The sequence below is a fragment of the Saccharothrix sp. NPDC042600 genome (genome assembly GCF_040647305.1).
Classification (GTDB): domain Bacteria; phylum Actinomycetota; class Actinomycetes; order Mycobacteriales; family Pseudonocardiaceae; genus Actinosynnema; species Actinosynnema mutabilis.
The window spans coordinates 56960-143678 of the sequence record NZ_JBEZBW010000009.1 but is presented as its reverse complement, the minus strand read 5'-3'; the positions used below and the strand labels follow the sequence as shown (position 1 = coordinate 143678).

General features: G+C 65.8%; 73 protein-coding genes (1 of these 73 only partly in view). 35 read left to right on the top strand and 38 right to left on the bottom strand.

The genetic code is table 11. From position 1 onward, the window contains the following. The first annotated feature begins 124 nt into the window (after positions 1-124). From AB0A74_RS09795 to AB0A74_RS09775, 5 genes are read left to right on the top strand one after another with little or no spacing between them, the layout of a single operon-like run. On the top strand, positions 125-670 hold the full coding sequence (locus AB0A74_RS09795; RefSeq protein ID WP_358248426.1) for a PadR family transcriptional regulator: 546 nt from the start codon (positions 125-127) through the stop codon (positions 668-670). After that, on the top strand, positions 667-2682 hold the full coding sequence (locus AB0A74_RS09790; protein ID WP_358248425.1) for an NADPH-dependent 2,4-dienoyl-CoA reductase: 2016 nt from the start codon (positions 667-669) through the stop codon (positions 2680-2682). Before AB0A74_RS09795 ends, AB0A74_RS09790 begins: the two co-directional genes overlap by 4 nt. 14 nt (positions 2683-2696) lie before the next feature. After that, positions 2697-3086 carry a nuclear transport factor 2 family protein gene (locus tag AB0A74_RS09785; protein ID WP_343934669.1) on the top strand — a complete coding sequence of 130 codons (390 nt, stop codon included), beginning with the start codon at positions 2697-2699 and terminating at the stop codon, positions 3084-3086. 15 nt (positions 3087-3101) lie between these two features. Next, complete coding sequence (locus tag AB0A74_RS09780; RefSeq protein WP_358248424.1) at positions 3102-4667, top strand: PH domain-containing protein; 1566 nt, start codon at positions 3102-3104, stop codon at positions 4665-4667. 47 nt (positions 4668-4714) lie between these two features. Further along, positions 4715-5308 (top strand): HD domain-containing protein, encoded by a 594-nt coding sequence (locus tag AB0A74_RS09775; RefSeq protein WP_358248423.1) that lies wholly within the window; start codon positions 4715-4717, stop codon positions 5306-5308. A gap of 34 nt (positions 5309-5342) precedes the next feature. Here AB0A74_RS09775 and AB0A74_RS09770 read toward each other — a convergent pair whose 3' ends face one another. Continuing rightward, positions 5343-7583, bottom strand: coding sequence for a S8 family serine peptidase (locus AB0A74_RS09770; protein ID WP_358248422.1), 2241 nt, complete (start codon positions 7581-7583; stop codon positions 5343-5345). 392 nt (positions 7584-7975) lie between these two features. On the opposite strand from AB0A74_RS09770, the gene AB0A74_RS09765 reads away from it, so the two are divergent. After that, complete coding sequence (locus tag AB0A74_RS09765) at positions 7976-8935, top strand: restriction endonuclease (RefSeq protein ID WP_358248421.1); 960 nt, start codon at positions 7976-7978, stop codon at positions 8933-8935. A 77-nt stretch (positions 8936-9012) separates the two neighbouring features. Here the strand turns inward: AB0A74_RS09765 and AB0A74_RS09760 are convergent, their stop codons facing one another. After that, positions 9013-9573 (bottom strand): hypothetical protein, encoded by a 561-nt coding sequence (locus AB0A74_RS09760; protein WP_358248420.1) that lies wholly within the window; start codon positions 9571-9573, stop codon positions 9013-9015. 350 nt (positions 9574-9923) lie between these two features. Between AB0A74_RS09760 and AB0A74_RS09755 the strand changes: the two genes are divergently transcribed. Then, positions 9924-12737, top strand: coding sequence for a BTAD domain-containing putative transcriptional regulator (locus tag AB0A74_RS09755; RefSeq protein WP_358248419.1), 2814 nt, complete (start codon positions 9924-9926; stop codon positions 12735-12737). A gap of 29 nt (positions 12738-12766) precedes the next feature. Here the strand turns inward: AB0A74_RS09755 and AB0A74_RS09750 are convergent, their stop codons facing one another. Next, the gene (locus AB0A74_RS09750; protein WP_358248418.1) at positions 12767-13732 is read right to left on the bottom strand and encodes a DUF4238 domain-containing protein; all 966 of its coding nucleotides are present in this window, start codon (positions 13730-13732) and stop codon (positions 12767-12769) included. A 379-nt stretch (positions 13733-14111) separates the two neighbouring features. Here AB0A74_RS09750 and AB0A74_RS09745 point away from each other — a divergent pair, with 379 nt between their 5' ends. After that, entirely contained in the window at positions 14112-14402 is a 291-nt protein-coding gene (locus AB0A74_RS09745; RefSeq protein ID WP_358248417.1) for a hypothetical protein, read from the top strand. Positions 14403-14717: 315 nt separating this feature from the next. Here the strand turns inward: AB0A74_RS09745 and AB0A74_RS09740 are convergent, their stop codons facing one another. The 7 genes from AB0A74_RS09740 to AB0A74_RS09710 form a co-directional block, all read right to left on the bottom strand. Beyond that, positions 14718-15527 (bottom strand): hypothetical protein, encoded by an 810-nt coding sequence (locus tag AB0A74_RS09740; protein ID WP_358248416.1) that lies wholly within the window; start codon positions 15525-15527, stop codon positions 14718-14720. Between the two features lie 790 nt (positions 15528-16317). After that, entirely contained in the window at positions 16318-17097 is a 780-nt protein-coding gene (locus AB0A74_RS09735; RefSeq protein ID WP_358248415.1) for a replication-relaxation family protein, read from the bottom strand. Beyond that, positions 17094-19214, bottom strand: a complete 2121-nt coding sequence (locus AB0A74_RS09730) for a hypothetical protein (RefSeq protein WP_358248414.1) — start codon at positions 19212-19214, stop codon at positions 17094-17096. The genes AB0A74_RS09735 and AB0A74_RS09730 overlap by 4 nt, the downstream gene beginning before the upstream one ends. 42 nt (positions 19215-19256) lie before the next feature. Further along, positions 19257-19604 carry a hypothetical protein gene (locus AB0A74_RS09725; RefSeq protein ID WP_358248413.1) on the bottom strand — a complete coding sequence of 116 codons (348 nt, stop codon included), beginning with the start codon at positions 19602-19604 and terminating at the stop codon, positions 19257-19259. Positions 19605-19616: 12 nt separating this feature from the next. Beyond that, entirely contained in the window at positions 19617-20021 is a 405-nt protein-coding gene (locus AB0A74_RS09720) for a hypothetical protein (RefSeq protein ID WP_358248412.1), read from the bottom strand. Positions 20022-20507: 486 nt separating this feature from the next. After that, positions 20508-21251 (bottom strand): hypothetical protein, encoded by a 744-nt coding sequence (locus AB0A74_RS09715; RefSeq protein WP_358248411.1) that lies wholly within the window; start codon positions 21249-21251, stop codon positions 20508-20510. A 119-nt stretch (positions 21252-21370) separates the two neighbouring features. Beyond that, positions 21371-21727, bottom strand: coding sequence for a hypothetical protein (locus AB0A74_RS09710; RefSeq protein ID WP_358248410.1), 357 nt, complete (start codon positions 21725-21727; stop codon positions 21371-21373). A gap of 308 nt (positions 21728-22035) precedes the next feature. Here AB0A74_RS09710 and AB0A74_RS09705 point away from each other — a divergent pair, with 308 nt between their 5' ends. Together AB0A74_RS09705 and AB0A74_RS09700 are read left to right on the top strand one after the other, a co-directional pair. Beyond that, on the top strand, positions 22036-23964 hold the full coding sequence (locus AB0A74_RS09705; RefSeq protein WP_358248409.1) for a hypothetical protein: 1929 nt from the start codon (positions 22036-22038) through the stop codon (positions 23962-23964). Between the two features lie 74 nt (positions 23965-24038). Further along, positions 24039-24392 (top strand): hypothetical protein, encoded by a 354-nt coding sequence (locus tag AB0A74_RS09700; RefSeq protein ID WP_358248408.1) that lies wholly within the window; start codon positions 24039-24041, stop codon positions 24390-24392. A gap of 49 nt (positions 24393-24441) precedes the next feature. On the opposite strand, the gene AB0A74_RS09695 is transcribed toward AB0A74_RS09700, so the two are convergent. Continuing rightward, positions 24442-24615: a hypothetical protein gene (locus AB0A74_RS09695; protein ID WP_358248407.1), complete on the bottom strand. Its 174-nt coding sequence runs from the start codon at positions 24613-24615 to the stop codon at positions 24442-24444. A 2230-nt stretch (positions 24616-26845) separates the two neighbouring features. Between AB0A74_RS09695 and AB0A74_RS09690 the strand changes: the two genes are divergently transcribed. Further along, positions 26846-27343 (top strand): hypothetical protein, encoded by a 498-nt coding sequence (locus AB0A74_RS09690; RefSeq protein WP_358248406.1) that lies wholly within the window; start codon positions 26846-26848, stop codon positions 27341-27343. A 265-nt stretch (positions 27344-27608) separates the two neighbouring features. On the opposite strand, the gene AB0A74_RS09685 is transcribed toward AB0A74_RS09690, so the two are convergent. Continuing rightward, a complete protein-coding gene (locus AB0A74_RS09685; protein WP_358248405.1) occupies positions 27609-28154 on the bottom strand; it encodes a hypothetical protein in 546 nt (181 codons plus the stop codon). Positions 28155-28417: 263 nt separating this feature from the next. On the opposite strand from AB0A74_RS09685, the gene AB0A74_RS09680 reads away from it, so the two are divergent. Then, complete coding sequence (locus tag AB0A74_RS09680) at positions 28418-29224, top strand: helix-turn-helix transcriptional regulator (RefSeq protein WP_358248404.1); 807 nt, start codon at positions 28418-28420, stop codon at positions 29222-29224. 454 nt (positions 29225-29678) lie between these two features. Here AB0A74_RS09680 and AB0A74_RS09675 read toward each other — a convergent pair whose 3' ends face one another. The 4 genes from AB0A74_RS09675 to AB0A74_RS09660 form a co-directional block, all read right to left on the bottom strand. Then, positions 29679-29876, bottom strand: coding sequence for a hypothetical protein (locus AB0A74_RS09675; RefSeq protein ID WP_358248403.1), 198 nt, complete (start codon positions 29874-29876; stop codon positions 29679-29681). Between the two features lie 1358 nt (positions 29877-31234). Beyond that, positions 31235-31453 carry a hypothetical protein gene (locus AB0A74_RS09670; RefSeq protein WP_358248402.1) on the bottom strand — a complete coding sequence of 73 codons (219 nt, stop codon included), beginning with the start codon at positions 31451-31453 and terminating at the stop codon, positions 31235-31237. Between the two features lie 113 nt (positions 31454-31566). Continuing rightward, a complete protein-coding gene (locus tag AB0A74_RS09665; protein ID WP_358248401.1) occupies positions 31567-32517 on the bottom strand; it encodes a pentapeptide repeat-containing protein in 951 nt (316 codons plus the stop codon). Positions 32518-34244: 1727 nt separating this feature from the next. After that, the gene (locus tag AB0A74_RS09660) at positions 34245-34916 is read right to left on the bottom strand and encodes a TetR/AcrR family transcriptional regulator (protein ID WP_358248400.1); all 672 of its coding nucleotides are present in this window, start codon (positions 34914-34916) and stop codon (positions 34245-34247) included. Between the two features lie 1253 nt (positions 34917-36169). Here AB0A74_RS09660 and AB0A74_RS09655 point away from each other — a divergent pair. From AB0A74_RS09655 to AB0A74_RS09640, 4 genes are all read left to right on the top strand, one after another. Beyond that, positions 36170-37027 carry a hypothetical protein gene (locus AB0A74_RS09655; RefSeq protein WP_358248399.1) on the top strand — a complete coding sequence of 286 codons (858 nt, stop codon included), beginning with the start codon at positions 36170-36172 and terminating at the stop codon, positions 37025-37027. Between the two features lie 324 nt (positions 37028-37351). Next, positions 37352-38473 (top strand): serine protease, encoded by a 1122-nt coding sequence (locus tag AB0A74_RS09650; protein ID WP_358248398.1) that lies wholly within the window; start codon positions 37352-37354, stop codon positions 38471-38473. Next, entirely contained in the window at positions 38470-39618 is a 1149-nt protein-coding gene (locus tag AB0A74_RS09645; protein ID WP_358248397.1) for a hypothetical protein, read from the top strand. The genes AB0A74_RS09650 and AB0A74_RS09645 overlap by 4 nt, the downstream gene beginning before the upstream one ends. 528 nt (positions 39619-40146) lie before the next feature. Next, positions 40147-40950, top strand: coding sequence for a hypothetical protein (locus AB0A74_RS09640; RefSeq protein ID WP_358248396.1), 804 nt, complete (start codon positions 40147-40149; stop codon positions 40948-40950). Positions 40951-41054: 104 nt separating this feature from the next. Here AB0A74_RS09640 and AB0A74_RS09635 read toward each other — a convergent pair whose 3' ends face one another. Together AB0A74_RS09635 and AB0A74_RS09630 are read right to left on the bottom strand one after the other, a co-directional pair. Further along, a complete protein-coding gene (locus AB0A74_RS09635) occupies positions 41055-41990 on the bottom strand; it encodes a hypothetical protein (protein WP_358248395.1) in 936 nt (311 codons plus the stop codon). Between the two features lie 132 nt (positions 41991-42122). After that, on the bottom strand, positions 42123-43199 hold the full coding sequence (locus AB0A74_RS09630; RefSeq protein WP_358248394.1) for a restriction endonuclease: 1077 nt from the start codon (positions 43197-43199) through the stop codon (positions 42123-42125). Between the two features lie 2291 nt (positions 43200-45490). On the opposite strand from AB0A74_RS09630, the gene AB0A74_RS09625 reads away from it, so the two are divergent. Next, positions 45491-46315: an alpha/beta fold hydrolase gene (locus tag AB0A74_RS09625; protein WP_358248393.1), complete on the top strand. Its 825-nt coding sequence runs from the start codon at positions 45491-45493 to the stop codon at positions 46313-46315. 241 nt (positions 46316-46556) lie between these two features. Here the strand turns inward: AB0A74_RS09625 and AB0A74_RS09620 are convergent, their stop codons facing one another. Next, positions 46557-48041, bottom strand: coding sequence for a helix-turn-helix transcriptional regulator (locus AB0A74_RS09620; RefSeq protein ID WP_358248392.1), 1485 nt, complete (start codon positions 48039-48041; stop codon positions 46557-46559). Positions 48042-48516: 475 nt separating this feature from the next. On the opposite strand from AB0A74_RS09620, the gene AB0A74_RS09615 reads away from it, so the two are divergent. From AB0A74_RS09615 to AB0A74_RS09585, 7 genes are all read left to right on the top strand, one after another. After that, positions 48517-49254 (top strand): hypothetical protein, encoded by a 738-nt coding sequence (locus AB0A74_RS09615; RefSeq protein ID WP_358248391.1) that lies wholly within the window; start codon positions 48517-48519, stop codon positions 49252-49254. 177 nt (positions 49255-49431) lie between these two features. After that, on the top strand, positions 49432-49728 hold the full coding sequence (locus tag AB0A74_RS09610) for a hypothetical protein (RefSeq protein WP_358248390.1): 297 nt from the start codon (positions 49432-49434) through the stop codon (positions 49726-49728). 263 nt (positions 49729-49991) lie between these two features. Further along, positions 49992-50564 (top strand): ATP-binding protein, encoded by a 573-nt coding sequence (locus AB0A74_RS09605; protein ID WP_358248389.1) that lies wholly within the window; start codon positions 49992-49994, stop codon positions 50562-50564. Further along, positions 50561-51157, top strand: a complete 597-nt coding sequence (locus tag AB0A74_RS09600; RefSeq protein WP_358248388.1) for a hypothetical protein — start codon at positions 50561-50563, stop codon at positions 51155-51157. The genes AB0A74_RS09605 and AB0A74_RS09600 overlap by 4 nt, the downstream gene beginning before the upstream one ends. Next, positions 51150-51635: a hypothetical protein gene (locus AB0A74_RS09595; protein WP_358248387.1), complete on the top strand. Its 486-nt coding sequence runs from the start codon at positions 51150-51152 to the stop codon at positions 51633-51635. Before AB0A74_RS09600 ends, AB0A74_RS09595 begins: the two co-directional genes overlap by 8 nt. A 19-nt stretch (positions 51636-51654) precedes the next feature. Beyond that, positions 51655-52449 (top strand): radical SAM protein, encoded by a 795-nt coding sequence (locus AB0A74_RS09590; protein ID WP_358248386.1) that lies wholly within the window; start codon positions 51655-51657, stop codon positions 52447-52449. A 10-nt stretch (positions 52450-52459) separates the two neighbouring features. Continuing rightward, positions 52460-52813: an Lsr2 family protein gene (locus AB0A74_RS09585; protein WP_358248385.1), complete on the top strand. Its 354-nt coding sequence runs from the start codon at positions 52460-52462 to the stop codon at positions 52811-52813. An 821-nt stretch (positions 52814-53634) separates the two neighbouring features. Here AB0A74_RS09585 and AB0A74_RS09580 read toward each other — a convergent pair. Next, complete coding sequence (locus tag AB0A74_RS09580) at positions 53635-54165, bottom strand: sigma-70 family RNA polymerase sigma factor (RefSeq protein ID WP_358248429.1); 531 nt, start codon at positions 54163-54165, stop codon at positions 53635-53637. Positions 54166-55945: 1780 nt separating this feature from the next. Between AB0A74_RS09580 and AB0A74_RS09575 the strand changes: the two genes are divergently transcribed. Continuing rightward, on the top strand, positions 55946-57667 hold the full coding sequence (locus AB0A74_RS09575; protein WP_358248384.1) for an AAA family ATPase: 1722 nt from the start codon (positions 55946-55948) through the stop codon (positions 57665-57667). Beyond that, on the top strand, positions 57664-59427 hold the full coding sequence (locus AB0A74_RS09570; RefSeq protein WP_358248383.1) for an ATP-dependent helicase: 1764 nt from the start codon (positions 57664-57666) through the stop codon (positions 59425-59427). Before AB0A74_RS09575 ends, AB0A74_RS09570 begins: the two co-directional genes overlap by 4 nt. Before the next feature lie 259 nt (positions 59428-59686). Here AB0A74_RS09570 and AB0A74_RS09565 read toward each other — a convergent pair whose 3' ends face one another. From AB0A74_RS09565 to AB0A74_RS09540, 6 genes are all read right to left on the bottom strand, one after another. Beyond that, the gene (locus tag AB0A74_RS09565; protein ID WP_358248382.1) at positions 59687-61372 is read right to left on the bottom strand and encodes a recombinase family protein; all 1686 of its coding nucleotides are present in this window, start codon (positions 61370-61372) and stop codon (positions 59687-59689) included. 61 nt (positions 61373-61433) lie between these two features. After that, the gene (locus tag AB0A74_RS09560; protein ID WP_358248381.1) at positions 61434-61652 is read right to left on the bottom strand and encodes a hypothetical protein; all 219 of its coding nucleotides are present in this window, start codon (positions 61650-61652) and stop codon (positions 61434-61436) included. A 160-nt stretch (positions 61653-61812) separates the two neighbouring features. Continuing rightward, complete coding sequence (locus AB0A74_RS09555) at positions 61813-62868, bottom strand: DUF4192 domain-containing protein (protein WP_358248380.1); 1056 nt, start codon at positions 62866-62868, stop codon at positions 61813-61815. Positions 62869-62932: 64 nt separating this feature from the next. After that, the gene (locus tag AB0A74_RS09550) at positions 62933-63916 is read right to left on the bottom strand and encodes a DUF932 domain-containing protein (RefSeq protein WP_358248379.1); all 984 of its coding nucleotides are present in this window, start codon (positions 63914-63916) and stop codon (positions 62933-62935) included. A 122-nt stretch (positions 63917-64038) separates the two neighbouring features. Beyond that, positions 64039-64842 carry a hypothetical protein gene (locus tag AB0A74_RS09545; RefSeq protein WP_358248378.1) on the bottom strand — a complete coding sequence of 268 codons (804 nt, stop codon included), beginning with the start codon at positions 64840-64842 and terminating at the stop codon, positions 64039-64041. A 172-nt stretch (positions 64843-65014) separates the two neighbouring features. Next, entirely contained in the window at positions 65015-65803 is a 789-nt protein-coding gene (locus tag AB0A74_RS09540; protein WP_358248377.1) for a hypothetical protein, read from the bottom strand. 303 nt (positions 65804-66106) lie between these two features. Between AB0A74_RS09540 and AB0A74_RS09535 the strand changes: the two genes are divergently transcribed. Further along, the gene (locus tag AB0A74_RS09535) at positions 66107-66790 is read left to right on the top strand and encodes a hypothetical protein (protein WP_358248376.1); all 684 of its coding nucleotides are present in this window, start codon (positions 66107-66109) and stop codon (positions 66788-66790) included. A 42-nt stretch (positions 66791-66832) separates the two neighbouring features. Here the strand turns inward: AB0A74_RS09535 and AB0A74_RS09530 are convergent, their stop codons facing one another. The 4 genes from AB0A74_RS09530 to AB0A74_RS09515 form a co-directional block, all read right to left on the bottom strand. Continuing rightward, the gene (locus AB0A74_RS09530; RefSeq protein WP_358248375.1) at positions 66833-67114 is read right to left on the bottom strand and encodes a hypothetical protein; all 282 of its coding nucleotides are present in this window, start codon (positions 67112-67114) and stop codon (positions 66833-66835) included. Next, a complete protein-coding gene (locus AB0A74_RS09525) occupies positions 67111-67440 on the bottom strand; it encodes a hypothetical protein (protein WP_358248374.1) in 330 nt (109 codons plus the stop codon). The genes AB0A74_RS09530 and AB0A74_RS09525 overlap by 4 nt, the downstream gene beginning before the upstream one ends. Before the next feature lie 104 nt (positions 67441-67544). After that, entirely contained in the window at positions 67545-68363 is an 819-nt protein-coding gene (locus AB0A74_RS09520) for a replication-relaxation family protein (protein ID WP_358248428.1), read from the bottom strand. A 179-nt stretch (positions 68364-68542) separates the two neighbouring features. After that, positions 68543-70828 carry a type IV secretion system DNA-binding domain-containing protein gene (locus tag AB0A74_RS09515; RefSeq protein ID WP_358248373.1) on the bottom strand — a complete coding sequence of 762 codons (2286 nt, stop codon included), beginning with the start codon at positions 70826-70828 and terminating at the stop codon, positions 68543-68545. A gap of 358 nt (positions 70829-71186) precedes the next feature. Between AB0A74_RS09515 and AB0A74_RS09510 the strand changes: the two genes are divergently transcribed. Next, positions 71187-71564, top strand: coding sequence for a helix-turn-helix transcriptional regulator (locus AB0A74_RS09510; RefSeq protein ID WP_358248372.1), 378 nt, complete (start codon positions 71187-71189; stop codon positions 71562-71564). Positions 71565-71701: 137 nt separating this feature from the next. Here the strand turns inward: AB0A74_RS09510 and AB0A74_RS09505 are convergent, their stop codons facing one another. Beyond that, complete coding sequence (locus AB0A74_RS09505) at positions 71702-71941, bottom strand: hypothetical protein (RefSeq protein WP_358248371.1); 240 nt, start codon at positions 71939-71941, stop codon at positions 71702-71704. 621 nt (positions 71942-72562) lie between these two features. Here AB0A74_RS09505 and AB0A74_RS09500 point away from each other — a divergent pair. Further along, entirely contained in the window at positions 72563-74098 is a 1536-nt protein-coding gene (locus AB0A74_RS09500; protein ID WP_358248370.1) for a hypothetical protein, read from the top strand. A 371-nt stretch (positions 74099-74469) separates the two neighbouring features. Here AB0A74_RS09500 and AB0A74_RS09495 read toward each other — a convergent pair whose 3' ends face one another. Continuing rightward, a complete protein-coding gene (locus AB0A74_RS09495; RefSeq protein WP_358248369.1) occupies positions 74470-75963 on the bottom strand; it encodes a recombinase family protein in 1494 nt (497 codons plus the stop codon). 29 nt (positions 75964-75992) lie between these two features. Beyond that, positions 75993-76982, bottom strand: a complete 990-nt coding sequence (locus AB0A74_RS09490; protein ID WP_358248368.1) for a S8 family serine peptidase — start codon at positions 76980-76982, stop codon at positions 75993-75995. A 135-nt stretch (positions 76983-77117) separates the two neighbouring features. Between AB0A74_RS09490 and AB0A74_RS09485 the strand changes: the two genes are divergently transcribed. After that, positions 77118-78137, top strand: a complete 1020-nt coding sequence (locus AB0A74_RS09485) for a hypothetical protein (protein WP_358248367.1) — start codon at positions 77118-77120, stop codon at positions 78135-78137. Here the strand turns inward: AB0A74_RS09485 and sigC are convergent. Beyond that, complete coding sequence (gene sigC / locus AB0A74_RS09480) at positions 78134-78685, bottom strand: RNA polymerase sigma factor SigC (RefSeq protein WP_358248366.1); 552 nt, start codon at positions 78683-78685, stop codon at positions 78134-78136. The genes AB0A74_RS09485 and sigC overlap by 4 nt on opposite strands. Before the next feature lie 66 nt (positions 78686-78751). Between sigC and AB0A74_RS09475 the strand changes: the two genes are divergently transcribed. Beyond that, positions 78752-79456, top strand: coding sequence for a zf-HC2 domain-containing protein (locus AB0A74_RS09475; protein WP_358248365.1), 705 nt, complete (start codon positions 78752-78754; stop codon positions 79454-79456). Between the two features lie 219 nt (positions 79457-79675). On the opposite strand, the gene AB0A74_RS09470 is transcribed toward AB0A74_RS09475, so the two are convergent. Beyond that, entirely contained in the window at positions 79676-80443 is a 768-nt protein-coding gene (locus AB0A74_RS09470) for a sugar phosphate isomerase/epimerase family protein (protein ID WP_358248364.1), read from the bottom strand. Positions 80444-80491: 48 nt separating this feature from the next. Here AB0A74_RS09470 and AB0A74_RS09465 point away from each other — a divergent pair, with 48 nt between their 5' ends. Continuing rightward, positions 80492-82336 (top strand): glycoside hydrolase family 35 protein, encoded by a 1845-nt coding sequence (locus AB0A74_RS09465; protein ID WP_358248363.1) that lies wholly within the window; start codon positions 80492-80494, stop codon positions 82334-82336. Further along, the gene (locus AB0A74_RS09460) at positions 82333-83454 is read left to right on the top strand and encodes a Gfo/Idh/MocA family oxidoreductase (protein ID WP_358248362.1); all 1122 of its coding nucleotides are present in this window, start codon (positions 82333-82335) and stop codon (positions 83452-83454) included. The genes AB0A74_RS09465 and AB0A74_RS09460 overlap by 4 nt, the downstream gene beginning before the upstream one ends. A 135-nt stretch (positions 83455-83589) precedes the next feature. Here the strand turns inward: AB0A74_RS09460 and AB0A74_RS09455 are convergent, their stop codons facing one another. Continuing rightward, positions 83590-84099, bottom strand: a complete 510-nt coding sequence (locus AB0A74_RS09455) for a MarR family transcriptional regulator (RefSeq protein WP_358248361.1) — start codon at positions 84097-84099, stop codon at positions 83590-83592. Between the two features lie 30 nt (positions 84100-84129). Here AB0A74_RS09455 and AB0A74_RS09450 point away from each other — a divergent pair, with 30 nt between their 5' ends. After that, the gene (locus tag AB0A74_RS09450) at positions 84130-84663 is read left to right on the top strand and encodes a carboxymuconolactone decarboxylase family protein (protein WP_358248360.1); all 534 of its coding nucleotides are present in this window, start codon (positions 84130-84132) and stop codon (positions 84661-84663) included. Between the two features lie 4 nt (positions 84664-84667). On the opposite strand, the gene AB0A74_RS09445 is transcribed toward AB0A74_RS09450, so the two are convergent. Together AB0A74_RS09445 and AB0A74_RS09440 are read right to left on the bottom strand one after the other, a co-directional pair. Then, positions 84668-85759: a P1 family peptidase gene (locus AB0A74_RS09445; protein WP_358248359.1), complete on the bottom strand. Its 1092-nt coding sequence runs from the start codon at positions 85757-85759 to the stop codon at positions 84668-84670. Beyond that, positions 85759-86364: a TetR/AcrR family transcriptional regulator gene (locus AB0A74_RS09440; protein WP_358248358.1), complete on the bottom strand. Its 606-nt coding sequence runs from the start codon at positions 86362-86364 to the stop codon at positions 85759-85761. The genes AB0A74_RS09445 and AB0A74_RS09440 overlap by 1 nt, the downstream gene beginning before the upstream one ends. A gap of 117 nt (positions 86365-86481) precedes the next feature. Between AB0A74_RS09440 and AB0A74_RS09435 the strand changes: the two genes are divergently transcribed. After that, positions 86482-86719, top strand: the start of a protein-coding gene (locus tag AB0A74_RS09435; RefSeq protein ID WP_358248357.1) for an APC family permease. 1184 nt of this gene lie beyond the right edge of the window; the window shows 238 of its 1422 coding nt (coding positions 1-238); it begins with the start codon at positions 86482-86484; its stop codon lies beyond the right edge, outside the window.

The window sequence follows — 86719 nt, the reverse complement described above, 5'->3', positions numbered from 1 at the left end:
CGCGGCGGGGCGGGCGCGGCGGGGCGGGCGCGGCGGGGCGGGCGCGGGGCTCGGCGAGGCGGTCGAGCAGGTCGGCTATGCAACTAGTTGCACAGCGACTCGTTGCACATTACCGTTCGGTAGCATGGCGTTGGAGCACGCGATCCTCGTGTCCCTGGACGAACGGCCCGGCACCGGCTACGAGCTGGCCCGTCGGTTCGACAAGTCCATCGGCTTCTTCTGGGCCGCCACCCACCAGCAGATCTACCGCACCCTCAAGCGCATGGACGACCTGCGCTGGGTCACCGCCGAAGAAGTCGCCCAGGACGGCCGCCCCGACAAGAAGGTCTACCGGGTCAGCCCCGAGGGCCGCCAAGAACTCCAGCGGTGGCTGCAAGAGGCGGGCGAGCCGGCCACCGTCCGGCACGACCTCGCCGTCAAGATCCGGGGCGCGTCACTGGGAGACCCCCGCGCCGTCGCCGAGGAAGTGGCCCGGCACCGGCGGCACCACGCCGAGCGGCTCGACGTGTACCGCGCCATCGAGAAGAAGGACTTCCCCGACCCGTCCGCCCTGCACGGACGGCGCCTGCACCAGCACCTCGTCCTGCGCGGCGGCATCAAGGCCGAGGAGGCGCTGCTCGAATGGTGTGACGAGGTGCTCGCGGCCATGCGAGAGGACGACCCCCGATGACCGACTACCCCCACCTGCTCCGGCCCCTGGACCTGGGCTTCACCACCCTGCCCAACCGCGTCCTGATGGGCTCCATGCACACCGGCATGGAGGACCGCGCCAAGGACTTCCCCGCCCTGGCCGAGTACTTCGCCGAACGCGCCCGCGGCGGCGTCGGGCTGATGGTCACCGGCGGCTTCTCCCCCAACCGCGCCGGCTGGTTCTACCCGTTCTCCTCCAAGCTCTCCACCACCAGGGAAGCGCGCAACCACCGGATCATCACCGACAAGGTGCACGAGGCCGGCGGCCGGATCGCCGTCCAGCTCCTGCACGCGGGCCGCTACTCCTACCACCCGCTGTCGGTCTCGGCGTCGGCGATCAAGGCGCCGATCTCCAAGTTCCGCCCCCGCGCGCTGTCCGAACGGGGCATCCGGCGCCAGGTCGACGCCTTCGCCCGCAGCACCGCGCTGGCCCGCGAAGCCGGCTACGACGGCATCGAGATCATGGGCTCCGAGGGCTACTTCATCAACCAGTTCCTCGCCCCGCGCACCAACAAGCGCACCGACCGGTGGGGCGGCACCCCGGAGAACCGCCGCCGCATCGCCGTCGAGATCGTGCGCCGCTGCCGCGAGGCCGCCGGCGACGACTTCATCATCATCTACCGGCTCTCCATGCTCGACCTGGTCGAGGACGGCCAGACCTGGGACGAGGTCGTCGCCCTCGGCCAGGAGGTCGAGGCGGCCGGCGCGACGATCATCAACACCGGCATCGGCTGGCACGAGGCCCGCGTCCCCACCATCGTCACCTCGGTGCCGCGCGCGGCGTTCGCGGGCGTCACCGCGCGGCTCAAGCCGCACGTGTCGATCCCCGTCGTGACCTCCAACCGGATCAACATGCCGCAGGTCGCCGAGGAGATCCTCGAACGCGGCGACGCGGACATGGTGTCCATGGCACGTCCCTTCCTCGCCGACGCGCAGTGGGTGCGCAAGGCCGAGTCCGGCCGCGTGGACGAGATCAACACGTGCATCGCGTGCAACCAGGCGTGCCTGGACCACACGTTCTCCCTGAAGAAGGCCTCCTGCATGGTCAACCCGCGCGCGGGCCGCGAGACCACGCTCAAGCTCCTGCCCACCCGCCGCGCGAAGCGGGTCGCCGTGGTCGGCGCGGGGCCGGCCGGGCTGGCGACCTCCGTCGCGCTGGCCGAGCGCGGGCACGACGTGGAGCTGTTCGAGGCCGAGGACGACATCGGCGGCCAGTTCGCCATCGCGCGGCGCATCCCCGGCAAGGAGGAGTTCGCCGAGACGATCCGCTACTACCGCCGCCGCGTCGAGCTGACCGGCGTCGAGCTGCACCTGGGCCGCCGGGCCGCCGTCGAGGACCTGACCGGGTTCGACGAGGTCGTGGTGGCCACCGGCGTCGCGCCGCGGGTGCCCGACATCCCCGGCGTCGAGCACGCGCTGTCCTACGTGGACGTGGTGCGCGACGGCGCGCCGGTCGGCGCGAGGGTGGCCGTGATCGGCGCGGGCGGCATCGGGGTGGACGTCAGCGAGTTCCTCACCCACGCCACCTCCCCCGCCCTGGACCTGGCCGAGTGGCGGGCCGAATGGGGTGTCGGCGACCCGGCGCGGACCCGCGGCGGTGTCGTGGAGCCCAGGCCCGCCGAGCCCGCCCGACAGGTGTACCTGTTGCAGCGCAAGGAGTCCGGCATCGGCAAGGGGCTGGGCAAGACGACCGGGTGGGTGCACCGGGCGGCGTTGAAGGCCAAGCGGGTGGAGCAGCTGACCGGCGTGAACTACGAGCGCATCGAGCCGGGCGCGCTGCACGTCTCGTTCGGGCCGAAGCGGGAACGGCCGCGCGTGCTGGAGGTCGACACGGTCGTGGTGTGCGCGGGGCAGGAGTCCGTGCGCGACCTGGTGGACGGCCTGACCGAGCGCGGCGTGGTGACGCACGTGATCGGCGGCGCGGACGTCGCCGCCGAGCTGGACGCCAAGCGCGCCATCGACCAGGGCACGCGCCTCGCGGCGACGATCTGAGACGGGAGAACCGGATGAACGCGGCAGAGCGGTTCCGCAGGGCGATCGAGGCCGGCGACTTCGCGGGGGCCACCGCGTTGTTCGCCGACGACATCACGTTCCACAGCCCGGTCAAGTTCCGGCCGTTCGAGGGCGTCGAGGTGGTCCGCGCCCTGTTCGGGGTGCTCCAGCGCACGTTCCAGGACTTCGAGTACGTCGGCCAGTACGACGGCGGGCCGGACGGGCACGTGCTGCGGTTCCGGACCGTCGTCAACGGCAAGCAGGTCGACGGGATCGACCTGATCCAGCTCGACGCCGACGGCCGGATCGGCACGTTCACCGTGATGATCCGGCCGCTGTCGGCGCTGACGACGGTCGGCGAGGCCATCTACGCGGGGCTGGTGGCGGACGGGGTCGTGTCGTAACGCAGGATTTGGGGCATGAGCCGACCCTTCACCGCCGAGCACCTGCGACGGTGGGAGGCGCCCACCGTGCCGGTCTGGGTGTACCGGGGCGTGCTGGTCGTCGGGTGGTGCGTGGCGTTCGGGTACGCCGTGTCCATCCCGGTGACCTGCACGCCCGCCTCCCCGTGCCTGCCCGACCCGGGGTTCTCGGTGGCCGTGGCGCTGGTGCTGGCGACGCCCGTGCTGCTGTGGCGCGAACCCGTGCTCGGGTGTTGCGCCGGGACGCTGTTCGGGCTGCTGGAAGTGGTGTTCGAGGAGCACGACGGCATCCGGCTGGCGTTCCTGCTGCACGGCCTGGCGTGCGCGGTGGTGGCGTTGTGGCTGGTGGAGGCGCGGCGGGCGCAGCACCGGGTGTTCGGCGAGGTCAGCTCGGTGGTGACGGTGTCCCGGCCATTGCCGCAGCGGTTCACCGGCCGGTCGCTGGTGGCCGGGGTGATGCTGGTCGTCGGGGTGCTCGCGTTCGTGCGGTACGGGGTGGTGGCCACGGCGCTGGCCGACCACGAGACGGCCGCGGTCGAGGTGCACGCGCGGGTGCTGTCGGTCGAGGACTACGCGGTGAAGGTGGCGCTGCCGTCGGGTGAGCGGACGTTCTCGGTGCTCACGCCCGAGGCGTACGGGGTGGGCCGGTCGGTGCCGGTGCGCACGGACGGGGCATGGGCGGAGCTGGTGTCCGAGCCGGAGGACGTGACCTTCCCGCTGACCGTGATGGCCGTGGCGCTGGGAATGGCGGTCTTCCTGCGGATGCGGGACGTGACGGCGCGCCGGGCGGCGCAGCGGGTGCTCCACGGCCCGGCGCGGGCCGTGGAGGTGCTGGTGCGGGCCGACCTGCGCGGACGTGCCGTCCTGCACACCGTGGACGGGAAGCCGTTCGGGTCGATGCCGGTGTCGGGGCGGTTCGAGGACGACCGGATGCTCGCGGTGGGCGACCTCAGCCACGGCGGGTGGGTGGTGCTCGTGACGCCGGACGGGGCGCTGCCGCCGACCCGTCCGCTGCGGCCGTACCACCGGGTGCTGCCCAGCTTCGACGACCCGGGCGAGGAGCTGCTGGGCGTGGCCCTGGAGGTGCCGCCGCTGCCGATGCCGGTGCCGCCCTCCGACCACGACGTCCGGACCGCGCGGTGGCTGTTCCTCGCGGCGGTCGTGTTCACGGTGGGCGCGGCGTTCCTGCAGGGTCCGGCGGTGCTCACGGTGCTGTGGACGGCGGGGACGTGCGCGGTGGTGGGCTGGCTGCGCGGCCGGCCGTCGGCGGTCTTCCACCACGACCACGCGCAGGTCCGGTCCTGGCTGCGGACCTACCGCGTGCCGTGGTCGGAGATCACGTCGATCCGCCGCACGGACGACCGGCTGGTGCTGGAACTGGAGTCGGGCACCCGCTTCACCCTGGCCCCGAGCAGCCGCGACGTGACCGAACTGGGCGCCATCGCCCGCCGCCTGCACGACCTGTCCCCGCACGGCGGCGAGGTGACCTCCCGCCTGGGCGGCGCGCTGCCGGTGGGCCTGGGCTTCCTGCTCGTGGCCGGCGCGATCTTGTGGCTGACGTGACCTGATCTGGCTGGGGCGGCCGGTCGGAACGGCTTAGGCTGCGGCTCGTGGACTTCTTCACCGGGCCCGACACCAGGGCGGCTCAGGCGGCGGTCGAGGTGTGTACCGAGTTCGCCGAGCCGTGGTTGCGCAACCACTCGCTGCGGGCGTACTCGTGGGCGGTCGCGTACGGGGCTTCCGCCGGGATCGCCGGGTACGACGACGAGCTGCTCTACGTCGCCGCGCTCCTGCACGACCTCGCCCTCACGCCGTTCTTCGACAGCCACCGGATGCCGTTCGAGGAGGCCGGCGGGCGGCTGGCCAAGGTGTTCGCCGCCGGGGCCGGGTGGGACGCGGCGCGGCGGGAGCGGCTCGACGAGGTCATCGTCCTGCACATGCGCGACGACGTGCCGGCCGAGCAGGACCCCGAGAGCCACCTGTTGCAGGTCGCCGTCAGCGCGGACGTGTCCGGGCGGCGGTTGGAGCTGTTCACGCCCGAGTTCACCGCGGAGCTGCTGGGGCGCTACCCGCGGCTCGGGTTCGCCGAGAAGTTCCTCGAACGGGCCGAGGACCAGGCCGTGCGCAAGCCCGAGTGCGCCGCCGCCGGGCTGGTGCGCGGCGGGTGGCCCGACCGGGTCCGGAGCAACGGCCTGGACCGGTGACCCGCTGGACCGAGGGCCCAGCGGGTCACCTCGATCAGCTCAGGCCGTAGGCGCGGATGATGGTCTGCTCGACCCCGTTGCCCGCCTTGTCGCGGGCCGACGCCTTCAAGGACACGTACTTCGCGTCCGCCGGGTGCGACACCGCCGCCAGCCACCGCTCACCGAACTTCGCCAACGGCGCCGGCCGCCACGACGCGCCGTCGTCGTAGGAGACCTGGACGGTCGTCCGCACGTCCGCCACCGACCCGCCGCCGTTGCGCTGCACGTACACCGGGAACGCGAACGGACGTCCCGCCCGCGCCCGGTTGCGGTCGTCCAGCGTCGGGGCGAACCGGACCGCCAGCAACGGCAACGCCGCCGGGTCGCCGGTCACCGTGTCCGACGTGAAGGTCCAGTCCGCTGTCACGCTCGTGGACAGGTCCGACACCCCGGACCGGGTGGCCTGCGCGTGCAGCACGTACGACGCCCGACCCGCGGGCACGGCGGCGCGCACCGACCCGGCGTAGGACGACTCGCCCACCAGGACGCCGTCGCGGTGCAGGGTGGTCTGCGCCTTGTCGACCGAGGAGAACCCGTAGTGCGTCGGGTCCTGGTCGGTGAACATCGGCATGGACACCGCGATCTGGTCCCCGGACCGCCCGGCCCACTCGTAGCTGCGCCGCATCACCGGGAACGCCGGCCCGTACACGGCGGCGTTCCACCGCTCGGTCACCGGTCGACCGACGGCGAAGGTGCGGGACGTGCCGCTCTGCGAGGTCTCCGGCGGGAACGCGTTGGGCGCGGACAACTGCATGAAGCCGCCCCACCACTCGACACCCGGCGAGTAGAACTCTTGGACCCGCAACGGCATCGGCCCGCTCGCCAACTGCTCCAGGTACGCCGTCCTGCCCTCCGCCGACGCGACGACCACCGTCTGCACGCGGGCCAGGTCGCGGTCGGGGAACCGGCGGGCCAGGTCGCCGGGCACCGCGCCGTCGTGCGTCCACGACACGTGGTACTGGTAGGGGCTGCCGACGAACGTGCCCGCCCCGTCCGGCTCGGCCAGCGTGGCGGTCGCGGTGAACGCGCTCCGCCCCGGCGCGGAGGTCTTGGACGGCGTGAGCAGCAGCCGGTCCGGAGACCCGCCGATCAGGCCGAAACCGGTGTCGCCCCAGGCGGTCTTGCGGTCGAAGAACACCGTGCCGTACCCGGCCCTGGCGGTCGGCCGGTCCACCGCGAAGCTCGGCGTCACCGCGTCGCGGGCGTCGAACGACAGGGTCGTGTCGCCGGACACCACGATCGCGGGTTCGGTCAGGTAGGTGTTCTTGCGCAGGTGGACGGTGCCGACCCAGCCGTCGAAGTAGTACGTGCCCTTGGGCAGCCGGGCCACGATGGTGCCCGACGGGTCGTGGTCCACGTAGGCCTGCGGTCGGTCCACGTCCACGAACCGGTACCAGTAGTCGGCGGTCGGCTTGCCTTCGTGGTCCACAAAGGACAGTGTGACGTCGTAGCTCTCGACTTCCTTCACCACGGTGACGGGCGTCCGCAACACGACGTCCCCGCCCGTGGCCACGATCGCGCCGCTGTGGCGGCCGTCGGGGCTGTCCAGGGAGGTCGTCGCGGTCACGGTCACCTCGGCCTGCCCGCCCGCCGGGACGGTGACCGGCGCCGGCGACACGGTGATCAGGCCGGAGGCGGCTCCGGCGGGGTCCTTGACCTCGGCCGTGACGGCGAAGGTCACCGGGGTCGCGCCGTCGTTGCGGTAGGTCAGCTTCCGCTCGATCGGCTGGTCGTCGTGGTGCGGCCACCGGGCGGTGCCCAGGCTCAGCGACGGCGGCGTGGCGTGCGCGGTCTGCCGCACCGCCCGTGCCACGTCCACCCGGCCCGCGCCCTGCTCGAACACCGTCAGCGCGGGGTTCGGGCGCGCGCTGGCCATCAGCGCGGACTTGAGCCGCGTGGCGGTCCAGTCCGGGTGCCGCGCGGCCAGGATCGCCGCCGCGCCCGCGACGTGCGGAGCGGCCATCGACGTGCCGGACAGGGCGAGGTGCGCGTCGCCGACCGGGTCGCCGATCTTGGCGTTGCGGGCCTTCGCGGCCACGATGCCCACGCCGGGCGCGGTGATGTCCGGCTTGATCGCGCCGTCCTCCCAGCGCGGCCCGCGCGAGGAGAACTCGGCGAGCTGGTCGGCGCGGTCCACGGCACCCACGGTGAGCGCCGCGTCGGCCGCCGCCGGGCTGCCGATCGACTCGTCGCCCGGCCCGCTGTTGCCCGCCGAGACGAGAGAGGGCTTATCCACCCTCGGTCAGTAGGCAGTCTACCAGGGCAAACGTATGGTTTCATGATCATCAGGTCGGTCATGGCGCCGCCGACCGCTACGCACAGCTGGCCTCTGATCCATTGGCCGGGTGGCAGAAGGAGGCGTGGTTGGGCGGCAAGCTCGAGCCTGGGGGTGCAGGAGGGCGGATGCGTGACCCGAGCCGGCGAGAGCGGCCTGCGCGCCTTGAACCGGCTCACTGGCTTGCTGAGGGCTCGTCTGGGGCGCGGCGTGGGCCGGGCTGCCTTGAGGGCTCTCGAACGACACACGGACGACCTAGGCATCAAAGCGGGTCACGCGAGAGTGGTGACCTCCGGCTGGTGTCGGATGCCCGTGCGAAGATGATGAGCTGACGGCGCGTACCGAGGTGATCCATGGCGAGCGACCCCTACCACTACCCACCCGACCTGATCACCTTGCTGGTGGACACCATCCCGCTGCTTCAGCGGTCGAAGCCGGACACCGTGCGCTTCTTCCGGGCCTGCGGCGTCGACGAGCGTCACCTAGTCGACGTGCAGCGCCGGGTGGCCACGGACCGTACGTCGATCACCAAGTACGACATCGCCCGGACGGCCCTCGCGCGGGTCAACGAGGAAGGCGACTCCGGGCTGCGGGCCCGCCGCGAGATCGTGCGTCGGGTGGTCGAGTGGGAGGACTTCTCGACCTGCTGGCCGGAGGAGGCGCTCAAGGCGCAGGGACTGGTGGCCAGGGTCCGCCAGCTCGTCAACGCCAAGGACGCGTTCGTCCGCATGCAGCAGGAGCGCGACCGGGAACGGGAAGAGCGCCTACAGGTGCAGCGCGAGGCCGCCGCGGCGGTCCAGCGTAAGCGCGAGTTGCGGCAGGAGCTGCGCGGTGACCTCGCCAAGCTGTTCGGCATGCCGGACCCTCGTCAGCGCGGGCTCAAGCTCGAGGCCTTGCTTAACGAGATTTTCAAGTTGGACGGCCTCGGGGTGCGAGAGAGCTTTACCTTGACCACGGAGAGCGGACAAATCGGCGAGCAAATCGATGGCCTCATCGAATTGGACAATCAGCCGTACCTCGTTGAGGTCAAGTGGTGGAACAAACCTCTCGGCGTCGATGGGGTGTCGCAGCACCTCGTCCGCGTGTATAACCGGGCCGACGTCCGTGGACTCATCATTTCCGCATCCGGTTTCGCTGACACGACCGTCAAGCTGTGCACGGATGCCCTCTCGCAGAAGACGATCGTGCTGGCCGAGCTGCGCGAGATCGTGTACCTGCTGGAGCGCGAAGGCGACTTCGCAGAGTGGCTAAAGAGTGAAGACACGAGCCGCGAGCGTGGACCGGAAGCCGTTGTACTTGCCAAGCGTCGATGACGTCGCCTGACGATAGGGCCTGGACATGCCGCTGCCGCCCCTCCTGGGAGAGGGGCGGCAGCGGGTTCGTGAGCTGGTTACCAGCGACCGACCTTGATCTGCGGCGGCATCCAGTAGATCTCCGCCCAGATGCCGTGGTTGCTCGCGTTGCCCCAGCCCGCTGCCCACTGCTTGATCAGGTTGCCGGCGGCGGAGCACAGCCAGCCCGGGAGCCGGGTCGCGCAGGCCGCCACACCGGCCGCGACGGCGCCGTTGACGACGTCGGCGTACGACACGATGATCCAGAAGTGGTCACCGGTGATGCCGGTGGACAGGTTGGCGGTCAGGTCGCCCCCCTTGTTCGGGGTACCCGGGCTCGTCCCGACGGTGAGCGCGCCACCGAAGGCGTCCTGGAGCTGGGTCAGCACGTGGAGGCGGCCCTCCTCGGTCGACACGAGGGCCGTCCACTCCTGCCGCTCGGAGGCGGTCAGCCGGAGGGGGATGTGGGCGTTGCCCGTCTCGCGAGTGGACACGGCGGCGCCTTGCGCTGCCTGCGAGACGTTGGCGGTGGCCGGAGTGGCGACCGCCAACTGCGCGGCCGGTGCGAGGAGTGCCACTCCCAGCACCGCGCCGATCAGCGCGCGGAAGGTGATGTTCACGGTCTCTCCCTGGTCTTCTCGCTCCCGCCACCTCGAGGTGGCGGGGGCCGCGCTTGCGGTGAAGGCGGCCTGGTTGCCAGGTTGGATGGACCGGCTGTGCTCGGACTGATTTGATCATGATCCAGCGACCTCAGCGGTGCCGGGTATTTCATGTTCCGGCGATCACTTGCCGTCGGACGAGGCTCTGTTCACTCGAACGGCCGAGCGCTCCTCGCGTCAGGGAGTGACGCATATCGCGATGGTGGCGCACGCAGCGTGCTCCGTGTACACCCGATCTCGGGAGAGATCACGCTCAGTCGGGTTTTCGGTTCGGCTTTCCGCGCTGTGTCGGGTCGCGATGAGGGACGACGGTGGACTTCCAGCTTTTGGGTACGACGCTGGTCCGGGCGGCTGACGGCCGACTCGTCGAACCGCGTCAACAGCAGGTTCGGACGCTTGTCGCCCTGCTGCTGCTCGACCGCGACACTGTGGTCTCCAAGAGCCAGATCGCCGCCAGCTTGTGGCCGGACGAGGCTGATAAGGACCAGGCCGCACTCGACAACCGCATCCACCAGGTGGTGCGCACGCTGCGTAACCTGCTGGGCGATTCCGACAAGACGATAATCGCCACCAAAGACAACGGCTACCTGATCAGCGTGGACCGTGAGCAGGTCGACCTCTACCGCTTCCGCGACCTGGTTAAACGTGCGCTTGCCAGCACCGACCATGCAGCCCGTCGCGCGGACCTGTTGCGCGAGGCCTTGGCGCTGTGGCGCGGAAGCCCGCTGACGGACAGCCTGCCCGGTGCTCAGGGCGACGGGATCAGAGCCAACTACGAGGAGGAACGCCTCGCCGCTCTACGCGAGCGCGTGGAAGCGGATCTACTGCTGGGGCGTCATGGCGAGCTGGTGAGCGAGCTGCGCGACCTGACAGGGGCGCACCCCCGTGACGAGCGTCTGCACGGGCAGCTCATGCTGGCCTTGTACCGCTGCGGCCGACAAGCTGACGCGCTGGACGTGTACGCGCAGTGCAACCAAGCCTTGGCCGAGCTCGGCCTGGTTCCCGGATCTGATCTCGATCGGCTACGCGACCAAATTCTCGCCCGTGACAGCACTCTCGACCTGCCTGAACCCCCTGCGGATGAAGATTCCGCGGCGATCGTGCGCGCGCTGCCTCGGCCGCAGCAGGTTCCCGTGCTGCCGCCGCTGTTCACCGGACGGGCGGACCAACTGGCGGTTCTGGACGCCGGGGCGAAGGTCGACAGCGCGGCCGGCCCGCAGATCTGGGTGATCAGCGGGCCGGGCGGCATGGGTAAGAGTTGGTTGGCGCAGCACTGGGCGGTGCAGCACCGCCACCTCTTCCCTGACGGACAGCTCTACATCGACCTGCACGGCTTCGGCAAACAACGGGAGGCCCTACCTCCGAGCGCCGCCCTGCGGGAGTTCTTCGACGCTTTCGGCGTCCAACCCGACCAGATGCCACGTACCGATCAGGCCAGGGCGAACCGGTGGCGGTCGCTCACCGCCGAGAAGACGCTACTGGTTCTGCTGGACAACGCCGCCTCCAGCGAGCAGGTGCTGCCTCTCCTGCCGGCCGGGCCGAACTGCACGGTGCTGATCACCAGCCGCACGCACCTGACCGACGTGATCGCCCGCGGCGCGCGCCACCTACACCTGCCGCCGATGAACGACGACGAAGCACGTCGACTCTTGGTCACCAGGCTGGGCGCCGACCGAGTATCTGCTCAACCAGAAGCCGTCCAGGCGCTGCTGAGCGCCTGTAGCGGTTACCCGCTGGCCCTTGGAGTGCTGGCCGGACGCGCTCAGTACAACGCTGAGGTGCCCCTCGCTGCCCTCGTCGACGAAATGGAGCTGACCGAACTCGACATCTTCGATACCGACAACCCGGACGGCAGCCTGTCGGCAGTGCTGGCATCCTCTCTCTCCGCCCTCGACGAGGATCTTGTCCGCGCGTTCACGCTGCTGACACTGAGTCCGAGCCCCGACTTCGACGGCACCGCAGCCGCCGCTCTGCTCGCACAGTCCCCTCCCCGAACCCGAGCGCTGTTGAAGGGTCTCGTCCAGGTATCGCTGTTGGAACAGACCTACGACGACCGGTACCAGACCCACGAGCTGATCCGCAGCTACGCCGCCCAACGGGCGAAGCAGGCATTGCGCCCGGAGGAACTGGAGGCCGCCCGCCACCGGATCCTTGCCTTCTTCCTGCACAGCGCCGTCGCCGCCGACCATCTCCTGTCCCGAACACGCCAGTCCATCGACCTGGAACCGCCGCCACCCGGCTGCATTCCGCTGGAGTTCGCCACCGAAGAAGCCGCGATGCGCTGGCTCAACCGCAATCACCGCAACCTGCTCGCTGCTCAGCAGCTAGCGGCGGATCTCGAGTATCACCGAGAGGCGTGGCAGTTCGCCTGGGCGATGCATACCTTCCACGCCCGGCGCGGGCACCGCCGCGATCACCTCGTCACCTGGGAACTCGGCCAAGCTGCCGCCGACGCGCTCGGTGAACCCGCCGTCGTGGCCCTGGTGAGCCGCCTCCACAGCGGCGCCCGGACGAGGATGGGCGATGTCGATGGGGCTCTCGCCCTGCTGCACCGTGCGCTCGACAGCACGACGGCCACCGCTGACCGCAACGGGCAGATCCTGACCCACCAGTTCCTCGCCTGGCACTGGCAAGAACGCCGTACCTACGACCAGGCGCTGGAACACGCGTCCCGCATGCTCGAACTTCTGGAGATGCCCGGCCAGGGTGATCGCGCTCGCACGGCGGAGGCCCACAACATCGTCGGCTGGTGCGCGGCCCAACTTGGAAACTACGGTGAGGGCGTGCGGCACTGCACACAGGCGCTCGAAGCCGCCCGCATGCAGCACAATGGGCCGCTGGAAGCGGCATCGCTGGACAGTCTCGGGTACATCGCCCTGCACACTGGACAGACCGAACAGGCGGTCACGCACCTGACCGCGGCCCTGGAACTGCTGCGGGCGCAGGAGAACGCGACCGCTGTTGCCGACACCCTGGACCGGCTCGGCACTGGGTACGCAAAGCTCGGCGACCACCAGAGCGCCCGCCGTGCCTGGACCGAAGCCCACGATCTCTACCGGCAACAGCAACGCACTGACGATGCCGTTCGGGTACGGAGCGTGCTGGAGCATCCACCACAGACCTGAGGCGTCGACCTCCCCTCGGCCAAGAGCGGTCACTCCCTCGCAGCTTCAGCCCGTACGAAGTCCTCAAGGCCGCTTTCGGGGTGGAAGTAGACCTCATCCTTGGCCGCTGCGATCTGGATCCGGTTCAGGTACGCGACCCTGCCCGGCGGTATCGCGCCGATCGCAGCGTGGTGCGGATCGGTGACGACGTACAAGTGGCGGCCGAGGGGCATCACCACGCTGTCGGCCCGGTCGACACCGACGCCACTGGACAACCCAAGCCGCGGCTCATCGTGCAGGATCGGCACGGCGGGTACGTCGCCGATGAGGAACTCTTGCGTGGTCCTGAGGAACTGGAGGTGACGGCGATCGAGGAAGGCGCGCACCAACGCGTACGCACGCTCCTGCTGAGCCCTGAAGAGGAAGCCGTCGTCGTACTTCGCCTTGGTCGCCGCGTGCAGCCGGTCGATACTGGCATCGACCCAGTCGGTACCGGTCAGGAGGAGTCCGGTCTCTCGCGCCATATGCTGGCGGAGCGCATCAGGGTGCTGCCGGAGTTGGTCTCGGATCGCCCCGCTTACCGCCTCCCAAGCAGTCTGATGGATGATTGGCGCCTCCTTGCTGCGCACCGTGTGGAGCGCCAGCATGTCCTTGATGACTTCCATCAGGTGAGGCTTGTTCAGGATGGAGCCGTCGTCAGCGGCGGCCAGGGCAGCCGGGAAGGCGTTCTCGATGCGGCTCCACATCTGCTCGGCGTCCTTCGAGGCGTAGCGGATGAAGTCATCCACCTTGCCGCACGCCTTGGTGCCGAGGAGCCGCACGCGCCGGTCAAGACGGTTGACATCGAGCCGAGCCATCTCCACGCCACCAGGTGGCTTGTCCCACGTGAACCGTCGCAGGATGACCTGAGAGATCACGTGCTGCTTCTTCACGTGGTTGGTGGCCTGGGCCGCCAACTCGGCCCGCCGCTGGTTCAGTTGCTCGGCGTATGCCTTGGCCTCCGGGTCGAGCCACATGGCGACAGCATGGCAGGTTCCTCGCTCAGTGTCTTGACCAGGCGAAACGTGACCAGGCCTCGTTGGCAGGTCTCCGACATCAACCCTTCGGAGGACACGGCTGGTCCATGCCATGCCCGCTGGAATATGTGTCCCACGGATCAACAGGGGCCGACCGCGGACCAGGGGCGCGGAACGTGGTTGACGGCCTCTCATGCCGCTAGCCGATGCGACACTGAGAACTCCTGGGTTCTGGCAGCCTTCGGCCAGTGTCCGTTCTGGCGGCGTCGGGCGGCGGGATGGACGGATCCAGGGGCCATGTACGGGTGGATGGGCAACTCACCCTCGGGCTGACCGTGATGACGCGTCGAGTCGGTCGCCACACGCCTACCATCTCGTCATGGCACCGGAAGACGACGCGCAGTTTGATGCTGGGCAGCTCATCGACCAGATCTTCGAGCTCTGGGTTCTGCCGTACATCCAGGCTGCGGGTCTTGACCTCACTCGGGCCGACGTTTGGCGAGCCGTCGTCGTCATGCCATCGAGCGGTCAGGTTGGGGTACTCCTCAACGACGAGGCTGAACTAGTGGCGAAGGCCAGGGTCAACGCCGCTGTAGCGGTCGGGGAGCCGGTCACCGTCGACAGCGCCGACGACATCGAGTCGTTTCGCTGCTTCTCCTGCTTACTCTGAGGCGATCAAGAGGCAGGACCAGCCGCCGTCAAGGTGGAGCGCCCCACCCGCTGGCAGCTCGAGTGCGGGTGAGGACGAACGACCTTGGACGGCAGAGGCGCAGGCCTGACTACGATCGGCGCAGAGTAAGCAGGAGAAGCAGGTACAGCAGAGGCTGTCAGTCTCGCTGTGGTGACGTTTGGCCTGGCCGGCGCTGGTCTGGCGACGGAGCGATGCGTAGGGCGAGGCGTAGGCCGATGCGTAGGGCGAGAGGCAAGAGCGGCCAGCGGGGACCCGGGAGGTGCCCGGCCGCCGTGGTTGAACCTCTGGCGTCCGTTACTTGCTCAGCCGTGCATCCCCAAACGCCACGCTGTAGTAGCTGTTGAAGTCGCTCCGCTGGTCGGTAATCGTGCAGGTAATCGTAATCTGCGTTGCGCCTTCTAGTTTCACCGACAGATCGGCGGACTTGTCGATGGAAACTGTCATGTCGTCGCCGAGTTGACGGTTTCCGTCCTTTATGATGCGAATTGTCGACTTATACCCTCGAACGGCGGCCGTTGTGCCTTGCTTATCGTCCAAGCCCAACTTTCCTGTTAGCGTGTCGTATCCTGCAACCGAGAAGGTCGAACTGCGACCATTCGGCGTGCACGCCTGGTTGAAGCTGTAGGGGTAGGAAACGCCGCCAATGCTAACGGATGTGGGGCCGCTGATATGGCTTGAGTCGACGGCCTTGATCTTGATAAGAAATTGCGTCTCTGGTTGCGACTTTGTTTCCAATCCCGTCCCGTTCGAGGCTGAATGCGCGACATTGCCTGTGTTGGTAGTCGGCACAGTGCTGGTGGACGAAGTCGATGGTCCTGGATTACCGCTAGCCTGTGGGCTAAGCCATTGACTGATAACGGCGCCGCAAAGTCCACCGCCGACCAGGGTCGACAACAAAGCCACGAGTGCGAAACCTAGAGACAACGAGCCTCTGTGTGCTATGACGATGAGGAAGACGACGGCCCCTAAAATCAGGACCGCGCCGGAAATCGCTGCCGCATACCAACTGCTCTTGATGGCGATCAGAAAGCCAGCGAGTGGGAAAACTATTCCCAAGAACTGGGGCAAAACCGAGGGCTGAGAGGGTGGCTGAGGAGACTGCATTTCCACACTCCTCGATTGACGGGAAGATGGAACCTAACGGGCCGTGACGTCTCCGGCGCGCTCCATCTCGGCCGCTCGGGACTTCCGGCCAGCACTGACGGCAGGATGCCGCTCACTTGTACGCTCTGACCTTGCAAGTGAAGGGTGAACGTTCAGGCTGGACACGGTGGGTGTGAGTGCTTGCCTCTCGTTTGCTGTGCCCGAAAGAGGACGGGTAGTTAGATTTGTAAGGAAGTTCGATGACCTCGTGCCCGTTACTATCCACGAAGACATAAGTCCAAGCAGGGAAGATGTCCTCGCGTGTAGTGGTCACATCGACAATGCAATGCGCCGCAGCGGTCACAGGCCGTCCGTCTTCGTAGAGGAATGGTACGCCGCCAGTCTCGAAATCACGCCATTCAACGTGATTTACGGATACGGTGAAACTGTCTCCATTGAGTATCTGTTCGCTAGGTTCACTCGGACCGCCTGCACCCGCGGACGTAGTACTGGCACAGCCCGGCGAGATCATGAGCAGTGCGCTGATGGCTGTCAGTGCTGCCGCCTTGATTGAAAGGCTCATGCGAGACTAACCCCCGTCGCCATGAGTAAAGACGAGTTGGAACATCCGTTCGTCGAGTCGTGTCCCATCTCCACGTGTGGATCAGGGCGTGTTGCAACGGCTGTATGTAGTAACCATCCACCTGGAGGGGCAGTGCGTTACACCGTTTGCCTACGTGGTGTGGCCGATAGGGCACGGCAACGCCGCGTTTGGACGATCATCTGCACCGAGCGCTCGGAGATCGACGCGTCACTCGTACAGCAGTAGCGGCAGGACGTGCTCGCCGACGCCGGTTACGAAGGCTCGTAGGTCACCTGCGCGTCTTTCGATAAGGCGCCCGAGGTACGCCGCCCGCCGTTCGTTCGGTGCCAGTAGCAGCACCTTGGGGAAGACCGGCCCGTCTGGCCGCTCGGCGTTGTAGTAGGCCAGGTACTGCGGCACCTTGACGGCGATCTTGGCGCCCCACTGCGTGCCGCGGTCGATCTCGATGAAGAAGCTGCCCTTACGGCGGCGGCCGTCATGGACGACCCCCAACTGGACGTAGGCGTCAGGCTTCAGGACTTGGCGGTTACCGAAGTAACGCCAGGAGTACGGCTCGGTTTCGAATTTCAGCAGGGTGAGGTGGCCCGCGCGGTCGGCCTCGACCAGCTGGACGTACAGCTCGGTCACGGCCAAGTAGTGCGCGATCGTCGGGTCGAAGGGCACGTACGGCCGGCGCGGGCGAGCGCTCGTGAGTTGGGCGAGGTCGTGCCCGACCGTGTCCAGGGTGTAGAGGTAGCCCTGAGACCCGCCGCCTGGGCCGCCGCGGCCCCGGCTGCCTACCCGGGCGAGGATGTGGTGGTCCGTCAGGCGCTTGAGAACCGCTTGTCGGTTGCGGGGCCGGCTCTTTGGCGGCAGATAGGCGAAGTGCAGCCGCTCCAGCTGGCCCGCGGTCGCCAGCTTGAATCGGCCGACGTCGTGGATGATGGCCCGGTCGCGGTCCGTGAGCTGGGGCTGGAGGGCGTCGAGGACGGCCCGGGAGATCGTCATTCCGGCCAGTCCTCCCACCCCACCGCTGGTGCCGTGGCCTCGGCCGGTGGCTCTGGTGGCGAGGCCGCCGCCGGGACGGGTCGGGCCGCCGGGCGGTGGGCGTGACCCGCCCGGTGCAGCTGCTCGTAGGCGGCGAGGGCTTCGGCCATGGGGCGGGCGTAAGCGGCCAGTGCCCGCCGCCGGGCCTCGGCCCCGATGCTGGCCACCACCGCGTGGCCAGCCTGCCGGTAGCTAAACAGCACCGGCGGGTCGGCTTGCAGCGTTTGGCCGGAGACCGCCCGGGAGATGCCGCCGGGGATGGCGAGGCGGGCCAGTACTTCCCAAGCACCGAGGTGCTTGACGTCTTCGGCCGTCACCGGCTCGCCCAGCTCGGCGGCCAGCATCCGGGCGTGGGTGTCGCTCGTGGTCTGGAACACCACCTTGCTGCTCATGTTCGAGAACACGTCCGCCCGCAGGGCCGGGGTGAAGCGGCCGGGCTGTTGGTGGGCCAGCGTCAGGCCGATGTCGTGGCCGCGGGCCCGGGCCACCATGGCTTGGTACGAGCCGGCCGCCATGTCGTCGAACTCGTCGACGTACCAGAAGAAGGGCTGGTGCTGCCCGCCGCGGCGAGCCTGGGCGGCTTGCCAGAACTTGGCCGTCAAGAGCGACCCGATGAGCGGCCGGACCTCTTCACCCAGTTCGTGCTCGTTGAGGGGGACGAGCAAGATCTGGTTGCGAGCCAGGATGTCGGCGAAGTCGAGGCCCGCCCGGCGTTGGCTCAAGGACGCTTGCAGCCGCGGTTCCATCAGGAGCGCGCCCAGCCGGTGGTTGATGGGCGCGGCCTGGTCCTGCTTGTCACGGGCGGCCTCGAAATCCAGCCAGGCGCGGTGCAGTACGGGATTGGGGCGCAGCAGTGGTTCGAGCTGGCGGCGGAAGACCCGGCCCTGCGGCCCGGCGTCGAGGATGAGCGACAGTTCCGTCAGGGCAAAGCCACCGAGCGCTAGCGCAGCGATGGCGGCTCGCAGCAGGTTGACGGCCCGCGGGGCACTGGCCATGGGCGACAGGGCGTCGACGATGCGCACGATCTGGCCGGCTACGGCGTAGGGCTCGCCTTGGAGCAGGTTGAAGCCGACGGACCAGGCCTTGTCGGCCGGGTCGTACAGCACGACATCGTCCAGCCGGCGCTCCGGAATGCGGTCGAGGATGCGCGGCACCGAGTCACCCTTGGGGTCGAGGTAGGCGACGCCGAAGCCTTCGGTGATGTCGTCGACGATGAGGCGTTCCAGCAAGGTGGTCTTGCCCATGCCGGACGGACCGACGACATACAGGTGCCGCTTGCGTTCCTCCATCCCGAGGGCCAGCACCCGTCGCTCGCCGGCCGTGGTGTTGTCGATGAGGTGACGGCCGACGCTGGTGATGGCGGCTTCCGGCCCCAGCTGCTGGGCGGCGCCGAGGCGCAGGCCGCGGACCCGCGGCGTACCGACAGGCACCAGGCAGACGACGGCCAGCGTGCCTGCGGTGAGCACGTCCGGCCACCCCACCCGCGGCAGCTGCTGGCCGTTGATCTCCGCGCTGAGCGTGCGGCGGCTGCCGATCCGGGGCAGCTCGAACACATGCAGGCTGCGGTAGGCGGTGCGCACAAGATGGATCAGGCGTTCGGCGGCCTCGTCCGCGGGGGCGCTGGCGGCGAGCCGCAGGCTGACGGCAAAAGCTGGGTCGCCTGGCGTTACCGCGGGCCGACCGACCGGTGTCATGATGGCCTGCACCAGCACCGCCTGGTCCGGCTCCGACACGACCAGGCTTTCGAGCAGCACGCGCACCAGGCGCGGATCGGCGGCCAGCTCGACCTCCTGCGGCCGGTGCAGCGCCAACACGCGGTTCCACCTCTGGCCAGGTGGCGGCGTCGCCAGGTCGGTGAGGGCCAGACCCGGTAGGACGCCGCGCAGGCGGCTCCGAACCACTTCGGCCTCGGCGGCTGGGACCGTCAGCTGGTGGGTGAGGCCCGCCGAGGTGGAGCGCACCTCAAACACCAGCGTGGGTAGGACGCCCAGGCCCACCCGGCCGACCGGCCGGAACAAGGCGCTCAAGGTCGTGAACAGCCGCGCGGCCGTCCCAGTCTCTAGGGCCTCGGGGAACACGAGATCCACGGTGTGCGGGGGATGGCTCACGCGGCGGGGCATCTACGGCTCCCCGCGCTGATCCAAGACGGCCCGCACCGTGCGGAAGATGTAGTCCTCGACTGCCCGCAGGGTGCTGAGGTCTTCCTGGTACTGGGCGTGCAACCGCTGGCGTTCTGCTGCCAGCGTCTCGAACTCGGCGTCGATGTCGGCCTCGGCGGCGGCCAGGCGGTCCTGCCAGTCCCGCCAGTCGTAATAGCGATCCCGCATCACGGTGTAGAGCCAGCGGCTCACGATGAGGCCGACGACGACGTAGAGCGTGATGTCGAGATGAACCAGCAACCACTCGGTGCCGCCGCCCACGAGCGAGGCGACGAGCAACAGGACGACGAGGCCGACGATGACGACCATGGCGCGGCTCCTTTAGAAGCCATAGCGGCTGAGGATGCGCTGGGTCGACTTCTTCCACAGGTCGAACAGGTGCAGCGCCATGTCTTCAGCGAAGGCGTTGTCCTCCGTCAGCGCCAGGTCTTGCAGGATCTTGCCGAGGTTCCCGGACTGCCGGGCGATCATGGTCACCAGGGCCTCGCCGTAGGCCAGTTCGTCCGAGGCCAGCACTGCCCGGCGGGCCGCCTCAAGCCGCTGGAGATATGCCTGTAGGTCGGTCTCAAAGGCCGCCAGTTTGGCGCGTCGGGCCAGCTCCCGCCGTTCGAAGAACCCGGAGTAGCCCAGGTAGGGCTTCACCAGCTCGATGGCATGGTCGAGTGCGTTGATGGTGTTACGGCGGATGACTTCGGCGGCCTGGCGCGGGACGGGCTCATGGCTCATCCGACTCACGCTCCTTGGGGCCCGGCAACGGGGGTTCGTCGACCAGTTCTGCGTCGGCGGGTGGCACCAGTTCCTCAAGGGGCCACAGACCGGGTTCATCGGGTACGGGGAGGCGCTCCGTCGTCGTTGGCGTGGTCCGGTCACGGCGGACTTGGCGCAGCCGGTCTTGGACCGAACCGGTAGCTGGGGACGGACTTGCGGGAGCGTCCGGCTGGTGGTTCCCCTGCCGCCACCGCCCGGTTCGGGCGGCTTGGGCTTGCCGGGCTCGCGCCAACGAGTCCCGAATGGACTGTCGTTGCTCCTCCTGGGCCTGGCGGGCCTCATCCAGGCGTTCCGTGATCCGGTCCAGTGACTCAGCTTCTCGCTCAGCGCGGTAGGCGTCGAGGGGAGACAGGTAGGGGCCGTACGTACCGTAGGAGCTGGCAACCCATGAGGTCCAGCCAGGCGTGTTGTGGTCGTTCATCGGGGTCTCCCGGCCCGGGTCGGTCATCGGTTCGGGGGCGGCCAGCCGGCGTAGACGGCTAGGTTGTTGAACAGTTGGTGGGCTTCCGCCCGCTGGACGTCCAGTCCCTTGCCGTCAGCGCCGCCGCGCACCCAGAAGGTGCAGTCGCTTACGAGCTGGCGGGGCGGCGTCCATCCGGCGCGCTGCGGGTCGGCGGCGGCGCTCATGATCATCTGGCAGGTCGTCTTGAGGTTGCCAGCAAAACCGTCCATCGTGTTCTGGACCAGCAGCATGACGCCCGAACAGGACTCGGCCACTCCGGCCGCACAGGTACCAGGTTCTGCGGTGGGGACCGTACTTCCGACTGGCGACCTGGTGGGTGGGGCACTCGTCGCCGGGGTCGCGCCCGCGGTCAGAGAGGCTTCTGGCGTGTGGACCGAGGCCGTCAGATGGGCGCTCCAGACGGCGAAGGCTCCGGCCGCGAAGGCAGCCAGGACGTAGGTGGGCCAGTACCCCAACGCCGTGCGTCCTCGTTCCGCTACGCGCTTGCGGTAGCCGGCGTACCAACCGGCCGCGAGACAGAGGAGACCGCCCGCTACGAGGTAGGCCGGAACTGGGCCGACCATGGGAGCTTCGGCCGGTTGAAAGATCGTCCAGGCTCCGAGCGCCAGGCCGAGCGGCACTGCCGCGAAGACTGCCCCGACGGTTGCGGTCACGGTCTTCTCGAGGCGGGCGCCGTTCCAACCCGGTCGTCGGGGACGGTGCAGCCCGCCTTCTTCGGCTGTCATGAGTTGGTCCTTTCCCGGAGTCCGCCGCCGCGCTGGCACCCACCTCCGCCCGGCCGCCACCGGGCGGAGGTGGCCCGCTCAAAGCGGGCGCTGGGGCGGGGCGTCCGCGCGTGCCCGCATCACTTTTCGGCCGTGGGCGCTTCGCCGACGCTGAAGTCCAGGTAGCCGCTGACGACGCCCGCGAGGATCAAGGACACGAGGCCCCAGGCAATCAGGCGGTCGGCAGGCTTGAGCTTGGAGATCGCTTCGATGGGGAGCGCGTCGGTGAGGCTCTTCACCACGTTGGCCTGAACTGCCTCACTGACAAGTGAGGCTTCGGCCGGGTCTACGCCGGCAGCGGCGGTCTTGGCCGCGGCGACTGCCGCCGCCCGCTTGATCTGAAATGTAGAGACTCGGTTGAAGATCATCATGCCGGCCCCGAAAGCGATCAGCACCAACCCGGCGATGCCGAAGCTGAGCGTCAAAAACGATCGCATGGCCTACCTCCTTGCGAGGTCCTGCTATGCGGGGAGTGTCGGTTCCTCCGACCCCTGCGTTAGCCGCTTCACCCGATCGAGTTAAGTCTGCGGAGGCTGCTGTCGCCATACGCTACGAGCGAGACCTGTCGGGCCGACACTTGCCGAGGCGGTTGCCACAGGGCGCGGCGCGAACGGTAGCGGGCCCTGGCAATGTCAGACGACGCAAACTTCATGGCGGATGCGATAGTCCAGATAAGAGGTGGAGTGGCAGGTCGCCCGCGCCCGTGAAGCCTGAGTATGACGCCGTCGGGAACCGAGGAGACGCTGTGAACCGACCCAATGAGCGCATGATTCGAGACCCGCTCTACGGTTACATCCGCATACCGGCTCGCCTGGAGCGGGTCCTCGATCACGAGCTGGTTCAACGTCTCCGACGTATTTCCCAGACCTCATGCGCAAGTAGTGTCTACCCGTCAATGACGGGAAGCCGGTTTATTCACTCGTTGGGTTCGATGCACCTCGGCCAACTTGCGTGGGACGCGATCTGGCGCAACTCGCCAGTGGATCTTCGCCACGACTTTATGAGGGCCGTGCTCAACGATGTACCTTTGCCGCCTGTGACGCACCCGGCTTCGGAGGAGACTCGGCCAGCCGACGAGGTCTTCGCATCGCTGATGTCTGATGCAGTTGCTTGCCTCGCATTGCTGCATGACATCGGACATCCACCGTACTCACATGCGCTTGAACCGTTCTACAAGCAGTACGTGACTGAAGAAGTGTTCGAGCCGCCTTTGATCGACAAGTTCGGCGACATAAAAAAGCATGGTGGCAAGCAGTTCCATGAGGTCGTCGGGCACGCACTGGTCGAGCAGGTAATTGAAGAAAGCGAGGTTGACAAGCCGCTTCGGTCACTCATTCTGCGTCTCAATCGTAAGGATCGGCCTGGCGAGGAGGCGCCCCCGTGGGTGATCGTGCTATACAAACTTGTGTCCGGCGAGATTGATGTTGACCGCCTCGATTACCTGATGAGAGACGCGCAGCATGCTGGCACCGAGTTCGGTTCGATTGACTACCTACGTCTGCTAGATTCCCTCACGCTCTATAGGGCAAGTGCGGCCGGAACATTGGAGGTTCACCTGGGATGGAAGGCGCGTGGAGCGGCGGAGACACTTCTTGTGCAACGTCTTCAAGGGTACAGATGGATCCTGTTCCACCCTTGGGTCGTTGCGTCTGATCTCTTTCTGCTTCGGGCGCTTCAGACGATGATGCACTTGGAATCGGACCGTAACGTCGACGACTGGATTAGAAGGCTGTATCGAAAGCTGCGGCCGAACCTAGACTATGTCACGGTGCGGCAGTGCTCCCGTCAATTTGGCGATGCACTGGCGGCTGTAGAGGCTGAATTCTCGCGCACCCATAAGCGGCTGAATGCGTATGTCAAGCTTCGCGGCGTTCTCAGTGTTCCGCAAGCCGGGAATGGTATTCGTGCGGCAGTCGACGATTCAACCGTTCTGCAGTGGCTGAAGGACGGCACTCAACTCGCCCGACAGCTTCTCGGTGCGCAACTTCTCAATGACACAAATGGCATGACTGCTGCTAGGCGGCTCGTGGCCTACCATGATGTGGTCGTTAATAGGCGTAAGCTGTTCGCATTCGCGTGGCCAGCCTACGAGGACTACGTTCGTTTCGCCAAGCTGGTAGTCAGCGACGAGGTTCGGCGTGCCGTCCGGGATGAATGGGCGTACCTCGGGCGGCGGATCGCGAATGCTGACACTCGCGAGAAATTCAGCGCGTTCAAGGCTGGTCTCCCGTCATCTCCGCTCCGTGTTAAAAGAGTTGTGTTGCTTAATCATCTGGCGGAATACGCAATCAAGGACAATGCCGAGGGATTCAGTGCCGACCTGAATGACCGCGTCGGCGCACTCGAGGGGTATTCAGATGGGTTCTGGGAGGTCGTCTTTAGGAAGTTCAACGCGCTCAACAAGGAAGACAAGAGTACCCAGCTATCCCGTCATGGGCGACTGAAAGGCTTGGCGGCCTCAAGTCCGTTGGCAAGGTCTCTTGTCGGTGCCGAGCAGGAGCGCATTAAGGTATTTACATTCTTTGTAACTGTGCCACAATGTAATAGTGGGAATGCACCTGACGGTGGAAGCCTGTCCTCGCTGAGCGCAGCCATGTGCGATAAGCTTAAGGACGTCTTCGGCGACCTCCTGTTGGAGCACTACCGCAAGGCCCTTCAGGACGAATTTCGATAACCGCAGCGAGTTGCACTCGCCCCTGACACGTTGAGGGGCGGGTTGTCCGACCCCTCTCGACAGAGGAGGTCGGTATGGCCGACATGCAAGACCCTGGAAGAATGACTTCCGTTGCCACCGGGGCCTATCACATCGCCGTGCGCGACTACTTCGTGAGTGTCGGTCCAGACAAATGGTTTAGGCGCGGCGATGTCGAGGACGGTGCGATGAAGCTGTTCCACGCCGAGCGTCTGCACCGAGGGTGGCCTGAGCCGGATCACATCTTGGGCTTCTACTTCGGCAGGATTGGCCGCAAGGCGTACATCCAGGCCCACCCGACGGAGCCGAATATCTACCGCCTCGGGGCGGCTGGCCGTAGACTGATCGAGCGGTGGGCTACGGAGTCAGCGGAGGCCAAAGCTGCGTTCCGCCGAGACCATCCGAGGTAGCGTCAGCTATTTGCCCTTCTCTCTCGCGAGAGGAGGGCTTTTCATGTGCCTATTGCCGCTCGGTTGAATCGTTGGGTAGCTCACTGAGTCGGTCGAGGAGGTTGTCTGGGTCCTTCAGGAGCCGGGGGTTCTCCTTGAGGAGTTCCAGTTGGCGGAACGTCAGCTCGTGCACGATGACCGTTCCCATGGCCTTGATGATGAGCAGCTGCTCGATGCGCAGCACTAGGGCAGCAAGATCGTAGCCAGGCCGCACAAAGCGTATGAGTGCGTGGCGGCGGCGGACGGTTCGTCCCATCCGCGGAGCGACGTTGAGGCGTCTGCATCTGTGTGCATCTCACTGTGGAGGCTGGTAGTTAGCGCGGATGTGTCTTGTCAGGAGAGCGGACAGAGCCAGCCAGGGCTGTGGTCAGTCGATCATGACCGGCGAGCCGCCAGCCATCGTGAAGCTTTGAGTGACGCGGTACATTGCGGCTGCGTGCCGACCTGTCTACTGGTAGACACCTGGTGCGTAGCACGCCAACGGCCGAGAAGCTGGTTGACAGGGTGGCAGCCCTGCCGGCTTCCCGGCCGCGGCGCGGTCCTCACCTCCTGCGCAGCCTCTTAGCGGCGGAGTGGAGACCAAGCGCGAGAAGCCCGGTGGTCGTCACTGCGATCGCCGGGCTTCCGTCTGCCAGGACCGGCACCACGATGGTGGTGACGTCCATAGCCACGCCCAGGCCATCCAGCAACCGAGCCACCCGCGCTCGGCATCTCCAAGAGGACCCTTCGACGTTCTTCTGTTCGTCCAACGGGAAGCCGGTACCTCCTGACCCTCGCCGGAGGGGAACCTTGGTGGTTCATCGCGGCCTCCGGCAAGCTCGTGCCGGCGCTTAGAGCGGGTCCGGAGGGTCGGCCGGAACGATCAGCTGAACCTCGTGCGGGAGACCCTACAACGCCGACTATGCAGGCCACAGAATTACGCCGTACGGAGTAAGGCTCCCTTCCGGAGGGTATTAACTACGAACAGGTGACCATTTCGGGCGCAAGGTGGGCCACGCTTGCAAGGGTCTTCGGGCCCCTCGCGTGCTTCGCGAACGTCCACAAGCGTGGTTAAGGCGGCGCTCCTGGAGCACGAGTCGGTTGCCCAGTTTCTGCAGGTCAATAGGGTCAGGGGTGCAGTTGCACCCTGTGGGCTCCACCGGTCTTTACGTGAGCACTGGGTCGGCAGATTAGCGGGTGCGTCTGGCACTTTCTGCCCTCAGGTGTATTTGATGGCCCGACCATGTCCACCACGAAGCTCACCTCAGCGTCGTGTGGTCACTAGGTCGCACCGACGGCGGGTTCCGGGATCCGCGGTGGGTGGCGGGGCTGGAGGACGTGGCCTAGTCGCCCGACGGCACCCTGCTGGCCGCGTTGTCGGAGGACCGCGTGCTGTGGGTCCTCGACAGCCGGGACGGGCGCATGAGGCCGAGTTCCTGCTCGACGAGAGTTGAAAGCCGTCCGGTGGGTGGCCGCCGACCGGCAGAGCCTTGAGCCCACTAGCAACCCACCAGGCACCACTACCCTGCGGCGATCGCGAGATCGACGTGCTCGTGGCTCAGATCTGGGACGTTCAGGCAAGGACGCGCGAGCAGCGTGACGTCGAACGTCCGTCCCTGACTGTCGTAGGTCACGCGCCCCTCTCGAGTTGGTTGGGCGGGTGTCGAGTGACGGCCAAGGAGTTGGAGGTCGTTGGCCCGCCAGGGACTCGTGGATCGACGTCTGCCGGGTAGTAGAGACCCGTGGGGTGACTGGAGTCGTCACCGAACCGTCGCCGGAAGCGACTCGGCCTCGGTGGCGGGGCGGGCCGTACGTCATCGGTGGGACTCGTCGTGTCGCTGGTCGGGGTGGCGGGTGCCTGACTCTCTACTGGTTGTGCTCGCCGGAGTCCGGCGATGGAAAGGCCAAGCCCAACCAGGCCCACGAAGAAACCCAAGACGCTCGCTAGCTTGTCGGCCTGGTCGAGGCCGAGCACCACGAAGAAGACTCCGAGCCCTATCAGGCTAAGACTGCCGATGATGATGGCGAGTAGTTTCCAACGCCTGCCCACCGGAACATCGTGAGGCAAGCCGTTGCTCCAACCAAGACATCGAGCGGTATTCCGGGTCAGCTGGACGATGCCGCCGATCGCGTCAGCGTCCGGGTGATCCCGTGCCGGGCCCGCACGACTGCGGGGTGGCCACCGGCCCGCCTCGGTTGGGTGGGGCCTAGTGCGACCTGCCCTGCCTTGACCGCATCGAGAGAGGCGGCCCATGGCTAAGCGGTACTACAAGGCTGACTCCCGGGCGGCACTCGCCGCCTTCAGCGCTGGCACCTGCTACTGGCCAGGGTGCGGTGAACAGCTTCTTCGATGGCAAAAGGGGAGATACTGGATCAGGCTCGACATCGCACACATCCGCGCGCTTCACCCAGGCGGTCCGCGCTACGACTCGACCATGACTGACCAGGAGCGCAACGACTACCCCAACCTGATCTACCTCTGCCGGGTGCATCACCGCATCGTCGACGAAGGGGACGGCTCGGCCTACCCCGTCGAGTTACTGCGCCAGTGGAAGGCTGAGCGGGAGACCGAGGGGCAGCGACGTCTGCATGCTGAGTCACCCGTGACCATCGAGGTCTTCGAGCAGGCCACCGTGGAGGCGATGCAACTGCGCGATGAGCAGGTGGAGGCGATCGGCCAACGCCTTGAGCGCACGGACCAGGAGGCGGCCCGGCTCATGCGGGAGGTGCGGGACGAGTTGGAGGAAGCCCGCCGCAGCGGCTCCATCATCAACGTGGACGCCGCGGGGATGCTGAGCAACGCCGCACATCAACTTCGAGGCCTGCGGGATAGTTCTGCCCTCTTGATACAGGCGGCTGAGAAGTTGGGCCAGCTGAGGGATCTTCCCCCTCAGCTTCATGCTGCTGCCGACCGCCTGGGCAACTACCGCTAGGACCGTCGTGGGGTCCCCTGGCCGCCGCCAGGCTGATCGACACGTGGCCTGCGTGTCCAAGACTCAAAGCGTTCCTGCGCGACGAAACCCCCTTGCACCCTTGCCAGCCGGAGTTGGTGATGACTGAGGCGGCTGCCGGCCGTCCGGAGACGGCGCCCTGGGCGCTTGACCGGATTCGCGCTGAGCTGGCCTTGGTCACCTTGACCTTCATGTGCGACCGCGAGATGAACTTCGATCAGATGCTTTGCGGTGTCGCGACTACTCGTCAACAGCTGCCTGCTGTTGGCTCGTTGGTGCCGGTATACACCACGACATCCGGAACGTACCCGCCGGTGACGCCGTTCCACAGATTGCTCGTCAGCCCGGCGGGGGCATATGTCACAGATTCTCCGTACGCTGTGCACAAGATCTCGATGATTGCGCCCGGCTCGAGGTGCCCGACGATGGGCGCGTCGAGATAGGGCTCCTCGTAGATGTAAACCGCCTCCACTACCTCCCCGAGTGGTATCGGGCTGTCCGGGAGGGGGACGGCCGTGGCGGTCGTCTCGCTGGTCGTGGTGCTCGTAGGCGGTGAGTCCGCAGCCGGAGCGGTATTGCTGGTCAGCTCCGTGACGGCCAGGGCGAACGCTATGATGACCAGTACCGATCCGACGACGAAGCAAGGGATTCGGGTCATCCGGCCAATCCGCGGCACGACCGAACCGGAAAAAGTGAATCCGCCACCTACGAGCGCTGCGACAATCAGCAGGGCTCCCGCGAGGCCGAGAATTGCTGCGAGCACAGAACTACCCCCTTTGGTGAGGAGAGTCACGAGAAGTTCGGTGACGCTTCAACGAAGACGCTTCACTTGTGGTCCCGTCATCAATCGCCGACAGGTGCCAGCGACACTCCAAGATCACGTTGGCGCTTGGTGACCACTCTGCTGTGACTCAAGCCGGGGAGCCGGCTTCTCTCTCTTGGATACATGATTGTTTCGACGGTGAGGGCTGGGCTGCCCGATCAACTCTCACGAAGCAAGTGTCTTCGGCCGTTTGGGCCGCAACAATACGTACCTGTACGTACCCTGGGCGACGCTTGCTCGACGGCGTGGAGGGGGCCGATATGATCAGCGATCGGCACGTGCGATGGATGGACCTGGTTCGTGACCTGCTAAAAGCGCCGCTGGTGAAACTTCCTCATAGTCTGCTGTTGACCGAACTGGCGGACACGTTGGGGGCCAAAGCCGGTTCGTGGATCGTTCGGAAGTCAGATGGACATGTGGACTACCGCTTGTGGGCCGGGGTGCCGGATGTACTTCCGGAGGATGAGGTGATCTTGTGGATGCAGGCTCACATCGACGAGCACCCGCTCGTGAACTGGTTCGCTGTAACGGGTGACCCGGCGGCTCAGACGCTCGGCCGGGTGCCGGCAAGCCTGGTGGATGTGCGCTACGAGGCGTGGCGGGATGTGCTGGGGCCACTAGAGGTAGAACACCAGCTATCCCTCCCGCTGTTGTTACAAGGCCCAGCCTTCCGGACCTTCGTGCTGGTGAGCCAGGGCGGAGACTTCACCGACGAGGACGTGCGTCTGGCCCGGACGGTCCAGGGCCTGCTCGCCGGGTTGGAACGCCAAGCCCACCTCCTGGCGCGCTGGCTGCCTGCGGAACAGCGGGGGGAGTGCGACGTGGCGTTGACGGGGCGCGAGCTGGCGGTGCTCGGCCTGGTGGCGGGCGGGCTGACGGCTGGCGCCATCGGGCGGCACCTGATGATCTCCCCCCGCACTGTGCAGAAGCACCTCGAGCATGCCTACTCGAAGCTCAGAACGAGGGACAAAGTGTCGGCCGTGCTGCGGGCCCAGGCCCTTGGCCTCCTGCCTCGCCAGTCCGATGGTTCCCACACCTAGGCGAGCGGGACAACAACCAGCTCTGTGCGAGTGTCCGACTCCCGCCTTGGCAGCCCATGGAACTCATGGCCGAGGCACCGCGGACCGGCCAGTGATCCTGCTTTCGGGTCTTGGGCTGACATGGATCTCCCGACACCCTACGCAGGACCGAGGTGAGCGTTTGGTGCTGAGCCGCGCGGTTGGGGCATTTGCGACCTCGCCACCGCCGGGACACCCGACCGAGTGTTAGACCCCAATCCAATTTGGTATAGATGCAAAGTTGTTTATACGCTCAGGTCGCTGGCCGATCACGGCCGCGAGCCCAGCCGGAGGGGGCGTCATGGGCAGCTGAGCGCACCAGTGGTGACCAGAAGCGGCAGCCCCGGGGACGCTTGGTCCTGGGCCTGCAGCGCTCCCTTCATGGTCTCCAGCTCACGGTCACCACGCCGACCGGCTACAGCCGGTTGGACGGCTGTCAGCGTCGGTCGGGGTGGCGCTGTTTCCGGTGCACGGCAGCTCCGTTGATGAGCTGCTGCTTGCAGCCGACGCCGCCCAGCAGGCGGCGAAGCCGGCCAGCCACGGCCAGGTGGGTCGTCGCGCCGGTGGCGCCAGCCCTCGACATGCCGGCCCAGCGCACCTGACCTGCGCCGACATATTCCACCCGGCGTTGCATGATCGTTAATGCTTAATTCGGTGTGACATCGAATGAGCCGGAGGGCATCTGCGCTGGTAGGAACGCTGAGGGCTGATCATCGACCGATCCGAAAATTGTTGGACGTCTAGGACAACGGTGTATGGTCGCAACGATCGCACCTTGGGCTGCCGACAGCCCGGGGCGCGACACGCCAACGGCCGAGAAGCAGGTCAACGGGGCTGGCACCCCGCTGGCTTCCCGGCCGCGGCGGATGGTCACCTCGTCTTGCGCATCCCAGCGGCAGCGACTTGGAGACCGATGGCGAGAAGCCCGGCGGTCACGAAGATCGTCGGGCTTCCATCGTTCTGGCCTGACGCCACGACCGCGGCGACCTCCATCACGACACCCGAGCTACTCAGGACCTGGGCAACTCGTCTGCGTGACCACCGTGGTTCCGGTGACTCCTCGGGGTCCTGCGATTCGTTCAACGGCCAGCCTCCTGACCCACGCCGGAGGTGGACCCCGGGAGGGGACCGCTGTTGCCTCCGGCGAAGCGTGTGCGAGAGCCAGAACCACCAGCGGGTCAGGAGAAGCGGTCAAGACGATCAACCGAACCTCGTGGGCAAGACCCTACAGCGCTGGCCGCGTTGATTGGTGGTGGTGGCGACCGGCGGATAGATCAATCACCGACCCTGCACCTGCGGATTGCGTCTAAGTTGGCGTGGCCATCAGCGACCACGGCGTCCTTACCGATGTCCCGCAGGAGTGAAGGAAGTCATCCACCCCCGCTCTACCAGCACTAATGCGCCTAGTCCCGGTCGGGTGCTGGCGCGAGGCCAAAGCTGTCGCCCATCTCGTACTCGACGCTCGACCTGCCCGGTCGTGCAGCGAAAATCTTCTGGTCAACTCTGACCAACGGCTGAGGTTGCCTCCGGCACCGGAAGATCCGGGGGTTACACCACAGCACGGCTGTCACCAGCGAGAACAACACGAGGTCGACACCCCAGGCGACGAAGCAGTGATCTTGGGCGGCCCGAGCCAGACGGCGTCGACGCGGTAGACCTCGTTGTCAGTGCGTAAGTGGCCATACGGGTAGACCCCGACGTGCACCACCAACGAGGGCCTCAAGTGAAGAGGGACCTTGCCGCCGCAGGTTCGCTTGAGGTGGTTGTCGATCAGGGTTGCTGGTCGACAACCAAGGTGGCGCAGGCCCTTGAGAGCGTTCGCAGATCGCTACGTGCGCATCACAAACAAGCTAGTCGAGCACGCTCCCGCTGCTGTTCTCTCAGGTGGAGTGGCGCACCCTCGATGACCGCCCAGTTGGAGGCGGCCCGCCTAGCGGCCAGGTCGCACAGGGCGCGGCCGTTCTCCAGCACGCTGAGCGGCATGGGTTCCGGTCAGCCGGCGCGAAGCAGCTGGAGCGCCGTCGACACGGTGTCGAGGAGGGTCTCGCGGACGGGGTCGCCGCGCCGCCAGCCGACATAGATCAGGTACCGGTTCCGGTCAGCCGCCGGACAGTCCGGTGGCGCGCCCAGCACGACCTTGCCGCTGCCGATGTCCAAGCCGAACTCGACGTTGGTCGTCAAGGCGGGCATCCAGACCATGTCGCGGGGCACGCAGAACAGGATCGCGGTGGCGCTCGCCCGTGCGGCTGTCTCCCAGTCGCTCCACCGAGAGCATCCCTTCCTCGCTGGCGGATACCTGCGCACAATGCAGTGCCCGCTAGCCATTACCGGCGGGTGTACCTAAGGTCTGCATCGGTGAAATCTGCATTAGTGAGATCTGCGCCGGTCAGGTATGCGCCGAAGAGGTCTGCTTTGGTAAAGACTGCGTTGGCGAGATTCGCTCCACTGAGATTCGCTCCAGTGAGGGTTGCTTGGGTCAGGGTCGCGCCGCGGAGATTCGCGTTGGTGAGGTCAGCCTCGAGGAGGTTCACCTGGGTAAGGGTCGCGCTGACGAGGGTTGCTCGGGTGAGGGTCGCGCCGTGGAGGGTCGCGTCCGTGAGGTCCGCGGTGGAGAGGTCCGCGTTGGTGAGGTCAGCCTTGAGGAGGCTCGCGCCACGAAGGTTCGTGATGGCGAGGTCCGCGCGGGTGAGGGTCGCGCCGTGGAGGTTTACGTCTGTGAGTTTTGTGCCGCGGAGGTTTGCTTCGGTGAGGTCCGCGCGGGTGAGGTCCGCGCCGGTCAGGTCCGCGTTGGAGAGGTCCGCGCGGGCGAGTTTTACGTCGGGGAGTTGTGCGAGAGTCAGGCATGTCCGGGTCAGGTTGACGCGGGTGTCCCGGTCGTGGCTAGTGTCGCGTCGGCCGAGGACGGTTAGGGCGGCTTGGGCATCGGCGGTGGGACTCTCTGGACAGGGCGCGTAGCCGAAGCCGCCGGGACCGTACGGTCGGGGCGCGGCGCTTCGGACGAACGCAGACAGAGCCTCGATGACGGTGGGCTGGTCGCGGGGCGAGTCTCGGGCCAGGCGTTCCAGTGCGTAGATCCCGCCCAACCGGGCCTGGAGGTGATCGGCACCCGCCCTGTCGAGCTGGTCGACCGCCTTGGTGAACCGGTCGGTCAGCTGTCCCTGCTCGGTCACCGCGTTCTGCTCCCGGGTGGCCTCCAACGACAGGCCGGTGAACACCACACCGGCCCCGGCCGCCACCGCCGCCAGCAACGACGCGACCGCAGTCCAGTTCCACACCCGCCGCGGACCTAATCGTCGTCTCCGTCCGGCCGGTGCGCGTAGGCGCATCGGCCGCACAACCCGAGACGACGCCGACGACAGTGCCCGCCGGGGGCGGGGGGTGCGGTGGATGCTCATCCTTCAAGGCTCGCATCACGCCCCGGCGACGTCCCACGTTTTCGGACCTAGTTCGCGGATCGCAGGCGGTTGCGCGGGAAGAAGTGCTTCGGCCGATCGTTCGGGAACGACGGGCGCGCGCCGACCGGTGGTCGCGGTTCGGTCCGGAGCGACCAGCCGACCGGCTCGACAGCGGTGTCCAGGTAGGGCGATGGCGCCGGTTCGGGTCGCAGGTAGTCGGTGCTGTGCTCGGCCAGAGGGTCGGCGGCGACCTTGCGTCAGATCTCGAACGAGGTCACTGAGCTGACCACCAGCGCGGCGGGGAACAGTTCCATCTTGTGTGACCAGTCGCGGATGAGGACACGGTTGAGGCCGCGGTGGTGCAGCAGGGCGTCGCCGCCAGCGGCGGTGTTTCTGGGCCAACCAGTAGGCGGCGAGTCGGCGCTTGTTGTCGCTGTCCTTGGCGGGCTTGACGAAAGTGGTGCCGAAGGTGCGCAGGCTGCGGTAGTCGGTGTTGGGCAGGCTGGGCGGCTGGTGGCAGTCCTGCTCGATCCAGTGCGCGATGGGATTCTTGCTCAGCGCCGGGCGGGATGCAGGTCAGGCCATTTGCGTGGGCGTCCGGCGAATGATCATTGGCTGGAATATTTGTGCATCGAGGGCTAGGTTGACCGCACCAGGCGTACATCACGTGCAGCTGGTGTAGACGCCAACGGCCGAGAAGCCGTTTAGCGGGGCGGCAACCCTGCTGGCTTCCCGGCCGCGGCGCGGGTCGTCACCTCCTGCGGCGCCACCTAGCGGCGGAGTGAAGACCGAGAGCGAGAAGCCCGGTGGTCGCTGCGATCACCGGGCTTCCGCCGGTCAGGAGCGGCACCACGATCGTGGTGACGTCCATCCCGAGGCCCAGGCCATCCAGCAGCCGAGCAACCTGCTTTCCCGATCTCCATGACGATCCCTCGGGGTCCTGCTGGTCGGTCAACGTGCCTCCTGACCCTCACCAGAGGGAGACCTCATCGGGTCCGCTTTGAAGCCTCCGGCAAGCTGGTGCCGGCGACGGGGCAGCGGGTCAGGAGAGCCAGTTAAGTCGATCAGCCGAACCTCGTGCGGAGACCTTAACGGCGGCTGGGCGCCTTGCGGCACGTACCGCACAGGGTTTAGTGCCATAAGTGGGTAGTTTTCGCGCACCGAATCGCGTGATGGCCGTCATAACTTGTGCGAGTGGACTCGTTGTTGCAGGTCGGTGGGTTGCAGGTGTAGCTCGAGGGACTGCTGAGAGCCAGCCCGCGCGGTAGGCGTCACCCGTGTGCCGGGTGTCAGGTCTGGTACTCCTTCGTCGCCATGCTCACTCGGAGCCCGAGGGCGCTTACCTGCGCGAACCGCTATCCTGGTACTTGTGCGGCGGGTTCTCGACGGCGGTGGTCGCGGACCACCGCGATTTCGGCTCTCCTGCGAAGAACGCACAGTCCTGGAGTAATCCAAGTGCAGGTGGCAGAGCAGTAGCCATCGGGATGATGCTGTGGACCGCCGCCGTGCTGTAGCCGAGACCGGCGGTATGTGAGGTCGCGGTCGGAGTCGTCCACGTAGAGCTGGTGGTTGAAGTCGGGGGTCGAGTCTCGGGCCGGATCAAGGGCTCAGGGCGACGCGGTCGGCAGTTGCTTGGCGGTTTCGCGTTGAGCGATGAGCAGCGGCGGCAGCAGCTGGCTCAGCGCGATGGCCACGGTCTCTTCGACGGTCTCCTCCCGCCGGGAGATGATGCGCTGGAGCAGACTCAGGATGTGGTAGCTGGAGACGTCTTGGGCGGCCGGGAACTCGCGGAAGACGCCCTGGTCCTGGCCGTAGGCCACGAGCAACGTCAGCGAGGTGGTCCAGCGGGCCAGCATCCGCACGTCGTTCGGATCAGGCACCGGCGGCCGGCCGACTTTGACCACCTGCTCGGTGACCGCGGCCGTCAGGGCGATGGTCAGTGGCAGTTCGCGGCGCATCACCATGACCGCGGCGCGGATGTGGTCCTCGACCGCTTCGATGGGGTCGCGGCCCGCATCGACGTCGGCTTCGGCCGCCTCGGCCAGCGGGTCGATGAAGGGTGCGTAGACCCGGCCGATGAGTTCCTGCTTGCCGCCCGGGAAGTGGTTGTAGGCCGTGGCAGGGCTGACGCCCGCAGTCTTGGCGATGTCCTCGATGCGAGCTTCGTGCCAGCCGCGGCGGAAGACATCGGCGGCCGCTGCGAGCAGCGCTGCCCGACTGCGGGCGCGCTTGGTCTCACCGCTGCGCTGCCGGGCGTCATCGCTAGGAAGTCGGACCACCTCAGCAACTATAGGCAGCGCCAACTTGGGCAGCACTTAAGGTTGCCCTAGGTTAAGGGGTCCATGCACTCCGACCAGGCAGCCATGCTCCCGCTGACCGCTCTCGACCAACGGGTGTAGCGCCATCTCTGCCGGACTAGATGATCTCGGTCCTGGTCGTACTTGCCAGTGCAGGAGGAGGCTCTTGATCTGTCGAACGTATTCCCGCTGGCGCGTCAACCTACTGGTCAGTCCTTGATCGCCACGTATGGGTGATATTTCGTCCGCTTCGCTTCTCCTGAAGCCATATGGCCGGTTACTATTCGGCACCTTCCGCGGCACTGGGGCTTCATTTGTAGGTGATGGCTATGGTCATGGTACGGCGACGTCGCCTTCTCTTGATCGCTATATCGGCAACTTTGGTTGCCTGCTCGGGTTCGGGTGACGAGGGGGCTGCGACCCCGCCGACAAGCCCGATTTCTGCGGCCTCGTCATCGCCTGCTCAATCGACATCGAGCGCTCTGGAAGCTCCAACGGCGACCCCTGCCGGCCCTACGGGACCGTCGACGGTTAGACCGTCGACGCCTACGCGGAGCTCCGTCATACAACCCCCAACCTGGACACCACCGCCAGAGGACCCTCAACTTGAGCCGCCCTCATCCGACCCTGGTCCGGTGGTCATCTTGGGCGGTCCCAACGTCCCTAATTACAATCCCTCGAATCACTGGCCGGACATCTTGGCGTACGACGACTTCCGGTATGGCTGTAGCGGCCTTCTCAATCGGAATACAGAAATCCCGATCACTGTTATAGATGTCGGGATCATAGACTTCAACTCCGGCGTAACGCCCTTCAGTCTGTCGACGGACTGGGATGCTTGTTTCGAGTTGAATTACAACAAGGCGCCGCATGATCCAGTATTTGATGAAGGATGTCCTGGACGCACGTTGTACCCCGCGCAGCCCGGTACTGCATCAGCTCGAGGGTGCTTGATTCTGGTTCATGTCGGCCCTTTCGATGGCTCATCAAGGCAGGGTGCGCTTCGACTGGCATTGCAGGCGACATGTACAAATCCCAACGTGGACCCCTGCGGAAGGTTGCCTGTCGGATCGGAGACTCCCACTCCCGGTCACCCGATCGTGGTTCAATGGACGATTGATCATACATTTACGGCCCAGCAGCGCTCGGGTCCAAGAGGTCAATAGGGGGAGGAGGTGCCGCCATATCGTCAACAGTCGGCGCGTCCACCCGACAACGATCGTGGTGAAGCGGGGTTGCAGCGTTTGCAACTTTTCGCCACGGTAGCGGCGCCGACCACCATTGCCACTGCTCTATTGTTCTACTTCGGTTATGTCGCCACTTATGCGCGCTATAGGTACTTCAATGTCGAGCTGTCGGCTTTGAATTTGACGACACCGGAAGTCCTTCTTCACGGTGTCGAAGCAATTTTCGTGCCGCTGGCCGGTCTCGTTGGGGTGTTTATCGCCATCTATGCCGCAACCCGGACCGTCCGGTGGCTGGTCAGTCGAAGGCGGTTGCTGCTGCTCTTGAACGTCGCCGGCTGGGTGTCACTCGTTGCAGGCGCCTGCGCTATCGGGCGCGGACTGTACGGGATAGTTGTTCCCAGTGCGTCGGCGTCGGAGTTTCCGGGCACGTCTGCGGTGGCACTCGGGGCCGGGCCAGCTGTGACAGCCGTGGGGGTCTGGCTGATCCGCGCTGCTCGTAATGGTCGGCCACCGCAGCCGATGAAACGGATGGTCTATAGCATATTGGCCGTTGCCGCCGTGCTCGGCTTGTTCTGGGCGGTCAACAGCTTCGCTGCGGCGTACGGAACCGGGCTTGCCAAGACCGCTGCGGTTCGAATCACGACAGATGTGCCCAAGGTAGTGCTCCTGACCAAGGAGCGCCTGTATACGCTGCCGCCTGGGGTTGTGGAAACGGTGATCGAGGATAAGGGCGTCGCCGAGGGGGATGGAGCGCCCGAGCGAAATTTCCGGTACGACAATTTCCACCTGCTGATTGAGGCGGATGGCCGCCTATTTCTTATCACGGCTGAACGCTCAGGGCGAGGCGGTACATTGGTCGTCCCGTTTGACGATAAGGTCGTCCTGCAGTTCGTGCCCAGCGGGTAATGGCTCTGCGTGACCCAAATAGGCAACTATGCAACCTGTCCTAAGTTAGACCTCTCACGCCAGCGGTGGGTGCAGGTGCACTTTGTTGCACTTCATGCGCCGTCACGGCAACTCGCTGGAGTCGGACGACTCCATTCTGTAAGACGTCGAAGAAACCCGTGGGTGATCGTCCACCCATGCGCGAGGTTGTTACGTGATCGGCGCTATCCGAGGCCGAATTGAGATCACCCATTTGAGTGAACGCACTTAAGGGCGATTGGGCTGACCCTTTAGGGCTACGGGGCAGGAAGCGACAGCCTCGTCAGGCTCCCTGAAGGAATCGCCATGACCACTCCCACGAACGACGGACGTTCGAACGACGTCCTCAAGGCGACGGTGTTGCGCCACTTGGATGAACTGCCCGGCCTCAAGGCCGAACTGGAGGACGACGCTGCGGCTGTGGTGCGGAAGGTCGCGCCTGGGCGGCCGGAGTACCGCACGAGACACGACCGTGGGACGCAACCAGCCGACCTACCTCCGCTGGAGAAGGCGGCCAGACAGCAACTCGAGACCTACGTCGACGACTGCCGTTCCGCGGTCGCGGCGTTGGAACAAGACCCCAACGCCGAACTCACCGATCACCAGCGGACCAGCCTGGAGATCATCGTGTTGCCGATGGCCCGGCCGGCCATCCTCGTCCAGGACGGCAAATTCTTCCCGACTCCGGAGCCGTGGGGCCAGGCGTTGGAGAACCAGCGGTCGGCGATCGAGGCGATCCTGTCGAGCGTCGGGCGGATCGAGATTGCTGGCCACCCGACGCATGTGTGGCTCGGCACGGGCTGGCTCGCCGCAAGGGACGTGGTGATGACCAACCGGCACATCGCCGTCGAGTTCGCGCGTCGGCAGGGTTCGGGTTGGACGTTCGCGCCGGGCATGCGCACCTGGGTGGACTACAACGAGGAGTTCTCCACGCAAACCCCGGAAGAGTTCCAACTGATCGACGTCATCGGCATCCACGGCACCCTGGACCTGGCCCTCTTGCGCTGCGAACCGACAGGCAACGGCGCCGCAACCTTGCCGCTGCCACCACCCCTGCCGATCGCCAGCCAGCCCGACATACGACCCGGCACCGACGTGTACGTGGTGGGTTACCCGTCTTTCGACTCTCGCAGCGGAGACCCGGTTGACGTGCAACGCATCCTCGCCGGCATCTACGACGTCAAACGCCTCCAGCCGGGGAAAGTTCGTGCTGTGTTCCCGGACCGTCCCGAGCTGCTGCACGACTGCTCGACGATGGGCGGCAACTCCGGCTCTTGCCTCGTCGACCTGTCGACGTCTCAAGTGATCGGCCTGCACTGCGGGGGCCGTCGCCTCGAAGGCAACATCGCGGTTCCCCTGTGGCTACTGACCAACGATCCGCTGATTCTGAAGGCCGGGATCGAGTTCACCGCGGCGGTGCGGTCGTGAACGCCACCGTTCTCGTCATCCACGGCATGGGTAACCGCGTCAAAGCCAACTTCGAAGGCACCGTGGCCGCCCTCGGCCAAGCGGTCGACCTGCCGGACATCGCGTGGGTGCCCGTCTACTGGGGTGACCTCGGCCCGGCGACGACCGACTTGCTGTGCGTGCCGCGCCCGAGCGACCGCAACGACCTTCCCGTAACGGAAGGGCTCGACGCCGCCGGTCTGGCTCTCGAGCTGGTAGCCCCGCAGCAGGTGCCGGTCCCGAGGGAGTCAGCGGAATCAGTCTTGGCTCGCACCGACATCCTCGTGCGGGAGCGTACCGGTGCCGCCCTGCCCAGCCGCGTCGCGCTGTCGGTGGGAACGGCCCTTCACGCCGCCGCCGACAGCCGGGACGAAATCCGACCCGAGGTCGCCGAAGTCGTGGCGGAACTCGTTGTCAGCTGGCCGCCGGTGGACAGCGGCGTCGTCGAGGAAGGCCTGATCGACCGGTTCACCGGCGCCTTGGCGCGCGTCGCTCAGGCCATTGACCGAAGCCTGGGCCAGGCCATCGGTGACACGGTCGAGTCGCTGCTGCGCGGAGCCGAATCCGGCCTGGACAGGATCGCAGCCAACACGGTGGGCGACATCCTCACCTACGAAGCCGACGGCCGGCGCATCCGCGGTCGGCTCGACGTTGCCTTCCGGGCACATCGCCAGGCCGACAGGCCCATTCACATCGTGGCCCACTCCCTCGGCGCCCTGGCCGCCGCCGAGTGGCTGCTGGGCGCCGCGGTCGAGCTGGACGACCAGGACGCGCCGACCCCGCTGGCCGAGCGGCGGATCGACCGGCTCGTCACCTTCGGCTCGCAGGTGCCGCTGTTCGCCGAATTCCACGGCCTGCTCAGCGAGAACGGCGACCGCCATCCCGCCGGTGTGTTGCCGTGGCCGTTTGCCGAGCGCGTCGGTCACTGGACCAACGTGTGGCACCAGTTCGACCCCGTCGCCTTCGTCGTCAACCGCACCATCACCCCGAAGAACGCCGAAATCGCCGACCACCGCCTGACACTGGACCACGTGCCGCGCAGCATCGGTGAGCTGGCGACCGCTCACTCGTCGTACTGGAAGGACCGCAGGTTCGCCGCGAAACTGGCGGCACTGCTGGGGTCATGAGTACAGCCTGAGCTGCCACTCGTCGAAGGCGGCACGCGTCCGCCAGCTTCACTGCGGCTTCTGCGACCTTGCCCTGCTCGCGCAGCTTTGCGGCCCCAGCGGCAGGGGGCGAAGCCCGCCGTGCACTCAACCGCAGATCATCGAGTCGATCCAGGTGTGGCGGGAGCTTCTCGTCCGGGACTGGCGGAACGGGGTGATGAGTCATCTCGCGAAGCAGTGTGCGCCGCAGTTGTTCTAGGGCACCGGCAAGTCAATGGCCAATCGAGCATTGGCGAAGCTGCCGGGGAGTCAGGCGAACCGATGTTTCGGGTGACGCTAATCGCCTCGTCGCTGCCCGCAGCGTGTCCCGTCAGTCCAAGCGGCGTGGCATCAACGCCACATTGTCACAAAGTCACATCGATCGAAACGGATAGGCCGCTCGTCGACGATACCCATGCGTAGGCACCAGGCAGCGGTCGGAGTGGACGCTGACTGGTCGGTCGTTAGGCGACTCGCTTCATTGGCGATCGCCACTACGCTCGGGAGAGTGTGTTGAGAGAAGACGGCTGGAATTCTGTCAGCTTGACGGCGGCCTACTGGCAGCTCGCAGGAGTTCTGGCAGGCTTTGCCTTCGTGGCTCTCGCCAGCTACCTCATCACGGGGCCGGGCGGCAGCGTTGCCACAAGGAGTCGAGCCGACAGGAGCGGCGCGGCTCGCTCGCTCTTTTCCACCTTCGCGGCGCTTGTCCTGGTTGCCGTCTTGTATGCCCTCCTCACTGGAGAGCCTGATGGAAGCCCGCGCGCCAACTTGGGCGTGCTCGTTACCGGCGTCCCGTTTGGCCTGGCGATCATCACGATGTTCTACTCGCTGACTCAGATGGCTGCTGCACGAGGGTTATATGATCTTGCTCGTACCGGCCGCTTCTTAGTCGTATTTATCGGGCCGGTCGTCGTGTTCTCGCGGCTCAACAACGGCGTGTTCGTTGTCTCCCGCGGCACATCGTCACCGTGGCCACCGTACCGCACCGGCTGGGTCTTGCTGGTGCTAGTTGCGGTTTTATCGTTTATCTGCGCAGCGCTTGGCCGCCGCTTCCCGCGCTGGCGTTTTGGCGAAACCATCAGTGCGCATGCATGCCTTGTAACTGGCGTCCTTGCCGCCGGCATCGCCGCCTACCTCGCCGCCAAACCTGCTAGTTACAATCTTTCGGAGGGTGCACTCCACGCGACCGTCGCCCTCATGGCCGTGGTAATGGTCGGGTTCTCGGTGGCAGCGGCGAGCGCCATCTCTGCTGAACTGTCGCGCGCAAGATCGGCTGTGACCTCTGGTCAGATGCACCTATTCGATGTGGCGTGAGGCGTCACTCGCGTTGGATCGAGCGTTTGACTTAGCTGGAGACTTGACGACGAACTCGGCCGCTTATCATGGGTTGACTTACTGTCGGCCCCGTCGCTAACAACCTACTCCGCCTGCCGGTTGGGTTCCCCATGCTTACCGTCTTGATTTGAGTCCGGTTCTGCGGCCGGAACAGTGGGCGGTTCGGTCGTCCTGACCTTACGCTTGGACGGCTCGATGTAGGGCACTGCGTAGACCAGGAGAACAATTAGTCCCACCGGCACAACGAAGCCTATCGTGAGCGAGAGTCCAACCAGGATCCACCATACCTCGCTGAATGCTGCATCGCCGATATTTGTCACGGCGCCCGCAAAGAGTGGCCCGACGATACCGTAACTGAGCGTGCAGAAAATCGCTGTGGAAAGTGACCGGGCTGGTAGTGCGCCGCCGCCGGCAACGTCTCGGCGAGCACGTGCCGCTCGATTGCCTGCCAGCAAGGCCGCCAAGACGACGACCACGATGGGCAAGGCGTAGATGAGAACCACCAACAGCGTGGGAACGCGCCTTGCAATGACGATATAGATGTAATCCAGCGTCGTCATTCCAAGCAGCAGGGTCACCCCAGCGGCCACCCCAAACACCATAAAACGTGACAGCCGCCCAAGATTCATGCCGTGGGCTGCGTTGGCATGCTTCGACACCGCGGTCGGAGACGCATCGCCCCAAGCGTGGTTGGCGAGAAGCCAGGCGATGCCGCTGATGAGGGCCATGCCGCCGACACCGAGCAAGCCGCTCGCCGCCATCGTCTCGGCCCAGATGCGCTGGCATAGCGAGTCGAAGCTGCCACCGGCGATCAGGCTGAACAGATAGCTGTCGAAGCCGAGGACCACAAACGCGGCACACAACAGGGCAAGGGTGCGGGTGTTGGCTGGCCCCTGTCGGCCGAACAAGATGATGATCCCGGTAAAGACGAAGCCCGCCAGTACTCCGGCCAGTTGGGAGTTCGTGGGGGCCGACGTGATGACACTCCAACCGTTGCTGAGGCAGCGAGCGGTATCCATGCCAATGTTTCGACACTCAGCGGCTGTCGTTACATCGATGGTGGATGTGACAGGCCTATTGGAATTTCCCGAGCCAGTCACGACTGCGCCTCTTGCTCGTCTTGCAGGGCGAGAACGATGGCACCGATCGGCTCAGGTCAGACCTCGGCAGACCCACGCCTGGTCTGCGGTCCAAGATGGCCCGAACACCGCGTTCAGCATCCGGATGAGCGTCGGCCCGTCGATGAGTTCGAGCCGAGGGTCGTCACGTTCGGCGGTCCGGGCACCCCGAGTGAAGGAGCTGGTGGTGACGAGGACGCCGCGGCTTGCCCCGCTTTGCGCGACGACGCCTTGCAGTTGCCTAGTGATCGCTACACCCACCGGTGACGTGTGTGCCTTGCACTCGATCTCCACGAGCTCGCGTTGCCCCGGCACGGCCTTGGTGGCGATGACGTCCCGGCCACCGTCCCGAGATGGTGGGGTCAGCTCGACGGCGTACCCCAGCTTCCGGTAGAGCGCGGCGGCCAGGACCTCGAGGTCTCGCGGGCTGAGGTGGAACAGGGCTTCAGTGCCCGAGGTGAGGTCTTCGATCCAGCGGGCACGGATGATGGCCATAGCATCGAGTAGGCCGTCTGATCGCCCGCTCGGTCGGACGGTCCGGTAGACGTTGAGGTAGGCGCGGATGGCATCGATCGCCAGCTGTGGCGCCTGAGGCAAGAGATCGAGCACCCAGCGGATGCTGGGGTGCGGCATGACGTCGCCCCCGATCCAGTGCAGGAGACGCCGCCGGTACTCAGTCGGAAGCGTCTCAAGGCAACCTGCGCCGTCTTCAGACTGGTAGTCGAGGTGAAGGTAATGGCTATCCCGGGCGAAGCAAGACTCCTCAAAGAGAAAGAGGCGCAATAGGGCGAGCACATCGGCTTCGGGCCGCCGCGCCACGGTCGCGAGGTACTCCTCCCTGAGTCCGTGCGTCGGGAAGCTCCACGTTTGCACGCCTTCGCGTTGGCGGTCGGTCCACTCGAGCAGCGTCTCGTCGCCCGTCGGACCGTCCGCGTCATCGTGATCGCCTCGCGCTGGATCGAGCCATTGGTAGCGCTCGTACGCGTTAGGCGGCAGCACTGCTTCCAGCCACTCCTCCAGCTGGCCGGCCCAGTCGCTGTGAGCCCGCCACGTCCCACCAGCCGCCTCGAACTCAGCGATCTGTTCCTCAAGGGACAGCCCTAGCGCCATGACGCGAGTCTGCACTAAGGCTCTGACAGTCATGGACGACGAGTCGTCTGGGCTGTTGATCTCCGGCCGAGGGCCGAGCCGCCGCCAAGCCAACTGGTGGGCACCGCCAATTCCGCGCCATCCAGGCGCGCGTCCGCCAGCACTTCGACGGCTCGCCGCTGAAGTTCATCCAGTGGATCGACGGGACGCTCGCCGCCGCGGCCGTGGTGTCCGGTCAGAAGAATGCCTCGTGACGGTTCCGCTTGGTACGCGGCGTGGCGATGGTCGGTTGCTGTGCGACTTCTGAGGCCAGCTTGACCAGTCGTGTACTACGAGTGCGCCAACTTCCAGATCGCCGGCGACGTCAGTGGCGTGTTCCACTCCGGCTACGACTGGGACGTGGACTGTGATTGGCATACAGATCCGCCACTTGTACACGAACAGATGTTGGTTGCTCCCGTAGCGGGCTAACACTGGCTGGGCCGGGCCGGGGCGTGTTCAGCTCCTGGCCCAGCCAGCGCTTTGGCTAGTCTAGTAGCCAGACAAACGTGTAGCCGTTTCCGGGCTGCAGCGCGTCGGTGTCCTCAAGCTCGTATATAGCTCGGTGTATACCGAACTCCTTCGCTTTCCATAGCTGTAGACCCAAGTCGGTGAATTCCGCGTATGATTCATGTGCCGCCGACCAGGACATACCGTCTTGACATTGGCAAAGAATTACATGCGAGGATTGAATTCCCTTCCACCATGACACGCCTTTCAACTTCAAGGCGATCTGGATCTCGTCCGACCCAACAGCGTTGAGTGTCGTCTCCAACCGAATCTTGTCGCCGTCAGGGAGCTTAATTCTGCCGTTAAGTTGGGACGTGTTAATGGTCTTCAACATTTAGGACTCCTTTATTGAAGCTTGATGAGAGTCGGATTAAATTCCGACCATCGTCCCGACGCCCGTCATCGTCGGGCGGCGGGACGAATAGTGTCTTTACCGCCAACCTGGGCCGACTGGTTCGCGTCGTAGGCAGTAGGGATACCTAAGTGCCTACGGCGACATGTGCGTGACCGACGCTGGTCCCCATGCCGGACGCACCACGTTCACCCTGGCCCCCTCTATCGTGTGCGAGCGTTCACCGTCCCCAGCCTTGATAACGCCAACGTGCACACCTGCCGGGGGCATTCGACACCGACTGCGGCACTAGGTCCGAGACGGACAGCGTCTCCTCGGGCACTTGACACTGGCATCAAATGGGGGGACTTCTCAGGGGCAAGCTAATCGGCAAGCACGGCAGTTCCTCCGCTTTCATGTGGACTCGAGGCCGGACGACCCCAACTCTCAGTTTGCATCTGAGATGGTGGTACTCGCGTCATTCGCGGATATATCATCCTGTCGGGACCCGACATTCACCCGTTCGCGTCGCCCGTTCGGTGGAACCCTCGACTCCCTCTCTGGGGCCATCCGTGGCCGTTCCTGCTCGACGCCGAAGGAGTCGTTCGCCGAGGTGACCTCAACGCGATAACCGGCACTGGCGTGTTCTACCTGCGGCGATCAGACATGAAGCGACGTTCGTTTGTCCCGCACCCGCAGCGGACCGGCACCCGGTTGGGCCGAGCTGGGCGAGTTCGCCCTCGGTATCGACCCGAAGGTCGTTCAGGTCAGCGAGGCCCTCCACGCGATCACACACAAAGGCGTCACCGTGACACGCAGTGCCCTTGGCTCTTCCGGATAGTGACGCATCGCCCGGAGCTACCCCAGGCGCGGGCCTCAGGTACGCCGTGGGTAGCAAGCCTCGCCAAGGCGGGCAGATCAAACCCGAATCATGATCGAGCAGTCTCGCGCTGCGTAGTCAGTTCTCTGATTTATTTGTCGTTGATGAAAAATGGTTCCTTGGCACTGTCGTGTCTTGTGTTGATCTACCATCGGCGTGTCGACGAGGGTGGGCCGTCACTCAGTAGGGCGTAGCCGCGGGCTCGGACTGTCGATGTTCTTGGAGCACGCCTAGCATCGACCGTGGTCGGTTTTGCGCGACGTGAGTTACTGTCTGCCTTGGTGGTGAGTTGGTCTGGCTGAACCGAACCGGTTGGAGTGTCGCGCGGGCTTACGTTGGAGGGTGGCACGCTGGCGCACCGCTTCCCGGGAGTCATCGTGACTGGGCACCCGAGCGGCCTCGACCTCGAAGTGGTCCGGATCGGCGTGACCACTGAGCGGACAGGTTGCGTGAGCGGACACAGCTCGACGAGTGCGCCAGCATCGCGTCCTTGATCTTGCTGGGGCTGTGCAGGCTGGGGATAGTGAGGGCAGCCGACGAGTTGGAGCCGCCATGCCGCCCGAGAGCACCAGCACCACTGTCCGCACCCTTGACGGTCTGCACCTGGCGGGCACGTTCACTGCGCCCGCCAGTCCGCCGTCCCATGCGGTGCTGCTGGTGCACGGAGCGGGCGTGACGCGGGAGGAGGGCGGCTTCTTCACCCGCTTGGCCGACGGCTTGGCTGAGGCCGGAGCAGCGTCCCTGCGCTTCGATCTACCGGGTCATGGGGAGAGCGAGGGGCGCCAGGAGGACTTGACGCTCTCCTCCATGCTCAACGTCATCCGCTCTGGGATCGGCCATCTGCGGATGTTGGTCGACCAGCCATCGGTGAGTGTGGTGGCGGCCAGCTTCTCCGGTGGCATGGCGGCGTACTACACGGCCAAGGTGCCGGAGGACGTCTCCAGCCTGGTGCTGTTTAACCCGCTCATCGACTACAAGCAGCGGTTCGTGGACGAGAAGCGCGCCTGGGAGACCGGTCAGATCAGCGACAAGGCCGGACGGCAGTTGCTGGAGCAGGGCTACGTCGGTCACTCGCTGACCTTCCGGCTTGGCCGGCCGATGCTCAACGAGGTGTTCTGGCTTCAGCCGCGGGCGGCCTTGGCGGACATCGTCGCCCCGACCCTCATCGTCCACGGCACCGAGGACACCTTCATCTCCGTTGAGTCGTCCCGAGCGGCTGACCGCCAGCTGACGTGCGAGCACCAGCTGGTTGAGCTTGAGGGGGCTCAGCACGGGTTCGCCGTCCACGACGACCCGGAGTACGCCGACCCGCAGAGTCAGCGGTGGCAGGCGTCTGTGATCGACTCAACGGCTCGGTGGATTGCGACGCACAGGTAATACGGTCGCCGACGGAGGTTCAGGGTGCCGCGTCATGGGGCAGTGCGCCCCACGAGCTGTGTGGCGGAGGCAGCGTTTGGTCCCGTCGTTTGACTCGGGCATCGTGATCGAGTCGAGGCGGGGAACGGGTAGGGCCGCCTTTGTGTGTACCGCTCGCCCCACTATCGGATGACCTAATTGTCGCGAGCCATTACGTACACAACGTTCAGACACGAAGTGCGGCACCCCGGACGTTCAATCGCTACCTCGGATGAACCGCTTCCTGAAGCTGCCGCACTGCGGGGCGGTTGCGCCACGGTTTCAGGACGTCAAGCACCCGCACCAGCTCACGCTTCGTTCGCTGCGAGTTGGCGTCCTTCGCCCGGTGCGCTGAGGCCACACCCGTCGCAGCAGCCTGATCCGGTTCACCGGCTAGCGCCAGTGAGGCGGCCATCCATGACAGGAAGAACCCGTAGTCCCGCGGGGAGAAGGTTCGTTCGTTGAGCGTGCGTTCGTAGAGCGCCACCGCGCGACGGGGCTGGCCCGCTTCGGTCTGGCAGATGGCCGCCTGCATCGTCAGGAGCGACGGGCCGTAGTGCGCTCCGAGGCTCCGGTCGTCCGGCTGGCTTTCGGCTGCGGCCAACAGGTTGCGTGCCTCGTCCAGCTTGCGCTCGACGCTGTCGATGGCGGCACCGAGCATCGCTTCCGCCCGCGCTTCCTGCTGTACTGCCTCGGCGCGGACCCGCTTCGGTAGGTCATAGGACGGGTGCTGGGCGGCCTGGCTGAGCGTCAGCATCCGCATGGGGTCGCGCTCGTCATAGGCCAGCTGCGCTTTCTTCACCAGCACGTAGCCCTGCATCGCCATGTCACCCGCCTCTTGCGCCCATTCAATCGCGCGGTCATGCCAGTAGAGCGCGGTGGGGAGATCTCGCAGGTCGCGGTACAACCAGCCAGCAAACTCGGCGATGTCGGCCCCGACCGCCAGCAGCTCACGCCGGACAGCCGGCTTGACCTCGCGGGCGTGCTGCTCAATAGCGCCCAACAGACCGAGCACCGCGGGCATGGTTCCGTGGGAGCCAAGCCGACCGTCATCGGCCTTGCAGGCAGCCAGTTGGCGACGGAAGTACTCCACCACCGTGCTGTCGAGATAGCGGTGGGCGTCGTCCATGGCGGCGGCGAGCTGCGGCGCTGCGGGCAGACCGAGTGCGGACAGACTCGACAAGCCCAAGCCATGCTTGAGCAGCGAGCGGCGGTTCAGCGGACTCATCTCGCTCCATTGGGCGACGGTGGCAGCAGGGTTCCCCGATGTCCCACCGCTCTGGCTGAGGCGGTCGAGGACGACACCGTGTGCACCGGCGGCGGCCTGCCCACCAAGCGGCACCAGCACCGGCTGCCCGTTGATCACGACAGACAGCGCAAGACCAGGCTGCGACGGTGCCACCACCTCGTCGGGCAGCGCGGCCTGCTCGGGCAGGTGCACTGTCGAGGTCTCAACGCTGGGATCGGGCGGTGCACTCGGCATCTGGAACCACAGTAGGTCGTTGGGGATACCGAGAAGATGCGCCCAGCGCATGAGCTTCTTGAGACTGTTGATCTCCTCGCCGTTTTCGAAGTGACTCAGCCTGGTTTGCGAGATGCCGCCCCACGAGGCGACGATCGCTTGAGGGATGTCCCGGCCGTGGAACGGATGCGTCCGGAAGGCCCGGATAACGGCGCCCATGTCGCGAGCCGTGAGTGCGGCCTGCATCGATGGGTGCTGCCAGAACTCAGCTGGCACAGCGGGCGGCCCCGACCGCAGCTGGCGCGCGGCCCTGACGCAGGCATGGCAGAGGGGACCGGGGTTGTCACGGGCGAGCCGCGTGCCACAGCGACAGTGGCGCCTTTCCTGCTGCATGCCCATAGTCGCGATCTCCGCCCGTTCCCGCCCTCGACGACTGCGTCGGTCTCGTCACGTTACGCGTACGCAGCGTAGCCGCTTACCAGTTTTTCTCGTACGAACATGCGCGAGGCCGCAAGCCGGAAATAGCAGGTGAGCGGCACTCTCATCACCGGCACCCGGTGCCGGATGAACCCCACCGGATCTACCCCGACTGATCCCGGTGGACGCGCCCTCCGGTGCTGGGTGCCGTCCACAACTTTGTGCGCTGCGAACCCGAAAGCAGGTGACACGCCATGACCGCCCTGACGTCCGTCCTGGCCGACCGGCTTGGGGAGGTGCGCTGATGACCGTCTCGGTTCCCGGAGACACCAGCAGCAGCGACGGGTCGTCCCCGGCGGCGGTGGTCTGGGGGTACCTCTCCTCCGAACAGGCCGACGCCATTGAGATCGCGGCCTGGCGACACGAGATCGTGGTCTACTGCCGGTCGCGTGGCCTCAAGCTCGCGGGCGTCCGGGTCGACCGCGGCCTGCCGACCGACCAGATCGTGCGGCCAGGTTTCAGCGCCCTGCTGGAAGTCTTGGAGTTGCCCACGTCGATTGGTGTCGTGGTCCCCCATCCCGACCAGCTGTCCCAAGACGTCAACGCGCAAGCCTTGCTGACCCGCCGCATCCGGCAGACCGCGTCACGCCTGCTGTTCATCGATGGCGAGGCGTCGCCAGGGGTCCTCCCGCTGGCTGGTGGAGGCGTCGCCTACGCCTACGTGTGCGGGCAGCACCCCAGCGAGGCGGCAGTCGCGACAGCCCGGACGCAGATTACGACGTACTGCGAGCGCCACGGCCTGCGGTTGGGCGGGGTGTTCTCCGATCTCGCCGTCGACGAGGCGGTGGGGATGCCCGACGGGCTCCGCCAGTTCGTGTTGACGGCCCGCCCCGACGTCACGGAGGCGGTCATCCTGGTCGATCTCGATCATGCGAGCGGGCTGATCCTGGCGCTGGAGGCCGTTCGGGCGATACAGGAGGGCGGCCAGCAGGTGATGGTGCTGACCCGCGTCGATCTGGATGAAGCAGTGGGGCAGTCGTGACTAGCGATCGGCCGCTGGCCGACGACGACCTGCGGGTGGGGAGTAGGCCGGTCGAGGATGTGCCGACTGAGCGCGCACAGCTGCTCGAACGGTTCCGCTTGCTGGACACCAGCGCCAGCGCGGCGCGCTACGGCAGAGCCAGGAGGCTCATCGCGGACATCCGACAGGCGAGTCGTCATGGATAAGGACGAGCTGCTGTTCCTCGCCCGGCTGGCGAGCGTCAATACTGCGCTGGGCCGCTACATCGCGCGGTTGATGGACGAGGCCGCCGGCCGCGGCACCACCACCTACTCAGTGCCGCTGGCTGAGATCGAAGACGAGCTCGGCCAGGAGCTGATGCAGCTCGGTCGGGTTCTGGTCGCCAAGGGCACCGGGCAGCAGTCCGGGACGGCCACTGGCACCGATCTTGAACTTCCGGCCGGCGGAACTGCGGCCACGAGCCAGTTGCAGCCTTGGACGGACGGAGTGTCATGACGTCTGCGACGAACATCGCCTTTGCCATGACCACCTCCTTCCCGGGACTTGGCTATGAAGCGAGGTGAGATCTGTAGGGCGCCCAGCGCCTCACGGTTCAACAGGAAGGATCGAGTGGATGTAGTCGAACAGCTAGTACCAAAGCTGGTGTGAGCTTGACGGTCGCCCGGCAATCAGGCCAGGTTGCGGAGCCCTTCGCGTAACAGATCGCAGCCTCGCCGCGATGTATAGACGATACATGCTGGCTGCGAGGGGGTGGCATCATGGAGCGCATAGTTGCCAGACGCCAATGCCCAAAAATCCTCGTGTCAGGGACGCACTCCACCGGCAAGACGACGCTCATCGCAGAGTTGGAGAAGGTGCTACGCCCGTCGCGTTTGCGGGTTATTAGCGAGATTGCGCGAGAGTGCCCATTTGTCCTCAACCTAGAACAGAACGAATTGAGCACGGCGTGGCTGATCGCCGCTCAGGTGAAGGCCGAGATAGAGGCTCAGACGCATGCAGATTTCGCGTTGGTTCTTTGCGACCGGAGCATGCCCGACATTTTCGCCTACCATAGCGTGGCGAGTTCGAAGCGAATTGGTGCGATCGCTACCTTTGCGTCGGAGTGGATGTCCACGTACGACCATGTGTTCCTGTCGGAGCCTGATCTCACGATGGACATGTCTGCTGACAAGCTTCGTGTTCCAAGCGTGGCCTACCGTGCAGAGATTCAACAGGCGATCAGAGGATGGCTGACCGCCGTCGGTGCCGAGTACGACACACTTCCCCACGGCCTCGATCGGCAGCTTCCCTATGTCATCGGTCGCTTGCAGGAAAAGGGGTGGCTCTCGTGACAGGTCTTCTCGTGGCCATAGAAGGACCGAAGTATGTTGGCAAGTCCACCGTGATAGCCCAGTTGCGATCCCGTTCTGCCGATACGCATGACTGGGTGTTCACGAAAGAGCCTACCGATGCCTTTGACCTTGGCAACGAACAGAATTATAGAGGCGCTGATCTCGCCAGACTTATCGCCGACGATCGTGCTCGCCACATCCGCGACGTCATAGAGCCTGCGCTTCAGCGAGGACAGGTGGTGATAACGGACAGGTACGTACTTTCATCGTTCGTGTTTCACTGCCTCGACGGCGTTCCTGTTGAGGTGGTCGCCGACCTAAACGAGCGGTTCCGGAGGCCTGACTTGCTTATCATCTTGCAGTCTTCGGCAGCCGCACTCGCCACCAGGAGAGCTAGTCGGACGACGCAAACCCGCCTCTCCGAAGCAATCTCCTCGGAGGCTGAGATCCTCGGCTACATCACCTACGCGAGCAGGTGCCGGCCAATTTCTGGCGAAGTCCTGTTCTGTTACAATGAAGTAGTGACTGATTGTGACCAAATCGCTGGCCGGATCATTGCCGAAGTGTGCACAAAGAGGGCTCCCCATGCCTGACTGGATGCCGGACGGCAAGCTCCCTAATGCTGCAACCGAGAACGGTGCGTTCCTCTTTCTGGTTGGTATTATTCTGAACCAGAACATTTCGGGTGAACTAGCGTGGCGTGGCGTGGCCAGACTGTCGGAGCGAACGTCGATGGCTCCGCAGCACCTTGCCGAGGGGTCGGCCAGCGACCTCGCCCTGTTCATCCAGGAGGCTCCGGCTGTTCACCCCTTTACGTCCGCCATGTCACGCGCAATCTTCGAAGCCGCTGAGGTTGTGTGTGGCAAATACGACGGAGATGCGCGGCTTCTTTGGCGTCAGTCGACCAGCGCGGAGGAGGTGATGTCGAAGCTAACGAAGTTCCGGCAGGTCGGTAGGCATAAGGCCGAGGTAGCAGTGTTCCTGCTGACGTCCGTCTATGGAGAGCTTGATGCTGAGCCACCTTCGGGCGTTGAGCGGGCTTGTCCAGCCTTGCTTGCGTATCTGAATTGAAGCAATCTAGGAGGGTACGGTGTCGGCAGTAACGTTCGACGATGAGCGCCAGATCTTCACCGCAGGAGATACCCCGACATCTACACTTGTCAGCGGGATGGATATTCCGCTGAGCCTTACGTTCCAGCTCACCCGAAACTGCAACTTCAAGTGCGTCTATTGTTCGGAACCGCCGGGCATCAGGTCCCGTTCTCTAGACGAGTTGCTGGAGATGGTCGACAAGCTGAGCGGCATGAGGCGCATCATCTTCTCAGGCGGAGAGCCGATGGCCTACAAGCACTTCTGGAAGGTCGTCGAGCACGCCCAAGGCAAATTTGAGCGCATTGTTCTTTCCACCAATGCAAGCTTCATCACGAGAGAAGCAGCCGCACGTCTACGAGATCTGGTGCACTACGTCGATATCACCGTGGACGGACCTCGCCGCCAGCACAACCAGATTCGCGGTCAGTACGAGAAGGTCATCCGTGGGCTCTCGCGCGTGGCCGAAGAAGGGATTCCGCTCTCGGTCATCTGCGTATACATGGGTGGAAACAAGAAAGTGATCAACTACATCGCCCACACGGGCGACATATTCGGGGCGAAGAAGGTTAAGATTCTGACGACCATTCCCAAGGGAATGAGTAAGAACCTCTTTGAAGATTTCACAACCGGCGAAGAACTCGATCGGTTGTACGCGTACCTCCAAGATGGTGTAGCTCGGTTTCGATCGGGCGCTCCAGGATGGCGCGGGCCATCTCGCCGCATAGTCCAACGGTCGTCAGTACCGCTGGAAGAACGTCGGGCCCCTGCAGATGATCGGCCCCTCGACCAGTAAGGTGCTCGGCATGGCTCAGAAAGTGCTTGTCCAGCTCATCGACGACCTTGACGGCAATCCCACGGACGACGGCGAAACCGTCTCATTTGGTTTGGACGGGGTGACCTACGAGATTGACCTGCGCCCGGAGAACGCCAAGATGCTCCGTGACAACCTGGCCGACTTCGTAGCCGGCGCTCGTCGGAGCGGCGGCCGAGCGAAGCGTCGAGCTGCGACCACGACGCGCCGAGTCGTGCCTGAAGCCCGCACCAAGGAGCAGACCAAGGCGATCCGGGACTGGGCCAGGAGCAACGGCTACGAGCTGGCCGACCGCGGGCGTATCCCAGTGAACATCATCGAGGAGTTCGAGGCAGCACACCGGTGAGCAGTCGCTCCGATGGACCTGGCTTGGTCACTCAGCCACCTTCTTAGTAACGGCGAATCGTCGCGATGGGCGATCGTTATGCTTGCTTGAGCGGCCCCGGCTAGTACTGCCGTTTGCTCTGGCGAGCGGTCTGCCAGTCGACAGCCTGCTGGCGCAGGACACCGGCGTAGTTGGCCTGTTCGGCCAGCTTTCGGGCGCGCTCCATAGCTTGCTCTCGTAGGAGCTGCCGTCCCTCGGCTTCCTGCTCGGCCGCCAGGCGTACCTGTTCGGCTTCATCGGCCCGTAGTTCCAGTTCGGGTTGGACCGCGGTCAGACTGCTGCAACGGTGCGGCGCCTGCCGTCCTTCCAGCGGTACTGACGACCGTTGGACTGGTACGCAGGTAGGGCCAGGACGAGCCAGTCGCTGCGCTCGCAGGTTGCCTCGGGGTGCGCCTGGAAGATGGTGATGGTGACAGCGAACTCCTTGATGACGACGTTGAGTTCACCGTCACGGCGCAGGTAGCCCTGGTAGTGGCACTTCGCGTCTTCCAGTTGTAAAACTCGTGGTAGCGATGCCGCAGCACGGGTGCCGCACGAACGTCGTAGCCGCGGCGTATGGCCTCGCGGACCAGCCCTTGGAGGATTGGGCAGGGAGCGGCGCTCGCCGGAGGGATACGGGCATGTGCAGCTGACGGTCGTCGGCTTGCAACGTCGCCGAAGTACCCGTGCCGCAGCAACGCGACGGCGGGTAGATCCTCAGGCGCGAGTGCGACTCGCCGGGCCGCGACGTCAACCAACTGAGGGACTGGACGGACCTTAGCCTTCGCCTCGGGCTCGACGGATCAGCGACCGACAGAGCAACGCTCATGCAGCAGCCATGCGGACCAATTCCGGTCAGTCGATCGGCGATCCTCGCCATCGCTCAACCGCTCCCGCAGCTCAGCGCGGGCTCGCCGCAGTTGGCCCTCAACCGCCCTAGTGGACATCCCTAGGCACTGCGCGATCTCCCTATGCGGCATATCCTCGGCACTCAGGATCAGGACTTGTCGCTTAACCCGACTTAGATTCGCCAAAGCCGAATACAATGAGTGTGTTGCAATAACAGCATCCTCGGCAGAACGCGTCGCGTTCGCCCTCTGGGAAAACTCATCCGCCACAATGCCGCTCGCGCGCGTGTGATCCAACCAGCTTCCGTGCCAGCGCGCGTAGCGTCGAAAGACATTGGGAAAAGATCGGATGCAGGCCCCGATCGCGTAAGTGGTCAGCGACGCCCCGTGGTTAGGGTCCCACTGGCCGTCCCTGAGTTGCCTCTGGAAGAGGGCCAGCCCTTCGGCAACCGTTTCTGTCGCCAACTCATCTGCGTCCTCGGGCACGAACCAGTCTGGCACAGCGATTGAGCGCCCAAGTTTGGCGCTCTCTTGAAAGATCCGGCGTGAGCGGATGAACGCCGTTACGACCGCCAGGGCGTAGGTGGCTACGCTATTTATATACTCCCGATACTCCGGTCCGTCGAAGCCTTCCGCTTGCAAGGTTGCGACAAGAGCCCTGTCTGACTGTGCGGCAAGTCCAGAGCGGGTGAAGAGATCGCTGGCGCGGTCCTCGAACGGGGGTTCAGGAGGACCAGGTACCTGGGTGCGAGCAGCCGACGGCTGCGCTGGCACGGCCGTAAGCTCTCGATCAAGGACGTTGGTCACTGAAGGCTCCGTAACGTTGGTCCTGTGACCAGGCACAACGTGTTTTTTCAGGGTCAGTGTGGGTTAGCCCCGTTAGGCTGACCTATGACCGGGTGTGCAGAGGCGGGAGGACGGTCCTGAGGTGATCTCGGGATGTGGTGCCGGGCAGCGGGATGGCAGTCCCACTACCCGGCGAGGCCTCACCTCCACCTCTGTACGTGCAGTTGAGCAGGTCGCCACCTGGCTAGAGGTTGCTAAGCCACCAGGTGACGGCGGTTCGGAGCGCCCAGGAGAGGGCCGCCTTGGACAACTTGCGCCATCGCTCCCTCTTCTGGGCCTCCTGCTCCTCCGGCGCACCGTCGCCCCTCGAACGCTCCGTCTCCGCCTTCGGCGGCACCGGCTTGTCCTCGGGTTGCTCCGGCGTTGGACCGCCATTGGAACCGGGGTTGCTGCTCATTTCACCTCCCCCATGCAGGGCAGGCCACCCCGCGGACGAGGTGCGTTCCGGCCGTCGGCAAGATCCACCGATCGTCCAGGGTGAGCAGATGGAGTTGTACGACCGGCCGCGGATGCAGCTGGTCGCCGCGAAGTCAATCACAGCTTGATTTCGGTCAGCAAATCGACCCCTGTCGAGTGAATGGTCCTACGTCTAGGAGAGCGCTTCCACGGCAGGGTGCTTACGCGACGAATGCAATTCGCTGCCTAAAACGTCAGACCGGCACTTGGCCGCCTACCTGCGCAAAGACGTTGCCAATGGACGACAAACGTCGTTAGGTAACGCACAGTGAGCCTCACGGGCGAGCAACGCCCAACGGAGCTAACCCGTCCCTAGGTCTCACAGTCGCAAATATCTCGCAATTGCCAGCCTTTGGCGACAGTTCCGAAGTAGGCGGCACCCTGGGCGTTTATCGGTCGTGGCCCACAGTCGTTACACCGAACGTGAAGATCGGCTCATGTCGCAACCCCCGCTCACGCCGGGCCACTCCTTGCAGGCGGCCACACCCATCAGGCTGGGCGCCACAGCCCAGGGGTGCAGCCTCGGCGCGAAGCTTTTGAGTGCGCAGATGTCCGCTCCACGAGCCTGTCTAGCTTCTGTCCCACATTGACGGCCAGGCCGAGCGATGAGGGTACGACCAGCGGTGCGCACCTCAAACGCACTTCACCGGTGATCGTCGGGATCCCCGTTGGCCCGTTGGCGGGTCCGCGTCAGCGTGCGGCGCGGGGACGGCTGGGCCGGCTCGCCAGGTGAAGCTACTTCTTTCGTGTTTGGACGCCCGCCACACTAGAGCCGGTTCGTTACACATCTAGCTCGGTTGTACCCGATTGGCGTAATAAGAGTGGATGTGCTGGTCGGCAGGCGTGTCGCGCGGTAACGACACGGGACCGTAGATCGATCACGCTGCAAGCAGCCGAATCGTCAGCCGTTTAGTTCGGGAACGATTCTCGTTCGCGTATACTTGATCAATAGCACTGGAGAACTATGCACATCGATCGACTGGCCGTGAAGAACTTTCGCAATCTCGCGGATGTCGAGGTTCGGTTGCTTCCTGGTGCCGTAGTTGTCGGTGAGAACCGTGCGGGCAAGAGTAACCTCCTCCACGCGCTGCGCCTGATCCTGGACGGCAGTCTGTCGTACGCAGACCGCCAGTTGACCCGGGAGGACTTCTGGGACGGTCTCTCGGACGGCTCCGACGACTGGGACCCGATGGCCGAGGGCTGCGTCATCGAAGCCTCGATCGACATCGTGGAGTTCGAGGACGACAAGCGGCTGATCGCGGCCCTCAAGGATGCGCTGCTCGCCGAGGATCCGATGCGTGCCCGCCTGACGTACCGGTTCGCGCCCGTTGATGTTGGCGACCTGACCGTCAAGCAGAAGTACCGCGGAACGGTCTACGGCGGGAACGACAGCGAGCGCTCCATCCCTGCGGACGTGCGGAGCTACCTCTACTTGGTGTTCCTCCACGCCCTGCGCGACGTAGAGGCCGACATCAAAAGCTGGCGGCGTTCGCCGTTGCGGGCGCTGCTTCAAGGCGCGGCGTCGGCGGCCTCGGATGACGACCTGGGCGAAGTTCGAAACGCGATGAAGGAGGCGAACACCAAGCTCAACGAGCTCGATGTCGTCAGAGAGCTGGGCGGGAACATCGGCCAGAGGCTGATCGACATGGTCGGCGAGAACCATGCCGTTGACACCGAGCTCGCCGTGGCGCCGGACGATCCGCTGCGTCTGATCCGCAACATGCGCCTCTTCATCGACGGGGACGCGCGCCGCCCGCTTAGCGGCGCAAGCCTAGGTACCCTCAACGTCCTCTACCTGGTGTTGCACGAGCTGGGACGCGACACCCGCCTTCTCGACGACTCAGACATCGCACACGTCGTGATGGCGATCGAGGAACCGGAGGCCCACCTCCACCCGCACCTCCAGCGCCTGGTGTTCCGACGGCTGCTGGACGAGCAGACGCATCCCAGCACCGTGCTCGTCACTACCCAGTCACCGCACATCGCCAGCGTCGCCGACCCGCGGAGCCTGGTGGTGTTGCGAACCGTTCAAGGCAGGACCGTCGCGGCCGAAGCCCACACCGCGGACCTGGACCACGCCGAGTGGGACGACATCGCCCGGTACCTTGACGCCACCCGCGCCGAGCTGGTCTTCGCGCGTCGCGTTTTGCTCGTTGAGGGCTTCGCTGAGCAGGTGCTCGTACCGAAGCTGGCTGAGGCGATTGATATCAACCTGGACAAGCACGGTATCTCTGTCTGCGCGATCCATGGCACCCACTTCACCGCGTACGCGAAGTTCTGTGAAGCCCTCGGTATCCCGTGGGCGATCTTCACTGATGGAGACATTGATAAGGAAGGCAAGAGTCAGGGGCAGCTGCGTGCTGCTGCCCTCATGGCCGCTCTGGGCAAGACCGGGAGTCCGCACGAGCACGGCATCTTCGTGGGTCAGCGCACCTTGGAGCACGATCTGCTCACCGCTGATTCGCGCAACATCGAGTCGTGCTTCGGGACGCTGACAGAGCTGTGCAAGTCGCCCTCAGCCGCGACCGTCGAGGCGTGGAACGGGCGAGACCCGGGACACGACGCCTTCATGAAGATGATCAAAAACGCCGGTGGCAAGGGACGCTACGCGCAGCGGCTGGCGCTTCGTCTGGTCCATCCTCCCGAGTACATCGCTACCGCGCTCGACTACTTGGTGGGCCGATGAGTGCGCTATCCGTATCGGTTGGCCAGCTCCAAACCAACGCACGCCAGTGGGAGGCGTTCACTACTGAAGGGCATTGTGTCGTCCTGGCACCACCGGGTAGCGGCAAGACGCAGTTACTCACGACCCGGCTGGCCTTCGATGTGGCGAACAAGATCAAGAAGCCGCAGGGTGCAGCCTGTATCACCCTGACTAACGCTGCGGCCGACGAACTGCGCCGGCGAGTCGAGTTGCTCGGCGTTGAAGATCGACCAACGTTGTTCGTTGGTACCGTGCACAGCTTCGCGCTTCGCAAGATCATCGAGCCGTATGCCACGATGATTGGGCGTCCAGAGCTTGCGAACATCACCATCGCGAGCAAGCAGCAGTGCGACAAAGCGTACGAGGAAGCGATCGACGAGGCGTTTCCCTATGGGGCTGATATCTGGAATGTCAGATCAACCATCAAGATCAATCGTGAACGCCTGGCAAGTGCGGAGGACTGGGCGAGACACAGTGATGAGGTGCAGCTCGCCGCTAAGTTGTACGAGGCCAAACTACGGGATCAGGGGTTGTACGACTTCCTCGACGTCGTTGCCACCGCCGTTGAGCTTGTCGAACGGCATCGCTCGATCCGGCAGGTGCTGACAGCTGCCTATCCGCATATCTATGTTGATGAGTATCAGGATCTTCCGCCGGGGCTCGACCGCCTGGTGAAGGCGCTCTGCTTCGACCACCTTTCGAACTCGGAACTGTTCGCGGTAGGAGATCCAGAGCAGGCGGTGTATGCATTTAACGGTGCCAAGCCAGAGCTCCTGCTCCAACTGGCTCGCCAGCCTGATGTGGCGACAGTAGAGCTGGAACACAACTATCGATGCGGCCAAGAACTCATTCGGATCGCCAACCTGATGCGCCGAGGCAAGGCACCTATCACTGGCCATCGCGAGGGTGGGCAAGCCTCGGCAACTTATTGTCCCGGCGGTATGGAAGATCAATACCGTCACGTTGTGCAGCATGTGCGTGACGGGGCCCGGCGCGGTGTGTCACTGCACGAAATCGCAGTTCTATGCCCACTGCGGGAGCAGTGCCGCCGAGCGGCCGAGCTGCTCCGTGCAAACGGTATCCCCGCATTCTTTAGGGATACGGAGGAAACCTACCGTCTCGGCTTGGTGACCGGCTTCATTGAGGGTGTGGCCGCGTGGGCCGCCCTTGGCCGGGAACGCAGCCACTATCGGCTGGGTGACCTGTTGTGGCGGTGGCGAACCATCCGCGGGTCACGATGGACGCAGGACGACGACGTCGCCCTGGTGGAGCTGCTGATGGCCTACCAGGATCGGACCCAGGAGCCCGCGACCTCATTCGTCTCGGACCTCCTTGCTCTCGATCTTGCTTCCGCGCTCGACCGGGTGGCCTTGGCCGACGACGCCCTGGAAGTACGACGGATGCAGGCCGCCCTGACGACAGGGGATCTCCGAAATGCATCGGTGCGAGAGCTCGCCGAGCGAGCCCGGAAGGTCGACCGAGTCGAAGTGACTACGACGGTTTCGAGCAAGGGACTTGAATTTGACATCGTGCTCTTGGTGGGCGCAGACGAAGAAAGTATTCCGAGCTGGCTATCAAAAACAACAAGTCAGCTCGACGAGGAGCGCCGTAAATTTTATGTCTCGATCACCAGGGCGCGGAATGAATTGCGGATTTTCTACTCGCGCTGGGTGTTGACGAAGCGTAACAACCGACGGGATGTGCAACCCAGTCGGTATCTGCGGGAAATTGGACTTATCTAGCTGGGTCAACCCGCGCAATTAGGCTGAGTCGCACGAGTGGTGGCTCCGTGGGCGTGGGGCTACATGAGATCGCAGTCGGTAAATCAGAGTCAGTCTGTCATTAGTCAGAAATTCGTCAGTACCTCGACATTTGTTGACAGCTGGCACAGGCTTCTGGCAAACCTTGCGGCGGTTTGAGTTCGGTCATTCCGCTAAGTGGTTGACGGCGTTGTATAAAAGTGGGCTGAGTGTTATCGTAGAATTGTCACGTTGCTCGTCACTATCGTGACTCCTTCGGGCGTAACGGAAGAATTCTCCTTCCCTGAGTCACTTCGGCCTCAATGAGGTTGGCGACAGTGTCAACTGTGCTGCACCAAATAGTAATTATTCCCGCCAAAGTGGCCAATCTGTCCTTGGTGGAGCCAAAATATGAGGTTCGAGTCGCGAGGTATTGAGCCTCGAGTAACGGGTAAGCCTCGTGGATCACTGCAAGCCATTTCGTGGCTTGCAGTTCCAGTTTTCCGTCCCTCAGGGCTAGGTTCGAGTCTCTGTCCGCCATGACTGTTAGGATGGTTCGCTTCGTCCTCGGATCTGCTTCACGGAAGCGATCGCCCAGCTGCGCAAGCTCCTCGAATAGGTGCTTTGTTGCCGCCAGAGATGCGGGCCGGGTATCGGCACCGCGACTAAGTGTCTGTGTCAGGGTGGCGATACGCTTCTTGTAAGTGATTTGTTGAGCGCCGAAGGTTTCGGCGTCGATTTCGCCTGCAGCACGCATATCGACCAGGGCCTGAAGCTTGTCTTGCAGACGGGCGACCTCGCGCTGCTGAGAGTCGTGGATGTGTTGATCCTGTCGGGTGCGCGTCTCGAAGTACGTTGTGAGGCGGGCCAGTGCCCAATCGCGAAACTCGGTTCGGATGCGATACGAGGATACCTTCTCCTCAAGCGCCTGTTGGAGTTGTGACTCGGACATCCGCGGCTGGTGGCACTTGATGCGACGAGTGCTCTTGCGAGTGCAGTTGTAGTACAGGTAGCGCGCGGTGCGGTTGGTGCCGCGGTAGTACTTGCGTTTTTCCGTCCGGGTAATCGTGAGACCGCAGGCACACTTCAGGAGGCCGCTGTACGGGATGTCCTCGCGGCGCGTCAGCCGGTGACTCCGATCATCGCGCTGTCGGCCTAGAATGCGCTGAAGCTGCTCGTGCTCTGACATCGTCAAGATGGCAGGGTAGTTACCCTTGTGGAGTTCGCCACCGTGCTTGAAGTAGCCGGTGTAGAAGACACTGCGCAGCATCTTGTGGACCTGGGCGTACGTGATTGGCCGGGGTTTGCGGCCGTGCTGGACGGTGGTGAACCCCCAGCTGAGCATTTCGCGGTGTATCTCAGCCGTGGTGTAGGCGCCGGTAAGGGCTAGATCAAAGGCGCGACGCACTAGGGGGAGCCGCTCCTTGTCGGCATAGACGTAGCGCTCACCCTTCATGGAGGAAGGGCCGGAGTTGACGTATCCGGGTGGGGCCTTGTGTGGAAAGTGTCCTTGGCGGAGTTTGGTGTCGAGACCGCGCTTGACCTCGCGGCCGAGTTTGGCCGACTCGTACTGCGACTGGGACAGCCACATCTGGAGCATCCAGATACCCTCAGGTGTGTTTTCGAACGTGTACGTAACGAACTGGAGATCGCGCAACTTGCCGCTGCGAATGAGGTAGATGATTCGGCCCGCATCGATCTCATTGCGGGACAACCGGTTCGGATGCCATGCGACCAACCCTTGAGCTTCCCCCCGCTCAATGCGGTCCAGCATGTCGTCGAACGCGGGACGGTTGTAGGGTTTGAAGGCGCTTTTACTCTCAGTGATGATATCGATGATGTCGAGGTCGGTGAATTTGTTCCGAATGGCTGTCACCTGGTCGTTGATTGACAGGATCTGGCGCTCGGCGGATTCGCTCGATTTGCGCGCGTGGCCGATGTACTTCACTCATTGGTTCCTCCGTTTATATGCTCAACGCCTTGAGAGTGGGCGGACTTTCTATGATCTACTATGAGGCATGAGCGATGGTTTTGTCATCATCTGGGTTGCCCGCCTTGGTTTTGCGTAGTCGGGCAAGTTCATCCTTCGCTTGCGGGTGGTAGATGAGGGCGACGAGGTAGATGAGGTTGTGCATCTCCTGGATCGCGGTTGCCTCGTCAATCTCCTCGTCGAAGTAGGTCCGGCAGAGATCTTGGTACTTGTGAATGTCTTCGGGGGTGAATTGCATACGTGACTCCTGTGGTAAATAAAAGGGATGCACAGCGTGAGCCGTGCATCCCGGGTCGGAGGCCCGTTGGGCAGCCTCCTCAGGTGGTGAGTTGGGCCCTAAGCCCTCCGGTAAGCCGCTGGCTCCGGCCCGTAAGAACGGAGCCCGGATGACCGCCTGTTCAGTGATCCGTCAGTCCGTCGGGAGCGCTAAGCAGGCGGGCAGCGGCTTGGGCAAATCCGGCCACCAGTGCATCCAAGTGGCTTGCTGGCAGGCCGACGTTCAGCGCGTCCCTGAGCAAGCCGGACAGACGGTGATCCGGGTCGGCGTCCTGGGCGGCATCGAGTGCGATGGCGCTGAAGGCACCGTCACCCCGCAGGTAGGCCGACATGGCCAACAGTGACGCCGGCTCGGCGCGGTAGGGCGCTGGCACCGCTTTGGTGAGGGTGAGCCAGAGCTGTTCGGCGGCGGCGGCGCGTTCGTTTGTCGGCGCCATGACGCAGGCGTCACGGGCTTCGTAGCCGGTGAGGGCGACGGCGAGCCGGGCGATGTTCGCGTTGCTGGGCTTGAAGGTGCCACGCCGCATGGCGTCGATCGCGCCGAACAACTGCCGCAGGGCGCGGCTCGTAGCTTCATCGGGACGGGATCGATCAGCTGGTGGTGCCGCGGCGAGCAGCTGCTCGATGCGTTCGGCTCGGAGGGCCAGCGTCGTCTCGTCATCGGGGGTCAGGAGGCTGGCGAGCTCCGAGCGGCTGCCGTAGGTGATGCGGCCGGCGGCGACGGTCTCGGCGGCGATAGCGGTCGGGTCGGGCGCGGGCAGGATGCCGCTACAGCTGGAGTCGTCGTAACACTGCCAGCGGACACCAGTGGCAATGGTGGACGCCCAGAGCCGGTGGGCTACCGGCAGAGCCAGGCGGCTCATGCCTTCATTCACGATGCGCACCAAGCCACGCTGTGGCGGGGATTCGCTGGCTGGTTCCGGTTCGTCGTGACCACCGACCACGAGCAGGAGGACGGCCGCGTCGTCATGCTGCCGGAGAAAGCCAAGCAGCTGCGTGACGACGGAGCGCCGCTGTCCGGCTGGCGGTAGGTCGAGGCGCAGCGTCATCGCGACATGGTTGCGGTCGGGGCCGGTCAGGACCACGACGATGAGCGAATCGGTGGGGTAGAAGCCAAGTAGCGACGGAACGGCAGCGACCAGGTCGCTCAGATCTTTGACACGGACAACGCGATGCATGAGGGCTCCTTGAAAGGAGCCCGGACCAGCCGCCCGGCTGGTCCGGGCGGGGTGGACAAACAGATCAGGCGTTGGTCAGCTCACGAACGAGCGTGAGGGCCTTTGACTTGAGCGGCTCAGGCCGGATCAAGGTGCGGCCGAGCTTGGTTTCCCAGCTGCGGGCGCGGCGGACGTGGTCGAGGTATTCACCCGCGGCCTGCACCAGGCCGTAGCCGGTGTCGGCGATGCCAACCGTGGTGGGCGAGACCAAGATGTCGCGGAGCGCCTTACGGGCATCTTCGACGTTGCGTACGACGCGGTCGGTCACCAGACCGTCGGGCGGCAGGGGGATGAACTCGGTGACGAACAGCTCTCGCTGCTGTGGCGTGACGCGGATGTCGAGCAGTTGCCGTGCCAGCTCCACGTAGGCCGTCATCTCCCGGCGGGCGCCGGTGACAGCCTGCCTGGCTTCGTCCAGTCGGTCGCGCCAGCTCCTGGTGTGCCGGAAGCTGAAGGTGGTGCCAGTGCGGTCGCCTTCCAGCTCGGCGGCCCGGAAGGTGTTGGCACAGACGATGCGCACCGCCGTGGCGCGCAGGGTGCAAGCACCGGGCTTGCCGTGGCGGGTGGTCATCGCGAGATAGGGCAGCGTGACCGTGTCGTCGCCGGGCAGCTCGATCGGTTCATCGAGCAGGGCCAGCACCCAGACGGCGCGGCCGTCGTCGAGGACACCGCCGGTTTCCCATTTCACGTTGGGTTGGGCCAAGACGGCTTCCACGATCTCGCCCATGGCGTCGTGGTTGATCAGCTCGTAGCTGTCCTGGTTGACCCACAAGGTGGCGTGGGTGTCAGAGCGGACGATGCGTTGCCAGCCGTGAATCGGCTCGTAGCGTGGCGTACCGTCCTCGTCGATGCCGTCAAGCGCGAAGACCGGTTCGGTCTGCGGCTCCCAGTCCAGTCCGGCGAGAGTGCGGGCCTCGGCCCAACTGGACGGATAATCCTCCAGCACCACGCCTTCGCGGTGCCAGGGCATCTCCCGGACACTGAACATCGACTCGATGTCAGCAGACATGACGTGCCTCCTACGGGGCGTTGTCGGGGTAGCGGTTGTGACCGCCGGAAGGTGAAGAGCGCGCGGCTCTTTCCTGGCCGTCCGCCCATGCCGGCGGGCGGCCAGGACGTGGGCGAGGTGCCTTACGACTCCGCAGGTCCAGGGGCGTCGTCGTCACCCAGTTCGAGCGCGACCTGGAGGTCGCAGATCAGCGAATCCGGCACGACTGCTGGCACTCGGGACAGGTCCGGGGCGAGCAGACGCTTGGCCTCGTTGTGAGCCCGCGTGCGAAAGGGGCTGCGGATCACCGCCTGGCCCGTGATGTCAAAACCGACATGCACGCGCAGGGTGGTGATCTCCGGCCGCCGGATGGTGACGTCGGTGACGGCAACTCGGTAGGTGAATGACTCCGGCACGAGCTCAGAGATCCCGCCCGCGCCAGCGACCGTGAGAGCCGTGGCCGCGGACGCCTGAGCAGCCGTGGTGTCGGCGCTGGCGACCTCAAAGCTGCCTGTTAGCCGAAACTGCATGCGCAGGTACGGCTCGTAAGGGCGCAGGTCGAAGTCGGTCAGAAACTCGTTGAGCCTGTCCCAGCTGATGATGCCTTCGTGGTACTTGGTGATCACGTAGGCGCGGATCGCTTGCAGCGTGCGGGCTAGCCCCTCCTCCGTCTCAGCGCACTGTTGGAGCGCACGGACGCGTTGGTGGTTGAGACCCAACAGCGCCTGGCGGATAGCCAGCTGGCAACGATTCGGACTGGAGACTTCGGACACCGGTGTGGTGGCCGGATGGGTGCTGGTCGTGCCGTCGTGCCACACCCAGGCGGTGTCGGCCGTGGCCAGACCGAGCACGACGGCGTCGGCGTCGTGCAGATTGACGACGGCGGGCCGAGGAAACTCATCAGTGGCGAACTCCCCGAGCGGGCGGGGAGTCATCGGCTCGTTCATGACGGTGCTCTCTCTGGTGGCGGACGTGGCCTCGGCTGAGGCCACGCCGGTGCCCTCGCGAACGAGCGGAACGAGGACGCGGGCGTGACATCGCCCAAGGGCGGTCCGCGCAGCGAGAGAGAAGGTGCCCAGGGTTCTCGCAAGGCGAGAACCCTGGGGCTTTAAGGAGTGGCTAGTCGTCGTAGTCGGTGGTAACCGATTCGACGGTGAAGCTGGCCGTGTCGGGCACCAGACCTTCGATGCCGTTCAGGTCGGGCCGGAGGTAGCCGACACAGTCGGTCTCGGCCTCGTCGGGGTCGTCGTGATCGACCACATAGCTGCCGTTGATGGCGTAGGTGACGGTGAAGCCACCGCAGCCATCCTCGAGCGTGGTGGGTGTGACGAGGCGGAGCATGATCTCGTGCTCGGCGGTGGCAGATTCGACGTCGTCGACCTCGGCGAAATCGGGCCGGAGGACGTCAACCGCGTTAGCGATCACATGGTCGTCTCGCTGGGCGGTCACGGTGAAGGTGCCGCCCAGTGTGTAGGCGACGCGGACCCGGGGCCGGTACTCCGTCATATTGAAGGCGCAGAGGAACGCGTTGAGACCGTCACGGCAGATGTCACCCGCCACGTGCGCCTCGATAGCGTATGAGCGGACTTCGTCCAGAGTGGACATGTGGTGGTTTCGCTGCGTCCAAAGCGCCTCCTCGGCCTGCTGACGCAGCCGGTTGAGCGAAGCGAGGGCGAGACGCAGCACCGTGCCTTGCCGTGCTGGATCGGTCACCGGCACGACCGGAGTGCCAGCGGGCAAGTGGCACACTGCGCCAGCTGCCCAGACCGACACGTCGGTCCGACCGGTGGCGGTGAGCACGACGATGTCGACACCGTCCAGGTGCACAACGGCTGGAACAGCCAGCGGTGAAGTGAAGGCACCGAGTCGGTCTGTGGTGGGTGGTGTGGTGAGTGTCTGGTCGGGCATGACCAGCCTCCTGCTGTGAAGGTGCGAAGCGTGACCCGGCTGGGCCACGCCAACGCCATCTCTGGGATTAGTCCCACAAAGAGCGCAGGTGTGGTCGCTGGTCTGGATGCCGCAGCACCGCTTCCATCACTCGGAGCCGGTGCAGATGACGAATCAGTCAACACCGAAAAGTGCGGATGTGATTCCACGGGAATGTCATAGCGTTCTGCCACCGCGATGATGTGAGGTTGTCGCCTCTTCGCATGTCCGTACGGCGGTGGGAGCTCCATGACAGGACCGGTACGCAACGTGGCTAGCGGCGAGATGCAGGTCCTCGTCCAAGCGGGTTACATCAGCGGAGACCTAACTATCAACCTGCTGCCGTCGCCTCCCTCGTCAGCCCAGACGTTGACCGGGGCAGCGAACAGCCCTTGGTATTTCCTCATCGGCTGGAACATGGGCGACCGGTTGTCCTTGCTGCCGCTGTCCAAGGAAGGCCGCACGGCTCGGGACGAGCTGGTCGAGGCGTTGACCGGCATCGGACTGGCGTGGGAGGAGTTCGCCCCTGTTCTGACCACCGGCCACCAGTTGGTCGATCCGCCCCCTCCGGATCGGCACGGCAAAGATCTGGCGATCAGGGCGTACACCGGGGCGTTGGACCACCTCCAGCGGCGGGTTGAGCAGCAGGCCAACCGGGACGAGCTGGCGTGGTTCCTACTTGGACGACTGGTGGTGGAGATCCGCACCCACCGTGTGTTGGACCACCAGTTCGCCTCCAACCCGGACGGCTCGGAGCCACGGGACCTATCCCAATCGGTGGACGCAGCGCGGATCATGCTCAGAGGCGTGGCGGAGACGGTGAAACTCCCGTCCGCGGTTGAAGCATTGCTCGACCGCTTCCTCGACACCTTGGGAAGGGACGCGACGCTGCTGGAGCTGTTCGACCGCTCTGAGGAGCTCAAGCACGCCTGCCAGGCGATGCTGCGGCTGTCCCGCCCGAGCGACTGATCGGCGTTTCTCCAGCGGACGTGGCAAGGCAACGAACCGTTGCTAACGGTCGGTGGAGGGCTCGAGCAGGAGCTGTCCACAGAGGACGCAATGATCGGCCGTGCTGGTGTCGCTCAGATACAGCGGCACCGGAAAGTCGTACGAGCTGTAGGAACCGTGGTCGTGGCGGTTGATGTCGCGCTGACGAGCCACGTAATCGAGGATGTCTTCGGCCGATCGATCCGGCTCGGCGATCAGGTCGAAGGGCACGAACAGGTCGTGGATGCAGGTGGGACAGTGGGCGTCGTCCCCGTAGAGGTAGCCGGTGATGGTGGTGCCGTTCATCGCGTGTCCTCCGGGGTTGCCCGCCGGGCGCGTCGACGTGGTTGCGAGTCGACGGGTTGGCTGAGCACAAACCGGGCCAAGTTGGCGAGCCAGTGACCGGCTTCCTCTGACCGCTGGTCGTACAGCCGCGTCAGCTCGGTGTGGAGCTGGCTGGTAACAAGCCCGGTGGTGAGGAACGTGCGGAAGCCGGGGCCGTGGGCCTCGGCGAACCAGCTGGCTAGCTCGCGGGCGGTCTGGCAGCTGATCGGCCGGCCGTGCACGTCGGCTTGGGCGATCTCCCGCTTCAGGCGGACGACGTCAGGACTGAGGGGCTGGGGGTGAGACATGGGTAACTCCTTCGGGATTGGTTGATAGGCGGCTCCTCGGCGGTGGGGCAGGGGTACGCCTGGTTCGTAGTTGCGGGACTGGCGCAGGGGAAGTGAGCACGCAGTCAGAACGTCGGCTCAAGTTCAGCCAGGGCGGCCAAGACCTGGTCGTCGCGCATGACGTGGAACAAGGGCTGGACCTCGGGTGGCTGCCGGACGATGACGGCATGGACCTGGGCGGCGCGGGCGGCGCTCGGCACGATGAAGGCCACGCCGGGAAAGACTCCATGGCGGCGCTGTTCGTGACCGCTCGCCTCGTAGCGTTGGTAGGCCCGGCACTTGGCGGCGATGGTGGCGGGCCGGGTCTCCGTGTCACGGTCTACCTCGATGAACCACGAGTTCTCGTGGCCGTCCGGCAGCGCCAGTCGCACGAGCGCATCCGGGCGCAACACCAACTGCTCACCGGCCGGCCCCAGGTAGGACCGCCAGGCGTCCGGTTCGGCCAGGAACTCCCGCACGATGGGGCCGCCGCTGGCCTGCTGCTCACTCAGCCGGGCGAACAGCTCCGAGATGGCCAGCCGGTGGACCAGGAAGGTGGGGGTGGGGCGCCAAGCGTGGCGCTGCCGATGGCCCAGGGCGTGGTGACCACCAGCCAGCCGCAGACCGGCGTTCGTCAGGGCGTAGACGTGGCCGGGTGTGCCAACCAAACGATCGCGGGACCGGTCGGCGAAGCGGTGCACTAATCCTGACGTGTCGAGGCGGTGGAGGTGCCGGCGGGCCAGGCGCAGAGCGGATGGTGCCCGAGGGAAGACGCAGCGCGCCACCTGGTCCGTCGTCGCAGCGTGCATCGTGGCGAGACTCCGCAGCACCTGACGATCCCGTGTGGTGAGGCGATCGCTGAGGAGCGCTAGCCGGGAGCCGGTCAGACGGCGGTGGTGAGACATTTCGAGTTCTCCGGTTAAGCCATGAACGTGAGCGAGCACAGCGGCAGGAGACGGCAGTGAAGACCAGCCGGATGAGCTGGAGAGTCGTACGCACAGATCGCCGTTTTCGGCCCTGCCAAGCGCAAAACGCGCAACAGCTCAGACCACGAGGGGACAGGGTTGCGGACAGAGCGGCGTCGTCATGACAGCCGGCGGGTCCGCCGGGGACCGGGCATCCCGCCCGTGCGGCGACGGTCCTGAATGGCCTGCTCGACCTCACCGCGGTCACGGCCATACTGCGCCCTCGACGCTGCTCGGGCGGCGTCACCGAAACCGGTGGCCTGGGGCGGTGGAAAGGTTGCGATGGTGACGGGCGGACTGACCCGGCCACCCGCGACGAGCGAGGCGAAGGCCGTCCGCGGAGCCAGACCGAGCAGGTCTTCCGGCCGGGCTCCGAGCAGGTGTCGGGCCAGCAGTTGGGCGTCGTCGGCGGCAGGCTGGAAGATGACCTTGTTGCGGGCCTCGCTAAGCAGGGCGGCGCGCAGTTGGGCATCGACCTGGCCAAGGTGCTGGACCGCAGCGGTGAGATCAAGGTCGTGCGACCGGGCGCGGGCGAGGAGGTCCGTCAGGCCGACCCCGCCACGGACGAACCGCGGCAACTCGTCGATGACGAGGCTGACGGGTCGGCGGGACTGGCGCAGGAGGCTGGCTCGTCCCAGGGCAGCGTTCCAGGCCATCTGCGCCACCATGCCGCCGATGAGGTCAGCTGCGACCGGACCGACCACGCCACTGGGCAGCGAGACAACCAGGATCTTGCCCTCGTCAATGGCGCTGCGCATGCTCCAGGTTGGGTGGGCTTGGCCGAGCATGGCGCGGATGGGGCGCCGGTCCAGCAAGGGGGAGACCTTGTTGAGGACGGCGGCAGCGTCCTGGGCCTGTTGCGGCTGGCTCCGGGATTCGTAGCGGGCAAAGAACTCTCCCACCGTGGGGGCGAATACCGGGTCAAGCTGGGACAGGAGGCGGGCACGGAAGCTCGCGTTGAGGAGAACCGCCGGGATCTCCGTCAGCGTCATGTCAGGGCTAGCCGCCAGTAGGACGAGGGTGGCCTTGAGCGTTTCGTCGATCTGGACACCCCAGGAGTCGGACCGGTCGCGGATGAGTTCGAGCATCTGGTCGGCGACCAGTTCGGCGTCCTCCAGGGCGCAGGCCAGCGGGTTGAGCGCGACGGCCTGTTCATCGGCTGGGTTGAGGTAGATCAGGTCGTTCGTGCGGTGGGCTGGCAGGCAGTTGATGAGATCGGTTGCCAGATCACCGCCCGGGTCGATCAGGATCAGGCCGTGCCCGGCGTCGACGGTCTGCTTCATGCGATTGAGCAGCAGCGTGGACTTACCGGAGCCGGTCGGGCCAGTCACGAGCGTGTGCATGAGAGCGTCGGCGCGGGAGACGGCGATGGGCCGTTCGAGACCGGGGTAGGTTGCCCGGCCGAGGACGAACCCGTCAGACGGCAGCTCGCGGGCCGGTGGGAAGTCGCGTCCGGTGGCGCGGGCCAGATTCGGCACGTTGGCACCGGCCAGCCAGACCAGGAGCGTGGCCAATTCGCGGGCGTTGACGTAGACCGGCGCCCGCGTAATGGGGGTGGTGGCACGCCTCAGCCGCCGGACGGCTCGCCACTGGGACAGGTGCCGGGTGATGAAGGCGGCACCGGGCCGGTCGAGCTGGTGCACCGAGCCGATGATCTGACTGACCAGCTGCCGGCTGCGGCTGAGATGACCGGCGCGGGCACCGATGCGTAGGGCCACGCCGAACAGGGGTTCGCTTAGCTTCATCCGCTGCTCGGATGCCGGACGAACGTCGCGCGGCGGCTGTGGCAGTACCAGCGCCAATGTGCGGGTGAACGTTTGCCACCACCGCGGCCCGATTGTGGCACCCTGCGGTTGGTTGGTCGGCAGGCTGGCTGAGGTTCCCAAGGGATAGACCACCAGCTGGTAGACCAGCCCTTCATCCAGAGTGGTCGTCGCGGCGGCATGCAACAGGCTGGAGGCGAAGGACTCGGCCTGGTCGGTGCGGAGCGGCTTCCCGATGATGGGCAGCTGGAGTTCGCGGACCCAAGTGGACTCCGGCAACGCCGGTTGTTTGACGTGCTCGGCTCGGACGCCCGGTATAAGGCCGCGGAGTTGCGCCAGGACGTGAGCTGCTCGGCGCTGCGGTACGCGGAGCCATTGGAGCGTGGTGCCACCGCGGCGAACGACCTCGAACACCACGCTGTCGCGGCCGAGGAGTGAGCCAGCTGGTGGGCGCAGCGTGGTCAGGCTCCGGGTGAACGCCGTCACCATGTCGAGGGTTAGCTCCGTCGGGAGTTCCACGCGGTAGGTGACCCGACTGGCGTCACGGGCGCGTTGATCGCGGTGACGCACGTAGAAGACGAGGGCGACGCCGGCGCTGCCGAGTCCGCTCATGATGACGAGGGACAGCGCATCCCAGCTCATGGCCGATCTCCGGTCAGGCACTCACCGTCCTTGGCGCGGGTTTGCGGTGAACGCGGTATTGCTACATGTAGAGGTACATCGCCCATCTGCCTCCTGACTTTGTTGAATGATTTAGCAACAACCAGGGCCAAAAAGCACTTCGGCCATCGGTCGACATCATTGTTTATAACACGGATCGCGGATTAATGCAAGAGGAAAATGTTCAAGTCGCCTTCAAAGGCATAGAGCGACGGGCGAATTTGAAAGCGGTTTGCATTGCACTAAACGCCTGCTCGCCGCATCCCACTGCCTATCTGGGGAAATTGATTGACTTATCTGATGGCAATGATACGATTGATAGCGTTATGGGAGTTCCAACGTGCCGCGATCGATAGTGCTTGCTAGCACACATGTGGGTAAGCTCATTGAGCGAGGGCTGCTGCACTCTGGCGTGGCTGACCGCTCTGAACTCGCGGCTCGCTGCGGGGTCCATCGCAGCTACATCACGAAGCTGAGCGCAGGACACGTTCAATATCCGAGAGACCGAATTTTGGTCAGGATAGCAACGGTACTCGGCCAAGACCCTGACGATTACCGCGTCGCGGTACTGATGGATCGCACCAGGCATGACAGCTGGGAGAAGGTCATGGTGAGCGAGTTGGCTCTCCATGAGGGCGTGCGGTTAAGTTCCGCAGAGACAGCCTCGGTCCAGCAGTGTGTCAGGGCTATTCTGAACCAGCGGAAGAAATTCAGCTAGACCGGGCGGCTGCGTGGCGATGAGCAGTGCTTTATAGGCGTCTCGCATTGACTGGCACGCGATCGAATGCGCGCTCAATTGAGGCTTCGCGCTTTCGCGAGCAAAACGCCTCCCTGCTAAGCAGAGAGGCGGGTGGCTCAGCTTCCTTCGGCGAGCCAGTGTCCATGGTCATCGAGATCGCTCAACTTCACGTCCTGTAGCGAATCTCGGTGGATTTCGTAATCATCCGATACGCTCTCGATAATTGGGTTCTTCAAGGGGCCAACCCAGTCCCGAGTGTTCTCGTCCGTTTGCACCTCTGTCGTCGGCATGACCTGGGGCTCGGTCATCGTTGCCACCTTCTCCCCATGCAGGCCGGGGTGGTGCTGCAGCACCACGGCTAGGCTAAGTGTAACGCGCGTCACGCAGCTGTGGGATGGCGGTTCTGGTCGGTCCTCATTTTTTTCAACGGTCATAAGATCATCTTAACACTTCGATTACAGAACGCAATGGTTCGATAACTCCGTGTAGATAATCGTCCCTCGATCGGGCGACGGCGTCCCTGAAGGCTTGCACCGGTCATGACTAGAGCAGTCTCCTCGATCGGCAAGGTGGTGGTGGTGGTGGTGGTGGAACTTCCCCTGGGTTCCACGCCAAGAAACAGGCGGAAGGCGATCGGCTGTCAAGTGATCGCCACCGGGCAGAAACCCGCGATCCTGACGGTCACGTCGCTTCACAGCTCGGGCACACGCATTGCCGTAACGACGGAGGCGGCCATGAACCATGAACATCAGCGTCCTCGGGCCACTGGCGAACCTCCGGACTCGCCTAAGCCGGATGCGGCGCCAAGCCGCACGTCCGATTCTGAGGAGGGTCCGGCGCGGCAACATGTCGAGACTGCCCGACAGTCGCAACAGATGGTTCTACTCACCGCTCCTGTTCCACCATGGGATCTTCGTACGGACTTGAGTGTACTATTTAACCTACTGACGGCTCCTGCGGCGTGGCGGCTACGAGCTGTGGAGCAAGTCAATTTGTCGAGCGAACTCTGGGGAGAACATCGTCGATCAGTTCAGGTGGGCGCTCTCAAGTCTATTCTTGAGTCTGTCACACTAGAACGTGCAGGAAACCGTCCCACCGTTCTTCTGAGTCTTCCTATTGGATCCGTTGAGAAGAAGTTGCTGCTTGACTTCGACGTTACGGTCGCTGGAAAGCCTGCAACACTTCTCGATAGTCGAGTGCAGTCAGAATGGCAAGCATTTGCTGTCGTACAGTGGGCTGTGTCGGAGCGCCTGTTTTCCGGCGATAATGCGCAGGCTGTCGTACGTGCGCTGACCGCAGTCTGTGCTTTTCAGCCACCGCTTTGGCTTACGAAGCTGCGGACGAGTCTGACAACGAGCGATGAACTAACTCGGGCCCAGGAGATCGAACTTACTACAGAGTACCTTGGTCTGACGCTGCAGGGTCTCGGTATCAGTCGCGCGTGGGTTGAGGAGCGTTTCTCGCGGAGGATTGACGGTATCCGTGACGCTATAGGCGATCGGACACCCTTTTACGAGTTCAGCGGAGCGACGAATCCTCTGCTGATCATGAGTTGGCTCAATGCTCGTAACGCTGCCGATGTAGACGCTCACCTCGATGCGCTGCACGATTTCGTCAGCACGATTAGAGCGGCGACTGAAGACAATGAGGATGAAGCTTCCAGAATACTTCGCGCCTACGGCCGCTGCGGACTGTATTGGAATGCTATCGCGGACTGCGAAGTTCCTGTCGATCGGAGCTTCATGATTAAGACTGTGCGAAAGACCGAACTTACGATACATAGGTATCGTCGATCCACGCGCGAGATCGACAATCCTGGATTTCGCACCTATGTGAAGGAACATATAGTCGTTGGAGATGCCCGTTCAAATCATGTGGTTATTCGAGTTGACGACCCTCACTTGCAGCTTCAGAAAGAGTGGAGACACAGGTCAGATACGGGAAAGAGGGAGCCTTCGGGGGTGTTCACTACGGGCAGGGTGCGGATCACGCCGGAGATTATGTCGCTGAGGGTGGTAATGCCGCAGCGTCGCGGTGTGGGGGGTGAAGAATTCCGCAAGCTCTACATCCCTATTCGGCCAACTCCGCTTAGACGGGCGGTTACCAGATTTATACTGCTATTGTCAGTTGGGTCTGCATTGGCCATGCTGACCTACCTCGTACGGTGGTGGCCGGACGCTGGTAGCCCCGACGCCTCCGATGAAGTAAATCTTCGCACTGCCGCCCCTGTTGTATCTGCAATATTCATTCCAGTGTCGATCGCCGCAGCGTTCCTGCTTGTGCGAGAGCCATCAACGCTGGTTAGCAGCATAAATCAGCGTTCGCATCGCATCATAGGCTATGCTCAGGTGCTTCTGTGGGTGTCTGCGGGAGTGCTATTCATTCGAAAGTTTGCGCCTGATCGGCTAGTTTCTATAGCTATTGTCCTCGGTGTGCTAATACTGTTTGCTCTCCTGGTTGGCTTTGCGAGATGGGCGATTATAAAGCGCTCGCCTCCATCTGTCGACGAGTAGTGTGATGACGGAAGACGTTAAGTGTTCGGCGGGCTGGGGCTGGGCGAGTCGGCTCAGTGCGGGTTGAAAGATGGCGTTTCGGCTCTGGTTCATCGGACTGGGTGACCGGAGAGCTCGTGCACCCCTCTACGGCGAGGCGGGGCTTGATGGCGGCTATCGAACGGTGCGAATTAGTAATCTGACTAGTGCTACTGGTGTGGCCGATCACTTGAGATTGAAAAGATGCTAGTTATGTGCTTACATGGAAGTAGTTCACGAGAGTGTCATTGTGAGTGATAAGGTAGTTGCATCAGTGCGAAAATCAACCAAGGCTAGCGGTGTTCCTGTCAGAGTGAAGGATCCGCAGGTCATCCAAGCGTTGGTGCGCCTCGTCACACTCGCCAGACGATCCTGACCTTGTCCAGATCGAACCGCCAGCCGTTCCAGGTCTGGCCGCCAGGGTGGCTCGGCATGATCACGATGTGGTCGACCAGCAGCAGGATGACGTTGCGCTTCCACTCGATGCTGGCCTGGTCCCACACCTCGGCCAGCGTCTGGCCGGCAGGCACGGCTGCGGCGGTCTTGTGGGCCTGGAACCTAGCCAACGCCCTGACAGTATTACTTAGGGCCTGCTGCGCGGCTGCCTTGGCGACGACCAGCTCTTCGCGCGTCAACAGCCCGATGCCGTAGTCGGCAGCCAGGCTCTGGAGGTGCACGGTCTGCCTGGTGTGCAGCTCTAGCAGCTCCTTGACCTCGGCGGCGTCAGCCTTTGGCGCGAGGGCCTCGGCCACCGCGGGACTGTCGAAGCGGTAGATGACCTGCTGCTTCACCAGCAGGTCCACGGGGTCGGCCCCACGCCGGACGTTGCCACAGCCCACGACGTCACCGTGGTTGTCGTGGCGCTTGCAGACGTAGCGCCGCTGGTACACCCCGTTCTCCCGGCCGCGTCCGTTGCCGTACATCGCCTGACCGCACTTGCCGCAGCGGACGATGCCGCTGAGCAGGTACTGGCGGCCCTTGATCATGCCTCGCTTGGTGTTGATGGCCTTCAGTCGCAGCGCTGCCAGCATCGCGCTGTGTTCTTCGGCCGTGATGATGTACGGCCAGCGGCCCTCGTACTCCTTGCCGTGGTGTGACCGAGTGCCGTGCTCGGTATCGCCCCATTGAACATGCTTCTTCTTGGTGAGCACCCGCCGCAGGTTGCCATTGCGCCACTTGCCGCCTTCAGCAGTGGTGATGCCACGCTGGTTCAGGTCGCGGACCAGGTCGGTCTGCCGCTCGCCGGCGATGATGCGGGCGACGCACTCCTTGATGATGGCCACCTCGTGCGGCACCAACGCCCGCCCGACTTTGCCCGGGTTGAGGAGGATCTCGTCGACATCGCGGATGGCGCCTTCGTAGCCGTAGGCGCGTTGGCCGCCGTGGTACTTGCCCTGTTCGGCCTGCTTGTTCTTCTTGCGATGCTGCCGGGCGGAACTCTGGTCTGACTCAAACTCAGCGTCGCTGATGGCGTCCCGCAGGCTCTTGCGTCCCCGCGGCGTGTGCAGGTCGTAGCGTGCGCCGTCCGTGGTGGAGATGTACTGGAGGCGGGTGGCCTTGCTGAGCCGGATCAGCTCCTGGGCAACTTCCGTCTGGCGGCCGAGACGGGGGATCTCGGTCACGATCACCTCGGTGACCGCGTCCTGCTTGATGAGCGCGATCAATTCGAGGTAGTCCTTGCGTGGCTTGACGGCGAACTCCGACGCGCTCGTGTCGTTGTCGCAGAAGTGCCGGCCGATAGGCTCACCGGTAGCGAGTGCGTATTCGTCGATCTCCTCACGTTGGATCTCGACGTTGATGCCTCGTAGGGAGCGGTCTTTGGATAGCCGTTCATATCCAACTCGCATGGCGAATCCCCATTACGTGATCAATTATATCAGTAATGGGTGGATAAGTAATCACTCGACGAGACCACGAACAGCGCCCCCGTGTCGGCGGTGATCTTGTTCAGCGCCAAGGACAGCACGTCGGTGCCGTCGGACGGCCACGGGCTGCCCAGGCTCATGTTGACCACGTCCGCGCCCGCGCCGGCCGCCCACTCCATCCCGGCGATGATGTCGGACTCCCGGCCGCCGCCGAAGTCGTCGAGCACCTTGCCGGACAACAGCTTGCTGTCCGGCGCGACGCCCTGGTACTTCCCCGCGCCGGTGATGGTGGCGGCGACGTGCGTGCCGTGGCCGAAGTTGTCGTCGGTGGTGTCGCTGCGGCTGAAGTTCCTGGCCGCCACGACCGCGCCCGCGAGGTCCGGGTGGGTCGCGTCCACGCCGGTGTCCAGGACGGCGACCGTCGCGCCGGCGCCGGTGTGCCCGGCCTGCCACGCCTCGGGCGCGCCGACCTGCGGGACGCTGCGGTCCAGCGTCGCGGTGACCGGTCCGTCCAGCCACACCCGGTCCACGCCGGCCGCGCGGGCGCCGGACCAGAACGCGGTGTCCTTGGGCACCTCCAGCGCGTGCCCGCCGACACTGGTCAACGGCTCGCCCGCGACCAGGCCGCCGGTGACGATCAGCGGGGTGACCGGGCTGGACCGGTCGTCGTAGCCGGCCCGGATCAGGCCGGTGACGTCGAACAGCCGCCCGTCCAGCCGCCCGCCGCGCACGTCGGCGGCGGTGTCGGAGGGCAGCACGTGCAGGTGGCCGCGCTCGTCGCGGACCTGGTGGAAGGTCACGTCCGCGCGGCCGGGCCCCGGCCTGACCCGCGCCCGTCCCCCGCGCACCTCGACGCGGTCCCCCGTGATCAGCGTGACCGTGCCCTCCGAGCCGGCTGAGCCGGTGTCGAGCGGCGGCTGCTGCGCTTGCGCCCCGGCGGTCGTCAGGACCGACGCCGCCACCACCCCCGCGAGCAGGAGCGGTGTTCTCCTTCGGGTCATGGAATCACTCCCCGGACACGTGACGGCACCTCAACGGCCGCCACTCCCCTCGGTGACCAAGACACCGCAGAGCGCTATCGGGTTGCGCTGTCCGGCAGAAGCCGTCGCGCCCGGCCCGCCGCTAGCGTCGGGATCATGCTGGTCCCCCTGCTGCTGGCCGCGACCCTGACCGCGCCGGCCACCACCGACAGCGTCCGGATCACCCACCTGCCCGCCCTGCCCGGCCACACCGCCACCGAGGCGGTCGCGGTCAACGGGTGGGGGCACGTCGCGGGCACCAGCACCGGCCCGGACGGGCGGCGCGCGGTGCTGTGGCGGCACGGCGGCGTCCTGGACGCGGGCCCCGGCGACGCCGTCGCGCTCAACCGGCGCGACCAGGTGCTGCGGCTGGAGCGCGGGGACACCGGCCCGTACGCGCGGCACCCGCGGATCTGGCACGAGGGCGTCACGACCGACATCACGCCGGGCGGGGCCGGGTACGTGGTGGCGTCGGCGATCAACGCGTCCGGCGCGGTGCCGATGACCTACTCGACCTCGCCGTACGGCTACCACCAGGAGGTGGCGGCGGTGTGGCGGGGCTCGGTGCAGGGCCTCAGCGAGTCCGGGTCGCACCTGAGCGTCGGGGTGATCACCGACGGCGGGCTGGTGGCCGGGTCGAAGCTGCCGATGTTCGGCAGTGACGTGTACGCGTTCAAGTGCTCCGGCACCTCCTGCTCGCGCCTGGCCGACGCGCCCGGGACCGGCGGCTATTCCGTCACCGCGGCCAACGAGTCCGGCGTCGTCGTGGGCAACCGGGGCGACCGGCCGCTGCGGTGGGCCGGTGACGCGGTGACCGTGCTGCCCGGCGGGGCGGGGGCCGTGTCGTCGTCGAAGCAGGCGGTCAACGAGCGGGGGGACGTCGTCGGGCGGACCGGTGACCGGGCGACGCTGTGGCGCGACGGTCTGGCGGTCGTGCTGGACGTGCCCGCGCCGTCGGGCGCGGTGGCCGTGTCCGACTCCGGGGACGTGGTGGGGTGGAGCGGGTCCCGGGCGTTCCTGTGGCGCGCCGGCCGGGTGGTGTGGCTGGGCGAGGGCTTCCCGGTGGGGCTGAACGACTTCGGCGTCGTGGTCGGCCAGGAGGGCAACCGCGCGGTGTTGTGGCGGGTGCGGCGCTAGCCGGTGCGTTCGGCGTTCTCGGCGCGCATCAGGTCCTCGCGCGCACGCGCCACCCGGGAGCGGATCGTGCCGACCGGGCAGCCGCAGACCTCGGCGACCTCCGCGTACGACAGGCCCAGCACCTGGGTCAGCAGCAGTGCCTCCCGGCGTTCCGGGGCCAGGCCCGCGAGCAGCACGTTCAGCTCCACCACGTCCTCGAAGCCGGTGGTGGGGCGGCGGGCGTCGGAGGCGTCGCGCACGTCCACCGCCCACGCGATCGCGGGTCGGGCGCCAGCCGCGCGCAGGTGGTCCACGACCGTGCGGCGGGCGATCGACAGCAGCCACGTCCGGGCCGACGAACGGCCCTCGAAGGCCGGCAGCGTGCGCAGCGCCCGCAGGTAGACCTCCTGCGTCAGGTCGTCGGCGCGACCCGGGTCGGTCAGGTGGGCGACCAGGCGCCACACGTCCCGCTGGGTGGCCCGGACGAACCGCTCCAACGCGGCCCGGTCACCGCCGCCCGCCGCCATCGCCAGGGCCGTCACCGCGTCGTCGTCGCGTTTGATCGACACGGCACCGAGGCTAGACCACGGCCACCCCCGGGAACTTCCGCGTCCCCGCGGACGACAAAGGTGGTTGTGGACTGCGAGACCTGCCGGGAGGCGTTGTCGGCGCGGCTGGACGGCGAGGAGGAGCCGGTGCCGGCCGCGACCGTAGACCTGCACCTGTCCGGCTGCCCGGCGTGCCGCGCCTGGTCGGACCACGCCGCCACGCTGACCCGGGCGCTGCGCCTGCGCCCGGTGGCGGCCGTGCCCGACCTGACCGACGCCGTGCTGGCGCGGGTGCCGACCCGCGGCTGGTACCCGAGGCTGGGCCTGGCCGGGGTGGCCGTCGCGCAGCTCACGCTGGGCCTGTCGCAACTGCTCGGCGCGAACCCGGCCGCCGCGCACGGCGCGGGACACCTGTTCAACGAGAGCACCGCGTGGAACCTGGCCCTGGGCCTGGGCCTGCTGTGGACGGCGCTGCGCCCGCGCGCCACGTCGGGGATGCTGCCGGTCGTGGCGGGTTTCGTCGTGGTCGTGGGCGTCTACTCGTTCCGGGATCTCGTGGGCGGTGTCGTGTCGGTCGGACGGGTCACCTCGCACGCGATCGTGTTGCTCGGGTTGTTGCTGCTGGTGGTGGTGCACCGGGGCCGGCGCGACCCGGACGGCGGACGCGCCGCCGGCCACCCACCGCACACACCGGACCTGCCGGACACACCGGACCTCCCGGGCGACGCGGCACGCTCGGACCCACCCCGACGCCCACACCTGCGCCCGGTGGGACGACGACCAGCCGCGTGACGGGTCCGGGCCGGCCACAAGCGGTGCGGCGAGTCCCGGCCGGCCGCAAGCGGTGCGGCGACGACCAGCCGCGTGACGGGTCCGGGCCAAGCCACGGCCGGTGCGAGGGCGGTGGCCCCAGGGGGTGGGCGGCGCGCGGCGGCCTGTTCGTTTCCGATCGGTTGATCGGTTGCTGATTGACTTGACCTTCGCTCGAACGAACGATCCTCCCAGTCGAGATCAGGCGGAGGACCGGTGCGCGTACTGCTGGAACCACTCGACGGCCGCGCGCAGCGGTGCGTCGACCGGGCCGAGTCCGGGGTACCAGGGCTTCTCCCATTCAAGGGACACCCAGCCCGTCCAGTCGGCCAGCGCGTCCGCGCATTCCCCGAGCGGGACGGTGCCTTCGCCGGGTGGCACGGGGGTGGTGTCGGTCGCGCTCACCGCGTCTTTGACCTGGAAGTACGCCAGGTACGGGCCGAGTGCGGCGCGGGTGTCGGCCGGGGTCTCGCCGTGTCGCCACGGGTGCAGCGCGTCCCACAGCACCGCCACCCGATCGGGGTCTTCGAACGGCCGCACCAAGCGCACCGCTTCGACTCCGGTCGGGCGGGTGTCGTGGGTTTCCACGAGCAGTCGCACGCCCGCCGCGCGCAGGTCCGGGAGCACGGCCGCGATGCGCGGACCGGCCGGGGCGTCACCGCCGGGGAAGACGCGGACATTGGGCGCGCCCAAGCGGGCGGCGAGGCCGATGAGCGCGCGCAGTTCGGCCACCACCGGCTCGTCCGGACCGGGCGCGCACACCTTGGCGTAACCGGCGAGGCAGGCGGCCTCCACCCCCGCGTCCGCGAGGGCCGCGCGGGCGGCCCGGTGGTCCATGTCGGGGTGCACCTCGCCGTGCACGCGGATCTCCAGGCCGGCACAGCCGGCGTCGGCGGCGAGCCGAGCCGCGTCGGCCAGCGACCGGTCGGGGGTTCCTAGCGTGCTGAGGGCCATGCGCCTGGGTTCCACGCGCCGCATCGTGAAAGCGCTTTCCGCACTTTGTCAAGGGCAGGGGTCATGACCGCGTTCACCGTCGAGGACGGGCAGTTCGTGCGCGACGGACGGCCGCACCGCGTGCTGTCCGGCGCGCTGCACTACTTCCGCAGCCACCGGGCGCAGTGGCCGCGACGGCTGTCGGTGTTGCGCGCGATGGGGTTGAACACGGTCGAGACGTACGTGCCGTGGAACCTGCACGAGCCCCGGCGCGGCCGGTACCGCGACCTGGACGCCCTGGGCTCGTTCCTGGACCTGGCCGCCGCGGCGGGGTTGGACGCGATCGTGCGGCCCGGCCCGTACATCTGCGCTGAGTGGGAGAACGGCGGGCTGCCGTGGTGGCTGTCCGGGCCGCCGCGGTGCGCGCACCCGGACTTCCTGGCCGACGTCGACGCCTGGTTCGACGTGCTGATCCCCGAGGTGGCGGCGCGGCAGGTGACGCGGGGCGGGAACGTCGTGCTGGTGCAGGTGGAGAACGAGTACGGCTCCTACGGCTCGGACCGGGCGTACCTGGCGCACCTGCGCGACGGCTTGGTGCGACGCGGGATCGACGTGCCGCTGTTCACGTCGGACGGCGGCGAGGCGCTGTTCCTGACCGGCGGGATGGTCGACGGGGCGCTGGCGACGGTGAACTTCGGCAGCGACGCGGCGGGCCAGTTCGGCGAGCTGCGCCGGCACCGACCGCGGGACCCGTTGTTCTGCATGGAGTTCTGGGACGGCTGGTTCGACCACTGGGGCGACCGGCACGTGGTCCGCGCTCCGGAGGACGCCGCCGCGGCACTGGACGAGGTGCTGGCGGCGGGGGCGTCGGTGAACCTCTACATGGCGCACGGCGGGACGAACTTCGGCTTCTGGGCGGGCGCGAACGCGGGCGGTGAGGTGCACGACGGCGCGTACCGGCCGACGGTCACCTCGTACGACTACGACGCACCGATGGATGAGGCCGGCAACCCGACCCCGAAGTACTGGGCCTTCCGCGAGGTGATCGGCCGCTACGCCCCACTGCCGCCCCCACCGACCACGCCCACCTCAACCGCGCCCACCTCAACCGCGTCGGAAGCAGCGCCACCCACCCTGCCCGCGCAAACCGTCCCCCTCACGCGGTCCGTGCGGCTGTTCGAAGTGTTCAACAATCCCACGATCCAATCGCCGCACATCCCCACATTCGAACAAGTCGGGCAGCACCAAGGCTTCCTGCTCCACCGCACCACCGTCCCCGGCCCACGCCCACCCCTCCCCCTCCGCCTGCGCGACCTCCGCGACCGCGCCCAGCTCTACGTCGATGGCACCCACCAGGCGACCTACTCGCGAGCCGCCGACCCCCAAGCCGTCGAGACCACCGACATCCCCGGCGGGGTGACCGTCGAACTGCTCGTGGAAGCGATGGGCCGGATCAACTACGGGCCGCTGCTGGGCGAGCACAAGGGGATCGTCGGCGGCGTCCTGCACGAGCGCCAACACCTCCACGGCTGGGCAACCACCCCGATCCCGCTGGACGAACTCCCCGACCTCCCCTGGAACACCGACGACCGGAACACCGACGACGGAACCACTGGCGGCGGAACCAGTGGCGGCGGAACCAGTGGCGACCGCGCGTACGGGCCGCTGTTCCTCGGCGGCACCCTCACGACCAACGACCCGCGAGACGCCTACCTCGACATGGCCGGCTTCACCAAGGGCGTCGTGTGGGTCAACGGCTCCTGCCTCGGCCGCTACTGGCACATCGGTCCACAAAGGACCCTCTACGTCCCCGAACCCCTGCTGTACAAGGGCGACAACGAGATCGTCGTCCTCGAACTGCACCCCGACGCGAGCCCGCGTTCGGTCACCGTCAGCCCTCACCCCATCCTCGAAGGAGATCCACGATGACGTTGCGCGTAGCGATGAACGGCGTGACCGGACGCATGGGCTACCGCCAGCACCTCACCCGGTCGATCCTCGCCATCCGCGACCAGGGCGGCGTCCCGCTCAGCGGCGGCGGGCGCGTCGAGGTCGAGCCGATCCTGGTCGGGCGCAGCGCCGAGAAACTCGCGGAACTGGCCGCCCGCCACGGCATCGCGCGCTGGACCACCGACCTGGACTCCGCGCTCTCCGACGCCGACGTCTACTTCGACGCCCAGGCCACCACCGCCCGCGCCGACGCCATCAGGCGCGCCATCGAGGCCGGCAAGCACATCTACACCGAGAAGCCCACCGCCGAGACCCAGGCGGACGCCGTGGAACTGGCGCAGCTGGCCGACAAGGCGGGCGTGAAGCACGGCGTCGTGCAGGACAAGCTGTTCCTGCCCGGTCTGCTCAAGCTCAAGCGCCTGCTCGACAGCGGGTTCTTCGGACGGGTGCTCAGCGTGCGCGGCGAGTTCGGGTACTGGGTGTTCGAGGGCGACTGGCAGGGCGCGCAGCGGCCGTCGTGGAACTACCGGGCCGAGGACGGCGGCGGCATCGTCATGGACATGTTCCCGCACTGGGCGTACGTGCTGGAGAACCTGTTCGGGCGCATCGAGAGCGTCACCGCCAAGGCCGTCACGCACATCCCGCGGCGGTGGGACGAGTCCGGCGCGCCCTACGCCGCCACGGCCGACGACGCCGCCTACGGCCTGTTCACGCTGGAAGGCGGCACGATCGCGCAGATCAACTCGTCGTGGTGCGTGCGCGTGGACCGGACGGAACTGGTGGAGTTCCAGGTGGACGGCACCCACGGCAGCGCGGTCGCCGGCCTGCGCAACTGCAAGGCGCAGCACCGGTCCGCGACGCCCAAGCCGGTGTGGAACCCGGACCTGCCGGTGACCGAGCGGTTCACCGACGACTGGACCGAGGTGCCCGACAACGGCGAGTGGGACAACGGGTTCAAGGTGCAGTGGGAACGCTTCGTGCGGCACGTGGTGGACGGCGAGCCGTTCCCGCACGACCTGCACTCCGGCGCGCGCGGGGTGGCGGTGGCCGAGGCGGCGCTGAGGTCGTCGGCGGAGGGCATGACCGTCCGGCTGTGAGGAACCGGGTCACCGGCCCGGCAACCGGGGGACCGGCCCGGCAACCGGGATGACCGGGGCGGCAACCGGGATGACCGGGCCGGCAACCGGGGTGACCGGGCCGGCAACCGGGGTGACCGGGCCGCCCCCGCCCGGTCACCCCCCGAACCACCCGGCCACGTCGAGCCGGAAGAACGCCGCCGGGACCATGGTCCGCAGGTCGCTCTCCAGGTCCCGCACCCGTTGCGGGCCCAGGGCCCGGGCCCACTCCGCGCGGATCTCCTCGAAGATCGCGGCGGACCGGTTGAGGACGTCCAGGCCGCGCGGCGTCAGGTGGACGATCTTGCGGCGGGCGTCGGCGGGGTCGTCCTCGCGCCGGACGTACCCGAGCGCCTCCAGCCGGTCCACGGTCTTGCCCGCCGCCTGCTTGGACACGCCCAGCCGCCGCCCGACCTCGCTGGCCGACGCGCCGCGCACCCCGATGGCCTGCAGGGCGAACCCGTGCGCGGGCCGGGCGTCCGGGTGACCCTGGCGGGCCAGCTCGGCGTGCAGCCGGTCCACGATCGTCCGGAAGCCCGCGAACAGCAGCAACGGCAGCTCGAAGCCGAGCCCGTCGGAATCGCCCTTGCCAAACTCGACAACCTGGTTTACGTTTTGGTCAACCACGTTGTCGAGTTTACCCCGTGAAGGACGCGCATGTTCGCCGAGCACACCCCGGAAACCGCCCCCGCCACCGCTCGCCGCCTCATGGAGGCCACCACCGCCAAGCTGGGCTACCTGCCGTCGGCGGTCGCCCGCATGGCCACCTCCCCGCACGCCCTGGAGGCGTTCCTGAAGACCAGCGCCATGTTCGAACAGACCACCCTCGACCCGCTGGCCCGCGAAGTCCTGATCATGACCGTGGCCACCCGCAACGGCTGCCACCTGTGCGTCGCGATGCACACCGCCAAGCTGGTCGGCCTGAACGCCGACCGGTCCCTCATCACGGCGCTGCGCGAGGGCAAGCCGTTGGACGATGAGCGCCTGGAGGCGGTCCGGACGTTCACGACCGAGGTCCTCGACACGGCCGGCGCGGTGTCCCCCGAGGCCCTGGAACGGTTCGTGGCACGGGGTTTCACCGCGCAGAACGCCCTGGAGGTCGTCATGGGCATCGGCGTCTACACCCTGTCCACCTTCGCCAACCGCCTCACCGACGCGCCCATCGACCCTCCCCTGGCCTCCTTCGCCTGACCCGCTACGCGAAAGCGTGGCGATAAGGGGAGAGCAGGTCGGCCAGGCGGTCGACGGGCAGAGCGGGAGAACGCCGACCCAACCGGCCAACGGTGGTCTCCGCCGCCACCAATGCGTTGAGCACCGCCTCCTCCACCGCGTACACGACGGCGGCGAAGAAGTCGTCCATGCGGTTCCACGGCACGTGCTTGAGCGTGTCGTACCCCGGCGCGCCCTGCGGGAAGGCCGACGGGGTCAGCGCACCCGCGTTGCCGGTGGAGAAAGCCAGGAAGATGTCGCCGGAGAAGTGTGAGCCCGTCGTCCCCGTCCGGGCCAGGCCCAGCGGGACGCGGCGGGCCAACGCCGTGCACTGGCCGGGCAGCAGCGGCGCGTCCGTGGCGACGACGACGATCACCGACCCCGCGCCGGGCGGGAACTTCCAGTCCGAGTCCTCGATGGGGTTGTCGTCGGTCAGCCACTGCCCGACCGGCACCCCGCACACGGTCAACTCGCGCCGCGACCCGAAGTTGGCCTGCACGAACACCCCCACCGTGTAGGTGTCCGGCCCGTACCCCACCAACCGCGACGACGTGCCGCTACCGCCCTTGAAGGCGTAGCAGTTCATGCCGGTGCCGCCACCGAGGTTGCCCTCCGCCACCGGGCCGGGCGCGGCGGCCTCGATGGCGGCGACCGCGTGCTCCGGCCGGACGTGCGGACCGTTGATGTCGTTGAGGTACCCGTCCCACGTCTCGGCGACCACCGGCAGCAGCCACTGGTCGGCGACGCCGGGGTGCTCCCGGGCCATCCAGTCGATCACACCCCGGTGGCACGGGCCGACCGCGTGCGTGTTCGTGATCAACACCGGCAGCCGCAGGGCGCCGGTCTCGGACAGCAACGCGGTGCCGGTCATCTCCCCGTTGCCGTTCAACGAGAACCAGCCCGCCGCGCACGGGTCGTCCACCCCGTCGCGCCCGCGCGGCAGGACGGCGGTCACACCCGTCCGGACGTCCTCGGCCACCAGCGTCGTGTACCCGACCAGCACGCCGGGCACGTCGGTGATCGCGTTGTCCGGTCCGGTCTCGCCGGGCAGCCGCAGTCCGAGGTCACGCGCGCGCATCAAGCCTCCAGGTCGCATCGGGTGGCGTCGCAGGCGTGGGCGACCAGCATCGCCTCGGCCTCGGCGACGGTGAACGTCGGCACGGCGTGGGTCAGGTGCAGGCCCAGCCCGTCCTCCAGGGCGACCAGACCGCGCGCGATCGTGGTGGCGTCGCGGGTCAGGTCGAACACGCCCGTCGCGGCGCCGGCTTCCAGGATCGCCGCGTACAGCGCGACCTGCCGCTCGCACAGCCGGATGTGCTGGGCGGCGTAGGCGGGGTCGCGGCGGGCGTACGCGCCCAGTTCGTAGACCAGCACGCACAACTCGTCGTCGCGGCCGGTCGGCAGGCCCGCGCGGATCGTGGTGAGCAGTCGCCGGCGCGGGTCCGGTTCGCGGCGGGCGGCCTGCTCGCGGGCGACGCAGAAGCGGTCGATCGCCTCGCGCTGCACCTCGAACAGCAGGTCGCCGAGGTTCGGGAAGTAGTACAGGACCGACCCGGTGGACATCTCGGCCCGGTCCGCGACGTCGCGCAGGCGCAGGTCCAGCACGCCCCGCTCCAGCACGGCCCGCCGGGCGGCGGCCACCAACTCCTCGCGCTTCTCGTGGGCGCGACTCGGTCTCGGCATGCGACCGATTCTTCAAGTGATCTTCAAAGAATGCAAGTCGATCTCGCCTGGACTATTGACGAACGTCCGGTCGAGTTCTTTGATGACCAGTCAAAGAACTCGGCGAAGGAGACCGCCATGCCGGACCGGTCGTCGTCCCAGTCGTCCCCGTCGTCCCCGCGGTCGGCCCCCGCGCTGCGGCGCGGGTTGAAGGTGCTCGGCACGCTGCTCATCACGCTGTCCGCGATCTCGCCCGCGTCCTCGGTGTTCATCATCGCGCCGGGCGTGGTGGGGCAGGCGGGCAGCGGCGCGTTCTGGAGCTTCGTGGTCGCCGCGGTGGTCGGCGTGTTCATGGCGTTCGTCTACGCCGAACTGG

Bases quoted from the DNA above. Each gene is read 5' to 3' on its own strand.
- AB0A74_RS09795 (WP_358248426.1), top strand. From the start codon at position 125: ATGGCGTTGGAGCACGCGATCCTCGTGTCCCTGGACGAACGGCCCGGC.
- AB0A74_RS09790 (WP_358248425.1), top strand. From the start codon at position 667: ATGACCGACTACCCCCACCTGCTCCGGCCCCTGGACCTGGGCTTCACC.
- AB0A74_RS09785 (WP_343934669.1), top strand. From the start codon at position 2,697: ATGAACGCGGCAGAGCGGTTCCGCAGGGCGATCGAGGCCGGCGACTTC.
- AB0A74_RS09780 (WP_358248424.1), top strand. From the start codon at position 3,102: ATGAGCCGACCCTTCACCGCCGAGCACCTGCGACGGTGGGAGGCGCCC.
- AB0A74_RS09765 (WP_358248421.1), top strand. From the start codon at position 7,976: ATGGCGAGCGACCCCTACCACTACCCACCCGACCTGATCACCTTGCTG.
- AB0A74_RS09750 (WP_358248418.1), bottom strand. From the start codon at position 13,732: ATGTGGCTCGACCCGGAGGCCAAGGCATACGCCGAGCAACTGAACCAG.
- AB0A74_RS09745 (WP_358248417.1), top strand. From the start codon at position 14,112: ATGGCACCGGAAGACGACGCGCAGTTTGATGCTGGGCAGCTCATCGAC.
- AB0A74_RS09740 (WP_358248416.1), bottom strand. From the start codon at position 15,527: ATGCAGTCTCCTCAGCCACCCTCTCAGCCCTCGGTTTTGCCCCAGTTC.
- AB0A74_RS09735 (WP_358248415.1), bottom strand. From the start codon at position 17,097: ATGACGATCTCCCGGGCCGTCCTCGACGCCCTCCAGCCCCAGCTCACG.
- AB0A74_RS09725 (WP_358248413.1), bottom strand. From the start codon at position 19,604: ATGGTCGTCATCGTCGGCCTCGTCGTCCTGTTGCTCGTCGCCTCGCTC.
- AB0A74_RS09720 (WP_358248412.1), bottom strand. From the start codon at position 20,021: ATGAGCCATGAGCCCGTCCCGCGCCAGGCCGCCGAAGTCATCCGCCGT.
- AB0A74_RS09715 (WP_358248411.1), bottom strand. From the start codon at position 21,251: ATGACAGCCGAAGAAGGCGGGCTGCACCGTCCCCGACGACCGGGTTGG.
- AB0A74_RS09710 (WP_358248410.1), bottom strand. From the start codon at position 21,727: ATGCGATCGTTTTTGACGCTCAGCTTCGGCATCGCCGGGTTGGTGCTG.
- AB0A74_RS09700 (WP_358248408.1), top strand. From the start codon at position 24,039: ATGGCCGACATGCAAGACCCTGGAAGAATGACTTCCGTTGCCACCGGG.
- AB0A74_RS09690 (WP_358248406.1), top strand. From the start codon at position 26,846: ATGACTGACCAGGAGCGCAACGACTACCCCAACCTGATCTACCTCTGC.
- AB0A74_RS09675 (WP_358248403.1), bottom strand. From the start codon at position 29,876: ATGCAACGCCGGGTGGAATATGTCGGCGCAGGTCAGGTGCGCTGGGCC.
- AB0A74_RS09650 (WP_358248398.1), top strand. From the start codon at position 37,352: ATGACCACTCCCACGAACGACGGACGTTCGAACGACGTCCTCAAGGCG.
- AB0A74_RS09635 (WP_358248395.1), bottom strand. From the start codon at position 41,990: ATGGATACCGCTCGCTGCCTCAGCAACGGTTGGAGTGTCATCACGTCG.
- AB0A74_RS09630 (WP_358248394.1), bottom strand. From the start codon at position 43,199: ATGGCGCTAGGGCTGTCCCTTGAGGAACAGATCGCTGAGTTCGAGGCG.
- AB0A74_RS09625 (WP_358248393.1), top strand. From the start codon at position 45,491: ATGCCGCCCGAGAGCACCAGCACCACTGTCCGCACCCTTGACGGTCTG.
- AB0A74_RS09620 (WP_358248392.1), bottom strand. From the start codon at position 48,041: ATGCAGGCCGCACTCACGGCTCGCGACATGGGCGCCGTTATCCGGGCC.
- AB0A74_RS09615 (WP_358248391.1), top strand. From the start codon at position 48,517: ATGACCGTCTCGGTTCCCGGAGACACCAGCAGCAGCGACGGGTCGTCC.
- AB0A74_RS09610 (WP_358248390.1), top strand. From the start codon at position 49,432: ATGGATAAGGACGAGCTGCTGTTCCTCGCCCGGCTGGCGAGCGTCAAT.
- AB0A74_RS09605 (WP_358248389.1), top strand. From the start codon at position 49,992: ATGGAGCGCATAGTTGCCAGACGCCAATGCCCAAAAATCCTCGTGTCA.
- AB0A74_RS09595 (WP_358248387.1), top strand. From the start codon at position 51,150: ATGCCTGACTGGATGCCGGACGGCAAGCTCCCTAATGCTGCAACCGAG.
- AB0A74_RS09585 (WP_358248385.1), top strand. From the start codon at position 52,460: ATGGCTCAGAAAGTGCTTGTCCAGCTCATCGACGACCTTGACGGCAAT.
- AB0A74_RS09575 (WP_358248384.1), top strand. From the start codon at position 55,946: ATGCACATCGATCGACTGGCCGTGAAGAACTTTCGCAATCTCGCGGAT.
- AB0A74_RS09570 (WP_358248383.1), top strand. From the start codon at position 57,664: ATGAGTGCGCTATCCGTATCGGTTGGCCAGCTCCAAACCAACGCACGC.
- AB0A74_RS09560 (WP_358248381.1), bottom strand. From the start codon at position 61,652: ATGCAATTCACCCCCGAAGACATTCACAAGTACCAAGATCTCTGCCGG.
- AB0A74_RS09555 (WP_358248380.1), bottom strand. From the start codon at position 62,868: ATGCATCGCGTTGTCCGTGTCAAAGATCTGAGCGACCTGGTCGCTGCC.
- AB0A74_RS09550 (WP_358248379.1), bottom strand. From the start codon at position 63,916: ATGTCTGCTGACATCGAGTCGATGTTCAGTGTCCGGGAGATGCCCTGG.
- AB0A74_RS09545 (WP_358248378.1), bottom strand. From the start codon at position 64,842: ATGAACGAGCCGATGACTCCCCGCCCGCTCGGGGAGTTCGCCACTGAT.
- AB0A74_RS09540 (WP_358248377.1), bottom strand. From the start codon at position 65,803: ATGCCCGACCAGACACTCACCACACCACCCACCACAGACCGACTCGGT.
- AB0A74_RS09535 (WP_358248376.1), top strand. From the start codon at position 66,107: ATGCAGGTCCTCGTCCAAGCGGGTTACATCAGCGGAGACCTAACTATC.
- AB0A74_RS09530 (WP_358248375.1), bottom strand. From the start codon at position 67,114: ATGAACGGCACCACCATCACCGGCTACCTCTACGGGGACGACGCCCAC.
- AB0A74_RS09525 (WP_358248374.1), bottom strand. From the start codon at position 67,440: ATGTCTCACCCCCAGCCCCTCAGTCCTGACGTCGTCCGCCTGAAGCGG.
- AB0A74_RS09520 (WP_358248428.1), bottom strand. From the start codon at position 68,363: ATGTCTCACCACCGCCGTCTGACCGGCTCCCGGCTAGCGCTCCTCAGC.
- AB0A74_RS09515 (WP_358248373.1), bottom strand. From the start codon at position 70,828: ATGAGCTGGGATGCGCTGTCCCTCGTCATCATGAGCGGACTCGGCAGC.
- AB0A74_RS09495 (WP_358248369.1), bottom strand. From the start codon at position 75,963: ATGCGAGTTGGATATGAACGGCTATCCAAAGACCGCTCCCTACGAGGC.
- AB0A74_RS09490 (WP_358248368.1), bottom strand. From the start codon at position 76,982: ATGACCCGAAGGAGAACACCGCTCCTGCTCGCGGGGGTGGTGGCGGCG.
- AB0A74_RS09485 (WP_358248367.1), top strand. From the start codon at position 77,118: ATGCTGGTCCCCCTGCTGCTGGCCGCGACCCTGACCGCGCCGGCCACC.
- AB0A74_RS09465 (WP_358248363.1), top strand. From the start codon at position 80,492: ATGACCGCGTTCACCGTCGAGGACGGGCAGTTCGTGCGCGACGGACGG.
- AB0A74_RS09460 (WP_358248362.1), top strand. From the start codon at position 82,333: ATGACGTTGCGCGTAGCGATGAACGGCGTGACCGGACGCATGGGCTAC.
- AB0A74_RS09450 (WP_358248360.1), top strand. From the start codon at position 84,130: ATGTTCGCCGAGCACACCCCGGAAACCGCCCCCGCCACCGCTCGCCGC.
- AB0A74_RS09445 (WP_358248359.1), bottom strand. From the start codon at position 85,759: ATGCGCGCGCGTGACCTCGGACTGCGGCTGCCCGGCGAGACCGGACCG.
- AB0A74_RS09440 (WP_358248358.1), bottom strand. From the start codon at position 86,364: ATGCCGAGACCGAGTCGCGCCCACGAGAAGCGCGAGGAGTTGGTGGCC.